The organism is Bacillus sp. 5B6 (assembly GCF_000259405.1).
In the GTDB taxonomy this organism is placed as follows: Bacteria; Bacillota; Bacilli; order Bacillales; family Bacillaceae; genus Bacillus; species Bacillus velezensis.
The window spans coordinates 1794461-1909803 of record NZ_AJST01000001.1; the positions used below are offsets into that span (position 1 = coordinate 1794461).

The 115343-nt window shown below is 45.8% G+C and carries 112 protein-coding genes, 1 tRNA gene, 1 other RNA gene, 1 pseudogene and 1 riboswitch (2 of these 116 running past the window's edge); of the genes and pseudogenes, 34 read left to right on the top strand and 81 right to left on the bottom strand.

The window, feature by feature from the left end; translation table 11 throughout:
• The 5 genes from MY7_RS08230 to MY7_RS08250 all read right to left on the bottom strand — a co-directional run.
• Positions 1-2910, bottom strand: partial view of a non-ribosomal peptide synthetase gene (locus MY7_RS08230; RefSeq protein WP_029326088.1) — the 5' end (the start) only. Its footprint begins 4788 nt before the window's first position; only the first 2910 of its 7698 coding nucleotides appear in the window; it begins with the start codon at positions 2908-2910; its stop codon lies off the left edge, out of view.
• Positions 2911-2935: 25 nt separating this feature from the next.
• Positions 2936-10594 carry a non-ribosomal peptide synthetase gene (locus MY7_RS08235; RefSeq protein WP_007611863.1) on the bottom strand — a complete coding sequence of 2553 codons (7659 nt, stop codon included), beginning with the start codon at positions 10592-10594 and terminating at the stop codon, positions 2936-2938.
• A 480-nt stretch (positions 10595-11074) separates the two neighbouring features.
• Positions 11075-12550: a D-alanyl-D-alanine carboxypeptidase/D-alanyl-D-alanine endopeptidase gene (dacB, locus tag MY7_RS08240; RefSeq protein WP_007611864.1), complete on the bottom strand. Its 1476-nt coding sequence runs from the start codon at positions 12548-12550 to the stop codon at positions 11075-11077.
• Between the two features lie 18 nt (positions 12551-12568).
• Positions 12569-13537: an aldose 1-epimerase gene (locus tag MY7_RS08245; protein WP_007611866.1), complete on the bottom strand. Its 969-nt coding sequence runs from the start codon at positions 13535-13537 to the stop codon at positions 12569-12571.
• A gap of 115 nt (positions 13538-13652) precedes the next feature.
• Positions 13653-15041 carry an MATE family efflux transporter gene (locus MY7_RS08250; RefSeq protein ID WP_007611871.1) on the bottom strand — a complete coding sequence of 463 codons (1389 nt, stop codon included), beginning with the start codon at positions 15039-15041 and terminating at the stop codon, positions 13653-13655.
• Positions 15042-15269: 228 nt separating this feature from the next.
• Between MY7_RS08250 and MY7_RS08255 the strand changes: the two genes are divergently transcribed.
• Positions 15270-15812 (top strand): IseA DL-endopeptidase inhibitor family protein, encoded by a 543-nt coding sequence (locus MY7_RS08255; RefSeq protein ID WP_007611874.1) that lies wholly within the window; start codon positions 15270-15272, stop codon positions 15810-15812.
• 141 nt (positions 15813-15953) lie between these two features.
• On the opposite strand, the gene MY7_RS08260 is transcribed toward MY7_RS08255, so the two are convergent.
• The 3 genes from MY7_RS08260 to MY7_RS08270 all read right to left on the bottom strand — a co-directional run bounded on the left by MY7_RS08260 (position 15954) and on the right by MY7_RS08270 (position 17159).
• Positions 15954-16026: transfer RNA gene (locus MY7_RS08260), tRNA-Arg, on the bottom strand.
• Positions 16027-16068: 42 nt separating this feature from the next.
• Positions 16069-16614 carry a site-specific integrase gene (locus MY7_RS08265; protein WP_003153850.1) on the bottom strand — a complete coding sequence of 182 codons (546 nt, stop codon included), beginning with the start codon at positions 16612-16614 and terminating at the stop codon, positions 16069-16071.
• A gap of 314 nt (positions 16615-16928) precedes the next feature.
• A complete protein-coding gene (locus MY7_RS08270) occupies positions 16929-17159 on the bottom strand; it encodes an excisionase family DNA-binding protein (RefSeq protein ID WP_003153848.1) in 231 nt (76 codons plus the stop codon).
• Between the two features lie 243 nt (positions 17160-17402).
• Here MY7_RS08270 and ggt point away from each other — a divergent pair, with 243 nt between their 5' ends.
• Entirely contained in the window at positions 17403-19178 is a 1776-nt protein-coding gene (gene ggt, locus MY7_RS08275) for a gamma-glutamyltransferase (RefSeq protein WP_007611878.1), read from the top strand.
• Between the two features lie 46 nt (positions 19179-19224).
• Here the strand turns inward: ggt and MY7_RS08280 are convergent, their stop codons facing one another.
• From MY7_RS08280 to MY7_RS08295, 4 genes are all read right to left on the bottom strand, one after another.
• Positions 19225-20400 (bottom strand): MFS transporter, encoded by a 1176-nt coding sequence (locus MY7_RS08280; RefSeq protein ID WP_007611879.1) that lies wholly within the window; start codon positions 20398-20400, stop codon positions 19225-19227.
• Between the two features lie 142 nt (positions 20401-20542).
• Positions 20543-20845 (bottom strand): ArsR/SmtB family transcription factor, encoded by a 303-nt coding sequence (locus tag MY7_RS08285; protein WP_007611880.1) that lies wholly within the window; start codon positions 20843-20845, stop codon positions 20543-20545.
• Positions 20846-20891: 46 nt separating this feature from the next.
• A complete protein-coding gene (gene thrS / locus MY7_RS08290; RefSeq protein ID WP_007611881.1) occupies positions 20892-22811 on the bottom strand; it encodes a threonine--tRNA ligase in 1920 nt (639 codons plus the stop codon).
• Between the two features lie 384 nt (positions 22812-23195).
• Positions 23196-24062 carry a LysR family transcriptional regulator gene (locus MY7_RS08295; RefSeq protein WP_007611884.1) on the bottom strand — a complete coding sequence of 289 codons (867 nt, stop codon included), beginning with the start codon at positions 24060-24062 and terminating at the stop codon, positions 23196-23198.
• A 118-nt stretch (positions 24063-24180) separates the two neighbouring features.
• On the opposite strand from MY7_RS08295, the pseudogene MY7_RS08300 reads away from it, so the two are divergent.
• Positions 24181-25161: pseudogene (locus tag MY7_RS08300) on the top strand (zinc-binding dehydrogenase).
• A gap of 332 nt (positions 25162-25493) precedes the next feature.
• On the opposite strand, the gene gltD reads toward MY7_RS08300, so the two are convergent.
• On the bottom strand, positions 25494-26975 hold the full coding sequence (gene gltD, locus MY7_RS08305) for a glutamate synthase small subunit (RefSeq protein WP_007611890.1): 1482 nt from the start codon (positions 26973-26975) through the stop codon (positions 25494-25496).
• Positions 26976-26991: 16 nt separating this feature from the next.
• Positions 26992-31551 carry a glutamate synthase large subunit gene (gene gltB / locus MY7_RS08310; protein ID WP_007611896.1) on the bottom strand — a complete coding sequence of 1520 codons (4560 nt, stop codon included), beginning with the start codon at positions 31549-31551 and terminating at the stop codon, positions 26992-26994.
• A gap of 145 nt (positions 31552-31696) precedes the next feature.
• Between gltB and MY7_RS08315 the strand changes: the two genes are divergently transcribed.
• Positions 31697-32599: a LysR family transcriptional regulator gene (locus MY7_RS08315; protein ID WP_007611897.1), complete on the top strand. Its 903-nt coding sequence runs from the start codon at positions 31697-31699 to the stop codon at positions 32597-32599.
• A gap of 60 nt (positions 32600-32659) precedes the next feature.
• Here the strand turns inward: MY7_RS08315 and proB are convergent, their stop codons facing one another.
• The 4 genes from proB to MY7_RS08335 all read right to left on the bottom strand — a co-directional run bounded on the left by proB (position 32660) and on the right by MY7_RS08335 (position 36207).
• Complete coding sequence (proB, locus tag MY7_RS08320; protein WP_007611899.1) at positions 32660-33778, bottom strand: glutamate 5-kinase; 1119 nt, start codon at positions 33776-33778, stop codon at positions 32660-32662.
• A 24-nt stretch (positions 33779-33802) separates the two neighbouring features.
• Positions 33803-34651 (bottom strand): pyrroline-5-carboxylate reductase, encoded by an 849-nt coding sequence (gene proC / locus MY7_RS08325; RefSeq protein WP_069007403.1) that lies wholly within the window; start codon positions 34649-34651, stop codon positions 33803-33805.
• Positions 34652-34836: 185 nt separating this feature from the next.
• Positions 34837-35205, bottom strand: coding sequence for a replication termination protein (gene rtp / locus MY7_RS08330; protein WP_003153833.1), 369 nt, complete (start codon positions 35203-35205; stop codon positions 34837-34839).
• A 285-nt stretch (positions 35206-35490) separates the two neighbouring features.
• The gene (locus tag MY7_RS08335; protein ID WP_029326154.1) at positions 35491-36207 is read right to left on the bottom strand and encodes a 3-ketoacyl-ACP reductase; all 717 of its coding nucleotides are present in this window, start codon (positions 36205-36207) and stop codon (positions 35491-35493) included.
• 129 nt (positions 36208-36336) lie between these two features.
• Here MY7_RS08335 and MY7_RS08340 point away from each other — a divergent pair, with 129 nt between their 5' ends.
• Positions 36337-36642 (top strand): hypothetical protein, encoded by a 306-nt coding sequence (locus MY7_RS08340; protein WP_007611907.1) that lies wholly within the window; start codon positions 36337-36339, stop codon positions 36640-36642.
• A gap of 65 nt (positions 36643-36707) precedes the next feature.
• Complete coding sequence (locus MY7_RS08345; protein WP_007611912.1) at positions 36708-37469, top strand: hypothetical protein; 762 nt, start codon at positions 36708-36710, stop codon at positions 37467-37469.
• Positions 37470-37500: 31 nt separating this feature from the next.
• Here MY7_RS08345 and MY7_RS08350 read toward each other — a convergent pair whose 3' ends face one another.
• Genes MY7_RS08350 through MY7_RS08360 form a run of 3 tightly spaced genes read right to left on the bottom strand, consistent with a single transcriptional unit; the run spans position 37501 to position 41271 of the window.
• Positions 37501-38748, bottom strand: coding sequence for an RbtT/DalT/CsbX family MFS transporter (locus tag MY7_RS08350; RefSeq protein ID WP_007611921.1), 1248 nt, complete (start codon positions 38746-38748; stop codon positions 37501-37503).
• A 47-nt stretch (positions 38749-38795) separates the two neighbouring features.
• On the bottom strand, positions 38796-40262 hold the full coding sequence (locus MY7_RS08355; RefSeq protein WP_007611922.1) for an FGGY-family carbohydrate kinase: 1467 nt from the start codon (positions 40260-40262) through the stop codon (positions 38796-38798).
• Positions 40255-41271: a 2-hydroxyacid dehydrogenase gene (locus MY7_RS08360; protein ID WP_007611923.1), complete on the bottom strand. Its 1017-nt coding sequence runs from the start codon at positions 41269-41271 to the stop codon at positions 40255-40257. Before MY7_RS08360 ends, MY7_RS08355 begins: the two co-directional genes overlap by 8 nt.
• A 121-nt stretch (positions 41272-41392) precedes the next feature.
• Positions 41393-41485, bottom strand: a riboswitch (SAM riboswitch).
• Positions 41486-41632: 147 nt separating this feature from the next.
• Here MY7_RS08360 and MY7_RS08365 point away from each other — a divergent pair.
• Together MY7_RS08365 and MY7_RS08370 are read left to right on the top strand one after the other, a co-directional pair.
• The gene (locus MY7_RS08365) at positions 41633-43696 is read left to right on the top strand and encodes a molybdopterin oxidoreductase family protein (protein ID WP_029326153.1); all 2064 of its coding nucleotides are present in this window, start codon (positions 41633-41635) and stop codon (positions 43694-43696) included.
• Positions 43697-43829: 133 nt separating this feature from the next.
• Positions 43830-44057: a hypothetical protein gene (locus MY7_RS08370; RefSeq protein ID WP_007611925.1), complete on the top strand. Its 228-nt coding sequence runs from the start codon at positions 43830-43832 to the stop codon at positions 44055-44057.
• 43 nt (positions 44058-44100) lie between these two features.
• Here MY7_RS08370 and MY7_RS08375 read toward each other — a convergent pair whose 3' ends face one another.
• Positions 44101-44325, bottom strand: coding sequence for a hypothetical protein (locus MY7_RS08375; protein ID WP_007611927.1), 225 nt, complete (start codon positions 44323-44325; stop codon positions 44101-44103).
• A 199-nt stretch (positions 44326-44524) separates the two neighbouring features.
• On the opposite strand from MY7_RS08375, the gene MY7_RS08380 reads away from it, so the two are divergent.
• Positions 44525-45103 carry a MarR family winged helix-turn-helix transcriptional regulator gene (locus tag MY7_RS08380; protein WP_007611929.1) on the top strand — a complete coding sequence of 193 codons (579 nt, stop codon included), beginning with the start codon at positions 44525-44527 and terminating at the stop codon, positions 45101-45103.
• Positions 45096-45377 carry a hypothetical protein gene (locus MY7_RS08385; protein ID WP_007611935.1) on the top strand — a complete coding sequence of 94 codons (282 nt, stop codon included), beginning with the start codon at positions 45096-45098 and terminating at the stop codon, positions 45375-45377. The genes MY7_RS08380 and MY7_RS08385 overlap by 8 nt, the downstream gene beginning before the upstream one ends.
• A 39-nt stretch (positions 45378-45416) precedes the next feature.
• On the opposite strand, the gene MY7_RS08390 is transcribed toward MY7_RS08385, so the two are convergent.
• From MY7_RS08390 to MY7_RS08415, 6 genes are all read right to left on the bottom strand, one after another.
• Complete coding sequence (locus tag MY7_RS08390; RefSeq protein ID WP_007611937.1) at positions 45417-45881, bottom strand: SMI1/KNR4 family protein; 465 nt, start codon at positions 45879-45881, stop codon at positions 45417-45419.
• Between the two features lie 13 nt (positions 45882-45894).
• A complete protein-coding gene (locus MY7_RS08395) occupies positions 45895-47694 on the bottom strand; it encodes a T7SS effector LXG polymorphic toxin (RefSeq protein WP_007611939.1) in 1800 nt (599 codons plus the stop codon).
• A gap of 328 nt (positions 47695-48022) precedes the next feature.
• Positions 48023-48355: a chaperone CsaA gene (gene csaA / locus MY7_RS08400; protein WP_007611940.1), complete on the bottom strand. Its 333-nt coding sequence runs from the start codon at positions 48353-48355 to the stop codon at positions 48023-48025.
• Positions 48356-48423: 68 nt separating this feature from the next.
• Complete coding sequence (locus MY7_RS08405) at positions 48424-49134, bottom strand: AraC family transcriptional regulator (protein WP_007611941.1); 711 nt, start codon at positions 49132-49134, stop codon at positions 48424-48426.
• A 51-nt stretch (positions 49135-49185) separates the two neighbouring features.
• The gene (locus tag MY7_RS08410) at positions 49186-49752 is read right to left on the bottom strand and encodes a TetR/AcrR family transcriptional regulator (protein ID WP_007611942.1); all 567 of its coding nucleotides are present in this window, start codon (positions 49750-49752) and stop codon (positions 49186-49188) included.
• The gene (locus MY7_RS08415) at positions 49752-50471 is read right to left on the bottom strand and encodes an MBL fold metallo-hydrolase (protein WP_007611943.1); all 720 of its coding nucleotides are present in this window, start codon (positions 50469-50471) and stop codon (positions 49752-49754) included. Before MY7_RS08415 ends, MY7_RS08410 begins: the two co-directional genes overlap by 1 nt.
• Positions 50472-50696: 225 nt before the next feature.
• Here MY7_RS08415 and MY7_RS08420 point away from each other — a divergent pair, with 225 nt between their 5' ends.
• A complete protein-coding gene (locus MY7_RS08420; protein ID WP_007407994.1) occupies positions 50697-51218 on the top strand; it encodes a hypothetical protein in 522 nt (173 codons plus the stop codon).
• Positions 51219-51246: 28 nt separating this feature from the next.
• Here the strand turns inward: MY7_RS08420 and czrA are convergent, their stop codons facing one another.
• A complete protein-coding gene (gene czrA / locus MY7_RS08425) occupies positions 51247-51579 on the bottom strand; it encodes a Zn(II)-responsive metalloregulatory transcriptional repressor CzrA (protein ID WP_007407993.1) in 333 nt (110 codons plus the stop codon).
• A 191-nt stretch (positions 51580-51770) separates the two neighbouring features.
• Between czrA and MY7_RS08430 the strand changes: the two genes are divergently transcribed.
• Positions 51771-52436, top strand: coding sequence for a lysozyme family protein (locus MY7_RS08430; RefSeq protein WP_003153802.1), 666 nt, complete (start codon positions 51771-51773; stop codon positions 52434-52436).
• Between the two features lie 67 nt (positions 52437-52503).
• Here MY7_RS08430 and MY7_RS08435 read toward each other — a convergent pair whose 3' ends face one another.
• Both MY7_RS08435 and MY7_RS08440 read right to left on the bottom strand, forming a co-directional pair.
• Positions 52504-53040, bottom strand: coding sequence for a DUF420 domain-containing protein (locus MY7_RS08435; protein WP_007611945.1), 537 nt, complete (start codon positions 53038-53040; stop codon positions 52504-52506).
• A gap of 144 nt (positions 53041-53184) precedes the next feature.
• Entirely contained in the window at positions 53185-53967 is a 783-nt protein-coding gene (locus MY7_RS08440) for a VLRF1 family aeRF1-type release factor (RefSeq protein WP_007611947.1), read from the bottom strand.
• A 188-nt stretch (positions 53968-54155) separates the two neighbouring features.
• Here MY7_RS08440 and MY7_RS08445 point away from each other — a divergent pair, with 188 nt between their 5' ends.
• Both MY7_RS08445 and MY7_RS08450 read left to right on the top strand, forming a co-directional pair.
• The gene (locus tag MY7_RS08445) at positions 54156-54659 is read left to right on the top strand and encodes an N-acetyltransferase (protein WP_007611949.1); all 504 of its coding nucleotides are present in this window, start codon (positions 54156-54158) and stop codon (positions 54657-54659) included.
• 65 nt (positions 54660-54724) lie between these two features.
• On the top strand, positions 54725-55702 hold the full coding sequence (locus MY7_RS08450) for a S66 family peptidase (protein ID WP_007611951.1): 978 nt from the start codon (positions 54725-54727) through the stop codon (positions 55700-55702).
• Between the two features lie 31 nt (positions 55703-55733).
• Here MY7_RS08450 and MY7_RS08455 read toward each other — a convergent pair whose 3' ends face one another.
• The 7 genes from MY7_RS08455 to gerPC form a co-directional block, all read right to left on the bottom strand.
• A complete protein-coding gene (locus MY7_RS08455; RefSeq protein ID WP_029326152.1) occupies positions 55734-56126 on the bottom strand; it encodes a hypothetical protein in 393 nt (130 codons plus the stop codon).
• Positions 56127-56288: 162 nt separating this feature from the next.
• Positions 56289-57158 (bottom strand): 3D domain-containing protein, encoded by an 870-nt coding sequence (locus tag MY7_RS08460; RefSeq protein WP_007611955.1) that lies wholly within the window; start codon positions 57156-57158, stop codon positions 56289-56291.
• A gap of 235 nt (positions 57159-57393) precedes the next feature.
• Positions 57394-59172, bottom strand: coding sequence for a DNA helicase RecQ (gene recQ, locus MY7_RS08465; RefSeq protein WP_007611956.1), 1779 nt, complete (start codon positions 59170-59172; stop codon positions 57394-57396).
• Between the two features lie 107 nt (positions 59173-59279).
• A non-coding RNA gene (gene ssrS, locus MY7_RS19160) (6S RNA) lies at positions 59280-59465 on the bottom strand.
• Between the two features lie 215 nt (positions 59466-59680).
• Positions 59681-60307, bottom strand: a complete 627-nt coding sequence (locus MY7_RS08470; protein WP_003153791.1) for an FMN-dependent NADH-azoreductase — start codon at positions 60305-60307, stop codon at positions 59681-59683.
• 144 nt (positions 60308-60451) lie between these two features.
• Positions 60452-60943: a TraR/DksA family transcriptional regulator gene (locus MY7_RS08475; protein WP_029326151.1), complete on the bottom strand. Its 492-nt coding sequence runs from the start codon at positions 60941-60943 to the stop codon at positions 60452-60454.
• Between the two features lie 83 nt (positions 60944-61026).
• Entirely contained in the window at positions 61027-61407 is a 381-nt protein-coding gene (gene gerPC, locus MY7_RS08480; RefSeq protein ID WP_007611958.1) for a spore germination protein GerPC, read from the bottom strand.
• A 92-nt stretch (positions 61408-61499) separates the two neighbouring features.
• Between gerPC and MY7_RS08485 the strand changes: the two genes are divergently transcribed.
• The gene (locus tag MY7_RS08485; RefSeq protein ID WP_014418113.1) at positions 61500-61733 is read left to right on the top strand and encodes a hypothetical protein; all 234 of its coding nucleotides are present in this window, start codon (positions 61500-61502) and stop codon (positions 61731-61733) included.
• On the opposite strand, the gene MY7_RS08490 is transcribed toward MY7_RS08485, so the two are convergent.
• Complete coding sequence (locus MY7_RS08490; RefSeq protein WP_003153787.1) at positions 61720-62202, bottom strand: Hsp20/alpha crystallin family protein; 483 nt, start codon at positions 62200-62202, stop codon at positions 61720-61722. The two genes, MY7_RS08485 and MY7_RS08490, sit on opposite strands and share 14 nt — an antisense overlap.
• A 70-nt stretch (positions 62203-62272) precedes the next feature.
• Between MY7_RS08490 and MY7_RS08495 the strand changes: the two genes are divergently transcribed.
• Together MY7_RS08495 and MY7_RS08500 are read left to right on the top strand one after the other, a co-directional pair.
• The gene (locus MY7_RS08495; protein ID WP_003153786.1) at positions 62273-62545 is read left to right on the top strand and encodes a hypothetical protein; all 273 of its coding nucleotides are present in this window, start codon (positions 62273-62275) and stop codon (positions 62543-62545) included.
• Positions 62542-62775, top strand: a complete 234-nt coding sequence (locus tag MY7_RS08500) for a hypothetical protein (RefSeq protein WP_003153785.1) — start codon at positions 62542-62544, stop codon at positions 62773-62775. Before MY7_RS08495 ends, MY7_RS08500 begins: the two co-directional genes overlap by 4 nt.
• Before the next feature lie 44 nt (positions 62776-62819).
• Here MY7_RS08500 and MY7_RS08505 read toward each other — a convergent pair whose 3' ends face one another.
• The 3 genes from MY7_RS08505 to MY7_RS08510 form a co-directional block, all read right to left on the bottom strand.
• Positions 62820-63164 (bottom strand): PH domain-containing protein, encoded by a 345-nt coding sequence (locus tag MY7_RS08505; RefSeq protein ID WP_003153783.1) that lies wholly within the window; start codon positions 63162-63164, stop codon positions 62820-62822.
• Positions 63165-63457: 293 nt separating this feature from the next.
• Positions 63458-63598 (bottom strand): DUF4025 domain-containing protein, encoded by a 141-nt coding sequence (locus tag MY7_RS19550; protein ID WP_003153781.1) that lies wholly within the window; start codon positions 63596-63598, stop codon positions 63458-63460.
• 65 nt (positions 63599-63663) lie between these two features.
• Positions 63664-63867: a DUF6501 family protein gene (locus tag MY7_RS08510; protein ID WP_007407979.1), complete on the bottom strand. Its 204-nt coding sequence runs from the start codon at positions 63865-63867 to the stop codon at positions 63664-63666.
• A gap of 182 nt (positions 63868-64049) precedes the next feature.
• On the opposite strand from MY7_RS08510, the gene MY7_RS08515 reads away from it, so the two are divergent.
• The 3 genes from MY7_RS08515 to MY7_RS08525 all read left to right on the top strand — a co-directional run bounded on the left by MY7_RS08515 (position 64050) and on the right by MY7_RS08525 (position 68359).
• On the top strand, positions 64050-65537 hold the full coding sequence (locus tag MY7_RS08515; protein ID WP_007611960.1) for an aldehyde dehydrogenase family protein: 1488 nt from the start codon (positions 64050-64052) through the stop codon (positions 65535-65537).
• Between the two features lie 96 nt (positions 65538-65633).
• A complete protein-coding gene (locus tag MY7_RS08520; RefSeq protein ID WP_007611961.1) occupies positions 65634-67517 on the top strand; it encodes a terpene cyclase/mutase family protein in 1884 nt (627 codons plus the stop codon).
• Entirely contained in the window at positions 67514-68359 is an 846-nt protein-coding gene (locus MY7_RS08525; RefSeq protein WP_007611962.1) for a superoxide dismutase, read from the top strand. Before MY7_RS08520 ends, MY7_RS08525 begins: the two co-directional genes overlap by 4 nt.
• Before the next feature lie 39 nt (positions 68360-68398).
• Here the strand turns inward: MY7_RS08525 and MY7_RS08530 are convergent, their stop codons facing one another.
• Positions 68399-69736: a sodium-dependent transporter gene (locus MY7_RS08530; RefSeq protein WP_007407975.1), complete on the bottom strand. Its 1338-nt coding sequence runs from the start codon at positions 69734-69736 to the stop codon at positions 68399-68401.
• 203 nt (positions 69737-69939) lie between these two features.
• Between MY7_RS08530 and MY7_RS08535 the strand changes: the two genes are divergently transcribed.
• Positions 69940-70911, top strand: a complete 972-nt coding sequence (locus tag MY7_RS08535) for a bile acid:sodium symporter family transporter (RefSeq protein WP_007611964.1) — start codon at positions 69940-69942, stop codon at positions 70909-70911.
• A 32-nt stretch (positions 70912-70943) separates the two neighbouring features.
• Here MY7_RS08535 and MY7_RS08540 read toward each other — a convergent pair whose 3' ends face one another.
• From MY7_RS08540 to cdaS, 9 genes are all read right to left on the bottom strand, one after another.
• Positions 70944-71690 (bottom strand): MBL fold metallo-hydrolase, encoded by a 747-nt coding sequence (locus MY7_RS08540; protein WP_007611966.1) that lies wholly within the window; start codon positions 71688-71690, stop codon positions 70944-70946.
• Positions 71691-71762: 72 nt separating this feature from the next.
• Positions 71763-73010, bottom strand: coding sequence for a 2-oxoglutarate dehydrogenase complex dihydrolipoyllysine-residue succinyltransferase (odhB, locus tag MY7_RS08545; protein ID WP_003153764.1), 1248 nt, complete (start codon positions 73008-73010; stop codon positions 71763-71765).
• A gap of 15 nt (positions 73011-73025) precedes the next feature.
• Positions 73026-75860, bottom strand: coding sequence for a 2-oxoglutarate dehydrogenase E1 component (gene sucA / locus MY7_RS08550; protein ID WP_007611968.1), 2835 nt, complete (start codon positions 75858-75860; stop codon positions 73026-73028).
• A gap of 227 nt (positions 75861-76087) precedes the next feature.
• The gene (locus MY7_RS08555; RefSeq protein WP_007611969.1) at positions 76088-78004 is read right to left on the bottom strand and encodes a vWA domain-containing protein; all 1917 of its coding nucleotides are present in this window, start codon (positions 78002-78004) and stop codon (positions 76088-76090) included.
• A 10-nt stretch (positions 78005-78014) separates the two neighbouring features.
• A complete protein-coding gene (locus MY7_RS08560) occupies positions 78015-78905 on the bottom strand; it encodes an AAA family ATPase (RefSeq protein WP_003153758.1) in 891 nt (296 codons plus the stop codon).
• 77 nt (positions 78906-78982) lie between these two features.
• Positions 78983-79573 (bottom strand): superoxide dismutase family protein, encoded by a 591-nt coding sequence (locus MY7_RS08565; RefSeq protein ID WP_007611970.1) that lies wholly within the window; start codon positions 79571-79573, stop codon positions 78983-78985.
• 82 nt (positions 79574-79655) lie between these two features.
• Positions 79656-80897 carry a C40 family peptidase gene (locus MY7_RS08570; RefSeq protein ID WP_007611972.1) on the bottom strand — a complete coding sequence of 414 codons (1242 nt, stop codon included), beginning with the start codon at positions 80895-80897 and terminating at the stop codon, positions 79656-79658.
• 317 nt (positions 80898-81214) lie between these two features.
• Entirely contained in the window at positions 81215-82426 is a 1212-nt protein-coding gene (locus MY7_RS08575; protein WP_007611974.1) for a macrolide family glycosyltransferase, read from the bottom strand.
• Positions 82427-82544: 118 nt separating this feature from the next.
• On the bottom strand, positions 82545-83171 hold the full coding sequence (gene cdaS / locus MY7_RS08580; RefSeq protein ID WP_007611976.1) for a sporulation-specific diadenylate cyclase CdaS: 627 nt from the start codon (positions 83169-83171) through the stop codon (positions 82545-82547).
• A 277-nt stretch (positions 83172-83448) separates the two neighbouring features.
• Between cdaS and MY7_RS08585 the strand changes: the two genes are divergently transcribed.
• Together MY7_RS08585 and MY7_RS08590 are read left to right on the top strand one after the other, a co-directional pair.
• The gene (locus MY7_RS08585) at positions 83449-84810 is read left to right on the top strand and encodes an MATE family efflux transporter (protein ID WP_007611978.1); all 1362 of its coding nucleotides are present in this window, start codon (positions 83449-83451) and stop codon (positions 84808-84810) included.
• Between the two features lie 13 nt (positions 84811-84823).
• Entirely contained in the window at positions 84824-85672 is an 849-nt protein-coding gene (locus MY7_RS08590) for an STAS domain-containing protein (RefSeq protein WP_007611979.1), read from the top strand.
• Between the two features lie 27 nt (positions 85673-85699).
• Here the strand turns inward: MY7_RS08590 and bshB2 are convergent, their stop codons facing one another.
• From bshB2 to rarD, 4 genes are all read right to left on the bottom strand, one after another.
• Positions 85700-86365 (bottom strand): bacillithiol biosynthesis deacetylase BshB2, encoded by a 666-nt coding sequence (gene bshB2 / locus MY7_RS08595; protein ID WP_007407961.1) that lies wholly within the window; start codon positions 86363-86365, stop codon positions 85700-85702.
• Between the two features lie 17 nt (positions 86366-86382).
• Entirely contained in the window at positions 86383-86733 is a 351-nt protein-coding gene (locus MY7_RS08600) for a YojF family protein (RefSeq protein ID WP_007611980.1), read from the bottom strand.
• Positions 86730-87008, bottom strand: coding sequence for a hypothetical protein (locus tag MY7_RS08605; RefSeq protein WP_007611981.1), 279 nt, complete (start codon positions 87006-87008; stop codon positions 86730-86732). The genes MY7_RS08600 and MY7_RS08605 overlap by 4 nt, the downstream gene beginning before the upstream one ends.
• 67 nt (positions 87009-87075) lie before the next feature.
• Positions 87076-87972, bottom strand: a complete 897-nt coding sequence (gene rarD / locus MY7_RS08610; RefSeq protein WP_029326150.1) for an EamA family transporter RarD — start codon at positions 87970-87972, stop codon at positions 87076-87078.
• 97 nt (positions 87973-88069) lie between these two features.
• Between rarD and MY7_RS08615 the strand changes: the two genes are divergently transcribed.
• Entirely contained in the window at positions 88070-88534 is a 465-nt protein-coding gene (locus tag MY7_RS08615) for a hypothetical protein (RefSeq protein ID WP_007611985.1), read from the top strand.
• A 34-nt stretch (positions 88535-88568) separates the two neighbouring features.
• On the opposite strand, the gene MY7_RS08620 is transcribed toward MY7_RS08615, so the two are convergent.
• Positions 88569-88808, bottom strand: a complete 240-nt coding sequence (locus tag MY7_RS08620; protein ID WP_007611991.1) for a hypothetical protein — start codon at positions 88806-88808, stop codon at positions 88569-88571.
• A gap of 202 nt (positions 88809-89010) precedes the next feature.
• On the opposite strand from MY7_RS08620, the gene MY7_RS08625 reads away from it, so the two are divergent.
• Both MY7_RS08625 and MY7_RS08630 read left to right on the top strand, forming a co-directional pair.
• Positions 89011-89400 (top strand): tautomerase family protein, encoded by a 390-nt coding sequence (locus MY7_RS08625; RefSeq protein WP_007611992.1) that lies wholly within the window; start codon positions 89011-89013, stop codon positions 89398-89400.
• A gap of 52 nt (positions 89401-89452) precedes the next feature.
• Positions 89453-89821 (top strand): hypothetical protein, encoded by a 369-nt coding sequence (locus MY7_RS08630; RefSeq protein WP_007611993.1) that lies wholly within the window; start codon positions 89453-89455, stop codon positions 89819-89821.
• A gap of 39 nt (positions 89822-89860) precedes the next feature.
• Here MY7_RS08630 and MY7_RS08635 read toward each other — a convergent pair whose 3' ends face one another.
• Positions 89861-90202 (bottom strand): winged helix-turn-helix transcriptional regulator, encoded by a 342-nt coding sequence (locus MY7_RS08635; RefSeq protein WP_003153729.1) that lies wholly within the window; start codon positions 90200-90202, stop codon positions 89861-89863.
• Positions 90203-90331: 129 nt separating this feature from the next.
• Between MY7_RS08635 and MY7_RS08640 the strand changes: the two genes are divergently transcribed.
• On the top strand, positions 90332-90940 hold the full coding sequence (locus tag MY7_RS08640) for a nitroreductase family protein (RefSeq protein ID WP_003153727.1): 609 nt from the start codon (positions 90332-90334) through the stop codon (positions 90938-90940).
• Between the two features lie 43 nt (positions 90941-90983).
• Here MY7_RS08640 and MY7_RS08645 read toward each other — a convergent pair whose 3' ends face one another.
• Complete coding sequence (locus tag MY7_RS08645) at positions 90984-91586, bottom strand: alpha/beta hydrolase (protein ID WP_007611997.1); 603 nt, start codon at positions 91584-91586, stop codon at positions 90984-90986.
• A 2-nt stretch (positions 91587-91588) separates the two neighbouring features.
• Positions 91589-92512, bottom strand: coding sequence for a ring-cleaving dioxygenase (locus tag MY7_RS08650; RefSeq protein ID WP_007611998.1), 924 nt, complete (start codon positions 92510-92512; stop codon positions 91589-91591).
• 185 nt (positions 92513-92697) lie between these two features.
• On the opposite strand from MY7_RS08650, the gene MY7_RS08655 reads away from it, so the two are divergent.
• Together MY7_RS08655 and MY7_RS08660 are read left to right on the top strand one after the other, a co-directional pair.
• Positions 92698-92898 (top strand): DUF3311 domain-containing protein, encoded by a 201-nt coding sequence (locus MY7_RS08655; RefSeq protein ID WP_007612000.1) that lies wholly within the window; start codon positions 92698-92700, stop codon positions 92896-92898.
• On the top strand, positions 92898-94388 hold the full coding sequence (locus MY7_RS08660; protein WP_007612001.1) for a sodium:solute symporter family protein: 1491 nt from the start codon (positions 92898-92900) through the stop codon (positions 94386-94388). Before MY7_RS08655 ends, MY7_RS08660 begins: the two co-directional genes overlap by 1 nt.
• 43 nt (positions 94389-94431) lie before the next feature.
• On the opposite strand, the gene MY7_RS08665 is transcribed toward MY7_RS08660, so the two are convergent.
• Together MY7_RS08665 and bglA are read right to left on the bottom strand one after the other, a co-directional pair.
• Positions 94432-95901: a glycoside hydrolase family 30 protein gene (locus MY7_RS08665; protein WP_007612002.1), complete on the bottom strand. Its 1470-nt coding sequence runs from the start codon at positions 95899-95901 to the stop codon at positions 94432-94434.
• A 147-nt stretch (positions 95902-96048) separates the two neighbouring features.
• Entirely contained in the window at positions 96049-97491 is a 1443-nt protein-coding gene (gene bglA, locus MY7_RS08670) for a 6-phospho-beta-glucosidase BglA (protein WP_007612005.1), read from the bottom strand.
• Positions 97492-97740: 249 nt separating this feature from the next.
• Here bglA and MY7_RS08675 point away from each other — a divergent pair, with 249 nt between their 5' ends.
• Entirely contained in the window at positions 97741-98466 is a 726-nt protein-coding gene (locus tag MY7_RS08675; RefSeq protein ID WP_029326149.1) for a GntR family transcriptional regulator, read from the top strand.
• Between the two features lie 60 nt (positions 98467-98526).
• Here the strand turns inward: MY7_RS08675 and ctpA are convergent, their stop codons facing one another.
• Positions 98527-99930, bottom strand: a complete 1404-nt coding sequence (gene ctpA, locus MY7_RS08680) for a carboxy-terminal processing protease CtpA (protein WP_007612009.1) — start codon at positions 99928-99930, stop codon at positions 98527-98529.
• Between the two features lie 146 nt (positions 99931-100076).
• Between ctpA and MY7_RS08685 the strand changes: the two genes are divergently transcribed.
• Entirely contained in the window at positions 100077-100778 is a 702-nt protein-coding gene (locus MY7_RS08685) for a class I SAM-dependent methyltransferase (RefSeq protein WP_007612010.1), read from the top strand.
• A gap of 92 nt (positions 100779-100870) precedes the next feature.
• Positions 100871-101122, top strand: coding sequence for a hypothetical protein (locus MY7_RS08690; protein WP_007612011.1), 252 nt, complete (start codon positions 100871-100873; stop codon positions 101120-101122).
• Between the two features lie 43 nt (positions 101123-101165).
• Here the strand turns inward: MY7_RS08690 and MY7_RS08695 are convergent, their stop codons facing one another.
• Both MY7_RS08695 and deoD read right to left on the bottom strand, forming a co-directional pair.
• Positions 101166-101984 carry a M15 family metallopeptidase gene (locus tag MY7_RS08695; RefSeq protein WP_007407945.1) on the bottom strand — a complete coding sequence of 273 codons (819 nt, stop codon included), beginning with the start codon at positions 101982-101984 and terminating at the stop codon, positions 101166-101168.
• Positions 101985-102067: 83 nt separating this feature from the next.
• On the bottom strand, positions 102068-102766 hold the full coding sequence (deoD, locus tag MY7_RS08700) for a purine-nucleoside phosphorylase (protein ID WP_003153702.1): 699 nt from the start codon (positions 102764-102766) through the stop codon (positions 102068-102070).
• Between the two features lie 136 nt (positions 102767-102902).
• Here deoD and MY7_RS19555 point away from each other — a divergent pair, with 136 nt between their 5' ends.
• Positions 102903-103028, top strand: coding sequence for a hypothetical protein (locus MY7_RS19555; protein WP_003153701.1), 126 nt, complete (start codon positions 102903-102905; stop codon positions 103026-103028).
• Between the two features lie 54 nt (positions 103029-103082).
• On the opposite strand, the gene MY7_RS08705 is transcribed toward MY7_RS19555, so the two are convergent.
• From MY7_RS08705 to MY7_RS19165, 3 genes are all read right to left on the bottom strand, one after another.
• Complete coding sequence (locus tag MY7_RS08705; protein ID WP_003153700.1) at positions 103083-103403, bottom strand: YodL domain-containing protein; 321 nt, start codon at positions 103401-103403, stop codon at positions 103083-103085.
• A 59-nt stretch (positions 103404-103462) separates the two neighbouring features.
• Positions 103463-104074 carry a phosphatase PAP2 family protein gene (locus tag MY7_RS08710; RefSeq protein ID WP_029326148.1) on the bottom strand — a complete coding sequence of 204 codons (612 nt, stop codon included), beginning with the start codon at positions 104072-104074 and terminating at the stop codon, positions 103463-103465.
• A gap of 73 nt (positions 104075-104147) precedes the next feature.
• Positions 104148-104321, bottom strand: coding sequence for a YozD family protein (locus MY7_RS19165; protein ID WP_003153696.1), 174 nt, complete (start codon positions 104319-104321; stop codon positions 104148-104150).
• A gap of 117 nt (positions 104322-104438) precedes the next feature.
• Between MY7_RS19165 and MY7_RS19755 the strand changes: the two genes are divergently transcribed.
• Positions 104439-104582, top strand: a complete 144-nt coding sequence (locus tag MY7_RS19755) for a hypothetical protein (protein ID WP_012117771.1) — start codon at positions 104439-104441, stop codon at positions 104580-104582.
• On the opposite strand, the gene MY7_RS08720 is transcribed toward MY7_RS19755, so the two are convergent.
• The 13 genes from MY7_RS08720 to MY7_RS08785 all read right to left on the bottom strand — a co-directional run.
• Positions 104579-105259, bottom strand: a complete 681-nt coding sequence (locus tag MY7_RS08720) for a hypothetical protein (RefSeq protein WP_003153690.1) — start codon at positions 105257-105259, stop codon at positions 104579-104581. The two genes, MY7_RS19755 and MY7_RS08720, sit on opposite strands and share 4 nt — an antisense overlap.
• 636 nt (positions 105260-105895) lie before the next feature.
• The gene (locus MY7_RS08730) at positions 105896-106120 is read right to left on the bottom strand and encodes a YozE family protein (RefSeq protein ID WP_007407941.1); all 225 of its coding nucleotides are present in this window, start codon (positions 106118-106120) and stop codon (positions 105896-105898) included.
• A 74-nt stretch (positions 106121-106194) separates the two neighbouring features.
• The gene (locus MY7_RS08735) at positions 106195-106473 is read right to left on the bottom strand and encodes a YokU family protein (RefSeq protein ID WP_029326147.1); all 279 of its coding nucleotides are present in this window, start codon (positions 106471-106473) and stop codon (positions 106195-106197) included.
• Complete coding sequence (gene ablA, locus MY7_RS08740; protein ID WP_007612018.1) at positions 106470-107891, bottom strand: lysine 2,3-aminomutase; 1422 nt, start codon at positions 107889-107891, stop codon at positions 106470-106472. Before ablA ends, MY7_RS08735 begins: the two co-directional genes overlap by 4 nt.
• Positions 107888-108760, bottom strand: a complete 873-nt coding sequence (gene ablB, locus MY7_RS08745; protein WP_032864648.1) for a putative beta-lysine N-acetyltransferase — start codon at positions 108758-108760, stop codon at positions 107888-107890. Before ablB ends, ablA begins: the two co-directional genes overlap by 4 nt.
• A complete protein-coding gene (locus MY7_RS08750) occupies positions 108723-110030 on the bottom strand; it encodes a peptidase (protein WP_139325681.1) in 1308 nt (435 codons plus the stop codon). The genes ablB and MY7_RS08750 overlap by 38 nt, the downstream gene beginning before the upstream one ends.
• Complete coding sequence (locus MY7_RS08755) at positions 109996-110691, bottom strand: 3-oxoacid CoA-transferase subunit B (RefSeq protein ID WP_007612023.1); 696 nt, start codon at positions 110689-110691, stop codon at positions 109996-109998. Before MY7_RS08755 ends, MY7_RS08750 begins: the two co-directional genes overlap by 35 nt.
• A complete protein-coding gene (locus MY7_RS08760; RefSeq protein WP_003153673.1) occupies positions 110676-111365 on the bottom strand; it encodes a CoA transferase subunit A in 690 nt (229 codons plus the stop codon). The genes MY7_RS08755 and MY7_RS08760 overlap by 16 nt, the downstream gene beginning before the upstream one ends.
• Before the next feature lie 6 nt (positions 111366-111371).
• Positions 111372-112703 carry an aspartate aminotransferase family protein gene (locus tag MY7_RS08765; protein ID WP_007612025.1) on the bottom strand — a complete coding sequence of 444 codons (1332 nt, stop codon included), beginning with the start codon at positions 112701-112703 and terminating at the stop codon, positions 111372-111374.
• A 247-nt stretch (positions 112704-112950) separates the two neighbouring features.
• Positions 112951-113397 (bottom strand): AraC family transcriptional regulator, encoded by a 447-nt coding sequence (locus MY7_RS08770; protein ID WP_007612027.1) that lies wholly within the window; start codon positions 113395-113397, stop codon positions 112951-112953.
• Between the two features lie 137 nt (positions 113398-113534).
• The gene (locus MY7_RS08775) at positions 113535-113675 is read right to left on the bottom strand and encodes a YjcZ family sporulation protein (protein WP_007612029.1); all 141 of its coding nucleotides are present in this window, start codon (positions 113673-113675) and stop codon (positions 113535-113537) included.
• Between the two features lie 78 nt (positions 113676-113753).
• Complete coding sequence (locus tag MY7_RS08780) at positions 113754-114533, bottom strand: GNAT family N-acetyltransferase (RefSeq protein ID WP_007612030.1); 780 nt, start codon at positions 114531-114533, stop codon at positions 113754-113756.
• 38 nt (positions 114534-114571) lie between these two features.
• Positions 114572-115343, bottom strand: the 3' portion of a protein-coding gene (locus MY7_RS08785; RefSeq protein WP_007612031.1) for a glycosyltransferase family 2 protein. It continues 500 nt past the right edge of the window; the window shows 772 of its 1272 coding nt (coding positions 501-1272); the start codon falls outside the window, past its right edge — the gene reads right to left on this strand; its stop codon occupies positions 114572-114574.

Sequence of the window (115343 nt, forward strand, 5' to 3'; positions counted from 1 at the left end):
GCGCGGAGCTTGATAATCACCGGTTCTCTCAGCTTCTTTCGGCTCAGGAAGTGCGGCCCGATCAAGTTTTCCGCTCACAGACAGCGGCATTTCCGTCAATTTCGTAAAGCTTCCCGGTATCATATAAGCAGGTAATCTCCCGGCCAATTCGGCATGAGGGTCAAATGTCACACCCGCGTTTTGCAGTACGACATAAGCTGCAAGCTCCTGTTCCCCGTCCGCCGTTTTGCGCACGGTGACTGCCGCCTCTTTTACCCCGGACAGACTTCTGAGTGCCGTTTCGATTTCTCCTAATTCAATTCTGTAACCTCTTACCTTGACCTGATCGTCAAAGCGTCCCATATATTCAATCGTTCCATCCGGTAAAAATCGGGCTGCATCTCCCGTTCTGTACAGCCGTTCACCTTCACGAGACGGATGAGGGGTAAAGACTTTGTCCGTCAGCTCTTTTTGCTGAAAATATCCGTCCGCCAGACCTTTTCCGGAAATACACAGTTCACCGACGGCTCCGACCGGCTGCAGCCGATCTCCGTGCATCATATAGACAGAAGTGTTGGCAATCGGGCGCCCGATCGTAATCCGGCTGCTTTTTTGCAGGTTGCGCAGAATCGTCGTGGCCACACTGTTTTCCGTCGGGCCGTATTCATTCAGCAGCTCGGCATTCGGGCATATGTTGCGGCTCGCTTCCACGATATCAGGAGTGGCCGCTTCCCCGGCAAATGTCACTGCCCGAAGCGTCTGCGCATCCTTTTTCGTCAGCGAATCAAGCAGAACGCGATACAGAGACGGAACGATCAGAAGATGGCTCACTCCGTGGCGGGTGATTTTCTGTTTTATTGAAAGGACGTCTTTCGCATCATCTTCATCAGTTAACAATACACAGGCGCCCGACAGAAGCGGAGTGAACAGACTCGTTAATGACCCGTCAAATACGTATGAAAAAAGATGAAGCGCTACGTCCCCTTCTGTCATCCCGTATTCTTCACGCCGCCATTGCAATGTATTGCTGATCGCTTTGTGTTGTACAAGCACCCCTTTCGGCCGGCCTGTCGTTCCGGAGGTGTAAATGACATACGCCCAATTTCCGCTGTCAGATACCGGCGGAAGCGGTGCGGTCTGCTGGGAAACCGTTTCCTCCATGATGACGACGCTTCCCTTGAAATGCGGCGGAATGAGGGGGAGCAGGTCTTTTTCAGTCACGAGCAGTGAGGCTTCACTGTCTCTCAGTAAAAATGAAATCCGTTCAGGCGGAAATTCCGCATCAATCGGCATATAGGCGCTGCCCGACTTCCAAATTCCGAGCAGAGCGGCAACCGTACTCATTGATCGGCGCAGCATAACAGCGGTGATCTGATCGGAGCGTGCGCCTTTTTCCCTTAACGCATGCGCAATCTGATTCGCCCGCTGATTTAATTTCTTGTAGCTCCAACATACCCCGTTATATCTCAACGCCTCTTGGTCAGGCGTTTTTGCCGCCTGTTCTTCAAACAGCCCATGAACGGTTGTCTCAGGGTACGGACGGTTCGTTTCGTTAAACGAATGAATCAAGGCTTCTTCCTCCGGAGGCACGAGACTGATGCTTGATAAAAGCATGTCCGGATCTTCCGTTACACAGGAGATGACCTCCAGAATATGCCCTTTGATCCGTTTCATGTCTTCCCGATCGTAGATGCCCGCATTGTAGCTGAATTTTACATAAAACTCTTCTCCCGGAACGATGACGACGTTAAGATCGTAATTGGTTTCCTCCGCCATCGAAAAGTTTTCAAGTGAGAGCGCACTGCTTTCCGTTTGCTGCCAGCCGTTTACCGCAGCCTGCATCTGAACCGGATAATTCTCAAAAACCAGGATGTGGTTCAAGAGATCTTTTTGCAGACCGCTCTCGTTTTGAATGTCATAAAGCGGATAATAGCTATGCTCTTCCGCAGCGAGTGACTCTTTTTGCACCTTTTTGAGAAGAGAAGAAAAAGTCATATTCCCAGCCGCGCGCACCCTTACCGGCACGGTATTGATAAACAGTCCGGCCATGGATTCAATGCCGCTGATAGCAGACGGCCTGCCGGAAACAACCGAACCGAAGACCGCATCTTCAGTCCCGTTGTAACGATGGAGAATCAGCCCCCAAATGCTCGTAAATAAAGTATTCAGCGTGACCCCGGTGCTTCGGGCAATGTCTGTCAGTTTTTGTACGGTTTCAGACTCAAGGGAAAATTGAAAATGCTCAGATGCATAACCGTTTTGCGCCGGCTTATTCTTCGTTTGCGGAACGGAAACGACTTCTCCGTAATCTTCCAAGCAGCGCGACCAGAACGCTGACGTTTCTTCTTTATTCCGGCTTCGGAGCCATTTGATATAAGAGCTGTACGGAGCCGGACTGCCGAGGTTTACAGGCCGCCCGTTCCGGATCGCATAATACATGCTGAAGAAATCTTTCAGCACAATGCCCAAGCTCCAGCCGTCCATCATAATGTGATGGTGAGTCCAAACGCACGTATGGCGGTTTTCTCCCGTTTGAAAAAGAGTCAGGCGCATTAAGGGGCCTTTTTGCAGATCAAACCCCTTATGCCGGTCGGTTTCCTTGAATTCCTCAATGATGCTTTGCTGCCGTTCTTCCGAATAGTCTGAAATGTTCTCAGTCTGTACGGCTGTGTCACGGCGTGAAAGGACAACCTGCTGCGGACCTTCAAGGTCAGGCACTTCTTTTATGAAAATCGTTCTGAAAATATCATAGCGGCTGACAAGCATATCCAGACTTTTTTGGAATGTATCAATGCATAAATCCCCGCTGACTGTAAACGAAATCTGCTCGACATATGCGTTTGATCCGGAATCCAGAAGCGAATGAAACAGCATGCCTTCCTGCATATATGATAAAGGGTAAATATCTTGAATTTCTGTCGCTTGTGTCACGAATGCCACACACCTTTTTATGAAATTAAAGTCCTTTTACGAGATCTTCAATGCTTGATAGTGCTTGAGCGGTCAATTCTGTATGGCTGTAATCCGTTAATGTTTTTTCCCGCTCTTTCTTGCCGGAACAGTGGGCGATGATGTCCTCGAGGTGAGTATGGAAACGATTCATGAAGAACTCGATTGCCCCCGGTGCAAATACATCTGTATAAACGGCTTTTACCTCCAATTGCCCGGCCGCCACCATCGCGTTAATATCCAGATCAAACTCGCGGATGCGCCCGGCCGCTATATCATGCTGCGGCTTGAACGGTGACATCTTCAGCGTTCCTTCAAGACCGTCAAACGCACCGAGATAGTTAAAGCTTATTTCTGGGTCTTTATAAAGAATGTTTCGCGAATATCTCAGCAGCCCGTAGCCGGTTCCGTGGTGAGGAACCCGTCGCATCATGTCTTTTACCGTCTTTATGCGGTGAGCGGTTTTTTCGCCTGAGCCGCCCGGCACTCTCATATCCAAAAGCACCGGGTAAACAGATGTAAACCAGCCTGCCGTTCTTGACATATCAATGTCAGGTATATGCCCCTGGCGACCGTGCCCCTCAGTGCTGATAAGCATCTGTTCAGAACCCGTCCACTCATGAAGCGCCATTCCAAGCGCCGTTAAAAGCAATTCATGAACATCCGTTCCGTATGCCTGCTGTGTTTCCAACAGCAGCTGCTTCGTGACTTCGCTGCTTAATATCCACGATGCAGTGCGCGCGTTTTCCTGCAATCGTCCGGCGTTTTCATCAGTTATTTTCGGAAGCGGCGCTGTTTCACTAGACATCACGCTTTCCCAGTATGCGGCTTCCTCCAGCAATGCTTTGCTCTTGGAAATGTCAAAAAGTTCTTCGGCATACTTTATATAAGAATCGCTTTTCGGCGGCAGGTCGATTTGTTTGCCGTCCAATGCCTGCTGATAAGCTGTCTGCAGATCTTCAAGCAATATCCTCCATGACACGCCGTCCACGATAAGGTGATGAATCGTTATAAGCAGATGGTCGGCTTCCTTCTGCCTGAACACTCCGAGATGAAGCAGAGGCCCCTGATCAAGACGCATAGCCTGCTGTATTTCTTTTTCCTCAGCGGCTATCCGTTTTTCGGGCTGCGTTTCTTCTGAAATATCTATGACGTTAAGCGTAAAGATTTCTTCATACTGCTTTGTGATTCCGCGATTATATTGAACCGTTTCCCCATGCTCATTTTCAGTGAAGGTCATTCGCAGCGCATCATGATGTTCTGTCAGCGCGCAAACCGCCTGATACAGCGCATCTATTTCGAGGCTGTCTTCACTGCACAGCATGACCGCTTGGTTATAATGAAGCTCAAACGCACCCGGCTCCTCAAAAAATCTCTGCTGGATCGGTGTCAGCGGAGCGCTTCCTTCTATCGGCCCCTGATCAGCCATTGCAACAGCCGGCGTGAGGTGCTTCGCGAGTTCTGCAATCGTCGGGAACTGAAACAAATCGCGGATCGACATGTTCCAGCCTTCTCCGGCGAGTCGGGCTGACACTTGAAGCGCCTTAATGGAATCTCCCCCAAGCTCAAAGAAAGAGTGATGAATTCCCGCTTTCTGAACATGAAGCACATCTTCCCAAATCCGGCATAACATCTCCTGTTTTTCATCGCCGGGCGCGACAAATGCCTGTGATGAATGTATCTCTTCTGCCGGCAGTGCCGATTTATCAAGTTTGCCGTTCAGTGTCAGGGGCATGCTGTCTAAACCGATAATATGAGACGGCATCATATAAGCCGGGAGCTCCTGCATAAGAGACTGGCGAAGTGATGAGATATCGGCCTCTTTAGGAACGATGTATGCCGCTAATCGGGCTTGTCCTTCGGCATCTTTCATCACGGTAACAGCCGCTTCTTTGACTTGATCGTGTTTCAAAAGCACACTTTCAATTTCTCCCGTCTCAATTCTGTATCCTCTGATCTTCACCTGCTTATCGATCCGCCCTTTAAAACGAAGAGTTCCATCCGGCAGCCAGCAAGCCTGATCTCCGGTTCTGTAAAGCGTTTCTCCCGTTTGTAACGGGTCACTGAATGCGCCCTCTGTCAGCTCAGGCTGTCCCCAATATCCTTTGGCGACGCCGGCGCCCCCGATATACAGCTCTCCGAAAACGCCGATCGGTTGGACCTGTTTGTCTTTGTTTAAGACGTACATTTTTACATTCGGAAGCGGAACACCGATCGGCACATCATCTTCCCGCGGCTTTTCGCTCATTTCGGCTTCATAATACGAAGAATCAATTGTCGCTTCTGTTACACCGTAGCTGTTAATGATCCGCATTTCTTTTCCGAAGCGTTCATGAAGCGTATAAAAATCCTGCGACTTGATCATATCTGAACCCAGTACAAGTATTTTTACACTTTGCAGCGCGAGCTTCCGGCGATATATATATTCCATAAACGGAACAATCAGCGCGGGTGTCGACTCCATAAACGTGATACGGTGCTGATCAATGAGCCGATAAAGCTGTTGTGGCTCAAGCCGGACGTCATCCGGACAAATGACAAGCGTTCCCCCGTTTAGCAGGGCGCGTGCAAGATCCCCTGAAAATACATCAAATGAGAAACTCGCCATCTGCAGCACTCGGACTGGTTTACGATCAAGCTCATAAATTTTCCGCCATGCAAGTGCTGCATGCGTAAAGCTGAGATTTCTGACTTCGACTCCCTTCGGCGTTCCCGTTGTTCCCGAAGTATATATGATATATGCAGTATCATCCGGAGACGCTGCCGGCTGAATATTCTTTGCAGAAATATCGTATTGATCTTCATGATCGAGCTGAATGAGAAATAAATTGTGATCCGTCAGCTGTGAAGCAAGTTCTTTGTATTCTGACTGCACCATCAAGACGGATGCCGCGCTGTCTTTTAATAAATAGCGAATCCGTTCCTCGGGATAATGGGAGTCAACCGGTATATACGCCCCTCCCGATTTCATGACGGCAAGAACGCTGACGATCGCTTCAATCGAACGGTTTGCCAATATAGCTGCTCTTTTTCCCGGACCGAATCCATTTTTGTGTAATGTTCGCGCAAGCCGATTTGCCCGCTCGTTAAGCTGCGAATAGCTGATCTGTTGTGTTCCTTCAATAACAGCGGTCTGATGAGGCGTTTCTTCTGCTTTCTCTTCAAACAACTGGTGAAACAGTTTGTGTTTTTCCATGAATTCGGTTTGTGTGTTATTAAACTCAATCAGTAACTTTTGTTTTTCTTCTTCATTCAAAATGTCAGTTTTCGATAGTGTGACTTCCGGTTCGGCGGCAACATGGCGCAAGAGATTCAGTAAGTGGCCCATCCAGCGTTCAATCGTTTCTTTCTTAAAAAGCTCGGTGCTGAATTCCATTTCAAAGCGGATGTTTCCATCGGATTCAGCCGCTGATAAGGTCAGGTCAAAACTTGATACATCATGTTCGGTATGCTCTGATCGTGACGCCTTCAGACCGGCCAGATTTATCTCCTCTCGCTCCATATTCTGAAGAATAAACATCGCATCAAACAGCGGATTTCGGCTCATGTCCCGCTGCACCCCGAGCCGTTCCACCAGCTCTTCAAACGGATAGTCCTGATGCTCATACGCTTCAAGCGCGGCCTGGCGGACTTCCGCCAAGTAATTGGTAAACCGTTTGTCTCCTTTCGGCTCCGTTCTGATGGCCAGCGTGTTGACGAACATGCCGAGAATCGGTTCAAGGTCTTTGTGCGGACGCCCGGCAATCGGCGATCCGACGATGATGTCTTCCTGCCCGCTCAGGCGCGCGAGTAACGTATTGTACGCGGCGAGAAGCACCATATACAAAGTGGAGCCGTGATCCCGGGCGATGCGGTGAAGGCCGGATGCCGTTTCAGCGTCAAGCGTGCACGATACGCTGCCGCCCGCAAAGCTTCTGACCGCCGGACGGGGCTTGTCAGCCGGAAGCTCAAGCACCGGAAGCTCTCCTTCTAGCCGCTTCAGCCAATAGACTTCCTGTTTCTGGTACCTTTCTTTCTCCTGAAACGACCGCTGCCAGACGGCATAGTCTTTATATTGAAGACGCATCGGCGCAAGCGAACGGCCTGCGTACAGCTCGCCGAATTCTTTAATCAAGGTGTTGACGGACACACCGTCAGAAATAATATGATGCATATCCGTTAATAAAAGATGGCGTTCGTCCGATTCTTTCACGAGAGCCGCACGGAAGAGCGGCGCTTCCTCCAGACAAAACGGCCGGACGAATGCGTCAGCTGACTCGGCCTCATCCAGCTGAAACGGTACGCTGTCATGGATGCGCTGCACCGGTTCGCCGTCAGGCCCCGTTTCAAAGGACGTTCTGAGCGACTCATGCCGCTCCACAAGCTGCCGGAACGTCTCCTCCAGCCGGCTGCGGTCAAGCGGGCCCGTCAGTTCCAGCACAGCCGGCATATTGTAGCCGACACCGCCGTCTTCAAGCTGCTGGAGCACATACATCCGTTTCTGCGCCGAAGACACCGGATAGGTGTCCTGTTTTTTCGCAGGCTGAATCGCTTCATACGGGCTCTCTTCCAAGTCCTGAATAACCGAAGCGAGCTCTTCCACCGTCGGCCGGGCGAAGATGTCCTGTAACGGCACCTGAACACCGAACTCTTTGGCGATGCGGGAAACGAGAGCCGTCGCTTTTAACGAATGGCCGCCCCGCTCAAAAAAGTGATCCCGGATGCCGACAGGGCCGTTTTTCAGCACCTCTTCCCAAAGGGCGCAAAGCTTCATTTCCGTGACGTTCCGCGGGGCGGTGTACGCCTGTCTGTCTGCCGCTCCGCCGGGATCCGGCAGCGCGCGGCGGTCAAGCTTTCCGCTCGGCGTGACCGGCCACTCGGTCATCTCTATAAACTGAGCCGGCATCATGTAAGCCGGAAGGCGTGTCGCAAGCTCCGCCCGCACGTCATCGCTTTCCCGTCCTTCGATATAGGCGTAAAGCGCGGTTTCGCCGTGTTCGGTCCGGGCAGTGACCGCCGCCTCACGAATGCCGTCGATGCGCCGGATCGCCGCTTCGATTTCTCCCGGTTCAATCCGGTAGCCGCGGACTTTCACTTGTCCGTCTGAACGTCCGAGCCATTCGACTAGGCCGTCTTCTGTCCAGCGTGCGATATCACCCGTCTGATACATGCGTTCTCCCGGATAAAACGGATCATCGAGAAAGCGCTCCTCCGTCAGCTCAGGCCGGTTCAGATAGCCGCGGGCCACCCCTGTCCCCGCGATGTACAGCTCTCCTGCCACGCCCGCAGGCTGGATGGTTCCTCCGCTATCTAATACATACAGACGGGCACCCGGAACGGGTTTACCAATCGGAAGCCGCGTCCGTCCGCTGTCCCGTTTTCGGTCATAGACGTAAAACGCCGCATCAACCGTCGCTTCTGTCGGTCCATAGCCGTGAATAAGCATGGTCGCCGGCAGAAGATTGGCAAACCGGGCAGCCGTAAGCGGGGAAAGAGCTTCCCCTCCGGCAAACACGCGTGTCAGTGTTCTGCCGAGGCGTGTTCTTGTTTCCGCAGGCTCCGTTTCCAGCGTGTCTAAAAAGCTGTTGACCATTGCCGGAATAAAATGCGCGGTCGTCACCTTTTCTGAGGCAAACGCTTCAATCATCCGCACAGGATCTTTCTCCCATCCGGCAGGAAGCAGATACACGGAGGCGCCTGACATCGTCCACCAAAACAATTGCCAGATGGAAGCGTCGAAAGAAAAGGATGATTTCAGCACGATAACATCCTCTTCCGTTAACGGAAACTGCCCTTGCATCCCTGATAAAAAGGCGGCGGCCTGACGGTGTTCAACAGCTACTCCCTTCGGTGTTCCCGTCGAACCGGACGTATAAATGATATAAGCGAGCGAATCAGCATCCGCTTCTTCAGAGACAGCCCCTGTCTCCGTCTCGCCTGTCAGAGAAGAAAGAGACACTTCTAGGGTTTCGCCGGAAAAACCGGAAACGGATAATCCCGGCTGTGCAAGCAGGAGACAAGCGCCGCAGTCATCGAGCATATAGCGCAGCCTGTCCTCAGGATACTCCGGGTCAAGCGGCACATAGGCGCCGCCTGCTTTTAACACGGCAATCACAGAAACCACCATCTCCGGTGAGCGTTCAGCGAGCACGCCTATCATGCTTTCTTTGCGGATGCCTTTTTGGCGGAGCCGAACGGCGAGCCTGTCCGTGTACTGATCAAGCTCGGCGTACGTCAGCATACCGCCCGGAAAACGGAGCGCCGGACGATGCGGCGAAAGCGCGGCGCGGCGGGTAAACAGCCCGTGAAGCGTCGGGGCCGGCGGTTCAGCCGTTTCTGTACGGTTAAACGCAGTTAACACCCGTTTCTTTTCTTTTTCATCCGCCATATCAATATGCCGAATCAGCCGGTCTGGATTTCTAACGGCATTTTCAACGATCGTCAGCAAATGAGTTTGAATGCGTTTAATTGATGTTTCAGTAAATAAAGCGGATTGGTAATCAAAATTCAGCTCAATCAATCCCGTATCTGTCCGCTCCTTAATTAAAATGGACAGCTCATTTGCCGTATGCCCGCTGAAAAACATCGCCGTTTCATAATCGAAACCTTCTGCCTGACGCCACGCGAGAGGCTGGTATTGCATCGAAATCCCGATGATATTTTGCAGGTCGTGATGAATCTGCCTTAATTCATTGACAAAAAGATTGTAAGGATATTTCTGGTGCCGCATAACAGACAGCTGCTCTTTTCCTACACTGCGGACAAAAGACAGGAACTCCGCATCCGGATCTGCCATCATTCTGATCGGCAGCGTGCTGACAAACATGCCGAGCATATCCTTTTCGAGCTTGGAACCGCGGTTTCCGTAATAAGTACCGATGGCAATATCCTTTTTAGCCGTCAGACGGCTGATGCATATGTATAACGAAGCCATAAACAGAGAGATGATGCTGATATTATTTTCTTTGCAAAAACGCCGGATAGATTGTTCTAAGGAGTGAGAAAGAGTGATAGTATCTCTGGAAGCCGCAGTGCTTTGTCTAAGATGAGAGGTTCGTTCCGCCAGTGAAAGGTGTTCCGGAACGGTTCGGTATGTTTCAGTCCAAAATGAACGGTCTTTTTGAAAACGGGAAGACTGTAAGTATTGCTGTTCTTTTTCCATGTAGCTGAGATAGGAAGGCCTGTGATGTTCAGCCAAATCCTCGCCCCGCATGATCTTTTGGTAGATATCAATGAGTTGGTTGCCGAGCAGGTTGAGCGAGATGCCGTCCATGATAATATGGTGAAATTTTGAATAAAGCCAAACTTCTTCGTCTGACATGACAAGCAGAGTAAAGTGATACAGAGGTGAATGAAACAGCTTGAACGGAACACGGGTCTGCGTGTCAATCCATGCGTCCCGCTCTGCCTGATCAGAATGAGTAAAATCAACGGTCTCTAAAGAAATCGGCCGATGCCCGGCCAGATACAGCTGGGGTTCTGAGCCGTCCCCTTCCGTCAGTTGAAACCTGAGCGAATCATTTTGCAAGATAGAGAAATCTAAAGCACGGCGCAATACGTCAAAGTCGATATTCCCCCTGAATTTGACGCACGCCGCGAGATTGCAGATACTTGTGCCCGGCTCGAGCAGCTCTGTAAACCAGACTCTTCTTTGGGCGTGAGTTAAAGAATAAACAGTGTTCTTCAATGGAATCCCTCCATTTCAATTTAAGAGGATAAGAAAGTGAAATAATTACAATTAAATTTCGACAGCATATGACTAAATCATCCATATAAGCATTATTTTAAAACATATTTTAGAAATCACAATAAAAAATTAAATTTTCTCTAACATTTTTTAGAATATAGTATATATTCCTCACTTCATTTCTTCATTTCTATAATCTTTATACCATGTAAAACGGTATGTATGCACACTGTAAACTGGTTCTTAAACACTATAATAAGGAATAAAATGTATAATTAATTGCGCTTTTAAAAAGGTTTTGCCTCCTGAAAAGAAGTTTTACGTTAAAAAATGAAAAATCGGTGAACAAGTAAGAAAGTATCATGTAAAAAAAAGGAAGTATATTGCCGATATTACTTTTTGAAAAGATTGATTCATAATCGCAATATAATGTTTTACAGACATCAAAAAAAGCCGAATCCTCTAAGGATCCGGCCCTTCTTATTGATTTGCCAGCACGACTGCGATTTTGTCTTCAATGTCTTTTCCGTCATCTTCGTCAAGCAGCCCGTTTTGAAGCACGGAAAAAATAAGCGTATCTCCTGTTTTTGTGTCTGCATAGCCGGCAATCGAACTGACTGATGTTAGTGACCCGGTTTTCGCTTTAATTTTGCCTTCCGCCGGGGTGCCCTTCAGCCGATTCCGGAGGGTTCCTCCCGTCATTCTGTCACTTGCGCCGGCGACAGGGAGCGACCGAAGGAAAGACGGGTACCACTTTTCTTTCTGAACCGCATACAAAAGCTCTCCGATTTGGCCGGCGGATACGCCGTTAATATGAGAAACGCCGGATCCGTCTCTTGCAATCAATTCATCCGGATTCAGCCCGAACGATTTGAGCTCCGATTTCATCACGTCCAAGCCCTTTTCCCAGCTGCCCTCCCCTTTTTTCACTTTTCCCATTTCCTTGATCAGAATTTCGGCGTGCCCGTTGTTGCTCAGTTTCATAAACGGGATCAATAATTCTGAAAGAGGCATGGATGTCCGTGATGTGACAAGCTGGGTGCGGTGCGGCATTCGCCCTGTTCTGATTTTCCCTTTTACAGTTATACCCTGTTTAGTAAGCGCTTGTTTCCATAAATCTAAAGCATAGGACGACGGATCCCACACCGCCGCCCATTCTCTTACCTTTGCCGAGCCGGCAGGTATGGTTCCCTTTATCGTAATCACATTGCCACCGTGCTCCCGTTCAACCGTCAATTCTTTCTTTTCATCAGAAGCGACGGTTTTCACTTCATTTTTCACACGAACGATGTCCGTATGGGGAGAAATTGAAATGCGCGGCTTTTTACCGGGCTGTTTCGCCGGGCTGATTTCCGCAATCACCGTTCCGGTATCATAATCTTCATTTGGGGAAGCGGTAAGAGCTGATACTTGCGCACCATAATATTGGCCTTCATCGCTCCACGGAAGATCAACTGAATACCTGGTATCGTCATACCACGAATCATCCCCGATCAGATCTCCTTTAATGACATGGATGCCTCTGGCTTTGACCTGTTTAGCCATCTTCTCAAAATCAGAAGCCAATAGGGTCGGATCGCCTTTTCCCCTGAGATAAAGGTTTCCGCGCAGCTGTTTTCCTTTCACGGCGCCGTCTGCCCGTACTTCTGTCTTAAAGGTGTAATCTTCTCCGAGAACGGAAAGCGCCGCAGATGCCGTCAGCAGCTTCATCAGTGATGCGGGCCTCAGCCGCATATCTTCCTGGCTGCCGAACAGCACCTCCCCTGTTTTTGCTGACCGGACACTGACGCCCGCTGAAGCTCCCTTTAAAGCAGGTTCTTCATCCAGAATGTGTTCCAGCTCTTTTTGTAAAGTATTTTTTTGTTCAGCCGCCTTAGCCGCATCATCAATATAAGGAACTGCGGCAATGATCAAAAGCAGAATCACCGCGCTCAAGCGTTTCACATATGTTTTCAATGTTATCCCGCCTCTTTCCTATTCTTCATCATGCAAAATGGTGATCCTGGATGACGCAGCCGCTTCTTCGCCCGGTTTCAGAATCTGAAGCCCTGTCAGTGATGCAGGCTGATTCAAATTAAATGCATCTGTAACGGAAGTATAAGGCTCAAGACTGACAAACCCTTGCTTTCCGTCACCGTTATATACCACCCAATGCTTGAAAGACATGTCTGCTTGATACAAAACGGATAATTTCTCATCCGGATGATAAATAACAGCTTCGTTATTGCCGCCATTCCGTCCGGAAGAAAGAAAAACATCGTCAAACTGTTTATTTTTCAAAGACATCCCCTGACGAAACGCTTCTTTATCAGGCACATCCAATAAACGGCCTGTCGGTACGAAACGTTCATTTAATTCCCACATGCGGTCAGCCGTCAAAAATAGACGTGATCGCTTTTCATTGAAAACAAAAGTTGAATGATAGCCGAGCCCCCAAGGAAAAGCCTCCGTTCCCTTGTTGATAATCAGCGCCCGCTGCGTAAACACATTGTCTTTTAATGTATAGGTCATCCGGACAATGATATCGTGCGGAAATTGTTTATGAACACGGGGAATCTTTGAAAGATCAATTTCTGTTTCGACTGTCATTCCATCCCCCTCTTCTTTCGGTGCCGCCGCTTTCCAATGCTGATTGTGAAGAAAGCCGTGAATATGATTATGTTTATCCTCTTCGTTTATCTCAAATTGATACGCGCGGCCGTCAAAACGAAACGTCCCGTCCGTAATCCGGTTCGGCGGGAATAAAACGGGAATGCCGTACAGCATCGGTTTTGCGCGGAATTGCTCCGCAGTTTCCGGTTCTCTAAGAAGCCGCATACCGGTTCTTTTATCCCGAAGCGATATGACATTTGATCCCCACTCCGGCACAATGATGCATTCAGCCTGATCAGTCTCCGCTTTAATGGCTGAAACCCCTAAATAAGTCGTATGTTCAATCGTCATAAGCACCTGCCCTTTCCTTGTTTTCTAGCATGTATAGGAATTCCATTTTCTAAACTCATTTTCCTTCTCTAAAAAAAACATCGCCCGTATGAACTGAGCGATGTGCGGTAAAACCTTATTGAATCAGCCGGGTAATCTGTTTTTTCTTCCATACAAACCGGTAATATCCGTATTGCAGCAGCAGGCTGACGACAAAAGCCGCCGGATAACCGACCCAAATGCCGAGAATGCCGAGATTCGTATAATGAGAAAGAATAAAGGCCACAGGCACTTCAATTCCCCAAATCGCAAAAATGCTGATAATCGTCGGCCATAACACCGTACCGCTCGCCCGCATTGTTGCTGAAACAATCTGAGCGTGACCGAAAATCAGATAGCTCCAAAGGGTAATCATAATCAGATTGCGGGCAATGTGGAGTGTATCCTGATCGGTTAAAAACAAAGCCAGTATCTGCCGGGAGAAGGTATAAATCAGCACAATCAAAACCCCGCCGATCAAATAATTCAGGCCGATGCCGACTTTGATGACCTGCTTCAGCCGGCCGAATTGATTAGCTCCTATGGATTGGGCGGCAAAAATTGAAACGGCGATACCGAGGCTTACCGCCGGCATCTGCACATAACTCGCTACTTGGTTGACAACCCCGTAAGCAGCCGTCGCGTTTGATCCGTAATGATTGACAAATGAAATGACCGCAATTTCAGAAAGTGACACGAGAATCATATTGATGCTCGACGGAATACCGAGACGGAGTAAAAGCGCAAGCAGCTTTTTGTCCATTTTAAGAGAACGGAGCGCAGTCCGGTCAAATGCCAATGGATGTTTCCTTTTCCGCAAATAAACCATGAGTACGATAAATGTCACGATGTTTGAAATCACGGTTGCATACGCCGAACCGTAAATGCCGAACTTCGGAAGTCCGAAAAGCCCGAGAATCAATAAGGGCAAGAGCCCGATGTTTATGACTGTACTGACGATTAACGTATAAAACGGAGTCTTTGAATCTCCCGTTCCGCGTAAAAATGTCGTATACGCAAAATATAAAAACATCAGCGGCATTGCGCAAAACAAAATGCGCGCATATCGGACACTGACATCTATTACGTTTTCCGGCGTTCCCATCAGCCGCAGAATATCAAGCGTAAACACACTGCCGACAACTGCCAGAACAACACCGATCATAAAGGTAAAAGCCAGTGTAGTGCCGACAATCGCCTTCATCCTCTCTTCGTTTTTCGCGCCGTAAGCCTGCCCGATTAGAATGGAACTTCCCGAACCGATTCCGATCGTAAAGGAGATCAGCAGAAAAAACAGCGGAAAAAAAGACGATACGGCGGCAAGCGCATCGACTCCGAGCCACCTTCCGACAAATACCATTCCGACCAATTGGCCGACAGATTGCAATACATTGCTTAAAAGCAGCGGCACTAAAAACAGTGACATCGATCGCCAGACAGACTGGCCGCGGCCTTCCTCTGTTTCTAAATGATCTTGTACTTCCATATGTAGGACTCCTTTTTTGATTTTCTTCCATTTTATTATTCAGCAGACAGCTTGGAAAAACCTTTTGTTCAATGAAACTCTTTATCTTTTTCTCACGTCTTACATGGAAATAAACCATAAAAATAAAAAGTCCGGATAATATTTCTGAAAAGGTATTGTAATCTTACCGTAATTATTGTAACATTTGTAACATAAGAGAAAGAGATTGATTGAAGGAGAGATTATATCATGAAAAAATGGCTATTATTCCTCACTACTATTACATTGATTCTGTCATTGGGAACTGCGGCGACCGCAAAAACTTCACCTAATGACCTTACACAAAAACAAGCACTTCAGCTGGCCCTGTCAGCGAGAGAACATTTCTGGAACACAATGAGCGGCGGTGCGCTTAAATCAAACGCAAATTGCACATCTGAACCGTTTGAATATCAAAATCTGCAATATGTATTTATGTGCAAAGACCTCGGAACAAAAGCGAAAGCCGTAAAATATCTGACACCCGCTTTTACAAAGCAAGCGATTGACAAAGGGCTCAAAGATTACCACTTCACTGTAAAAGACGGCAAATTGGCTGTTCCTGTCGGCGACGGAGATAACCTCCTGAATTGGAAAAAAGCGAAAATGACCCTTCTTTCTAAAAAAGGAAGCGCTCAAACATACCGCTTCACTGTACCGACTCTTGACGGTTCTCCGTCAGCAAAACGCGATGTAACATTTGTAAAAGAAAACAACGTTTGGAAAGTCAATCAATTTGATGCTGTCATATAAGAAAAATCCCGCTTACAGCGGGCTTTTTTCACATCATTTCCACGAGATTCTTACAAGATATTCAACTCAAAACCCCCTTGTATAACAAAGGGGGTTTTGTTTTGCCGGCATTATTAAGCTGCGCCTATCTCATACAAAAAACGCTCTAGGAGAGATTCGAACTCCCGACCTGCAGTTTAGGAAACTGCTGCACTATCCGCTGTGCTACTAGAGCCTGCTTCTATTATAGTAACGCTGGCGGCCGTTTTTTTCAAGTCTACAGCCCTCCGAACACTTTATAGGCGGCTCTCGTCGTATCTTCATCTATTCCGATATAACGCATTGTAATAGACGGAGAAGAATGATTCAAAATCCTCTGCAGTTCAGCAATGTCTTTTGTCCTCTGATAAAAATGATACCCGAACGTCTTTCTAAGCGTATGCGTCCCGATTTCCTCCAACCCGCAAGCGGCAGCCGCTTCCTTTAATATTCTGTATGCCTGAATCCGGGATATGGGCTTATTCGTACGTTTCGATTTAAACAAATAGTCATCCTCTTTCATGTCTTTTGTATAAGCGTATATGTCGGCCTTTAAAGACTCCAGTATCAGAATTTTTCTTTTCTTTCTCGTTTTGCTTTCGGTTGCCCACACATGGTCTTTGTTCCTTACATCCCTCACGCGAAGCGGCAGAACATCAGAAATCCGCAGTGCGCTGTTCATGCCGAAAATAAATAAAAAATAATCACGATCACTTTTCTTCATTAAATACTGTTTGACTTCCTGGATCTTCTCCAAACTTCGGATCGGCTGTACGATATGCATCAAAAAACCCCTTATAATTGGTAAAGTAACATATTGAGCGTTATGTTACTATTATAGCCGAAACCCGTTGAATGATAAAGGGTAAAGAGTCTTATGTAACATAATATACATAGTGTTACATAAGGTGAATCAGATACGCAGTTTCAACAAATTCCTCAAAAACATCATTTTCAGCCAGATGACAAGCTTTTAAACAAATTGATACTTAAGGTATTAAAAAATGAAAACAACGGCCTTAAAATGAAATCTGAGCATCCGTTTTTTTGTGAGCAACCGAAAAAAATGAAAAAAAAGACACAATATGAAATTGTGTCCTAGTCTTCATCTTTTACATCAATGTCTTCAGGAAGCGGCTCATTTAAAAACTCTTGAATCATTTCCTTATATTTTTCCAGCTGTTCGAGATGGGTTTGAAATTGTTCCTTGTTGATTAAATATTGCTGTCCGTCATGGACGGCTCTTATTTTATTCGTCAAAACAAGATTGTGCACATATTCTTCAGGAAGACTGGTAAACTCAGCGGTCTCTTTGATCGTTAAATACATGGCTCACGTTCCTTTCATATGTCATGTGAGTGAATTCTGTTTTGTTTATTGTAGCTTATTTTTTGTCTTTATGCTTGTTTCACAGCTTTTTCAGTCCGGTTTCCCATTTAGCCTATTTGCGACTGATTACATTCACACAGAAACCCCAACTTTTTGCACACCGGACTATTCCGTTTGTCACTTGTGAAAACAGCACATTTTACTTACTCTATAATTGTAAGCGGAAAACAAAGGAGGCAGACTATGAAAAAGAAAAAGTTTATGAATCTCTGTTTTATCGTTCTGCTCAGTACTTTGCTCGCGGCCGGAAGCATCCCTTATCACGCTCAGGCTAAGAAACACCCGTTTTCCTATGACGACTACAAACAGGTAGATGTCGGCAAAGACGGCATGGTTGCCACCGCCCATCCTCTCGCTTCACAAATCGGTGCCGACGTGCTGAAAAAAGGCGGCAATGCAGTTGACGCCGCGGTTGCCATTCAATTCGCATTAAACGTAACTGAACCTATGATGTCGGGAATCGGCGGCGGCGGATTTATGATGGTTTATGACGCGAAGACGAAAGACACCACCATTATCGACAGCCGGGAACGCGCACCGGCAGGCGCAACACCGGATATGTTCCTTGACGAAAACGGCAAAGCCATTCCTTTCTCCGAACGCGTTACGAAAGGGACTGCAGTCGGTGTTCCGGGAACATTAAAAGGACTTGAAAAAGCGCTCGACAAATGGGGCACACGCTCCATGAAACAACTCATCACCCCTTCCATTAAACTTGCCTCAAAAGGCTTTCCGATTGATTCGGTTTTAGCTGATGCCATCTCAGATTATAAAGACAAGTTATCACACACTGCTGCAAAAGACGTGTTTCTTCCGGACGGAGAACCTCTGAAAGAAGGAGACACACTCATCCAAAAAGACTTAGCCAAAACATTTACAGCTATTAAGTACAAAGGCACAAAAGCATTCTATGACGGTGCATTCTCCAAAAAGCTTGCGGAAACAGTGCAGGAATTCGGCGGCTCAATGACAGAAAAAGACATTAAAAACTTCAATGTGACGATTGACGAACCGATCTGGGGAGATTACCAGGGCTATCATATCGCAACTGCTCCTCCTCCAAGCTCGGGCGGTGTTTTCCTGTTGCAAATGCTGAACCTCTTGGATGATTTTAAGCTTTCTCAATATGATATCCGTTCTTGGCAAAAATATCAGCTTCTCGCAGAAACGATGCATTTGGCTTATGCTGACCGCGCCGCATTTGCCGGGGACCCAGAATTCGTCAACGTCCCTCTCAAAGGTCTCTTGAATCCAGATTATATCAATGCCCGCAGACAGCTGATAGATATTGATAAAGTCAATAAAAAACCGAAAGCTGGCGATCCTTGGGCCTATCAGGAAGGTTCTGCAAACTATAAACAAGTGGAGCAGCCGACTGACAAACAAGAAGGCCAAACGACTCACTTCACGGTAACTGATCGCTTCGGCAATGTCGTATCTTATACGACAACAATTGAACAGCTGTTCGGTTCCGGCATTATGGTTCCCGGATACGGCGTTGTGTTGAATAATGAGTTAACAGACTTCGATGCGGTGCCTGGCGGCGCAAATGAAGTGCAGCCGAATAAACGTCCGCTCAGCAGCATGACTCCGACTATTTTATTCAAAAATAACGAACCCGTCCTGACTGTCGGCTCCCCCGGCGGAGCAACGATTATTTCTTCCGTCCTGCAAACGATCCTGAACAAAGTTGAGTACGGCATGGATCTGAAAGCGGCGGTCGAAGAGCCGAGAATTTACACAAACAGCATGACATCCTATCGATATGAAAAAGGAGTGCCGGAAGAAGCCCGCACAAAACTGAACGAAATGGGGCATAAATTCGGCAGCAGCCCGGTTGATATCGGGAATGTGCAAAGCATCCTGATCGACCGTGAAAACGGCACCTTCACCGGAGTCGCCGACTCAAGCCGAAACGGAGCCGCAATCGGCGTAAACTTGAAAAATTATAAAAAATAACAAGACAAAAAGCCTCGTTTCTCAAGCTGAGAAACGAGGCTTTTGTTTATTCTGCACTGTATTCAGATGAGGTTTTTTCAGACGTTAATGACGCAAGCGAAAGCACACCGCACATCGCGATGACAACACCCGCTGATCCGATCCATGTCACTGACGCAAGAGACAGATGAGTGACAACAATGCCCCCGATGCCCGCCCCGGCCGCCATAGCCAGCTGCATCACAGACTGGTTGAGGCCGAGTAATACACCCGATGATTCAGGCTCCATCGTTGCCAAATGATACTGCTGAGCAGGCCCAGATGACCAGGCGGCGAAAGACCAAAATATAAGTACTGCCGCCGCTCCGAAAGCAGAATGTGTCACAAACGGCAATAACATGAGCATGATAGCATGAAGCGCCATTCCGCCGGTTAATGTCATACGCGTCCCCCATTTGTCTGCGCTGAAACCGCCTGCTTTAGAACCGGCAAGACTTGCAATACCGAAAATAAGCAGCAATGTACTCAGTATTCCGCTGCCGATATGAGTGACGTTCAGTAAATACGGAGAAAGGTACGTATACGCAACCGAATAGCCTCCGAGCCAAAAAAACGTAATGGCCAGCCCGACAGCCACCTTTCGTTTCTTCAAAAGAGAAAATTGCTGAATGAGCGGCACCGGTTTATCTCCTTTTATCTCAGGCAACGCGAAACGTATAATAAGCATGGCAATGATTCCAATTGCCGCAATTCCGGCGAAAACCACTTTCCAGCCGAAAGCTTCAGACACGGTTCTTCCGATCGGAACACCGATAATGAGCGCCGCCGTAAACCCCATAATGACGGTTGCGAGAGAACTTGCCTGTTTTCCCGGGGGAGCGATTTTTGCTGCGATCGTAAGCGCGGTGACCACCACGGTTCCTGCTCCAAGCGCCATGATCACCCGCGCTCCCGCAAATAAGCCGAATCCCTGCACAAGGAAAGAAATGATATTCCCGATAACAAACAGCCCCAGAGCATAGATCATGAGCTTCCTTCTGTCCAGTTTTGCTGTAAGGGCCATCATGACAGGCGTTCCGATTGCATAAACAAGTGAAAAAATCGTAATCAGCTGCCCTGCCGCTGCCACAGTAACTCCCAAGGAACCTGCAATTTTATCAAGCATCCCTGATATCACATATTCAGACGTCCCCACTAAAAAACTGATAATTGCCAAAATGTAAATCTTCCAGGTATTTTGCACCTGACACACTCCTTCATTGATGATTTATATAAAGATATATTGTGATATATCGATATAAAGAGTTAAAAAACAGAAACAAATCGCAATATGTCGATGTGTAGTCGGAAAAAGAAACTGAATCCCTCTTCTAAAGGATTCAGCCCTACATTTCGCGCTGAAAATAATCGGCCATCGCCTTTATCGCGTCTTCATCTCTTTTATAATAGGTGTATTTGCCAATCCGTTTTGTTTGGATAAGGCCCGCCCGCTGAAGGATGGAAAGATATTGAGAAGCCGTTGACTGTGTCATCTGAAGCTTATCGGTGATCTGGCTGACACACACTCCGATCTCATTCATATCAATGCCATCATGCGGTGCGAAGTGACGGTCCGGCTCTTTCAGCCATTGTAAAATCTCAAGCCGTGACCCATTAGACAACGCTTTAAAAACATCAATAGGTTTCATACGCTTTATTATATCGTGATTTTACGATATGTCAATGTTGTTTTTATTAAATCTCTATTTTTTGTTTTGCCTCTCTTATGATCCGGGAAATAAAATCACTCACATTCTCTTCAAATGTGTCTTCCCGCCCGTATTGCCGTACATGTACAGATTGATGGCGGCACTCTTGATCCCCCACAACCGCAATATACGGTATTTTTTTCATTTGTGCTTCTCTGATTTTATAGCCGAGTTTTTCATCGCGCTGATCGAGCTCAGCCCGGATACCCGCTTTCTTCATTTGCAGGTGCACCTGTTCTGCGCAGTCCCGGTGTGCGGTGTTTGATACTGGGATGATTTTTGCCTGTACCGGTGCAAGCCATAAAGGGAACGCTCCCCCGAAATGTTCTGTAATGATTCCGAGAAATCTGTCGAGAGATCCGAATACCGCCCGGTGAATGACAACAGGACGGACTTTTTGGTTTTTTTCATCAATATATGTTAAATCAAATTTTTCCGGCATTTGAAAATCCAGTTGGACAGTGGCGCATTGATGGCTCCGGTTCAGCGCATCTTTTATATGAATATCAATTTTCGGTCCATAAAATGCACCATCTCCCCGATTAAACCGAAAACGATATCCCTGTTCTTTTAATACTTTTTCTAATGCGCTCTCAGCCCTGTCCCACAAGTGTTCGCTTCCCATGTAATCTTCCGGTCTTGTTGACAGCTCAATATCATAGGAAAAACCAAATGCGGTGTACACCTCGTGAATCAGCTGCAGCGCCGAAGCGATCTCACTCTCGATCTGATCCTGCGTTACAAAAATGTGTGCGTCATCCTGGCAAAAAGATCTGACGCGGAGCAGGCCATTAAGCCCCCCGCTGAATTCGTGACGGTGCACCTGACCGAACTCAGCCATCCGAATCGGAAGATCACGATAAGAACGAAGCTTTTCTTTAAATATGAGCATGTGACCGGGGCAGTTCATCGGCTTTAACGCGAAGCGCTGATGATCAGCTTCTGAGAAATACATATTCTCTTTATAATGATCCCAGTGGCCGGATTGCTCCCAAAGACGCTGGTTCATCATCATAGGGGTGCGCACTTCCTGATAATGATAGTCATCCTGCTTTGAACGCAGAAATGATTCAAGCGTGTTTCGGATAAACTGACCGTTCGGCAGATAAAAAGGCATACCCGGCGCTTCTTCCGAAAACATAAAAAGTTGTAACTCCGCTCCCAATTTCCGATGATTTCTCATCTCCGCCTCTTTCAACACCTGAAAATGTCTGTTCAGCTCCTTTTCTGAGGAAAATGCTTTTCCATAGATGCGCTGGAGCATTTTTTGGTTGCTGTCGCCGCGCCAATAAGCCCCTGATACATGAGTGAGCGAAAAAGCTTTTATCTGTCCGGCAGACGCCAAGTGCGGACCCCGGCATAAATCAATTAATTCGCTCTGGCGGTATATACTGATTGTATCAGTCTGCGAAATACCCGCTAAGAGCTCAAGCTTCAGCGGTTCATGAGCAAACAGCTGCTCTGCCTCTTCTCTGGAGATTTCTTCTCTGATAATTTCCGGATTTTCCGAAATGATTCGGTTCATCTCTTTTTCAATGACGGCCAGGTCTTTTTCAGTAAATGTTTCATCCATATCAAAATCATAATAAAAGCCATTGTCAATAACGGGTCCGATCCCTAAACAAACCTTCGGATACAGACGTTTTACCGCTTGCGCCAATACGTGTGCTGCTGTGTGTCTCATCACTTCCAGTCCCGCTTCAGACTGAAAACTGCACAGTTCAATCGCCGCATCCTTATGAATGCTTCTTCTAAGGTCATATAACGATCCGTTTACCTTTCCGGCGGCAGACGTCTTTTTCAGACTCGGACTGATTGATTGAGCGATCTCTTCTAACGTAACGCCTTTCCGGTATTTTTTTTGTTTTCCATCAGGAAAAGTAATCACAATGTGTGGCTTCTTCACGGTCTGATCTCTCCTTTATTTTTAATAAAATAAAAAACACACTCATCCCAAAAGAAGGGACGAGTGTGTGTCAGACCCGCGGTTCCACCCAAATTCCCGCCACTTCAAGTGACGGCTCATTTTTGCCGTAACGCGGCTATACGGTATCGGCTGCTTTCGTTCACCGATACAGCTCAAAAGGCGGTAAGCTCATTCTTCGTGCCGGGAAGGTCTCAGCCGCGCCCTCCCTCTCTGTATGGCCGGTTAAAATGTCTCATGTCCTTATCATTGCAGATACTTTATCCGAAAAACTTTCTTTTATTATACATAAATTTTCCGAAAAAGAAAGTTTTTTTAAGAAAAACCAGAACGAAAAAAATTGGCGTACACAGCTGTCCTGTTTTCTCATCTTCCGTTCGGTAATGCTTTTAATCCATTTAGCAGTTCTTCAAACGCCGATGTCAAAAATAAATCACTCCGGTAGATGAATGATATATTCATATCCCGAAACTGTTCAGGAAGCTCATGAAGAAAAAGATTTTTCCTGTTTTGAAAATAACGGACGGCTGATGCAGGCAGAAAGGAACCCCCCATCCCCGCCTGCACCGCCCCAATAATGGCTTCCAACGTACCGAATTCAATGATTTTATGTGCGGGCACTGCCTCTTCTTTCAGTATGTTTTTTATTTTACGGCGGTGCGAACAGCCCGCGGCAAAATACAGAATCGGATCTCGCAACAAGTCTTGCAAACTGCCTTCCCGCTTATTTGAAACCAAGACCAATTCTTCTTGAAATACAGCGACTTGCTCAAGATCTTCGTATTCGACCGGACCATAAACAAAAGCGCCGTCCAGCTCATAGTGTAAGACGCGCTGCACTAAGGTATGTGTATCACCCGTTGACAGAGACAGCTGTACTTTCGGGTAGCGGCTGCAATACTCCGTGAAAAATTGAGGGAGATGGACGGCTGCCGCCGTTTCAAGAGAACCGATTCGAAGCGGGCCGTTCAGATCGCCTGCCTCTTGCGCCGTTTTTTGCGCCTCATGCAGCAATTGAAGGATTCTGTCTGCGTCTTTCAATAAGTTTTCACCTGCGGGCGTCAGCGTCATCCCCCGATTTGTGCGGTAAAAAAGCTGTGTTTGCAATTGCCGTTCCAGCTGCTGAATCCGGTTTGTCACATTTGATTGAACATAATGCAGGCTTTCTGCCGCCTTTGAAATACTTCCTTTGCGGGCGACAGCCTGAAAAATCTTTAAGTCTCCGCTTTCCATGTAAGGGCACCTTCTTGCTATGATTTTTATTGATAGCCGGCTATCAATTTTCATTTATTTACTGCAGCTGATACAGCCTGTAAAATCTTTCTCATCAATCATAAAGGAGAGAAGAATGATGAATGCCCTTATCATACACGAAAATGGCTTTGATTTCAGGCAGGCACCTGACAAAAGGCCGGGAAACGGCGAAGTAAAAATAAAGCTGAAAACAGCCGGATTAAACCATCGTGATTTGTTTTTAATGAAAAAACACGAAACCGGAAACCATGAATTCACTCTCGGTTCAGACGGCGCGGGGATCGTAACCGAAATAGGACACGGCGTCCGGTCTCATTTACTGCATGCAGAAGTCATCATCAACCCGGTGCTGAATTAGAAGACTGTTGAGGACGTACCAGCCGTCCCTGATATTTTAGGCGGTCCGAGCGACGGAACATTTTCACCTTATATCATTGTTCCTGCGGAAAACGCCGTTTTAAAACCCGAACACCTGACTTGGGAGGAAGCGGGCGTGCTGCCGTTATCAGCATTAACCGCTTATCGCGCCTTATTTACAAAAGGACAATTAAAAAAAGGCGAACGCCTTATCCTTCCGGGCATCGGAAGCGGCGTGGCAACTTACGCCTTATTAATGGCAAAAGCTATCGGAGCGACAGTCAGCGTCACCTCCCGCAGTGAAAACAAAAAACAAACCGCACTGTCATTCGGTGCAGACCGGGCGATTGACAGCTACGGTGACTGGAATGAGGCGCTGAATGGCGAAAAAGCAGATATCATACTTGACGGTATAGGCCCCGCCTTGTTTCAACACTATCTTGACATTATTAAACCGAATGGCCGGATCGTAACATTTGGCGCCAGTTCAGGCGATCAGCTCGGATTTCCTATTCGCTCGCTATTTTTTCCGCAGATTCATATACTCGGTACATCAATGGGAAGCAATGAGGAATTCGCGGATATGCTGGAATTGGTAAACCGCTGCGGCATCCGTCCCATTATCGACCGCATGTACCCTCTCAGTGAAGCAGCTGCCGCTTTTAACAGAATGCGGGAAGGACGGCAGTTCGGCAATATCGGCTTTCGTATAGATGTTTAAAAAAGGAGGAGCGGACCCCTCCGTTCCCTTATTTGTTTATTAGCGCTTCCGCTTGAAATTCAATATGTTTTTCTTCATCAATTAAAATCTGCCCGCAAATCGACTGAAGACACACAGAGCCCGTCACGTTTTTGAAGGCGTCATAATAAACGGCTCAAGGCTTGCAAATCGTCTCAGTCTGCGGAAGAAAACAATCTCTCCACTCTGTAAAACAAAAATCCATATGTTATCTTCCACGTTACCCTTATATGACCAATAAAAGAAGAAGGAGGTTTCATTTCAATACGAAAAACCGGCTGATCCCAGCCGGTTTTATAAATAAACCCCTTTATTTACGGTAAAACAGTGCTCCCCATTAAATAACTGTCGACTTCGCGCGCTGCTTCCCGGCCTTCATTAATCGCCCATACAATCAGGCTTTGGCCCCTTCTCGCATCCCCTGCGGCGAAAACACCGTCAACATTCGTTTTATAATCCCCATATGCCGCCTGAATTTTATGATTTGCCGAATCGACACCGAACTGTTTCAATAATGGCTGTTCTGTCCCTTCAAAACCGATGGCGATGAACACCAGCTGAGCAGGCCATACTTTTTCTGTCCCGGGCAGTTCATGAAATTCATACTTTCCGAATTCGTTTCTGACTTTTTCCATTTGAATGGTGTGAATCTCTTGTAAGCGGCCCTGCTTATCGGCCACCATTTTTGTCGTCTGAATTGAATATTCTCTCGGGTCTTTGCCGAACTTTGCCTGCGCTTCTTCATAGGCATATTCAAGGGTAAAGACGTGCGGCTGTTCAGGCCACATATTGTCGTTCGTGCGCGTTTGCGGAAGTTTAGGATGTTTCCCAAACTGGTGCACGCTGCGTGCTTTTTGGCGCAGCGCGGTTGCCACGCAGTCAGCCCCTGTGTCTCCTCCGCCGATTACGATGACGTCTTTCCCTTTAGCGTCTATATATTGTTTGTCTTTGAAGTTGGAATCTAAATAGCTTTTCGTCGCCAGTGTTAAATAGTCCATCGCATAATGGACGCCTTTTGCTTCCCGGCCTTCAATCAGCAGATTGCGCTGCTTTTGGGCGCCTGTGCACAAAATGACGGCATCAAATTGTTCTTTCAGCTCATCTGCCGTTATGTCAACGCCGATTTCGGTATTTGTTACAAAATCTATACCTTCCTGCGTCAAAAGCTTAATACGGCGTTCGACGACATTTTTCTCAAGCTTCATGCTCGGAATGCCGTACATCAGCAGGCCGCCGGCTCTGTCGGCACGCTCATAGACTGTTACGGAATGACCGGCTTGATTCAGCTGATCAGCGCTTGCCAGACCTGCCGGGCCTGAACCGACGACAGCGACTTTTTTACCTGTGCGTTTCGCGGGAATTCTCGGCTGAATCCATCCGTTCTCAAAACCTTTGTCAATGATCGTCCGCTCGATGTTTTTAATTGAAACAGCCGGATCTGAAATAGCCAGCGTACAAGATCCTTCACAAGGAGCGGGACAGACCCGCCCTGTGAATTCAGGAAAGTTATTCGTTTTCAGAAGGCGCTCCAAGGCTTCTTTCCAGCGCCCCCGATAGACGAGGTCATTCCACTCCGGTATCAGATTATAAATCGGGCAGCCGGACGTAAAACCGTTGATATCAGCGCCGATTTGGCAAAACGGTGTGCCGCAATCCATACACCGCGCCCCCTGCCGTTTTGACGCTTCATCTGAAAATGGAGCCGAATACTCTTTCCAATCCTTTAAGCGAGTGAGAGGGTCCCGCTCAGCCGGTTTTTCTCGTTTTTCTTCCATGAATCCAGTTGGTTTCCCCATGTTCCTCTCCCCTTTCTTACTGTACTACCGCTTGTTTTTGATCTTTGGCAGGCGTTTGGAGGACCTTTGTATTGGCTTCAAAAGCATACATAATTGCGTCTTCTTCTGATAAACCCGCCGCTTTTTGTTCTTCGATGCTGAGGAGCATTTGTTTATAGTTTTTCGGAATGACTTTGATAAAGGTTTCTGCGGCTTTTTCCCAATTGTCCAGGAGATCTGCGGCTTTTTTGCTGTTTGTCAGCGCTGCATGCCGTTTGACCATTTCTTGCACTTCTTTGATCTCCGCCTCATTCGTCAGCTTTTCAAATGAAATCATTTCCATGTTGCATTTGCGTTTAAATGCTTTGGCATCATCACTCAGGACGTATGCGATACCGCCTGACATTCCCGCCCCGAAGTTTTTGCCGACTTCGCCGAGGACGACAACCCGGCCGCCTGTCATGTATTCACAGCCGTGGTCTCCGATACCTTCTACAACGACATTGACTCCGCTGTTACGGACTGCAAAACGTTCACCGGCGCGCCCGTTAATGTACGCTTCCCCGCTTGTTGCTCCGTAAAATGCGACGTTCCCGATAATAACGTTATCGTGTGTTTCACAATTGAAGGCATCAGGCGCCTTCACGATGATTTTTCCGCCTGAAAGCCCTTTGCCTACGTAGTCATTTGAATCCCCGTTCAAATGAAGCGTCATCCCTTTAGGGACGAATGCTCCGAAACTCTGTCCGGCTGATCCGGTAAAATGAAGTCTGATCGTATCATCCGGCAGGCCTTCCGCTCCGTAGCGTTTGGAAATTTCACTTCCCGTCACGGTTCCGGCTACGCGATTTGTATTATTAATCTTGATTTCAGCTTCCGCTTCCTGACCGGCTTCAATTGCAGCCTGCACCGCCGGAAGAATAACCGTCATATCAAGCGACTCGTCGATTTTATGGTTTTGCGCCGTACGGAAAGTGCGTACGCCTTCAGGCTGGTACAGCAGTGTGGATAAATCAAGCTGGCCCGCTTTCCAATGCGCTTTCGCACGTTCACTGACATGAAGAACGTCTGTCCGTCCGATCATTTCATCAAGCGTCTTAAAGCCTAACTCTGCCATATATTCACGCACTTCTTCTGCGACAAACAGCATGTAATTTACGATATGGTCAGGGTCGCCCATGAATTTTTTGCGGAGCTCCGGGTTTTGCGTCGCGACACCTACAGGACATGTATCTAAGTGGCAGGCGCGCATCATAACGCAGCCGAGAACGACAAGCGGCGCTGTAGCAAAGCCGAATTCCTCCGCACCGAGCAAGGCGGCCATTACGACATCTCGGCCTGTCATCAGCTTACCGTCCGTTTCCAATACCACGCGATCCCGTAAACCGTTCAGCATCAGCGTTTGGTGAGCTTCTGCAAGACCAAGCTCCCACGGAAGACCCGTATGTTTAATACTTGTTTTCGGCGACGCGCCCGTTCCGCCATCGTAGCCGCTGATGACGATGACATCCGCAGTGCCTTTTGCCACACCGGCCGCAATCGTGCCGACACCGGCTTTTGACACGAGCTTGACGCTGATTCGCGCGCTTCGATTTGCATTTTTCAAATCATGAATCAGCTGCGCCAAGTCTTCAATGGAATAAATATCATGGTGAGGAGGCGGTGAGATCAGCCCTACACCTGGTGTAGAACCACGGACATCCGCGACCCAAGGATATACTTTGTTGCCCGGAAGCTGACCGCCTTCTCCCGGCTTCGCCCCTTGCGCCATTTTGATCTGCAATTCATCCGCATTGACGAGATAATGGCTCTTTACGCCGAAACGGCCGGAAGCGATCTGTTTAATCGCACTTCTTCTGTCGTCGCCATTTTCATCCGGAACAAAACGTTTCGGGTCCTCGCCGCCTTCTCCGCTGTTGCTTTTTCCGCCAAGCCTGTTCATCGCTATCGCTAAAGCCTCATGGGCTTCCTTGCTTAATGAACCGAATGACATCGCTCCTGTTTTAAAACGTTTCACGATGGACGCAGCTGATTCAACTTCCTCTAATTTTAAAGGCTTGCGGTCTTCTTTGAAGGCGAACAGATTGCGTAAAAATCCGATTCGTTCTTCATCCGCTGCATGAGAATACTGCTTAAACAAGCTGTAATCATTCTTGCGGCACGCCCATTGCAGGGTATGGATGGTTTTCGGATTGAAAGCGTGGTGCTCTCCCCCGTTTCGCCATTGGAATTCACTACCCGGCTCAAGAGTTTGGCTGTAATCATCCTTGTACGCCGCTTGATGGCGCTGTTTCGCTTCTTGCGCAATCGTTTCGATATCGATTCCGCCAAGCTGAGATGCAGTACCGGTAAAGTATTTGGCGATAACGTCTTCACCGATGCCGACCGCTTCAAAAATTTGGGCGCCCCTGTAACTTTGCACAGTTGAAATCCCCATTTTTGACATCACTTTCACGACGCCTTCTGTTACGCTCTTTCCGTATTTGCTGACAGCTTCTTCATATGGAATATCAAGCCGTCCTTCATCGATTTCCTGCTTATACGTAGCGTAAGTCAAATACGGATTGACAGCATCGGCACCATACCCGATGAGAGCCGCAAAGTGATGAACTTCACGCGCTTCCCCGGATTCAACGATAATGCTTGCTTTTGTTCGCAGACCTTGGCGGATCAAATGCTGATGCAGCGCACTGACGGCCAAGAGCGGCGGAATCGGCGTCAATTCCTTACTCATTGCCCTGTCAGATAAAATTAACAGAGATACGCCTTCCTTGATCGCTTTTTCCGCCTGCTGAAACAAATCCTTCAGGCCTTTTTCTAGGTCATCGGAAAACAGCGCGCGGATGTTCTGGCTCTTAATGTCAGGGTGCACAAGTGTTTTTAGCGCATAAAACTGTTCGTTTGATAATACAGGAGTATACAGTTTAATGCGGCGGGCATTTCTTTCACTCGGATGCAGCAGATCGCCTTCGGCTCCGAGCCATGTCACCGTGGAGGTCACAAGCTGCTCGCGGATCGCGTCAATCGGCGGGTTTGTGACTTGCGCAAACAGCTGTTTAAAGTAATGAAACAGTGATTGGGCGCGATCGGATAAAACGGCGAGCGGCGAATCATTTCCCATAGAGCCGAGCGGGTCCTTGCCTTCTTTAATAACAGGAATTAAATACTTCTGGATATCTTCATACGTATAGCCAAACGCTTTTTGACGGACGAGAAGATCATCGAATTGTTCCTCTTCCCGGATTTCCGGGTCAGGATTCACTTGAACCAATTCTTCTTCAAGCCATTTTTGATAAGGGAATTCATTGGCGATTTCTGTTTTTACTTCTTCATCTGAAATAATCCGGCCTTCCTCTAAGTCAATGAGCAGCATTTTTCCGGGCTCCAGACGTTTTTTATGAAGAATGTTCTCCTGCTCAACTTCAATAACGCCGACCTCAGATGAGAAAATAATATGGTCATCTTTTGTCACATAGTAACGTGCCGGACGCAGGCCGTTACGGTCAAGGATGGCGCCGATTTGTTTTCCGTCCGTAAACGAAATGGCTGTCGGCCCGTCCCACGGCTCCATTAAAGAGCTGTGATATTCATAAAAAGCCCGTTTCGCTTTAGACATGTGAGTGTTTTCCGTCCATGGTTCCGGAATCAGCATCATTGCCGTATGTGCCGGTTTCCGCCCCGCCATCACGAAAAATTCAAACGCATTATCAAGAATGGATGAGTCACTGCCCTCAGCATTTAAAATCGGCAGCACTTTGTGAAGATCGTCTCCGAAGCTTTCTGAAACGAACTGCTGCTCCCTCGCTCTCATCCAATTGATGTTGCCCCGGAGCGTATTGATTTCTCCGTTATGAATCAGATAGCGGTTCGGATGGGCACGTTCCCAAGTAGGAAAGGTATTTGTGCTGAATCTTGAATGAACGAGTGAAAATGCAGATACGAAGGTTTCATCCTGCAAATCCAAATAAAAATCGTCAACCTGCTCAGGCGTTAACAACCCTTTATAAACAATAGTCTGACTTGACAAGCTTGCGAAGTAAAAATCAAGCTGTTCTTGAACGCCCCAATTTTCCGCCTGCTTCCGGATGACATACAGTTTGCGTTCAAAAGCAAGGCTGTCTTTCAAATCGTTTGCGGCTCCGATAAATACTTGACGCACATATGGGCAAGTACTTTGTGCCACTGTTCCGATTTTTCCGACATTTACAGGGACGGTTCTCCAGCCGAGAACGATCTGTCCTTCCTGCTCAATGAATGCATTCACCTGTTTTTCGATCTTTTTTCTTTCCGCTTCATTTTGCGAGAAAAAGACCATTCCTACCCCGTAACGGCCTTTTTCCGGCAGTCTCATTTCTCCGCACTCTTTCTTAAAAAAAGCATCAGGGATCTGAACCATCAGGCCGGCGCCGTCACCCGTATTCGGATCACTGCCCTGTCCTCCTCTGTGATCCAGCTGGCAAAGCATCTTCAGTCCTTTTTTGACAATGTCATGTGAAGGTTTCCCTTTTAAATGGGCATACAAGCCGATTCCGCATGCATCGTGCTCAAATTCCGGACGGTAGAGACCTTGTGCTTTCGGCATTTGATTGTAAGTCATAATTCCTCTCCCCCGATCAGTTTCCGTTAATTATCGGTCATAAAATCTGACAACTTTAAATTAATTGTAAGTTTTCAAAACAATATAAACAATATATAATTTAGATCAAATACATCTCAAAATGAGATAGATAGGTGTGAACGCAATGGAATTACGCCAGCTTCGGTATTTTATGGAGGTAGCAGAACGGGAACATGTGTCAGAAGCGGCTGATCATCTGCATGTCGCACAATCCGCCATCAGCAGGCAGATTGCAAATCTTGAAGAAGAGCTGCAAGTCACTTTATTTGAACGGGAAGGCAGAAATATTAAATTAACGCCGATCGGCAAACAATTTTTAGAACATGTTAAAACAGCGATGAAAGCAATTGATTACGCGAAGGAACAAATTGATGAATATCTTGATCCGAATCGCGGAACCGTCAAAATAGGATTTCCGACGAGCCTTGCAAGCCAGCTTTTGCCGACGGTGATTTCGGCATTTAAAGAGGAATACCCGAACGTTGAGTTTTTGCTCCGCCAGGGGTCTTATAAGTTTTTAATTGAAGCCGTAAGAAACAGGGATATAGATGCGGCGCTGCTCGGCCCCGTTCCGACGGAATTCCCCGACATAACAGGCAATATCTTATTCACGGAAAAGATTTACGCGCTTGTTCCGCTGCACCACCCGCTTGCCAAACAGAAAAATATTCATTTAATTGATCTGCGCGGCGACCAATTTGTTTTATTTCCTGAAGGGTTTATTCTCCGTAACATGGCGATTGACGCTTGCAGACAGGCCGGCTTTGCGCCGCTTGTATCGACGGAAGGCGAGGATTTAGATGCCATTAAAGGATTAGTCTCCGCGGGGATGGGCGTTACTTTATTACCTGAAAGCACCTTTGCAGAAACCACACCCCGGTTCACGGTCAAAATTCCGATTGAATTTCCTCAAGTGAAGCGTACCGTAGGCATTATTAAACCAAAAGGAAGGGAACTGGCTCCGTCTGCAAATGATTTCTATCATTTTGTCATTCAATTTTTCTCCAAACTTGAACAATATCAATAAAAAACAAACCCGAGCTTCAAAACGAAGCCTCGGGCTTTTTCATATTTTTATAAATCTTTCTCAGCCGATCGGAATGGATAGTTCAACGTGGCAGACAAACGCTTCCGGATCAATGACTGATTGATCGGTCTGTTTGGGCGGCGTTTCTTTAAAAGTCTTCAGCTGGGCTGAGGAATAGTTGACGATGCCGAGTCCGAGCTCTTCTCCCTGCTGATCAAGCAGCCTGACAACCGCTCCGCTGCTGAATCTGCCCTTAATCTGCTCGATGTCCTGCGGTGACAGCTCCATATTTCCGTTCGCGACATCGCGGCTGCTTTCTTTTTCCATCACAATTTCGCCTTCGGGGCCGGAATTAAATGCAAGCCATTGTTCTTTGTGGTTTAACGGCAGGGTTCCTTCCGCTTCAAAATAAGTTCCTTCAGCCGCCTCATCTACCGCTTGAAGCAGAATGTCCGGAATGTTAGCCTGCCCGAGAAAGCCTTTAATACCGGAGGCCATCACAATTTTAAAAGCATCCAGTTTCGAACGCATTCCGCCGGTTCCCATTTCACTCCCGGCATCTCCCGCGCTTGCTTCTATTTCCGGAGTGATGTCACTTACATGTCTGATTCTTTTCGCTTTCGGGTTGCTGCGCGGATTATCATCATATAAACCGTCAATGTCTGATAAAATCACAAGCATGTCGGCATCAATTAAACCTGCCACCTTCGCTGCGAGTGTATCGTTATCTCCGAATTTCAGCCGGTTGACTGTGACCGTGTCATTTTCATTAATAATCGGAATAATGCCCCGTTCCAAAAGGACGTTCATCGTATTGCGCACATTATGGTAGCGGTATTCATCGGAAAAGTCGCTTCTTGTAATTAAAATTTGTGATGCGACATAACCGTGCGCTAAAAACAGCTTTGAATAAGCCTCCATTAATAATCCCTGCCCGATGGAAGCGGAAGCCTGTTTTTCAGGGAGGCTTTCCGGTTTCTGAATAAATCCGAGCTTCCGATAACCTGCCGCCACTGCGCCGGAAGATACTAAAATCACTTCATAGCCGCTGTCTTTCAGCTGTGCGATTTGATCCACCAATGCTTCCAGCTTTCTTCTGCTGATTTCCCCATGCAGGCTCGTCAGTGAGCTGCTGCCGATTTTCACCGCGACTCTTTTGATCTTCGTCCGAGACGTCACTGTATCACTCCTGTTTTTTAACGATTATAGTGCAGCCGTTTTTTCAATTGTTTTGCTGATCTCAATAGAACGTTCGGTCGCGTGTTTAATGGCTTTGGCAATGGCTTCTCCGCCGCCTTCTGACCTGAGCGCATCGAGGCCGGCTTCCGTCGTGCCGTTTGGAGAGGTGATGTTTTCCCGAAGCACATCCGGTTTTTCACCCGTTTCCATCAGCATTTTAGCGGCGCCCAATAACGTTTGCGCGCCGATTTTGCGGGACAGCCGTTTGTCTAAGCCGGCTTCTTCACCTGCTTTTTCAATAAACTCCATTAAATAATAAAAGTACGCCGGTCCGCTGCCTGCGATGCCGGTGAAAATGTCCATCTGATCTTCTTTGATCACGTACACTTCCCCGAGGCATTCCAAAAGGGATACCGCGGTTTTTGCTGAACCGTAAGAGACATGGTCTCCGAAAGCCGCAGCTGTTGCCGATTCGCCGATCATGCTGGATGTGTTCGGCATCACTCTTACAACAGGCTGACGATCATGTAATGATTGTTGTATAAATGAGGTTGTTATGCCTGCCAGAACAGACAGGATGATTTGATGAGGTTGAATACGCCGTTTCAGCGCAGCCAGAGCGATTTCGGCATCCTTCGGCTTCATGGCTAAAATAAAGACATCAATATCTTCGGTTTTCATGCTGTCAAAAGCAATGCCCTGAATTCCGTATTGATGTTCCAATTCAGCAAGTCGCTCTGTATTGCGGCGGTTTGTCACGCAGATGTTTTGGTTGGGAATTTTTTTTGCGCGGACCATGCCTGATATCATTCCTTCAGCCATTGATCCTGCTCCGATAAAAGCAACTTTCTTTTGATCTAAGATCGGTAACATCTCCCTTGTTCGTATTTTGTTCGTATTTTTCACACGTTTTTTATGTTACCACTTCAAGAGTCGATGTCAAGTTTGAAGGTTCTATTGATATGTATTGTTCCGAGCCTGCTATTATGTATAATGAATCACAGAACATACCTTACAAACCTTTTGAGCCCGGGAGGCCGGGTGCGTTCCGGCCGGATTTAAAAATTATCTGAAATGGCTTTTTCAATCAGCTTTTTGCAGCGGTCAAGCTCTGTCTTCAGCTGTTTTTTGTAAAGCTTCGCAGCTTCATAGTCTTTAAATTGATAGAGAACGACTTCCTGGAGTTTGGCTCCCTCTTTTTTCACTTTTACTTGCTTTAAAATCCCGTCATCCAAAAGTTCGTGAAGTGAACGGTACACCTCAGTATGGTTCGGCTTAAAACCGATGGGTTTAAATTCCGAACGCAGCACCTCGAGAAGCTTCAGTCCGTAAAGCCGTTCCTGCTCTGTCATTGTAATCATGTAAAGCTTTAAAAAAGCTCTTTGTTTCACTAAAAAACCGGTTGAACTTCTTTTTTCTTCTTTCAATATGTGCACATCCTTCCTTCTAACAAATTATTCCATGTACTAAATATTCTCTTTATATCCCGTTTTCCCTTTTATCGTTCGGACAGTTTGGTTTGTATAGATTTGTTTTTTGGAGGCGGGGAAAAGTAATCTCAATGAACATTTGGTACATAGTTTATTTAGTTTAATTATAGCTGATATCGGTTTCTTTTTCACTCTTTTTTCTGTAAAAACGGATTTTTATGCCTATTTATTCGGATTTGCGGAAACAAAAAAGACCCGTCGTGAAGACAGGTCCCCTTTTGTTTAAGGATTAGTTGACCACAAACCGGCAGTTTTGATGAAAATGCGCGGATGTAATCTCAATTGAGCAACCATATATTCTGCAAGATCCTCAGGCTGCATGACTTTTTCCGGATTGCCGTCTGTCAGATTTAATTCAATAGACATGTCGCTGGCAACCGTGCTCGGAGTCATTGCGCTGACACGGATATTGTGTTTTCTGACTTCCTGCATGAGAGATTCAGTCAGACCGAGAACGGCAAATTTAGAAGCGCTGTACGCACTTGTCGCCGCGGCGCCTCTTTGGCCCGCCGTAGAAGAAATATTAATGATATCTCCTGATTTTCTCTCAATCATTTCAGGAAGAACGGCGCGTGTCACGTGGTATACACCCATTACATTAACTTGTATGATGTCTTCCCACTCTTCAGGCGTAAGATCCAAAAATCCGCCGAATTTGCTGATTCCGGCATTGTTAATCAAGATGTCAATCTCACCGAGTTCTTCTTTAATAGAGGAGACGGCTTGTTCAACCTCTTTTTGGTTTTTTACATCGGCAGCAGCGAATGATGCCTTTACACCAAGGGCTTTCACTTCTTCCGCAACCTTTTCGACATTTGCTTCTGTGCGGCCGATTAAACCGATATTGACTCCTTCTTTGGCTAAAGCGATAGCGGCGGCGCGGCCGATTCCTCTGCCCGCACCCGTGATAAGAGCCGTTTTGTTTTGTAAGCTTTCCACGTCTTTCACCCTTTCTGAATGTCCTTATGTACGATTTCACATTATAAGCAGAAAAAAAACAATTAGCAAATAAAATGATTCAACACGATCCGTAAAGGGTATCAACTGAAAAAAAGGAGTGAAAAGCAGATGATCATCATTTTGTATATCAGTGCTGCCGTTGCGGCTGCCGCATTCATTTATGCAGCCGTATCCGCCGTGCATTTTAAAAGAAACACAGCGCCTGATATAAAGAAGATTAACGCCGCGACAGCGTCCATGCAGACGGCCGTTGTTGCAATCAAAACAGAAACCGTTCTGTTATCGCAAAAGCAGAAAGAACTGCAGGAAGATTTTCTCACTAAAAAAACAGCCGTGCAAACGACTGCGGCTGAAGTTAAAGGAACGCCTTACGTCCTGAAGATGCTCTGGAACGCCGGTAAAAGTGATGTATAAGCCTGCATGTCATCTGACGTTTTTGATGACACTAAGAGAAACTGGCGGATTCAAGGAGGCATAACATGATTTGCGATCGTGAGCGGCTTGCGCATTTTTTGCAGCAGCTTAAAGCACTATCATATTCGGGAGGGTTTACAAAATCGGATTTGCTGACTCCGGCTTTCCATTTAGCCAAGGACGGAGATCTGGATTTGTATTATTCGCCTCATAATGAATATATTAACCCTCATGCAGTCGTTGCCATTTCCGGAATCACACCCGGTTTTTTTCAAATGCAGCTGGCTTACAAAAAAGCGGCACAGCTTTTAAAAGATGGCGAAACGCTTGAAACGATAGCGTATGAAACAAAAAAAGCGGCCGGACTTTCCGGTTCAATGAGACAGAACATCATCGAAATGCTTAATGAATGCGGTCTGCCGGCCGCGCTTCACGTTGAGGATTCATCCCGGTTATTTGATTCAAAACGGGAGCTTCTTCATACAACGTCCGTTATCAAACACCCTGTTTTTTATAAACAGAAAAACTATACGGGACATCGGCCGGCAATCAGCAGATCAGCTCTTCTCAGCCGTTACGCGCTGAAATGTTTTCCGGATGAAATAGAAATGATGGAAATGGACATTCTGCTTATCCCTCTCGGCAAAGCAGCAGAATCAGCCTGCCGCATGCTGAAGAAGAACGGCAGAATGGGTCAGGCGTTCATTCTGGAAGGCTTCCCGCATCCGTCCGGAGCAAACGGACATCGTTTCAAACAATTTCACGAAAACAAACAATCGTTACGTGAACAAATTCAGCGCTTTGCCGGGGTTCTTCAGCAGCTGTAAAAAAACGCCCCGAATTTTCGGGGCGCTGCTGTTAAGAAGCGTATTCAGGCAATGCTTTATTGTGTTTTGCCATTTTCTCTTCAGGTATTTTGATTTGATTTGTCAAGATTGCACTTAAGAAATAGAGCGCTGCGAAAATCCATACAACGCCTTGTGCGCCGACAAGCCCGATGAACGCCCAGGCAAGCGCGGGGCCGACAAATGCCGACAGGCCCGCAGCTAGATTTAACACAGACATGGCAGCACCTTTATCGCTGCCGGCCGCCGTCGGCACGATAGCCCCGATCGGAACGAACCCGGCGAGGAGCCCTCCCCATATAAAACCGACAATGCTGACGAAAAGCAAGTTCCCATGTGATACAACAGGAGCATAATATAATAAAAGAGTAAAAATGCCGCAGCCTACTCCTCCGAACCACATGACAGTCTTTTTCCAGCCGAAGGCATCACCGACTGCGCCGAAGATTAAGTTAAAAACGATATTTCCGAGAAAGATCGTTCCCCAAATTTGAAGCCATACATTTGTAGAAATGCCGTGTTGCGCCATATGCATCGGAAGAAATACCGGAAATCCGTATGTACCAATGCTGTTAATGATCCGAATGATCCCCCCAGAGAGCACGCGCGGATTTTCAGCAAGGATGGTGATTCCCTTCATTAATTCCTGCGCCTTTTCCCGCTTATCTGCCTTTTTCTTTTCAAAGCGGTCCCTATTTAAAATCAAAGCAAAAAACGCGCCGAGGCAGACCCAGAAAATTGAACTCCACAGTGTATTCAAATAGCCGAAGGATTTGATGGCCCAGCTTGAATACCAAGCACCGAATACAAACATCCCGCAGCAATATGCAATCCAGAACCAGCCGACCGCCGTACTGAGCCTGTTTTTCGGCGACCGGTAAATCACCCATGTCAAAAATGAATAGGCAAACAGCGGATAACCCAGCCCTTTAATAAAATACGTGACATACATCACCGGCAAATTAAGATTTTCAAATCCGTATGCGATAAACGCGGCTGTTCCGATAACGTAAAACAACAGCCCCATAAACATCGTCCGCTTTGCGCCGAAGGCTTCGAGGCAGACCCCTGAAAACCAAGACGCCACAGCGAGAGAAATACCGTAAACCGTAAACAGGGATGCTGATTGCTGTACCGTCAAGCCGTTTTCAACTAAAAACGGGCTGAGCCAGCCTTGTTCAAGGCCGTCCCCCATCATAAACAGCACAACTCCCAAAAATCCCCAGGCGAGCTGTTTCGGAATTCCTATCTTATTAAGCATTTTTGTTCCTCCTCAGCAATCTTTCATGTTGTCATCCCATCCCCAAGTCAGGCTTTCACCGCCGGCTGAAAATGAGTAAATAATTTTTGCGTATATTTCCATTCTTCATATAGGAAGAGATCCGTCTGATCCGCTTCCGGCTCAATTACCTTTGTGCGGCTCGAAAGCTCTGCTTTCACACCGAGAGCTTCGTTGCAAATCATCGCCGCTCCCATTGCGGATGCCTGGCTGAACCCCTCTCTCTTATAGATTTTCTTTTGGAGAAGGTTAGCAAGAAACTGCGTCAAAGCATCACTTTGGAAACCGCCGCCGCACACCTTCACATAATCTTGTGAAAAGGAAGCCACCTCTGTTAACGCCTCATAGTTCCATTTGATTGAAAAAGCGATTTCCAGCAGTGCGGCTTTGACAAAATGGGCTCTGCTTAAGTTTTGGGACAGCGGAGCGTCAAAAATAAATCCGCCTTTTGCCAGTGCGTTTTTCTCAGGTGATAAATAGGAGCCTAACGCAGAAATACAAGCATGATCATGTTTCGGCAGACTTGCGATTTCCCGTTCCATGACGCCGTAGGATTCATTCGGATAAAAAATGGATTTTAATTTTTGATAATTGAGTCCTGTTACACCCGGATTCGTTTCAAGGAGCCATTGACCTTCTTCTGTATGGCAATTCAGCCATGCATTCTTTAAGCTTTCGGTTCCGGTCTCAGCTGTTATCTTTATAATCGGCGTCGTCGTGCCGGATACGATGACGATATCTCCCGGCTTTGCATCTGCACTTTTGATGGCAAGCTGTGTGTCTCCCCCGCCTGCAATCACAGGCACTCTTTCAGAAAGACCGAGAACCGCCGTTTTCTTAAACGTTAACATTCCGACAACCGTCCCAGATCGGACGAGTGAAGGAAGAATGGCAGAAGGCACACCGAAGATGTTGCATAATTTCTCTGACCACGCCTTTTTCCTTACGTCAAACAGCAGTGTTTCAGCAGCCTGTGACGGTTCATAGCTTAAAATACCGCTCAGCTCAAATGTCACCCAGTCACTGATGCTTGTGATGTACTTCACTTCTTTCCATAAAGACGGCTGTCTAGCTTTTAATCCGACAAGTTTCATGGCGGAAAATAAAGCGCTCGGAAGACGTCCGGTTTGCTGATGCACTTCTTCTTTTGCCTCAATCCCGTCTTCCCATTCACGCCCTCTGTTATCAATGTTGGGCAGACCGATAAATGCCTTTTTATCTTTATTGATCAGAACAATTCCCTGCCTCTGGCTTGTTGAGGTGATTCCGATTAATGTAATATGAGGGCTTTTGCCAATAACCTTCCTTGCCATAGCGCTGATTTGCTTCCATAACCCTTCCGGTGAGAAATATCGTCCGTCCGGATAAAGCGGATCCGTCACATATTCAATGTCTTCCCTTTCAAGCGCGGTCACTTCGCCGCCGGCAGTCACAACCGCGACTCGCGCATTCCCCGTCCCGATGTCAAATACAAGGTAGCCTTTTTGTTCAGCCATTACAGCCTCCTCCTTCCGTTTCAAGTTCTCTTTTGTTATAAAGTTCACGTATTGAGCAGGTTTGATCTTGTTTCCATTTGAAAAGCGCTTCATTTAAAATCTTCACATGATGATCTTCCACTTCAAATGTTGCGCCCGCTAAATGGGGAGTCGCTAACACATTCGGCAAAGAGATCAATTCATAATCAGAAGATTCAGGCGGTTCGTGATAAAACACGTCAAGGATCGCTCCCTTAATCCGCCGTTCTTTCAGCACCCGCAGCAGCTCTTCCCTGTCTGTAACCGCCGCTCTTGACGTATTGACAAAAACAGCTTCCTGTTTCATCAATTGAAAGTGCCGGGCGCCGATAAGGCCGATGGTTTCTTCTGTGCGCGGCAAGTGAACGGAAACAATATCACTTTCAGAAAATACCCGTTCAATCGTCGTTTTTTCATACTCCCGGTTTTCATGACGGGCAAATGGGTCATAGTAAAGCACCTTGCAGTCAAAAGCGGCCAATAGCCGGGCGATTCTCTGTCCGACAGCTCCGAAACCGATAAGGCCGACTGTTTTCCCCGTCAGCTCATTTCCTCTGAATTTGACGTAAGCCTGCAAATAATCACCATTCCACTTCCCGTCCTTCAGCCACTGATGGGAAGAATACGTATGACGCAAGAATGAAATCACATTTCCGATAAACATTTCAGCAACAGCCTGGGCATTGCGGGCCGGTGTAAAGAAAACGGGGATTTTTCTTTTAGTCGCCGCCGCAATATTCACATTAGACGGCGTTCCTCTGCAGACACCGATAAAAGCGGAATCGGGCAATATGTCAATAACACGCTCAGACACCTCATCAAGTTCAGTAATAAGCCCCGACGCGTTTGTCTCTTGAATCATTCGGATTAATTCATCTTCCCGATAGGCCCGGCCGTGCTTCTTCCACGGCCGGTGCACAGTCCGGCCGAACAGCTCAGTCAGCTCCTTCAGCCCCTCGTCGTGATATGGCGCGGTAATTAAAACCGTCATGGTGCAAAACATCCTTTTCACATAAATTTTTTCATAAAAAAATCTCTTTCCCCAAAGAAGGAAAGAGATTCATATACCGTCTTTATGCGCTTGAAGCGCACAAATATGTATAGATCATTCTTTCCTATCTTTCAAGCATACGCTTGCTGGAATTGGCACAATAAATGTTGCCGAGGTTTCGTAGGGCCAGTCCCTCCACCTCTCTGGATAGAAAATAAAATGATGAAATTGTCAGGCTGTTTAAAAGAATAAACTCATCATAGAAAAGTCTTTCCGTGATGTCAACACTTTTTTTCTGAATTGACGTTCGATTTTGAAATGTTATAATGCTTACAATATAAACAAAGAGGAGAAATGGGCTATGAATTCTGCTGCAACACAGCCGAACGGGGTCTTTAAGTCGGTATGCTCACTAGACTGTCCTGACCAATGCGGCTTGCTTGTGACAAAAAAAGACGGAAAAATCGTTAACATTCAGGGAGACCCCGATCACCCGGTCACATCAGGGAATATTTGCAACAAAGTCAGACACATGGCTGAGCGTATTTATGATGAGAAGCGCGTAACCGTTCCGTTAAAACGGATCGGTAAAAAAGGTGAAGCCGCGTTTGCGCCTATTTCCTGGGAGGAAGCGATCAATACGATCAGTGCGCGCTGGAAAGAGCTTATTGCCGAAGAAGGAGCGGAAAGCATTCTTCCGTACAGCTTTTACGGCAACATGGGAAAACTGGCGGCAGAGGGAATGGACCGCCGTTTTTTCCATCGTCTCGGAGCGAGTCATCTCGAACGGACGATTTGCAGCAAAGCCGGATCTGAAGGCTATAACTATACAATGGGTGAAGGAGCGGGTACTGATCCGGAGGAGACCATACATGCGAAGCTCTTTATTTTTTGGGGGATCAATGCCGTCAGCACGAATATGCACCAAGTCATGATTGCCCAAAAAGCCCGGAAAAAAGGGGCTAAAATTGTCGTTATCGATGTACATAAGAACCAAACCGGCCGGCTTGCCGATTGGTTTATTCCCATTCGGCCCGGCACAGATGCCGCACTCGCCCTCGGTATCATGCATGTCTTATTCGACGGAAACCTTCACGATGAAGCATTTCTCACAGAATACACCGAAGGCAGTGACGAATTAAAAGCGCATGTTCAACACTATGATCCGGAAACAGTTTCTGCTATTACAGGCGTTAAAGCCGACGATATCAGACGCCTTGCGAGAATGTACGGAGAAACCTCCCCTTCCCTTATCAGGATCGGAAACGGCATTCAGCACCATGACAATGGCGGAATGATCGTCCGCACAGTTGCCTGTCTACCGGCTGTTACAGGACAGTGGCTCAACACCGGAGGAGGCGCAATCAAGCACAACAGCGCGGTATTAAACTATAACAGACAAGCGCTTCAGCGGCCTGATCTGCTTTACGGCAGGAAGCCACGATCATTTAATATGAACAGGCTAGGAAGCGTTCTTTTAGAAACAAAACCGCCCGTGCGCTCCCTGTTTATTTACGGTACGAATCCCGCAGTGGTTGCGCCGGAAGCGAATAAAGTCAGAAAAGGCCTGCTGCGTGAGGATTTATTTACAGTCGTTCACGATCTGTTTTTAACGGAAACCGCCAAATATGCGGATATCGTGCTCCCTGCTGCATCCGCTTTTGAAAACACGGATTTTTACACGTCTTACTGGCATCATTTTATTCAGCTGCAAAAACCGGTGATCGAGCCCTACGGGGACAGCAAATCGAATACGGAAGTGTTCCGTTTGCTTGCCGGAGCAATGGGATTTACCGAGCAGGAGCTTCAGGATTCCGATGAAGAATTGATCAGACAGGCGCTGGACTTTCCCGACAATCCGTATATCGAGGATATTGATTACGAAGCGCTCTCACGCCATTCCTTCATGAAAGCCAAACGGAAAAAACCGCTTTTTCCGGGAAAGCTCAAGACACCGAGCGGAAGAATTGAATTATATTCGGAAAAGATGAAACAGGACGGTTATCCGGCGCTGCCGACACATATCCCTCTTGAAAGCGATGACGATTTTCCGCTTTTATTTGTCCCGGGACCGAATCATAATTTTTTAAACTCGACATTTTCGAATAACGAAAAACACGTAAAACTGGAAAAAGCGCCAAAGCTTTTTATTCATACAGAGGATGCTGTACGCCGGAACATAGAAGACGGGGAAACCGTTAGAGTTTGGAATCACCGCGGCGAGTGTGAATTAACAGCTTCGGTCGGCGAACAGGTGCTTCCCGGCGTTGCAGTCAGCCAAGGTCTTTGGGCCGATATGGATGATAAAAAACAGCTCGTCAATTCGCTCACGCCCGATCGGCTGGCGGATATGGGCGGAGGCGCTGTTTTCTTCTCCGGAAAGGTGCAGGTGGAAAAGCTCAGCAATCAAAACCGTCCGCAATAAACGCCCGGCGGTTTTGCTGAAGGCTGAATCCTTCGGCCGGCTTCACCATATAAAAAATGATAACGTTTATTAGAGGTTTGGATATATTACCGGCATTGGAATCGCTTTAGCCGGATATTTCATCGGAGACGGATTGAAAAACTTTAAATCACCTGATCCTCATGAACACACTGACCACATTCTCATTAAAGAAAAAGATCTGCACTTCTATATTGGTTATCATTTAGGAGTTACGAAGGAAGAAGCAAAACAAATCGTGCCCGACACCTCTGACATTCCGCATATCACGAGAAACGGAAAGCGGTATGTGCAGAAGAATACATTAAGAGAATGGCTGACTTCCATGCTGGAAAAAGAATAACAGCTGCCATGAAAAGCGGGAAGAGTTTTTCTCTTCCCGTTCATTAAGATTTGCCGCCCTGCCTCTCTTCACCCCTAAACATACGAAGGATATCGTTCTTACTTAACGAAACATCCCCTTCTTTTGATTTCAAATAAAACCCTTTCATATATAACCGTATGACTTCCTCATATGTAAGCTCATGACGAAGGAGCGCCATTAAACGCCCGTCTTTTTCATCTTGTTTATTGAACCATTCATACTGTTCTGACCAGTTCACTTTCTGCATGTCAAACACCTTCCCACTTTAGATTAATGCCCTTTTCGCATTTATTATACTTATTTCCCCTTCTGTAAACACTCCGACTGCCTGTGACATTTTTAAAACAGCTGTAACCCGCTGCTATTAGTCACCATGTTGACTCATTTTCCATTTGGATGTATATTGTAATTGTCAACATGGTGATGATTCAGATGGGAGATAACTTATGGATATTAAATTACTAATGAAGGAACTGCATGTTATGCAGCAAAGTTACGCATCATTATTTTCAGTTGTCAATAAAGTGCAGGCTCGGGGGGACGAATACTTAGAAATGCTGACTTCCCGACAGCACATGACTCTTATTGCTATTGCCCATTTACCAACGGAAGATACCACACTTATGAATATCGCTAAAAAGCTGGGCACAACAAAACAAACCGCTAACAAATTAATTTCAAGCCTCGCGAAAAAAGGATATGTTCACACTGTGCCAAGCAAACTGGATAAACGTGCAATCAATATTGAGATTACCCCTGAAGGAAAAAAAGCGTTAATTTCCTGTTCAGAAAAATCCACCTATTTTTTAGCGGATATGTTTCATGAATTCACAACTGATGAAATTGAAACATTCTGGTGGCTATTGCAAAAACTTTATCGTTTTGATGGTGAAGAACAGGATGGTTTTGAAGAAAAAGCACATTTGAAAGTTGAAGATCAGGCACAATTCATCTCAGATGACTATGAAGAAAAAATCATGGCTGAATTTTCAAAACGGCGATATGGGAGTGCAGACGATGAATAATATGCTTTATCGAAAAGTAAAAGAAACAGAGGATAAAATGAAGGAAAAATGCTATGAGCTGAAAGATAAAATTGATCAATTTATTTCTCATGCTAAATATAAATTTCATCGCAAACGCAAACTGGACCGAGCCGGCAATTATATATCAATTGCCATTGGACTCTTTATCCTAACTGCCTCATGGCTGACCGCAACACAATGGCTGCTTTGGATAGGCGCGGCGAGTATTTTGAGTAATGCTTGTTTGCTCATTATAAAGCCTGTTAAAAATTGAAAACCTAAAAAAAGCTCTCTAAAAGAGAGCTTTCTTTTATTAATCGTCCCAGTCTTCATCTTCTTCCCAGTTTTCTTTCATCTCATGAAGTCTTTCATAAAAGAACTTTATAAAATGGGCAGAATTAAGTTCTTTATAGCCACCGAATTCACTCCAAATAACAACTGGACATTCTCCTTCACTGTTGATTTTATTGGTATCTAAACAATACCCAAAAAAATCAACATGTTCTATGACTACTAAGCCACTTGGCAATCCCCTATATTCATGATATTCCCTGGTTGTTTCTACAACTGAAGCACCGCCAAAATCATAGCCTAATAAATCGATTCCATAAACCCCGCCAGAACCATAGTTTCTAAGAAACCACTTGTAGCTACCTGGCAGCGTGACTTGAAGATCTTGCTCAATTTTTAAAATTTTATCTTCTCCAATCCCACCCGTAAAATCTTTTTCTTTTGCATTATCAGCTATGAATTCTTTTACTTTCAAATAAAAATCCATGGTTTATAACCCCTTATTCTTTCTCATATTGTTTTGCTCTCCACTTCCAATACCTTGTCTTAAAGTTATTGTACTGTTTCTCCAGGTAAACATCATTCCGGAAGCTTTCTCCATTACCTTTAAGGCCATGGATTACGTCGCTATACTTTGTATGTAAACTATTAGGTATCTCAAGCAACGGTCCACTTTCTTCTTGTATGAGGTGATGTAAGTTAATCTGTGTTCCGTCTTTAGCATAAGGAGACTTACCATCTTTCATTAATTCCAGGTTGGTTTTTCCTTTTGGAGTTTTTTGATTAATATCAACGTCCTTTAAGGTATAGACTCTACGGCTTACATCTCTAATTTGTCCTTTAACTTTTACTTTGCCGTCTATTTCAACAGCACCATACTTTTCTTTATTTAACCAAGGAAGGTTTATTTCTTGACCAGTAAACGGCTTTCTCGTTCCATCCGGAATTTTCTTTGCATTGGTCAAAAGTTCATTTTTAAGGTTTTGGCTGTCAACCACATTGTATGGTACGTCACCTGTCAGAGCAAGATCATACTTAGAGTTATAAGGAAGCAAATCTGCAATCTTAACATCTTTAATTTTCTTCCCTGCCTGTCCTGCCTTGTTTATGACCTTCCCCGCCGCATCAGCTTTGTTAACGGCTCCTGCGCCTTTCGTTCCGACGACAGCCACAGCCACTGAACCGACCGCATATGTCACCCATCTTGATCGGGAATACGCATCTCCATTTACCATATCTTTTTGATACGATTCCTCGATTGCTGTTGAAATGGCATTATACGTGTTAATTGGATGAGCAACTGCCCCTATGATACCTTCAACAACTTCATCAGGCTTACTGATCAGCTGCCATAATCCTGTTACTGTGTCTTTCCCGACATCATAGAGGCCAACGCCTGCTCCTTTTATAATATCCCAAGTCACTTCTCCGGCTTCTTCCAGCTGTTTTGCTTGTTCAAGCTGCGTCACATACTGCCGCTGGGAAGATTCAAGGTTTTCATATCCGATCTTCTTCGCAATCTTCAAGTATTCATCCGGATCGGTCACACCGTCAGCGAGTTTTTTCTTCAAATCCTTAATTTCACGTTCTTTCGCTTCTTCCTTCTTAATCGTCAAATAAGCATCCGATTGTCTTGCAATCTCACCTTTTTTCTTATGGATGTCACTTTCCCTGTATGCCTTGGCGTTATAGTGAAGCGGAGTGGCGTTTTTTCCTTGGCCTGTTGCGTTTTGGAGCTGCTGAAAGTCAGCCTGAATGAAATGTTCATTTGCCTCGGTTTCTGCGTATTCTTTCGTTAGATTGTGATCAAGCTTTCCGAGCTTATGTATGGTATCGTTCCTTTTTTCATCTGCTGAATCCAGCTTTTGATCGACATCTTCTGTGGAGAAAACTTCTAGATGAATGATATCACTGATTTCATCAAGGATACCTTTCATTTCATTGCGCTGCTCCTGCATGATAGCTTGTGATTTATTCTTCGCATGAATCAGCTCGTGTTCTAAAAATGACTCTTCCACAAACGAATCGGCCAATCCGGCATCAGCTACTTTTCCAGAAATACTGTTAAGAAAAGCAATTTTCATATCGATCAAATCAAGCCAGCTGTCTGTGACACCAGCGTGATCTTGAAAGAATGCTTTAATGTTGTCTGCGCCTTTGCCTGAAAACTCACTGTCGTCTAAGTCAGCCATTCCCTGAAACGCTTTTCTGAGATTGATAAATTGTTTCCTAACCTGATCGTATTCTTTCGCCCGCTTTTCCGCTGCTGAAATAAACGAGACTGCTTCAAATACTTTCATTTATGTCTCCTTTCCGCTTCTTTATACCTAAATTTTACCATATGATATAAGATTAGATGAATCTCTTGCATTTGTCGAACTGCTTTATTCAAGATCATAAATTTCAAACAAAACCTTACACGAAAGATCGGGGATCGGCAAAACAAAGCCAGATATAACATATATTAAAAAATCTCTTGCATTTCCGCACCCGCCATGCTATATTGATATAGCGATGAGCTGAATTGTGTAAGTCGATGCACATGCCCTTGCGGCACACACGAATGTGGCGTGTGGTGTATCGCCTCAATACGCAAAAGACGTTTGCTTCTGCAAACGTCTTTTTTTATTATCCGATTTTCGTTCCGTTCGGTACTGTCTGCTCTGGCGTAAGCAGGACAACGTCTCCTTTTTCCGGGATGCCGCCGAGAACGAGAACTTCTGACTTAAATCCGGCGATCCGCCGCGGCGGAAAGTTGACAATAGCGGTAACCTGTCTGCCCGTCAGATCACCCGGTTCGTACCGTTTTGTAATCTGGGCGCTTGATTGTTTCATGCCGATCTCTTCGCCGAAATCTATTGTCATCTTAATGGCCGGCACCTTTGCTTCCGGGAATACTTCCGCTTTTACGACCGTTCCTATTCTAAGATCAAGCTTGATAAAATCTTCGATGACTGCCATATCAAAAACTCCTTTTTTACAATCATGATACCAAAAAAAGAAGCAGTTTATTTAACCGATTTTCAGGATTATTTATCAGATTGAAAGGTGTTTCGGAAGACGCGCGGCGTTATTCCCTTATGTCTGACAAACCATCTGGTAAAGGAAGACAAATTTTGAAAGCCGACCTCCTGGCTGATGTCTGTCAGCCGGCATTTTGTTTCAATAAGCATTTGTTCCGCTTTCTTCATACGGAGCTCAGCAATATAAGCTTGCGGGCTTTTTCCCGTCTGTTTTTTAAACCAGTCGGAATAATACGCCGGGTGGTAATGTTCCATTGCGGCGAGCTCTTTAATTGTAAAAGCCTTTGATAGATTTCGGCGGATATACGCAATTGAATCATTCGTACGGTTTTCTTGTATCTTTTCAGTAATATATTCTGCAAGCAGACTCAATGAATGAGCCGACTGCTGCTTTGTCTCTTCTGTCAGCAGAAACCGAATCGATGTCCAAAAGGGATCAAGCTTATTCAGAACGCCGGGGTCAAATGAACCTTTGAAAAAATATGCCGGTATGTCGAGAACGAGACATTCATTTCGCTCCAAAGAACGGAACCGATGTTCATGCCCGGGCGGAATATACAGCATTTGATCAGGTTTTAATCTGATTTTACGTCTTTCTGTCTCCAGGTCCAGCTGTCCTTCGAGCGGAAAGAGCATTTGGCAGTATGTGTGTGCATGAGAATCAAAAATATGTGAATAGGTGCGCCGCTCACAAATGATATGTTGTAATGAATCCATTTGTCCCTCCTTTTTACATGATGCGTCTTTTATTTAGTTTACATAATAATATTATTGTCCCCTATTCTGCAAACCTCTTAGAAAAGCAACAACTGCAAACTTCCGGCTTTCCTTAATTGATTCGGTTAATTCAAATGCACTCTGTTTTCTCAACACGGCAAATCCGTGAAGAAGGCTCCTCAGTCCTCTCGCAGCATGAATCGCAGTGTCAGACTGTGCATAACCGTTAGCTGTCAGCTGCCTGACAACAAGCTCTACAAGCAGGCTTGACAGATTCTCAATCCGGCCGTCTTTTATCTTTTGAAATGTTGCGTCATATAATCCGGGATTGGCTTCGGCGAAATTGATATAGGCATCGGCAATACTGAGCAAAGCCGTTTCGCCCGTCAGTCCTTCTGCAGAGGCCGCCATTCTTTCATATAACATAGTTAAACCGGAGACAGCCAGCTCTGTTTTAATTCCTTGAAGGCCATTGACAAAATTGTAAAGGGAAGGCGGTTTTACGTTTAAGGACTTTGCAACAGCCGCAAGCGTCACTTCGTTCAGCCCTTTTTCGTCAGCGATGCCTGCTGCGGCTCTCAATATCATGTCAAGGCTCATTCCGACTCTCGGTGACATTATGATCGGCCTCCCGGCAGGCTTCGTTCGGCTTCCTCAGCAGCCTCAGCCATCATTTCAACGGGATTGCAGAGAACATTTCCATGTCCGGCGGCCAGACTGCTTGGTTGATGAGCGATAAGCGTTCTTGCTGTTTTTACAGCTTCTTCTTTATTCCACGTAGCAAAAGCCGGAAACGGAAATTTCCATTTCAGCTTCCCTGAAACAGCAAGGCCGCCCCGTACTTGAAAGGCATCTCCGACGATCAGCATATCATTTCTCATATCTTTAAAAGCGAGGCTTCCCGGCGTATGACCGGGAGCGGGAATAACAAGTAAAGATCCGATCCGCTCGCCGCCTTTCAGCAGGCGATCAGGTTCGGTCTGAACATTTTTCGGCACTCCCCCCTTTATCGGCGTTTGTGCTTCATGCTCAAATAATGAAGTGTCACCTTTCAGCAAGAAAGAATCCCGCTCAGAAATACAGACCGAAGCATTCGGAAATTCCGCAGCTAATGAGTCAAGCGAACCGATGTGATCCCCGTGCGCGTGGGTGAGTAATATGTCATTCAGCGGCTTCCCAAGCTGCCGCAATGCTTGTTTGATTCCTTTATGACTGTTAGGCAGTCCGGCGTCAATCAGGGTTACTCCTTCTTCTTCTTCAACCAAATAACAATTCACCGGGAAAAGCGCTGGAAAAAAAGTCAGCTGCCAAACACTTCCGTATTGTAAGATTCTCATCAACATCCCCCTAAAAACTAATAGTGTTAGTTTCATTATAACTAATAGCGTTAGTTTTTCAAGAGTTTTCTGTTTAAATCCTGAAAAAGGCGCGGGCGATTCTCTTATGCCAAAAAAAGAAACGTGCATAATGTGATAAAAGATGCTTTCAGCCTGCGAATAAATCACACTACTAAAACCAGCCGGATAAGCATACACTACTCAACGGAGGGGGAGTTCCACACCATGCATATCACACTTCAAAGCATCTGCCCTGTCTTAATGATTGCCTTTTTTCTGTATAAAAAGGTGAAACGGTCCGTCGGCTTTCAGCCTTTGAAACCCCGCTGGCTTTATACAAGAATGATTTTGTTTTCATTGCTGGCCGCAGCTCTGGCGTTTTTCAGCATCACACACCCGGCTTTATACGGCCATCTTATATTCGGCACTTTTTGCGGCTGGCTTCTGGTCCTGTTTGCTAAACGGAACATTTCTTTTGAAGAACGCCGCGGAAAAATGTATTTTCGCACTCACCTGTGGATTGAACTTATTCTATTAACGTTATTCCTATCGAGATTTGTTTATCGCGTTATTGAAATTTACCGGGTCACAGCGGACTTTACCCATCCGGAAGCATACAGCCAAACGGTCGGGGCCGATCCGCTGACCATCAGTATCTTTTATTTCATCGCAGTGTATTACAGCGGCTTCTCTTTTTATGTTTTAAAAACGAGCAGAGACCAAACCAATAACAGTCAGTACGGCTGACATCCCTGTCTCAAAAGCAGGGATGTTTTTAATCGTGCCGCGTATGGTGAATCATTTGCTGAAGCACATCTAACACATGTTCATCCTCAGGAGAATAATAGATGGATGTTCCTTCTCTGCGTGATTTGACGAGGCGCAGATTTTTAAGAAAACGCAGCTGATGAGAAACGGTAGACTGCAGCAAATTCAGCTTTTCTGCGATATCATTTACCGCGTGCTCACCCTGTGACAGCAAATGGAGAATTCTGATTCTGGTCGGATCAGACAGCGCCTTAAAAGTCTGGGCAACCAAAAATAAAGTTTCCTCATCTAAATCGACAGCGGGGTCATTTGTGTTTCCGGATTCGTGAAATTCAGTCATATACCTCACCCTTCTTTTCTCAAGTAGCCCAATTATACCAAATGTCAATTGATGCAGATACATCCTGCGCCTGACAAAAGAACCGTTATTTTAAATTTATGTTTCAAATACGGGTTTCCGCTTGGTTTCGCGCATTCATCTGTGTCATAATGAAAAAGTCATAATGCTCCTGAAATTGAGGGTGAAACACAGTGGAGAAAAAGAAAAAAGGCTGTTTCGCTGCCGCGGGTCTTATGATGATATGTGTTTTTGTCATGGTTTCCTTCTTCCTCATTCTGTTATTTTCAAATAATGAATGGCTCAAAAGTCTTCCGTTTGATGTCAAGCCGATCGTGCTTGAACGGCTGACAGATTACAAACCGCTTGTTGAAGACGAGCTGGATGAAAAAGGACTCACCAAATATACATCGCTTGTACTCGGCATGATATATCAGGAGTCAAAAGGAAGAGGAAATGATCCCATGCAGTCTTCAGAATCTCTGGGTTTAAAGCGAAATGAGATTAAAAACCCTCAAACCAGTATCAAACAGGGAATCAAACAATTCACTCTCATGTACCAAACAGGCAAGAAAAAAGGCGTAGACTTGGATACGATTATACAAAGCTACAACATGGGGGCCGGCTATATTGATTTTGTGGCTGAACATGGAGGATCACATACTGAGGAACTGGCAAAACAATACTCCGAGCAGCAGGTCAAAAAGAATCCGAAACTTTACACTTGCGGAGGGAACAAAGACAATTTCCGTTATCCCTACTGCTATGGTGATTACACGTACGCAGAAAAAGTAAAAGCAAAAACAAAAACCGTTGAACAATCCTTAAATGTAACAACACTTGAAACGCTTGAAGAGTAAAAGGCGCCCTGTATGAGGCGCCTTTTTTCAATCAACAGAAAAAAAGCCGCGCAGAGCACGGCTTTTTTTAATAATACGGTGAGATCATTAAGTATACAATGACACCCGTCAGACTGACATACAGCCAGAGCGGCATCGTCCATCTCGCGATTTTTTTGTGGCGTTCCACTTGCATGCTGAATCCTCTGATCAGCGTAAACAGCGCAAGCGGCACGATGATGAAGGAAAGGCAAATATGCGTAATTAAAATAAAGAAGTAAATCCCGCGCATGATGCCGTGGCCGCCGAATAAAGTATTCTCAGCTATCGAGTGGTACACGACATAGCAGATCAAAAACAGCAAAGTCGTCGTAAACGCCGCCAAAATAAAGCGTTTATGCGCTTGAATATTTTTTTGCTTAATCATAAAGAGCGCTGCCAGCAAAAAGATAAAAGTAAAGCTGTTAAAAATGGCATTTAACATCGGCAGAATATGAATATTGGCAATGCTGACCTGTCCCGACTTCGGCATAAAAAACAGCACCGCAATTAACCCGTTGATCAGAACGGTCAATGTCAGCACGATACCGGTATAACTTTTAGGTTTGTTTTCTGTCTGATTCATCTTATGACCTCTCTCAATTTTACTGACTATCCAAATGGTATGAGAATTCAGCTTTGATGTCAACGGTTTCGCCCGCTTCGTCAGAATTTAGACAAACTTAAGCCCTAAAAAGACCGGGTGTTTGAGACCCGGCCTTTCGTCATATCATGCTTCCTTCAACAGTTCTTCTATCACCTTATGTTCGTTTTCATTCAACAGATTTTTTGGAATGATCCGATCAATCGGTTTATTCATGTGCTGATCGAGAATATCGGCTGTTTCTTTGTCCCCTGCGATTACGAGACGCTCCCATTGGTGTGAAGCGGCCTTCTGATCAAGGTTCGAAGCCAATCGTTTATACAGCCTGTTTTGGTTTTCTTCGACGTGGGCTTTGGCGGCGTCCTCGTCCATCGATGCGGAGTTTCCGCTTACATCCTGCGGTTTCCACGATTCATTGATGACGTCGTATTGATAATGCTCCACCCCTTCAATTTTTCCGAGTACGGTTTCTATGATCTTCACTTCATTCTGCTGGGTGAGAATAAAAGCCGTGCTCGGAAATTGTTCACGGAGAAGTTCTAATTGATCAAGGACAGCCGTTTCTTCCCAATAAAATCGTGTTTCGACAGGCACCTGCAATTCAATCGTCTCCCAGATACCGCCTTCTCCCGATGCAAAAAACACGAGACTACGCGGCATCTCTTTACCAAGCCCATCGATATATTGATAGACACGTTCCATGATGCGGACGAGAGATTTTTCTTCTTCCGGATCACTTACAGACAGATACTCTTTTAATCTCCGAAAACCGGTTTTCAAGGCGATTTTCCACTCTCCCCCCTGCTGATCCGGATTTCTCATATCCGTATTTACATATAAGGAAAGCATTTTATCAGGAGATTCCGTCATTACGTACTTCAATTTGCCGATGAGTGAGTCAATTGCCATTATAGATTCCTCCTTTTTCCGCTGCTCACTGTTCCTTTCCCTATCCGCACCGCCTTAAAAACGTTAATCCACATATAAACGGCAGACTTTTCTAAAAAAGTTTTTGCAAAACCTATTTACAAACCAAGACATCATTTACTACAATGGATACTTGTGTTTGACTAAGACTTTTACGCTGTGAAAGGAGTATGATTTTGTTTACTGCAGAAGAAAGAGATCAGAAAGAGCTGGAAAAAGAGCTTCATAAACTTGAATTTCAGATTTTCAGAATGCGGGAAAATCTGATAGATGTATCAAAAGACGCGCGAGTGCTTGGTATTGATCAATCGAACAATGACGATTGGATCATTGTTTCCTCGATTGATGATGGCCAAACATGTAAGATTATGCTGACTGACTGTGAGTCAGCCTACCGGGGAAGAGGCTGTTTTTCACTGATCGCCTCTTATTATGACAATGCCATTCATATCGGGGACATTAAAGGCCCGCCGAACCACGGCTACGGCTCGATCTGCATGAAATTTTTAAAACATATCGCCAGAGAGCAGAATATCCCGAAAGTGACGGGCGACATCGCTAAGCGTGATTGGGATCATGTCGACAGACTCATTCATTTTTATGAAAAGCATCACTTTGATGTCTGGATTGACAATGATACGCAATCAGGCGGCATTAAATGGGTCGACCTGTAAAAAATGATAGATAAACCCTCGTTAATATGGTGTAATAGATTAAACCATTTAAGGAGGGTTTTTTTTTGTATCCGGAAAAATTGAAAAAAGGTGACGGCATTCGTATTGTGTCTCCAGCCACAAGCATGTCCGTTATGTCAGATGAAAATATAAATGCCGCGAAGACAAAATTGGAGGAGCTGGGCTTTTGTGTCTCTTTTTCAGAGAATGCGAAAGAAATAAATGAATTTGATTCATCATCCATTGAATCGCGTGTACGGGATCTGCACGAGGCTTTCGCTGATCCTGACATCAAAGCGATTTTGACGACACTCGGCGGGTTCCAATCAAATCAGCTGCTCCGCTATCTTGATTATGAAAACATCAAGCGGCATCCGAAAATCCTTTGCGGCTATTCAGATATTACCGCTCTCGGCCATGCCATATATCAAAAAACCGGCCTTATTACATATTCCGGTCCCCATTTTTCTTCATTTGCCATGAAAAAAGGGCTGGACTATACGATTAACTCTTTCTTGGCCTGCTGTGCTTCTGACAACCCGTATGAGGTAAAGCCTTCATCCGAGTGGAGTGATGATAAATGGTATTTGAACCAGGAGGACAGACGTTTTTATCGGAATCCGGGACCGCTCGTTATTCAATCCGGATATGCGGAAGGAACACTGATCGGAGGAAATCTATGCACGCTGAATCTTCTGCAGGGCACCGAATATTTTCCGGAGATGGAACAAGTGATTCTGTTTATAGAAGATGATCATATGTCTGACATTCATATGTTTGACCGGGATTTGCAGTCACTCATCCATCTTCCCGCTTTTTCAGCCGTGAAGGGAATTGTCATCGGACGTTTCCAGCATGCTTCAAATGTGTCTGAGGAGGCTCTGCGTGCCGTCATCCGTACAAAAGAAGAACTGTCATCCATGCCTGTTATCGCAAATGCTGATTTCGGCCATACCTCCCCTTTGATGACATTCCCGATCGGAGGAACATGCAGGATAGAAGCCGGCTCAGAAGGCGGACGGATATGGATCGATCGGCATTAATACATAAAGACGGGAAAACCGCCCCGTCTTTTTATTTTGACGCCTTATGCCGCAGCGTGCGCGGAGCGATCATAATTCGTCCGCCAGCCGCTGCCGTTACCCATACGGAAGCTCCTTCATAAAAACGGCTGATCTCTTCATTATATACGGCGTGTGTCAGTTCACGTTTATCATGCGTTCCGTCTTGGTTTTTTACGTTTAAAATAAGCACAAGCTCGTGCCTGCCATTCTTCATCACGCCAGTACGTCTCACCTTTTCAATAACGGCTGGCCTTCCTCTCCCTCTGTCAAGCGCCTGAAACAGCCTGACAGCAGGCATAGACAGTCCGATAACGAGCACAATGGCGAAAGCAGTGCATATACCTGCTTGAAACACCGGTGTTTCTGTGAAGGTATTCCATAAACATATAAATTCCGGCTCCATCAGTTTCATACATCCCTTCAGATTCCGTTTTCACATCCATTCCTTATTATATTAGAGAAACGCTTTTTCTTTTTCCGCATATAACGATTATATACAGTCAAAAAAGGGAAGAAAAAAAGAACACAAAGCATTTCGCCTTGTGTTCTTCATCTCTATATGAAACTAGTCTAATACTTTAACATTTACTGTTCTGACGCCCCAGTTGTTAGCGTCACTTTTCTTTGCAACAAATACGTCAATTTTATTTCCTTTAATTGCGCCGCCTGTATCTGCTGCTGTTGCCACTCCGTAACCTTCAACATAAACCTTAGAGCCAAGCGGAATGACACTAGGGTCTACCGCGATGACTTTTGCATCAGGGTTTTTGTTTAAGTCAACACCGGTTGCCGTTACACCGGAAATGCCGCCGTCGTTAGCAGAGTAAGCAGTTGCAGTCATTGTCAGCTGCTTTTTAGGCTCTTGTTGGTTTGTATTTGATTGAACAGGCTGCTGTTTTGCTTCGACAGCCTTCGCTTCTTGTTTAGGTTGTTGTTCTTGAACAGGTTCTTGTTTAGGCTGCTCGTTTTTGACAGCTTCTTGTTTAGGCTGTTCTGTCTCGGCAGCTGGTTTTTGTTCAGTTTGCGGCTGGCTGGCTTCTTGAGCCGGCTGTGCAGCCTGAGCCTGACCTTTCACATTTAACGTTGTGCCTGCGTAAATTATATCTGATTGCAAGTTATTCAAGCTTTTCAGATTGCCGACTGATGTTCCGAATTTCTGAGCAATTTTCCAGAGGCTGTCGCCCTGCTTCACTGTGTACTGCCCAGTTGTGGTTGTTTCTACTGAAGAAATAGTCAGTTTCTCTCCTTCAATGATTAAATCAGAAGATAACTGATTCCATTCTTTTAAGTCCTTTAGGTTCACTCCGTTTTTTTGCGAGATCCCCCAGAGCGTGTCACCCTTTTGCACCGTGATTTCTTTAGCAGAAGCGTGAGCTCCAAATGCAGTTGTTGAAATTGCTGCAACTGCGACAAAGGACATAATCGTCTTCTTCATAAGTAAATCCTCCCTTGTTAGCTTTTTATTGGCGGCTAACAGGTGATATCGTAACATATGAAAATGTCAGTTCAATAACAAAACGATTTGAATTAGATTACAGTTCCTTTACATGAAACATTTCTCTCGCTTGGTAAGTCTTGCTGAAACCTTGATACAGCAAGGGTTTTCAAGCTTCTGATTTTTCCGGCGCCAATGAAAAACACAATGTGCAAATTTCTAAAAAAACTTTTTTTCACTCTGTTTCTCTTACATAATTTCGGATTTCTTCTAAAAAAACCGCTCCGTATTTCAATCTTTTTTGTTCCCCGACCCCTTTTACGGAAAGAAGATCCTGATCCGTTTTCGGAAGTTTCGCCGACATTTCTTTTAACGTCTGATCTGAGAACACGACAAATGGAGGCACACCCTGTTCAGCTGCGATCTCTTTGCGGAGACGCCGGAGAAGCTCAAATAATTCATCATTTTCGGTAACGGCGGCGGCCTGTAAGGCTTCTTTTCTCGCGACTGCGCTTTTTCCAAGCAGAACGTCCCTGCCTTTTTGGGTGACCATAAGCGTCGGAAATGTGCCGTCCGCCATTCTGATATATTCATCTGAAATAAGGAATTCGATAAAATCACTGATTTCCGCTGCGGATTGATGCTTCATAATGCCATAAGTGGACAGGCTGCTGAAGCCGTTTTCCAGCACTTTTTTATTTTTTGACCCGCTAAGCACCTGCGCCACCATCGTTTTTCCGAAACGCTCATTCATTCTGATGATGCATGATAATACCATCTGCGCTTCTTTTGTGACGTCATGGGCGGTCCTTGTATCAGTGCAATTGCCGCATGCTTCGCAAGCTTCCGCCTCATTCTCACCGAAATACTTCAGAATAAACCGCTGCAGGCAATCTTCCGTATGACAGTAATCCACCATCTGTCTCAGTTTTTTGAGATCCTGCTTTTGTTTTTCTTCTCCGGCGGCCGATTGGTCTATTAAAAAACGCTGCACCATAATATCCTGCGGCGAAAACAAGAGCACACACTCGCTGTTAAGACCATCGCGCCCGGCCCGTCCGGCTTCCTGGTAATAGCTCTCCATATCTTTCGGAATCTGCGCGTGTAAAACGAATCTGATGTTGCTCTTATCGATTCCCATTCCGAAAGCGGACGTAGCTACCATCACTTGTATCTGATCGTTAAGAAACCGCTCCTGCTGGTCTTTTCTGTCATCATCCGCCAATCCGCCGTGATAACGGCCGGCATTGATGCCGCTGCGTTTTAATTTCTCATATAAACGGTCGGTTTCTTTTCTTGTCGCTGTATATATAATGCCGGCTTCGTGTTTATTTTTTTCCAGATACCGCTCGATAAACCGGTCTTTGTTTTCGCCCTTTACTACTTTAAACGTTAAATTCTCTCTGGCAAAACCGGTATATACAGTTTGTTCTTTCTTAATATGAAGCTGCTTGCAGATGTCATCATGAACCTCAGGCGTAGCCGTCGCCGTTAATGCGATGATGACGGGCGGTTCTTTTAATTCATTAAAAAGGATTTCGATATTCCGGTAACTCGGCCTGAAATCATGTCCCCATTGCGATATACAGTGAGCTTCGTCAATGGCGACAAGAGGAACCGTAATATTCTGCAGGATGTGAATGAATTCAGAAGAAGTCAAACGCTCCGGTGTGATGTAAAAGAGCCGGTAAGCCCCTTGTTTCAAACCGGTCAGGCGCTCATGAATGTCACGGCTTGTCTGGGTGCTGTTAATATAAGCTGCCGCGATACCCGCTTCTTCAAGCGCGTCGACTTGGTCTTTCATTAAGGAAATAAGAGGGGAAATAACGATTGTGGTTCCTTCAAACAGCAGTGCGGGAATCTGATAGCAGATTGATTTTCCGCCCCCCGTCGGCATAATGCAGACCGTGTTTTTTCTCTCCTCTGTAACTGATTGTATCGCCTGCTTTTGGCCCGCGCGAAGACTGTCGTAGCCAAAATAATGCGCCAGAAGGGATTGGGCTTTATCCAGCATATGTTGTAAAACCTCACTTTGTCTTTGATTCTTTTATTTTATCATACTGATAAAGTACGCTGCTCAAGGGCAATGCAAAATAAAAAGCCATCTCCGCAAGGGAAATGGCTTTCGCTACGTATGCCGTACGCAAGTAAGAAAGTTTTAAACCACCACTCCTCAAAGTGGGTGTTTGCAGAAGCGTTCCTGTCGTCCTCTGCAATGGAGGCATGACATTCCGGCTTCGATATAAAACTCCCTATTACAGCTTAAAGGTTAAAACTTAATTAACAATACGAACAATGTAGCTTCTCTTATATCCTACACCATCAGTCGTATTTTGGCAAGAGGGTTAATTCTTTTACAGAAAACCTTTTTTCTTTGTGAAAAATGCTTTATTCTACATAAAAATTGTTTTTTCGACAAAATATCAATATATCAATATAAGATCAGATCGAAAGCTTCCGCCAGTTTCTTCTATAATAGAAAAAACTCTCACACCCTGTATGGGCGCAAGAGTTAATGGAAATTAGAATTTTGCAGCCAGATCTTTCGCTTCTTGCAGTCCTTTTTCAATGATCGCTTGAGCGTTATCCGGTGCAGCATTATGGCCTTCAACGACAACAGTGTGAAGATCTTGGACACCCCAGAAACCGAGAACGGTTTTCATGAAGTTTAATGACATTTCTAGAGATGCCATCGGTCCTTCAGAATATACGCCGCCGCGTGCGTTTAAGAGCGCTACTTTTTTATCTCCCATCAGACCTTTTGGTCCTTCAGGCGTGTATGTGAAAGTAACTCCTGCGCGAGACAGGTAATCAACATAAGTATGAAGCACAGCAGGCACTGTGAAGTTCCAAAGCGGGAATGCAAACACGACTTTGTCAGCTTTGACAAATTGATTTAAGTAAATGTCAGCAGTTGACGCTTGTTTTTTCTCTTCGTCTGTCATTTCAATTCCTTTTGAAGCTTTGAATGTTCCGTTAATCATATCTCTTCCGAGGTAAGGAAGGTTTTCTTTATGAAGATCAAGTTCGATCACTTCATCATTCGGATTGTTTTCTTTATAAGCAGCCAGAAACGCTTCGTATAATTTTACGGATACGCCTTCTTCAGCCGTACGATCACTTGATTTTACAAATAATACTTGAGACATTCTAAATTCCTCCCGGTAATCTTTTAATATTTACTTACAAATAGTATGTTACTTTCTTTTTTATATAAAGTCAATGATTTTATTTCGATTCTGAGATTTTTTATGGAATAAAAAAACAGGTACATATGAATGTACCTGCTGCTATTATTGTGAATCCTGCTCGCGATCCAGGATTTCGTAAGTTTGTGAGCTTTTTTGATCAACGGTTTCTTTATTTGAGAGGTCTTTCACCTGCTCGTGAAATTCCCTTTCATATGACGGAGCGTCTGTTTTCACATCCCCTTCTGTTTCTCGCTGCGCTTCGACGGTCATTCTGGCATACGGTACGGCTTCAAGTCTTTCATAAGGAATTTCTTTTCCTGTTTTCTCGCAAATCCCGTATGTTCCTTTTTCCATTCGTTCAAGCGCGGCGTTCACCTCATCTAAAAGATTCTGATCGACACCGTCCAGCGTCTGATTCGTGACCCTGTCCAAATAAATGCTTCCGTGATCAGCTAAATGATTATCTACTCCGTTCGACAGTTCTCCTGTGTCTTCTCTCATTGAATGATTTTCTTTTGATTCTCCCTGAAGACTTTCCTTTAAATCGATTAATTTATGATAAAGGCTGTCCTGCTGTTCTTTTGATAATGACATATTCATCATCTCCTTTTTCGTCTGTATTCTTCGCTGTATCTGTTAATACATACCCTCGAAAAAGGAGGATGAAACAATGGAGGTCAATGCTTTCTCCCCCTGATGGTGACATTGGGTGTCTGCTGCTTTGTCTGTCTTTTTTCTTTCGCAGCATCATTTTGCCGGTTGTCCCGAAATTCTTCAGCGCAGGCTTGTTTGAGCCTGTGCGCCGGTGTATGGTAAGTGGCGCCGATATTCAGCATACCGCTCAGCTCTTCTATACTCAGCTTTTCAAAATCAATATTGTACTCAACCTTGTCCACTTTGACGTGCTCAATATGGACATATGTTTTTTCCCCTTCCACCGTCTGCGGCTCAAAATGACACTTATCCTGAAGCTCATCAAGCTGTTGTTCCACTTTCTTAAGCCGGTCTAATTCTTCTTCACACACTTTTTTGAAAATCTCTTTCATTATTTTTTTCAAAGAAAATCACTTCTTTCCCCGTCACTCTTGGAAAGTTCTATGCGTCCCGCATTGCGAATATATAAACATGATATACAAAAAGGAGGCGAATCATGATGTTTTTTCCATCCGTTATCAACTTTGAGTATATAAAAATGAACGGAATCAGCGGCGGAGCAGCTTTTAACACCGGCTCTTCCGTTATGGTGAGAAACACAGCAGCCAATAAAAGAAATGAAGGGTACGGTGAACAAAACGGTGATTGCACCGTTGTCGTCATCCCTATCATGAGTATCGATGATTCAGATCTGATAGACGGCACAGCAAACAAGATCAGCCTTCGATAATGATCTGGCTTGCATCCCCCAGATGTTTAGCAATCGATATATATAAAATCCCGTCTTTGAATACCGCCTGCATTCCCTTCGTTCCCTGAGCGGAATGCGGAAGGTCGAGTTTTTTTTCAAAATCGCCGTATTTTCCGGTCTTCTGTTTAAAATCCTGTTCATTAAAAAAGGATTTTCTCGTGCCTTTTACGACGATATATTCTCCGTAGGACAGCAGCTGAACATCTTGTTTCCGGTAGCCGGGCAGATACAGCAAAAATTGGAGCTCATCATGGGTTTCCACAATATCTATAAGAGGAAAAGCATCCTCATTTCTTCTCATTTGCCCATCTCCCTGTTGAAAGGGAAAATGAGAATGGCCGTTTTGAAATGATTTCAGTTGTTCATCATCAAAAACGTTTTTCCAAAAGTCGCCGCCGGACATGTTTTGCGCCATTTCCATCCACTGCTTCATCTTATCGAAATCCATTTTTATCGCCCCCTGTCTAAGCATACGGTCATAACAGCCGGCATACACCTGTATTAAAGGAGGTTTGCCTGTGGTTCAACCAACTCCATATATCAATATTAATATTTTCATGTTGAAAATTAATTCCTTTGAAAATGCTTCAGCGGTGAATGTCGGACAAAATTTACTGGCGGAATGGCAGAATTCTGATAAAAAGAATCAGGGATACGGACAGAACTTCGGAGATGCAAGCGGCTTCATCGGCACGAACGGCAAAGTGGATGACCGGGATCAAATTGATTCTCCATCTACCTTTGAGTCTGCATGCGATAAAATTCCTGCCGGAAAAGGAGGCCCATTATGATGTTTTCGCCGGTTTTGGTAAATGTAGGAGGCTTTAAAGTAAATGCAGTCGACCGCGGTTCTTCCATTACGATCGGCCCGTATCAGCAAATCGATTATTTTTTATCCAATAAGATCAACTACGGATTCGGTGAAGAAAATGGTGATTTGGCGCCGATTTATATCCCCATCAGTTCTATTGCTGATCCGGATCTCATTGATTCGAACTCCGGAAAAACAAGCATTATATAATAAAAAGGCCATCCGCATGCATTCGGATGGCTTTTATGTGATATTTAACTGCATAAGTATTTTGTTAAGATGGCTTGAACCTCAGTCAAGTCCGTTTCTTTTGCAAATTCCAATTCGAAAGTTTTTCCTCTTGTCATTAATACAAGCCCGGTATCGGGATCAAACATCCCCGCTTCTTGAATGGCGAAGCTTTCAATTGTTTTATATGGAAGAAATACGCGCACTTTCTTTTTGGAGAACATTTTATTATCAAAGAAAATCACTCGTTTATTCGTAAAGCATATTTGGTCAACCCGCAGTTTATAAATCGTTTCGATCCGTTCTCCCTCAACGAGCAAAGCCTCCAGCTTTTTTGTGTCGGTTGATCTGCTGACAGAAAAAATTCCCAATGAAGAACCCCACTTTCTGCTTCTATACTATTGTTTTATTACAATCATAAAAAAATAAGTTCTTTATCCCTATATAAGAATACGACATAGACGGCATTTAAACCATTACGAACAGATTACATTTTTAGAACGTTCATCAAAAAAGCCCTTCGCGAAAGGTGCCGCTGTTATGAAGTAGTACGGTTCAGCGAAAGAAAAGGTTTCAAGAAAACGGTATTTTTTTCGAAAAGTCAGTTTTTTATTTTCGCCATAAAAAACCGCGGCTTCTCCAATGCCGCGGTTTTAACAAAACATCAACGATCCGTATCTTCAATTGTTCCTTCTTTATAGGTATCTGAAATTTGTTCCATCGTCGTGTCGGTGCCTTCTTCAGGTTGCACTTGCTGAAGCTGATCTGATGTTTTATTTTGTTTGTCTTGCTCTGTTTTTTTCATTTTGCAGCCACCCTTTATATGTAGTCTTTTTTAGTATGGCTCAGGCAAAATAAATTCATTCAGCTTTAAACTTCTTCAAAATACTCTTTGTAGAAGCCTCCGACTTTGTTTGTATTGTCTACAACAAAAATGAATTCTTCTGTTTCATTTTTGACTTCATACTCTTTACCCGGCGTCAGCACATTTTTGACAATGTATTTTTTCGCATCTGTATGTACGCATTTGACCTTTTTGACGCTTTCTTTTGTCTGCCAATTATTATGAATCATTTATAAAACTCCTTTTCTTAATCGATAAGCTTATTGTAGCTGTTTTTTCTTGTGAATTGCAATAACGGTTATCGATTGATTTTACCGGAGGTGTTATTATAAAATGACTGTATGCGCTTACTTCGCGCGGACATCAAGATGCTCAAAACAGACCATAAAAAATTTCGGGAGGTTTGTTACGAATGAGTTCTTTAACGATGCAGATCACAAAAAGGCTGGAAACATTTTTACAGGGTACGAAGAAACTTTATATTGACGGAAAATTTGTTCCGAGCGCTTCAGGATCAACATTTGTCACACCGAATCCGGCAACCGGAGAAACGCTGATGACGCTTTACGAGGCACAGTCAGAAGACATTGACAGTGCAGTGAAAGCGGCACGCAAAGCCTTTGATCACGGCGAATGGCGCACTATGCCGGCCGCTTCCAGAAGCAGGCTGATGTATAAGCTTGCCGATTTAATGGAAGAGCACAAAACGGAACTCGCACAGCTTGAAACACTTGATAACGGAAAACCGATTAATGAAACGACAAATGGAGATATCCCACTCGCAATTGAGCATATGCGTTATTATGCCGGGTGGTCTACAAAGATAACCGGACAAACGATTCCGGTCGCCGGCTCATATTTTAATTACACCCGCCATGAGCCTGTCGGCGTCGTGGGGCAGATCATCCCTTGGAACTTCCCGCTCCTTATGGCGATGTGGAAAATGGGCGCCGCCCTTGCTACAGGCTGCACAATCGTTTTGAAACCGGCGGAACAGACACCGCTGACCGCCCTCTATTTAGCGGAGTTAATAGATCAGGCGGGCTTCCCTGACGGCGTCATCAATATTGTCCCAGGGTTCGGCGAGACGGCCGGGGAAGCGCTGACCAACCATGACGATGTCGATAAACTCGCTTTTACCGGTTCTACAGAAATCGGCAAAAAAATCATGGAAAAAGCCGCAAAAAAAATTAAACGCGTGACACTGGAGCTTGGCGGAAAGTCACCTAACATCATTTTGCCTGACGCCAATTTGAAGAAAGCGATTCCCGGCGCTTTAAACGGGGTCATGTTTAATCAGGGGCAGGTATGCTGCGCAGGCTCCCGTGTCTTCATTCACAAAGACAAATATGATGAGGTCGTCAGCGAAATGGTTTCATATGCGAAATCGCTTCAGCAAGGCGCCGGCCTTCACCAAGATACACAAATCGGCCCGCTCGTCAGTCAGGAACAGCACGAGCGCGTGCTTTCATATATTGAAAAAGGAAAAGCGGAAGGAGCCAAAGCTGTTGCGGGCGGCAGCTGCCCGTTTGAAGAAGGGTATTTTGTCTCCCCGACTGTATTTGCGGATGTGGATGACAGCATGACCATCGCAAAAGAAGAAATTTTCGGCCCTGTTTTAGCCGCCATTCCGTATGATACGGTAGATGAAGTCATTGAGCGGGCGAACCGCTCGGAATACGGCCTTGCAGCCGGACTTTGGACTGAGAATGTGAAAAACGCCCATTACATTGCTGACCGTCTCCAAGCCGGCACCATTTGGGTCAACTGCTACAATGTTTTCGATGCGGCATCTCCTTTCGGCGGCTATAAGCAATCCGGCCTCGGGCGGGAAATGGGCTCTTACGCGCTGAATAATTATACAGAAGTAAAAAGCGTCTGGATCAATCTGGAAGATTAAATCAAACAAGAAACTGCTGCCTGTCAGCAGTTTCTTTCTTTTGTCATGCCGCCTTTTACATATGAATATATATGCTTCTGAAGGAGTTGAGCGAGTGTGAGCACAATTCATGAAAACGTCAGAAGCCGCCAAAAGAAAACCATCTCCCTTTTAAGAGAAACGCAAAATGCGGACGGCTCATGGTCATTTTGTTTTGAAGGACCGATTTTGACAAACGCCTTTCTGATCCTCCTTCTCACTTCTCTTGGAGACAATGATAAAGAACTGATCGCTGAGCTTGCAGAAGGCATTCGCGCTAAACAGCGCCCGGACGGAACTTTTGCCAACTATCCTGATGACCGGAAAGGAAATGTGACCGCTACTGTACAGGGCTATGCCGGCTTGCTGGCTTCCGGTTTATATAGCCGTTCTGAGGCGCATATGATTCAGGCCGAACGCTTTATCATCTCAAATGGCGGCTTGCGCAACGTACACTTTATGACAAAGTGGATGCTTGCGGCAAACGGCCTTTATCCATGGCCCGCGCTGCATCTGCCATTATCTTTCTTAGTCATTCCCCCATCCTTCCCGCTGCATTTTTACCAGTTCAGTACATACGCCCGTATTCATTTTGTACCGATGGCCGTGACGCTTAACAAAAGATTTTCGCTGAAAAATCCCAATGTTCCGTCTCTCGCGCATTTAGATCGGCATATGACTAAAAATCCGTTTACATGGCTTCGTTCCGATCAGGATGAGAACAGAGACCTCTCTTCTCTTTTCGCGCACTGGAAACGGCTTTTGCAGATTCCTGCCGCTTTTCACCAGCTCGGTCTGCGTACGGCCAAAACGTATATGCTTGACCGGATTGAAGAAGACGGCACATTATACAGCTATGCGAGTGCCACTATTTTTATGGTGTACGGCCTGCTCGCTCTCGGTGTATCGCGCCACTCCCCCGTTATCAGAAAAGCACTTGCCGGCACGAAAGCTTTGCTCACGTCTTGCGGCAATATACCGTACCTGGAAAATTCAACGTCGACCGTTTGGGATACGGCGCTTCTCAACTATGCGCTTATGAAAAGCGGCATCTCAGATAACGATCAGATGATAACCAGCGCCTCTCGGTTTCTGCGTGAACGGCAGCAGACGAAAGTCGCTGATTGGGCCGTTCACAACCCGCATGCTGAACCGGGAGGATGGGGTTTTTCAAACATCAATACAAATAATCCTGATTGTGATGACACAGCCGCAGTGCTCAAAGCCATTCCGCGAAAACTTTATCCCGCCTCATGGGAACGCGGACTGAGCTGGCTTTTGTCCATGCAAAACAGTGACGGCGGCTTCTCTGCTTTTGAGAAAAATGTCAATCATCCGCTGGTCCGCCTGCTGCCGCTGGAATCGGCTGAGGAAGCTGCCATCGATCCTTCAACAAGCGACTTAACCGGACGGGTGCTGCACTGTTTAGGAGAAGCGGGGCTTTCTTCTGATCACCCTCAGATTGAAAAAGCCGTCCAATGGCTGATCCGCCATCAAGAAGAGGACGGATCGTGGTACGGCAGATGGGGTGTCTGCTATATTTACGGCACATGGGCGGCGCTGACAGGGATGAAGGCTTGCGGCGTGAGCCAAAACCACCCGGCCGTGAAAAAAGCGATCCGCTGGCTGAAATCCATTCAAAACGAGGACGGAAGCTGGGGAGAATCCTGTAAAAGCGCAGAAGTCAAAACCTATGTTCCGCTTTCTTACGGGACGCTTGTACAGACGGCTTGGGCGGTCGAAGCTTTGCTGCAATACGAAAAAACTCATCATCAAGCCGTCACAAAAGGCATATCTTTTCTTATTGAAAACCGGCATTACGAAGGCGCCGCTTTCAGCTATCCGACCGGAATCGGCCTGCCGAAGCAGTTTTACATCAGGTATCACAGCTACCCGTATGTGTTTTCTTTGCTTGCGCTCAGCACTTTTATGAAAGTGAGTGAAAAGGAGGAAGAAAAATGAAACGGCACGCTTATCAAACCGAGATGCTGAATTGGTGTGAAACATTGAAGGAACAAGTCATTCAGCAAGGACGGTTCGATCGCTTCGCGGCACAAATCGACCGGATTTTCCACACCCTTCAGGATGATGGATTAACGGAGGCGGAATGGTACGAACAGGCATCGGCACTTTACCGGGACATTACTGAACCCGAAGAGCCGGATGAGCGCAGAGCTTATGTGCCGATCGGCAAGCATGTCCTCCCTAAACTGCCTTACAGTTATTCCGCACTGGAACCGTATATTTCAAGAGAGATTATGAAACTCCACCATACCAAACACCATCAGAGCTATGTTGACGGTCTGAATAAAGCAGAACTGGAGCTCAAAAAAGCGAGACAGACGAAACAGTACGACTTAGTGGCGCATTGGGAGCGGCAATTGGCGTTTCACGGCGCGGGCCATTATTTGCACAGTATTTTCTGGTTTTCGATGAATCCAAACGGAAAAAGACGGCCGACGGGTGCGCTCTTTCAAATGATTGATGTGTCATTCGGAAGCTATTCCGCTTTTAAAGAGCAATTTTCTCAAGCGGCGAAAAAAGTCGAAGGAGTCGGCTGGGCTATCCTAGTCTGGGCGCCGCGCGCCGGGCGGCTGGAGATTTTGGCCGCTGAGAAGCATCAGCTCTACAGCCAGTGGGACGTCATTCCTTTGCTTCCGCTGGATGTGTGGGAACACGCTTATTATTTACAATATAAAAACGACCGCGCGGCTTACGTGGATCAATGGTGGAATGTCGTTGATTGGCGGGAGGCGGAGAAACGGTTCGAACAAGCGCACCGCGTGATATGGCCGCTTTATTAAAAAAGCCCCCGTCTTGAACGGGGGCCTGCTTCTTTTGGTTTAAAAAATACCAAGCACGTGCAGAAAAACGATAATAATGGCTACAGGAGCCACATAACGGATTAATAGGAGCCAGACTGCAAACCATTTTCGTTTTATACCGGAACCGCTTTTCAGTTCGTCAAACAGCATCTGTTTCGGAATTTTCAGCGGTACGAAAACGGCAATTAAAAGCGCGCCCAGCGGCATTAAGACATTGCTGACCAGAAAATCCGCAGCGTCAAAAATACTGCGGTGAAAAATAGAAACATCACTCAAAATTCCGTACGACAGCGCCGAAGGGACCCCGACAATAAATATAGCAAGTCCCCCGATCCATGCATACCGCTTCCGTTTTGCCGAATCGCCTTTTGACAAAACAGCAACTAAAATTTCAAGCATTGAAAAAGCCGATGTCAGCGTCGCAAATAAAAACAGCAGCAAGAAGGCGAGTAAAAACACGATGCCCAACGGCATTTGGTTAAAGACGGTCGGCAGCACGTTAAATAAAAGCTGCGGGCCTTGATCCGGCTTGAGGCCGAATGCAAACACCGCCGGAAAAATCGCCACTCCCGCCATCACAGCAACAAGGACATTTAATACCGTCACCGATACGGCGGATTGAACAATATTTTCTTCTTTTTCTAAATATGCGCTGTATGTAACCATTACGGACACTCCGACGCTTAACGAGAAAAATGATTGTCCCATCGCATATAAAATGGTATTGGCATCCATCGCGCCAAAATCAGGCATGAAGAAGAATTTTAATCCCTTCGCTGCATCATGCAGCGTAACGGAGCGGATCATTAAGAGAATAAACAGAATAAACAGAGCCGGCATCAGCACCTGGCTTACCTTTTCGATTCCGCTGCTCACCCCTTTTGCCACAACTAAAATCGTCAGCACGATAAACAGCAGCTGGCCGAAAACGGCTGCATAAGGATTTGAAATGGTGTCGATAAATAACGTATCAAATCCCGAAGAAAGCGATAAGCCGCCTGTAAAGCCTTTTATAATGTAGATTAATATCCATCCCCCCACTACGCTGTAGAAGGATAATAGAATAAAACACGTAATGATTCCGAGATATCCGATCCAGTGCCACTTTTTCCCCGGCGCGAGCGCCTTATAGGATTCAACGGCGTTTTTTTGTGTTTTTCTGCCGATAATAAATTCAGCAAGTAAAAGCGGCAGTCCGATTAAAACAGTAAATAAAATAAAAACAAGCAGAAAAGCGCCGCCTCCGCTGGTTCCCGCTACGTAAGGGAACTTCCATATTGCGCCGAGCCCGATTGCAGAGCCGGCCGTAGCTAAAATAAATCCCAGCTTAGATGACCATTGATTAGCTTCTTTCACTTCAGCACTCCCAATTCATTTCAGTATAAAAATCAATTGTAAGAATATATGTCTGAATAGTCAAGAAGATGTTAGTTTACATAATAATTTTATCGAAAACTTATATTTAATATTGAATTATTCAGAAAATTATTTATAATGGAATACAGAAAAGTCAGTCATATTTTCTGACTGATTGATTGAATGTAAAAGGAGCTGTGTTTATGGAATGGCTGAAAAAAATAAGCGGGTTTGCGGGCCAAACCTTTGGCTTGTGGGTTATCGTCTTTGCCGGTTTAGGATTCGCCTACCCTGATTTGTTTTCTTGGATCAGTTCTTATATGACGATTTTCCTTGGTATTATTATGTTTGGGATGGGGCTAACTCTTCAAGCAGACGATTTTAAAGAATTAATCAGAAAGCCTTGGCATGTCGTGATCGGAGTCGCTTGCCAGTTTACGATTATGCCGCTTACGGCTTTCTGTTTATCAATCGGGCTCCGCCTCCCCGCAGAAATCGCCGCGGGCGTCATTCTGGTCGGATGCTGTCCGGGCGGTACGGCATCAAACGTCATGACGTTTTTGGCGAAAGGCAATACTGCGCTTTCTGTTGCGGTCACCACGATCTCAACATTGCTTGCTCCTATTGTAACGCCGGCACTTATTATGCTGTTTGCGAAAGAGTGGCTCCCCGTTTCTTTCGGTTCACTGTTTGTTTCCATAATGCAAGCCGTGCTTTTGCCGATCGTCCTCGGGGTGATTGTGAAGCTGTTCTTCAAAAAACAGGTCGGACAAGCCGTGCACGCGCTTCCTCTCGTGTCGGTAATCGGCATCGTAGCGATTGTATCCTCTGTCGTCAGCGTAAATCGTGAGCATCTGCTTCAATCAGGACTGCTGATTGTGTCTGTCGTCATCTTACATAACGGAATCGGATATTTGTTAGGATTCCTGACTGCAAAGCTGTTCAAAATGGATTATGCTTCACAAAAAGCGATTGCGATCGAAGTCGGAATGCAAAACTCCGGACTGGGCGCAGCGCTTGCGACAGCGCATTTTTCTCCTTTGTCAGCCGTGCCGAGCGCAATTTTCAGCATATGGCACAATCTGTCGGGGTCTGTTCTTGCCACCTACTGGTCTAAGAAAAAAGAGAAAAACAGCGCCGAAGAAGAAGAAACGGCAAAGATTCCGTTTTCATAACTGAACAAGGATAGGATAGGATGCTGCCGCTCCTATCCTTGTTTATTCTGCAGATCACGAAACAGACGCAAAAGCGCTTTTTTTACATCCCCCTGAAATAAACCTCCATGATAACAAATCAATTGACGGATATCGTAATCGAGCAGCCGCTGCACAGAACGGACCGCATCATCCATATGTAACGTATAGCCGGGATTAGCAAGGTTCAGCTTTCCGCCTTCAATGACGACCGCATCACCTGTGACCATTGTTTTTTCGGCAGGCAGATAAAGACTGATATGGCCGGGTGTATGACCCGGCGTGGCTACAACGCGAATGCCTCCGCACCAAGGCAGCAGCTCGCCGTCAGTAACTGTCCGGTGAACTGGAGCCGATTCGACTGATTGAAGCGAGCGGATGAACTGTTTTGCATAAGGCTTTGCATCCTCCGGCAATGAACAAAACATTGATTCAGCCTGCTCAAGCCGTAAAGATTTTTTAGAGCCGTCAATATACGGCGCTTCACGCTCATGTACTGTCACGCTGACATCCGGATGCAAACGGTATAATGCAGCGAGTGAGCCGATATGGTCTATGTCGTGATGCGTTACAATGATTTTTGTCAATGAATGAAGCGACATTCCATGCCGGGCAGCAGCATGTTGAAGATGGTTTGTAAAACCGGGATATCCGCAGTCTATTAATATCGTGTCATGTTCGTCTTGCAGAAGAACCGGAGTGATAGAATGCAATTCTTCATTATATTCAAATTCGATCTCAAGCGGATAACAGCTTTTCATATAAATTCTCCTCTTCTCTCAATAAAAAAGTACACTGCTTGTAAGGGCAGTGTACTTTTTGTCTGTCTCAAATTATCCTTCCAGCAACAGCTGTTCCGGATCTTCAAGCAGGTTTTTAATGGTGACAAGGAATCCGACCGCTTCTTTACCATCTACGATTCTGTGATCGTATGATAAAGCGATGTACATCATCGGACGGTTTTCAGAGCGCTCCGCATCAATCGCTACTGGGCGCAGCTGAATTTTGTGCATACCTAAGATCCCAACCTGAGGGCTGTTTAGGATCGGTGTGGACATAAGCGATCCGAATGTACCTCCGTTTGTGATCGTGAAGGAGCCTCCTTGCAGCTCACCTAATGTTAATTTATTGTTTCGCGCTTTTTTCGCAAGTTCGCCGATCTCTCTTTCAATGCCGGCAAACGTCAGGCGGTCAGCGTCACGCACGACTGGGACGACAAGCCCTTCTTCAGCCGCGACAGCGATACCGATGTCATAGAATTTTTTCACGATCAGCTCATCGCCTTGAATTTCAGCGTTAAGGAGCGGGAATTTTTTCAATGCAGCCACGACGGCTTTTGTAAAGAACGACATGAAACCGAGTTTTACATCGTTTTGCTCAAGGAATTGGTCTTTACGGCGTTTTCTTAGATTCATAACGGCCGTCATGTCAACTTCGTTAAATGTAGTCAGCATCGCAGATGTCTGCTGCACTTCAACCAATCGTTTCGCGATCGTCTGTCTGCGGCGGGACATTTTTTGCACTTCGACAGGTTTGTCAAAGCTTTGCTGTGTTTTTTGAGCCTGCTGTTTCGGCTGTGCCGCAGGTTTTGAAGCCGGTTTTTCATAAGCTTCCACATCTTGCTTGCGCACGCGGCCGAGCGGGTCTCCCGTCGGAATTTGTGATAGATCAATCCCTTTTTCCCTTGCCAGCTTGCGTGCAGCCGGAGACGCTACCGTTCTGGATTTCGCTTCTGATTGTGCTTCCTGGCTGACTTCTTGTGCAGCAGGTTCAGCTTTTGCTTCCTCTTTCGTTTGTTCATTGGCTGGAGCACTTTCTGAAGGGGCGGGTGCAGAACTTTCGCCAGCGCCTTCTGTAATGGTACCGATAATTTCTCCTACTTGGACGGTATCACCCGAATCTTTCAATACCTCTTTTAGAACACCCGATTCTTCTGCTGTCAATTCAACATTTACTTTGTCCGTCTCCAGTTCAAGCAAGTACTCACCCTGTTCTACATAATCACCGGGCTGCTTTAACCATTGGGCTATCGTTCCTTCTGAGATTGATTCTGCTAATTCAGGTACCTTAATTTCCGCCATTTTTTCATTTCCCCCTTAGTTTTTGCGAGTCAAGCTATCAGATACAATGCGTTCCTGTTCTTTTTTGTGGACTGTCGGATCTCCTTCTGCGGGACTGGATCGTCTTCTTCGGCCGATGTATTGGACATTTACTCCTTTTGGCGCGATTTCCGTCAGATACGGGCTGATATAACTCCATGCCCCCATATTCTGCGGCTCTTCCTGAACCCAAACGATCTCTTGCAGGTTCGGCAGTTTGGCGAAAAGCTCCTTCGTATCTTTTGCCGGGAACGGATACAGCTGTTCGATTCTGGCAATATGAAGCCAATCCTCATCGCCTTCCATTTTGTTAAAGTGATCGCTGATATCAATTGACACTTTTCCGCTTGATAATACGACGCGAGTCACTTTTTCGTAAGCATGGGAAAGACCGGACTGCTCATAGACAGGCTTGAATCGGCTTTCGCTCAGTTCCTGCACTTCAGATACCGTATTCGGGTTGCGCAGCAGGCTCTTCGGCGTCATGATCACAAGCGGGCGGATTTCCTCACGAAGCAGCATTTTCGCTTGTCTTCTTAAAATGTGGAAATACTGAGCCGCACTTGTCAGGTTGGCCACCGTCCAGTTGTTTTCTGCCGCCAGCTGCAGGAACCGCTCGACGCGACCGCTGGAGTGTTCAGGGCCCTGCCCTTCGTAACCGTGAGGCAGCAGCATGACCAGTCCTGATTTTTGTCCCCATTTTGCCCGTCCTGCAGATATGAATTGATCAAAATAGACTTGAGCCGCATTGGCAAAGTCCCCGTATTGCGCCTCCCACATCACAAGCGTTTCAGGCGAATACACGTTGTATCCATATTCAAAGCCGAGAACCGATCCTTCAGAGAGCGGGCTGTTATGCACCGTAAATGAAGCAGCGCAGTCGTCTAAGTGATGGAGGGCAACAAATTCTTCTCCTGTTTCGCTGTCATGCAGCACAAGGTTTCTTTGAGCGAACGTTCCGCGCTCTGAATCCTGTCCGGTCAGCCGGATCGGCGTACCGTCTTTCAAAATGGAAGCAAACGCAAGCGATTCAGCCAATGACCATTCAACTTTACGGTCATCATCAAACGCTTTTGCACGTCTTTCCAGGATTCTTTTCAGCTTGCCGAACACGTTAAAAGATTCCGGCCAGTTGATAAGTTCGCCGTTCAGCTTGCGGAGAATATCAAAATCAATGGCTGTGTCAACGTCTGGAAAACCGTTGGACACCGGTTCTGGCAATTCAATTTCCCGTACGGCGTCTTCTTTTTTGGCGGGCACCTTTTTATAGGCGTCTTCAATTCGTTTTGTCACTGCCGTTTCGATGTTTTGCGCTTTTTCCTCGCTGATCAGACCTTCACTTACGAGTTTTTCCGCAAAGATCCGCTTGACAGTCGGGTGTTTTCTGACGGCGTCATACAGCATCGGCTGTGTCGTTGACGGCTCATCCATTTCATTGTGGCCGTACCGTCTGTACCCGATTAAATCGATTAAGAAATCTTTATTGAACCGCTTCCGGTATTCAACCGCAAATTTAACGGCTGACAGGCATGCTTCCGGATCATCCGCGTTGACGTGAACGATCGGAATTTCATAGCCCTTCGCCAAATCACTGGCATATTTCGTGGATCGTGATTCATCGCTTTCAGTTGTAAAGCCGATCATATTATTGGCGATGATATGAATGGCCCCGCCGACCTGATAGCCTTTCAGAGAGCTTAAGTTCAGCGTCTCGGCGACAATGCCTTCTCCCGGAAACGCTGCGTCACCGTGAATTAAAATGGCGAGCGATTTTGTTTCGTCTTGAACCGGGTACCCCTTTTGCGTTCTTGTTTCCTGTGCCGCCCGCGTGCTTCCTTCAACAATCGGATTGATAAATTCCAAGTGGCTCGGGTTATTTGCAAGCGTAATCCGCGCACTTTTGGTTTCAGCATCCTGAAGCTGTCTGTCTGCACCGAGGTGGTATTTTACATCGCCCGTCCAGCCGTAGCTGATGCCGGTCGATCCTTCAGACGGCACAAGGTCTTTATTCGGCGCGTGCTGGAATTCCGAGAAAATAATCTCATACGGTTTGCCGAGCACATGCGCAAGCACATTTAAACGGCCTCTGTGCGCCATCCCGATATTGACATTGGTTGTGCCCGCTTTCACAGACTGGGCGATAATGTCGTCAAGAACCGGCACAAGCGCGTCTAACCCCTCAATTGAGAAACGCTTCTGACCGACGAATGTCCGGTGTAAAAATTGTTCAAATCCTTCTACTTCCGTCAGTCTTTCTAAAACGGCTGACAGTTTTTCCGGTGAATTTTTCCGGAACAGTTCTCCGGATTCGACCATTTTTGTAATCCATGCGCGCTCTTCGAAATCATGCACATGGTCAAACTCGAAGGAGATGGTTCTTTTATAGGTATTGCGTAAATGCTGGATGGCTTCTAAGCCGTTTGTTATATTGGCAGGTGCGTCTTTACAGATGACAGACGCGGGTATTGCTTTCATTTCTTCTTCTGTAAGCCCATACTCGGATAACGGAAAGAGCTCGCTCTTTTTCGGATCCTTTCTGAGCGGATTGACGGAAGCGTTCAGATGGCCATAGGTTCGAATATCTTCTGCAAGTTTAACTGCTGCTGCGATCTTTTGAATCAGATCTGCGGTGACGCGTCCCTGTTCCTTTGTTCCCGATGCCTCTTTTATTTGGCTTGGCGGAGCGCCGAGTTCGTCAAACATGTCTTTCAGATCCGGATCAATGCTGTCTGGATCTTCAGCATATTGGTCGTACAGCTCCAGTGCATAGCCGAGGTTCGGTCCGTAAAAATCTTCCCAATTCATTCTTTGTTTCATATTATTTTGAAACATTTGAATATTACCCCCAACCTAGATAATCAAGTGATCAATTCACTATCTTGAAATAACTTTTGAACGCTGTGCCCAAAATTATGTAATAAAAACGCTTCCAAGGATATTTTACCACTGTTTGCGTTTGGATTCTACCTTGATTGTTCACAAAATAGTAAAAAAAACAGATCAATACCGAAAAAATTAAATCATTTTAAAATAAAAAGCGAAAAAGCATAGGAAAAAGCCTATCCTATGCTTTTATGAAGCAGTTTTTTCAAGAGCGGATACAGCACATCGGGCAGCTGATCGACATCCGGAACAAAAATACTGTACTTTCCGTACATATTCTGAATGGTTTTCATCTGTGATTCTTCTATCGCAGTATTGGACAGAAAAACATTTATGACTTCTATCCCTTTTTTTCTCGCTTCGATGACAGCCTCGCTCGTATCGACGATGCCGTTTTGTTCGTATCCGAATGCTGCCGGCTCTCCGTCTGAAAACACGATTAAAAATTTTTGCGCCTCACTCCGCCGCATCAGCTGTTTCGTCATTTGTCTGATGGCATACCCGTCTCTGTTATCTTCTTCAGGCGCAAGCTGCATGATCAGCGGACCCGCCGCCTGCAGCAGCGACTCTTCAAACGGAATGACGGTATTGAAGAAATTCGGCTGGCTCGTTTCGGTCGCTTCGTTCGTATCCTCCCAAAACCCGACAATCTGGTGCGGTACGGACACGGATTTCAAGGCTTCATGAAAAAGAACGATCCCTCTTTTGGTTTCATCCATTTTGTCGAACATGCTGGCCGAACAATCGACAAGCAATGTGAAAACGGCGTCAATGTCTGAAGACGGGTCCTGCTTTTTATAGAAAAGGCGCGGGTTCCGCTCCGTAAAATAGCGGATCAGTTTGCGATTCAGCCGGCCTGCGTGAAGGTCGGTCCGCGGGAGCGTTTTTTTGTGCTCAAGTGTTTTTTGTATCATCTGCTTCAGGCGTTTTTGATATGATTCTATCGTTTTTGCCTGTTCATTATAAGACTGCTCCTCTTCAGGAGACGCTTTATGAGGCGTTTGATAAACCGGGAAGGCAAATTTGTTTTCTTTTCCGTCAGCCAGCCCCGCGCCCTCATGTTGATCCTGAATGGATTCAAGCGCTTCCAGTTTGGAGTAATCCTCTCTTTTCGTCTGACGTGCGGAACCTTGAACGGAGCCGAGCGCCTGGTCACCGTCATCGCCTTCTCTGGCCGCGTCTTTCCCAAGATCTGATTTCGCGCCGTGCTCAATATCAAATTGAAGGAAACTTTTTGCCGGCGCTTCGGTTTCCCGGTGCCACGTATTCATTTTCTCTTCAAGGATTTCTTCATCTCCGTCGGAAGACTCAGGGAGCGTGAGATCATCACTTAACGAAGGCGCTTTTTTTACGCTTTCGAATAAAGGCTCTTCAGCCGCTTTTTCGTAATCAAGTTCCGGCAGAAAAAAGTACGTGTTCAGCATATCTTTCTCAAGCACTTCATCAAGGCCTTCCATGAGGTCTTCCGTTATTCTTGCAATCTGTTCCGTAGAATCCGCCTCATACACCCGAATGAGCTGACGTTCAATATACGGTATCATCATATCAATATGTTCATGCATGGAAGGAATGCCTTCAAGCGGAGACTCAGCCGTCAGCTTGACAAACATCGCGCAATACAAAGCGTCGGTGAAAATGCTCCGTTCTAAATTCAATGTCAGCTGCGTCGTGAAATATTTCCTGTACATCTCCCTCCGCTTCTGAAAAACACGTTTCGTTCCCGGCCGTTCTTTTTTGATCAGCTCTTCAATTCTGATATCCTCAAGCAGCATAAACAGCTGCTTGGCAAAGCTTTGGCGGGTGAAGTGCCGGTGAACGTCATTTAAAAACCCCGCAAATTCCCGAAATGAGTTGCTGCGTGTTCCGACAGCGCGTAAATAGACATCGCTTTTCAGGCCGGCTTCCATATCCCCGGCTGATCGGTCTTTCCAAAAGTGGCTCATGTAAATCTTCTTTTCAAAGGGATTGTAGTAAGACTGCACGCCATATTCCACTTCAACTTCACTGCTTCTGGTCAGTGTTTTGGCCAGGTCAGTCAGCATCATGAACAAAAACGAATCAATCGTGCTGTCATTAAATTTGATAAACTTCATTGTATGTCCCTCATTCGAACAGCGTTTCTGCAATATTTCTGACAGCGGCTTTTTCCCTGTCGTCGTCAAGTTTTTCCACGATGCCTCTTTCAATCGCCCGTTTCGGCGGAATGTACGCAGCCAAGTCGCACGTATCAATGAGAGCCCTGATGGACGCGGCTTCTTCTGACACTTGTCCGTTATGCGCTTGTGCGATTAAATCAGAAGACAGCGTCATAAAGCGTTCAATTAATTTCTCATCTTTTAAGACAGACTGAGAGGTCAGCACCTGTTTCAGGAGGCTTCCTTTAATATACGGAACATCAATGATGACAAAACGGTTTTTAAGGGCTTCGTTCAGCGGAACTGTGCCGACGTAGCCTTCATTAATCGCGGCGATAACACCGAATCCTTCGCTTGCCTTAATCACTTCCCCTGTAAAGGGATTTGTCATCATTTTTCTGTAATCTAGCACGCCGTTTAGAATCGGAAGGGTTTCAGGCTTTGCCATATTGATTTCGTCAATGTATAAAAAATGTCCCTCGTTCATTGCGGTTGTTACAGGTCCGGGAACGAATTCAATTGTCGCCTGTCCCTGTTCATTTTCAATCGTTTTATAGCCGACAAGCGCTTCTGCATCGAGGTCTACGGAGCAGTTGACGCTGTGCATCGGTTTATGAAAATAGTTCGAAAGCGTTTCCGCCAATTTTGTTTTCCCTGAACCCGTCGGTCCTTTTAATAAGATATTTTTTCCCATTGTCAAAGCAATGACTGCATCGAATACAATCGCTTTATCTTCGGCCTCATAGCCTGATGATCCGATTAAATCCCGGAATTCTTGGGAAACGGGATGATTTTGATAAGCCTGCAGTTTGTTTTGTATATCTTCCGGAAGTGATAGGTGCTGTAATTCTGAAGTCATAGGTGATGTTTCCTTTCCATTTGTATTCCATAACCGAGTATACTAAAAAAGCCCTTGTATACTCAATACAAAAGGGCTCATTCCCTGCGGGCGCTTTTTGTCAGGGGAGCACAGGCGAGTCTGGCTCCGGAATTTCCGCTCGGGTTTGTTAAATAATCGTCCGTATGTTCATGAATGACGAACGCGCTTCCGTCCCGGTCGAGCAGGCTGAGTCTGCTCCCTTCTTTTAATGAAGTTTGCGGCGCGTTCATAATGACATCCACTTTACCGTCGGCCCCCACTTCAAGATTGGGGAGATCCCCGGCGTGATGACCCATCGGATTGTTGAAGCCGTGTTCTTTGTTCAAAGGGTTGAACGGTCCCCCGGCTGATTCGAAATCAGGTGCCTGACAAGTCCCTTTTTCATAAATATGAAATCCGAGAGAAGTGCCGGGCGGCAGATGCCCCGCTGATATATGAATGTCTGACCCTTCATCATCAGATTCCCTCACTTCAATATATCCGATCGTTTTTCCGTTTTGATTGATGAGTCCGGCATGCTCACGGTATGCAGATGCTTCCAATGCGCGGCTTTCCCCATGTTTTTTGGGCGGAACAGGAGCGGGTCTCCCCCCGCAGCCGCAAAGCGTAATTGATGCGAGCATGAGAAAAAGCAAGAGACGATTCATGCTTCCTCCCCCTTATTTTTTTACCCATCAGTCTTGTCAAAACGTGAAAATGGTAAACAAAAAAAGCCCCGAAAGGCTTTTTTTAAAAATAACTGCGTGCTCCTAAATACGCTTTTTTCCAATACGGATTGCTTAAGTTTGAAATTTCAACCCCGGAGGAGCTTGCGTGAATAAAATTTCCTCCGCCTAAATACATTCCCATATGAGAAGGACCCGCTTTATATGTCGTAAAGAAGACAAAGTCGCCTGCTGACGGCTGGCTGATATGTTTCATCGTATTCCAATATCCGGCCGTGCTCAGACGGGAAACAGAGCTTACCTTATTTAAAAGGTAATAGATGTAACCGCTGCAATCGAAGCCCGCAGGCGTATTGCCTCCCCAGCGGTAAGGAACGCCGACATGTTTTTTCGCCTCGCCTATCATTCTGTCAATCTTTGATCCTGTCACCGGAGGTTCGGGGGTATTCGGCTTGTTTGGCTTTGCCGGTTTGTTATCCGGCTGCCGCGCAGGATCTTCTGTTTTTCCCGTTCCGTTAATCACCAGAACTTGTCCGATTTGAAGCACATCAGTTGTCAATTTATTTTTTTCTCTGATAAGCTGAGCAGTGATGCCGAACCGATTAGCAATTTTCCAGAGGGAGTCGCCTGCTTTTACTTTGTAAGTGGATGGCTTCTCAGAAGGGTTTGAATGAGATGGCGGTGTTGTGCCGCTGTTTCCGTTATGTGAAGAACCTTTAATCTTTAACACTTGATTCGGATACAGCATGTCTGATGATAATTGATTCAGCTTTTTCAGTTCGGCGATGGTGATGCCGGTTTGATTGGCAATTTTCCACAGCGAGTCACCCGGCTTCACAGTGTAAGTCCCTGATGCGCCTTTATCAGGCTTTGTCTGTCTGCCGCCTCCGTCCGTGCCGCCGGCAGACCCTTTAATTTTCAGTTTTTGGCCCGGGTAGATGACATCTGAACTCAAACGGTTCAGGCTTCTCAGCTCAGAAACGCTCATTTTGTATTTTTTTGCGATCACCCATAGTGAGTCTCCGTATGTAACTGTGTAAGCACCCGTGCTTCGTTTTCCTTTTTGACCCGTTTTATGTGTGCCGCTGCCGTCGGGAATGTTCAGCCGCTGTCCGGGGTGGAGTATCGTTGATTTGAGTTTATTTTCCGCCTGCAGGGCTGAAATACTTGTATGATATTGCCGGGAAAGCTTCCAAAGAGAGTCGCCGCTTTTTACTTGAATGGTTTTTGCTTCAGCGGGATGCACGGCGAAGGTTGAAGTCATTACTGCAGATACAGCCAGACCGGCTGCGATTTTTTTCTTCATATAACGAAAAACCTCCTATTTATCATTGCTGAAAGGGACGTTCCTTTTCTTTGACGCCGCCTGTTATGCAGGATTCATTCAGAAGTCGACATTAATTCCGATTCATTTGGCCTTAGATCATCACCAATGCCACACATTTTACATAAATTGAGAACATTTCACAAAAGACTTTGGAATCATTTTCATAACATGGCTTTTTTCCGCGACATTCCACCTTTCTTGTCTGTTTTTCATACAATTCTCTTTACGGCGTGAAAAATCCTCCCGAAAAACAATCAAAAAAAGCCCGCTTCCTTTAGGAAGCGGGTGACGGCTGATTACAGAACCCGGGTCTCGGCAGTTTTCACGTCTTCTGCTATCAATTCCGCTGCACGCTGTGCTCCGCCGGCCGCTTTCAGGGATTCTCCGATTTCAGAAGCTTTTGTCTGATATTCAGGATTTTCGCTCAATTCTTTTATTGCTTCAGTGAGCAGTTCCGCTGTTACATCTTCTTTTTTAAACATCTTGCCCGCGCCCGTGTTTTCCACTTGGCTTCCGACGGCGAACTGATCTGCGCCCATCGGAATGACGATCATCGGGGTTTTGTAGTAAAGCCCTTCGCTCGTACTGTTCATTCCGCCGTGAGTGATAAATAAGTCCGCTCTCTTCAGGATCTCAAGCTGCGGAACATAAGGCTTGACAATGACATTCTCAGGAATTTCATCAAGCTCCGCCGGATCAAGATGTTTGCCGATTGACATGACGGCTTTTCCGTTAAAGTTTCTGACCGCTTTTAAGCATTTATTAAACAATTCCTTCTGATTGTTAAAAATCGTGCCCATGGAAATAAACAGGACGTTTTCTCCTTCAAGCTGTTCAAACGGGAAATCTTGAGCCGCCGCCCTTTCAGTTATGGACGGACCGACAAAGAGATAAGAATCGCCAAACTCTTCTTCTTTCGGCTGAAACGCTCTTGAAGTAAATACGATGGTTTTTCTGCCGTCATTTGAGAAAATATCATACGGCGTTTTAATGTCTGCGCTGAATTCTTCATTGAGCCGGCTGACCGCTTCGGTATAAGCCGGATAATGAGATGATTCCTCTGATACAAGGTTTGTATTTGAAAACACTTCTTTAATAAATGCTTCATTCATTGCAAATGTCGTACAAAGTGAATATGCCGGCAGTTTCAGCTGGTTTCTCACGAGCCTTCCTGCCAGAAAATGATGATCATACAGGATGTAGTCGTAGGATTCATCTTTTACTTCCTCAAGAATACGGAGTGCGGCTTTTTTGGAAGTCTCAATCATTAATAGCAAAAACTCGGTAGCGTCCCGCTGTTCATCACCCGTTGCGTTTTTTCCGAATTCATCTTTTCGGAAATCTTCATATTCACGGAATTCCGCTCCGCTTGACGCGATTTTGTTCTCATATTCCTTCACGCCGTAATATACGACATGTTCCCCTTTTGCCTTCAGTTCTTTTACGACGCCTAAAGACGGATTGATATGGCCTTCTCCCGGAAAGCCGATCATCAATACATTTGCCATCTTTCCACTCCCTATTCTTTTAAATTTTATGTATATTTAAACGATAACATCAATACAGAAAAAGGTAAAGAAGTTCACCTTATTAATATTAAATGGGTACAATATTCCCATTTTCTTATTATTTCGCATGAAGCGCCCGCGGAGAAACAAGCGGATACAGTCCGCCGTCTTTAGCAAAGGACATTTTTCCCGTTTCTTCTGAAACAACGAGCACGAGCGCATCAGTCACGGCCGAAAGTCCCATCGCGGCCCTGTGGCGCGTCCCGTATTTGAGATCGACATGTTTTGTTGTGAGCGGAAGGACATTGGCTGCTGATACAACCCGGTTTTCTCTGACCAATACGGCTCCGTCGTGAAGCGGATTGCCGGGATAAAAAATACTCTCAATTAAAGCTGCACTGATCTCGGCATGCAGGCTGGTCCCTTTTTGTATTATTCCGTCCAACGGATCTGCACGTTCAATCACAATCAGCGCTCCGTGTTTTTCTTCCGCCAGATGCTGCACGGCCCTCGCCAGCTCTGTATAGGAAGGCGTAAAATGTTCGATATATGTCTGCAGGTAAAACGACGAAGCGACAGCCTGCATTTCCTGAAACGTATGTCCCAGTTCATCTAATTCGCAAAGAAGGCATTGGTCTTTTTCATCCAATGTCCGCAGTATCATTCCGGCATCCTCTGTAATTTGTTTCAAATACGTTTGAACGGCAGCGGTAAACGCGCTTTCCGTCATTTGAGTGTGGCGCATGTCACATCAGCTCCTTTCCCTTATTTTCTGCATCGCGCGCATGGATATGCGCCACTGTGTGCACCATAATCATGAAAGGAGGCGCACATCATATGGAATTCGCACGGCTGATGCAATATGTCTGCACCTTTTTAGGGGTCATTTCACTTTCATTCATTTATGCCAAGATGTTTAAAAAGCCGAAACCGGATAAAAAAGAGTAGGCCGGCTTTCATTGCTTTTTATACATAAAATGTTATAATTTCTCTCGTTAAAATAAAGAAACGGGGAACCTAACTTGAGAGAAACGAACACGATCGGCCAAAAGGTCAGACAGCTGTTACATATCTTCATTCCGATTTTAATCACACAGGCGGGCCTTTCCCTGATCACCTTTTTGGATACGGTGATGTCAGGGAAAGTGAGCGCCGCCGATTTAGCCGGGGTTGCAATCGGTTCAAGCCTGTGGACGCCGGTTTATACGGGCCTTGCAGGAATATTAATGGCCGTTACGCCCGTTGTTTCGCAGCTGTTTGGAGCCGGCAGACAAAAGGAAGTGCCGTTTTCCGTCATCCAGGCCGTTTATGTAGCGGCCGTCCTCAGTGCGGCGGTTATCCTGATCGGCTTTTTCACCGTTGATATGATCTTGGGACATTTGGGCCTGGAACCTCGTGTCCGGACAATCGCCAAACACTTTTTAGGGTTTTTATCCCTCGGTATTTTTCCTTTGTTTGTGTACGCCGTTTTGCGCTCGTTTATTGATGCACTCGGCAAAACGCGAGTCACAATGCTTATTACGCTTTGCTCATTGCCTATTAATTTTGTTTTAAATTATGTATTTATTTTCGGGAAATTCAACATGCCGGCATTGGGCGGAGTCGGTGCGGGGCTCGCTTCCGCCCTGACTTACTGGTGTATTTGCGCCATCAGCTTTTTTATCGTCTGCAGATTTGAGCCGTTTGCCGGGTACTCTGTATTTCGGAAACTGTACCGTTTTTCTCCGTCTGAATGCAGAAAGCTTTTGAAAATCGGTTTGCCTATCGGTTTTGCCGTATTTTTTGAAACGAGCATTTTTGCGGCTGTCACACTGCTTATGAGCCATTTTCAGACGGTGACGATTGCAGCCCACCAAGCGGCAATGAATTTTGCTTCCCTCTTGTATATGCTGCCGCTCAGCGTATCCATGGCCATGACCATTTTGGTCGGCTTTGAAGCAGGCGCAAATCGCTATAGAGATGCCCGCTCATACAGCTATATCGGGATCGTGATGGCGCTTAGTTTTTCTTTATGCACGGCGGCTTTCATTTTACTGTTCAGGCCGCAAATCGCCGGAATGTATACATCAGATCCGGAGGTGCTCATGTTGACGCAGCACTTTTTAATCTATGCGCTGTTTTTCCAGCTTTCTGATGCCGTAGCAGCTCCGATACAAGGCGCTCTGAGAGGATATAAGGATGTCAACTATACACTCGGCGCGGCTTTTGTGTCGTATTGGATTATCGGGCTTCCGGTCGGTTACGCAGTCGGCACTTATACGGGCCTCGGGGCATACGGCTACTGGATCGGGTTAATTGCAGGACTTGCCGCAGGAGCTGTCGGTTTATTCTTCAGACTGATGAAACTGCAAAAGCATTATGTGAAAAAAATGATGATTTCATAAAGGAGGAGCAGCAATGCCAAAACATAAACTGCTGTACGATTATTTAACTGAACGGGCGGAGGACATCAGTCAGACATGGTTTGATACCCTTCATGATACGGATCCTGATTCTGTTTATGCTTCTACTGACCCGGCTGTACTCACGAATCTGAAAAAACAAAATCTGGCGTTTAATTATCAGCTCAATCGGATTTTTTCTGAAGAGAAGGAAGTATATACAGCGGCATTGGAAAAGTGGGCGTTTGAAGCCGCACGGGATGAAGAACATTTAAAAACGCCCATCCATTATATTATTCGCGAGTTTATCAGAGTTCGTGATTTGTATGTCGGCCATGTCAAGCAGTTTACCAGACTTCATTCAGACACCTTGACAGAAGAAGATGCCGAAGATATATTCCATACGCTGATTAAATCGTTTGATGTGGTGATTCATATTTTCATAGAGGAAATGTATAAAAACACAAACATTCAGCTTGAAGCGCAAAAAGAATTGATCACCGAGCTGAGCTCGCCGGTAATTGTGCTTTTTGATAATGTCGGACTGCTGCCGCTGATCGGGGATATTGACACGGCAAGAGCCAAAATGATTTTAGAGAATACGCTGCACCAGTGTTCAGAGAAGCGCATCACGCAGCTGTACATTGATTTATCGGGCGTAGCCATGATCGATACGATGGTTGCCCAACAGCTTTTCACCTTAATTGAATCACTCGGAATGCTCGGCGTGAAAGCGACATTATCCGGAATCCGTCCTGAAATCGCCCAAACCGCGGTGCAGCTCGGACTGAGTTTTTCAAATTTATCAATACGGTCTTCGCTTGCGGAAGCGATCGCCTCCGATCTGACACAAAAAAAGGGATAAGGCATTTCAGCCTTATCCCTTTTTTTATCAGTCTTTCCACGGATATGTCCAATACACTTCTTCTTCAAACCATGTCTGAAGAACCGGCTCGTTATTTTTTATTTTTTCTTCCAGCTCTCTCAGCATGCCTTCCGTTTGGGTGCGGTGCGCTTTTAAGGCATTCATTTTAATATCGGCAACCTCTTTAATATCAAGAATGACATCAGGCTTGCCGACGGCTTCCTCCCTGTTGCGGGTGATTGCCATGCAAAGCGTGCGCGGGCGGTCCTCTTTTTTCTTTCTGTAAAGCGCTCTGATAACCGCTTCGCCGCATGCATCATGATCCGGATGGACGCCGTGCTCCGGATAGAATGTAACAATCAGACTCGGTTTTACATCGTCGATAATCTCTTCCATCATATCCGCGAGCCACTCGTCATCTTCAAATTCAAGTGTTTTATCACGAAGCCCGAGCATTCTCAGGTCAGTAACGTCCATTGCTTTGCATGCGTCAATCAGCTCTTGCTTTCTTAACAGCGGCAGTGTTTCACGGTTCGCGAAAAAAGGATCTCCCATGTTCCGGCCCATTTCGCCAAGTGTTGCGCATGCATACGTAACGGGAATATCTTTTTGTCTGTGTAAAGCAATCAGCCCTGCCACTCCATATGATTCATCATCAGGGTGAGGCAGGATGACGAGTACATGTTCTTTCATGATTTTCACCCTTTTCTTTAAACTGTAAACGGCTTTTCGCTGATTTGAAGCGAAATCGCCAATTTTCCGCCCGGCAGATGCCCTGCCATTAACAGACGGTCTTCGTCATCTACTGTATACTCAGTCAAACCTTCTGCGTAAATCCAGCCCTCTTCTGTTTTCAAACCGACGCGGTACGGGCCGTTTCCTTTGATTTTCGCCTGATGGTACGTCACTTTTGCATTGCGTATATAGGCTACAACCGTCATGTTTTTCTCATTCAGATGCGCTGAATAAGAACCGGTCGTTGTTTCCAAATGGATATATACAGGACGATCGGCATATCGCTCTAAAGAAGTTTGCACATCTTCTTTTATGATCGCTTTCATAGCTGCTCCCCTCTTTCTTCTTTTAAAAATTGCAAACGCTTCGTATGTAGTTCAACCAATTCATATTTCTCAATCGGCCGCAGCCGGGAATCTACAATTCGCTGCACCGCCAGAGCAAACTTTTCCTCGGGTGTCTTCCGGAGCCTCGGATGTGTTCTTTGATCAAGCAGTTCAAGATCAATTGCCTTCTCCGCTTCTTCAAGGGTTGAAGCCGGGAGAGTGCGGTTATTCCACAGTGCCTGATAGGCTTTTGCTATGTCTTTATCAGTGCCCATTGTACAGCTCCTTTACATACTCGTAATGATTATACATAATTTAAGCTATCGCTGGAAAGCGAAAGGCTTAGCGGCTTTTTATCGGCCGCTTCCATTTTATCTGTGAAAAGGTAAACAAAAGCAATGCTGCCCATATACAAATGAAGGTAAACGCTTTTTGCCCGGAAAACGGTTCATGATACACAAATACGCCGAGCATAAGGGTAATGGTCGGCGCTATATATTGCAAAATGCCGACTTGATACAGCGGCAGACGCTTTGCCCCCTCTGCAAACAGCAACAGCGGCAGGGCCGTAAATACGCCTGCGAAAAATAGGAGCGCCCATGTTCCTGCCCCCAAGGACCCGGAAGTGCTCCCGTCAGCTGTATATCCTAAATAAATAAGTGCAGCCGGGGTAATCAAAAGCGTCTCCAGCGTCAGTCCCATCGTGCTGGACATGCGGGTTCTTTTTTTGCATAAGCCGTACAGGCCGAAGCTGAATGCAAGCAGCAATGCGATATAAGGAACCGCGCCATATTGAAACGCAGATATGATCACGGCCGCCCCGGCAATAGAAACGGCTGCTGTTTGCATCTTGTTAAGCTTTTCTTTTAAGAATAGGATGCCCAAAAGAACGGAAACGAGCGGATTAATGTAATACCCGAGACTTGCTTCAAGCAAAAAGCCGTGATTGACGGCCCATATGTACACAAACCAATTAACGGAAATTAAAACGGAAGCGAAAAAAAGCGCCAGCAGGCCCCCTTCCGATTTCAAAAGACGCAGTTCACGCCATCCGGTTTTCCACTTCTTAAGCACAGTTAAAAGCACACACATGAAAACAAATGACCATAAAATCCGGTGAGCTAAAATGTCCAATGCGGGTATTTGTTCAAGAAGTTTCCAATAGACCGGAAACAGCCCCCACATGGCGAAAGAACAAGCGGTATAAATGATTCCTTTTCTTGCGTTATTCCCTTGCACGGCCTTCCCCTACCTTTCTGTAAACAGATTATATTATATCACGGGAAGCTTCCGGCGGGCATATACTATGTTGTCCGTTAAGAAAGGGTGAGATGCCGTGTTTGATTGGAACAAATATTTTCCCTTCCAAAATCAGTTCTCTAAAGAAACGTTTAAAAATGCTGATCCGAAAGATGTCGAGACATATGTCAACCGAGTGATGGAAAGCGTATTCGGCGCCGGTTATGCCGGACAGTTCCCTTTTCGCGACCCAATGTCCAAAAAGGCCGATCCGGTCGAAGCGGAACCGCCCAAGCCGGAAATTGACCTGTTTGAAACATCCGATCATGTTTTTGCGAAAATTCCCGCAGAACAAGAGGAACTCGACCGTATCAGGATTAAGCATACGTCACACAGTCTCGTTGTAGAGAACAGCAGTCTGGGAGAAGGAAAAAAAGAAATCGTCCTTCCGAGCCTCGTCAAACGAAAAGGAACAAAAGCAGTCTATAAAGACGGGATGATTGAAGTTATGTTTTCAAAACAGGAAGACTACAATCTATCGGAAGTGGAGATTTTAAGATAAAAAAACGGCCCGCGCGATGCAGGCCGTTTTTTCTTTAATAAAATGGCGGATAACCGCCGACTCCCGGCCCGAAACCGCCGTATGGGACGCCTCCGTATCCGTAACCGGCGAACCCGTACGGATAGCGGGGTCTTGTAAAACCTGTGGCAATCACGCCTCCGAGAAGACCGCCTAAAAATCCGCCGAATAAAGGAGCGCCGAACAAAAAAGGACTTCTCGCCGGAAATCCGGCAGGACCGAAATTCCCGCGATACAATGCATGACGAGGGTACATGTTTTTCCTCCTTTATGTCTGCCTATTCTTAAGCGTATTCATAAAATGAGGAAATTGATTGGGCGATTGTAACAACATGTGCCTCTCTCTGATATTGCATTAATGTATAAATATTTTGGTTAGAATTTGATTACATTTTGATTAATTGTTATACTTTTTTACAAGTTGCGACATGATAAAAAACCATCAGGGGGAATAAAATATGCCATTACTTCGTTTTGACGTTATTGAAGGCCGGGATGACGCAGCATTAAAAAAATTACTGGATACCGCCCATTACGCCATGGTTAAAGCTTTTGACGTCCCTGTAACGGACCGTTATCAGATCGTTCACCAGCATCGGCCTCATGAGCTTATCATTGAAGATACCGGGCTCGGTTTCAAAAGAAGCAAAGATCTTGTCATCATCAGCATTGTCAGCAAAGCGCGCACCGAACATCAAAAAGAAACGTTATATCAACTGATGGCTGATCAGCTTGAAACAGAATGCGGCATATCACCCGAGGACGTCATGATTTCCATTACGGAAAACGGGAACGCCGATTGGAGCTTCGGGCTTGGTGAGGCTCAGTTTTTAACCGGGAAACTGTAAAAGGCCTCCCCGCTTGTTCTGAATGATTGCAAACTGAATAAAAGAGGGATGTATGTTGGTTAGTAAGTTGTACCCTTGTTTGATATGCAGATTTAAAGGATTAGAGACAAGTCCCGTTTATAACGGCGAATATCAAAAAACATTTGATATTTGCCCCTGCTGCGGGTTTGAATTCGGCTACAGCGAAGACCATGACGTAAGCTTAGGGTTTATTGTAACGCCTGATCATTTAATTGAATCGGCATTTCAGTTATACCGGAAACAGTGGATTGAAGGAGGAATGAAATTATTTTCTCCAAATGATGTTCCGGCGGAATGTAAAAAAGATCATTTCCTTACATTCGATGCTTTATTAAAGCAATTAAAAGGCTTGAATTTCAATCTGAACAATTTTGATATTAATGGTTTTTATGACGAGTAAACATTATCATTAAGAAAAGGCTGCCTTGGGCAGCCTTTGTTATTCATCACATGTGTCGTTGGCAGATCCCCCGGGCTCGCAAAAACTGTCTGCCCATTTTTGCATTTCCTGAAAAACGGCTTGCAGGGCCATGCCTTTATCAGTCAGTTTATAAATGACTTTGACAGGTGTTTCAGGCAGCACCTGACGCTCGACGATTTCATTTTGTTCCAGCTCTTTGAGCCGCTCCGCGAGCATTTTTTGGCTGATTGTCGGTATCGTTTCGGTCATATCTTTAAATCGTTTCGGCCCGTCCATCAGTACATGGATAATGAGGCCGTTCCAGCGCTTTCCCAAAAGGGAAAAAGCGGATTCCATTTTAGGACACATTGTATATCCCACGTGAGTTCATCCCTTCATCTATGAATTGACAAGTTTTTTGTGATCCATTAAAATTAGTTTCCAAGTTACATTTAGTAAGCTTCTAACTTTTCTATTATGATAACACGTTTATCCGAAGGAGGAAACATGATGACATCCGTATTAGACGTTTTAAAAGAACGCGCATCTGTTAAAGAATACGATAAAGACGCGGTCATTACAAAAGAGGAGTTAACAGAACTCCTTGAAATCACAACGCAAGCGCCTTCCGCCTGGAACCTTCAGCATTGGCATTTTCAAGTCTTTCACAGTGATGAAGCAAAAGCTGCCCTGCTTCCGGTTGCTTTTAATCAAAAACAGATTATTGATTCATCAGCAGTTATTGCCGTATTAGGCGACTTAAAAGCAAATGAAAATGGTGAAGACGTTTATGCTGAACTGGCTGAGCAAGGCAATATCACAGAAGAGATTAAACAAACGCTTTTAGGCCAGATTAACGGTGCATACCAAAATGATCAGTTTGCCCGTGATTCAGCATTTTTAAACGCTTCTTTAGCAGCGATGCAGCTGATGCTTGCCGCTAAAGCAAAAGGCTACGACACTTGCGCGATCGGCGGATTCAATAAAGAGCAATTCGTTAAGGAATTCGACGTGAGCGAGCGTTTCGTGCCCGTCATGCTGATTTCAATCGGTAAAGCCGTTAAGCCGGCGCATAAAAGCAACCGGCTGCCTGTATCTAAAGTGTCAACTTGGCTGTAAGATGAAAGAAACCCTTAGTCCGCTTAAGCAGACTAAGGGTTTTTTATAGGAATCGCTCACTGTACCAGGTTCGTGCCTGCTCTGCTTCCTGCTGTGTGAGCTGATGACCGCCCTCCTGCCACTCAAGAGCAACGGATGCATGAGCATCTGTCAGATACTGATAAAGCTCCTCCGATTCTTCTTTTGTACATAGGGGATCGCGTTTTCCCGCACCGATAAACACAGGCAGCCCTTTCATATCAGGCAGCTTCACTCCGCGTATCGGCACCATCGGATGATGCAGAACCGCTCCTTTCAGTACATCTTTATAATGAAACAAAAGACTTGCTGCAATATTGGCGCCGTTTGAATAGCCGGCAGCAATCACGTTTTCTCTGCTGAATCCGTACATTTGCGCCGCTTCCTCAATAAAATTCTTTAATTCTTCCGTCCGTTCAATTAAATCTTTCTCGTCAAATACGCCTTCTTTCAGCCGCTTAAAAAAACGGGGCATGCCGTTTTCCGACACTGATCCTCTGACCCCGAGCAGACTTGCGTTCGGATCGATAAAACGTCCGAGTGACAGAAGATCATGTTCATTTCCTCCCGTTCCGTGCAAAAGCAGCAGAACATTTTCTGACGTTCCCTGTTCAAACACATGTTTCATCATCATTCTCCTTTCTCCATTTTGGGCAGAACAGCTGTAATCTGGCTGCGATGCTCTTCCAGCCATTCCGGAAGCTTCAGCTCTGTTCCGAGATTTTCAAAGGATTCATCCGTCATAAAGCCCGGTTCATCGGTTGCCATTTCAAATAAAATGCCGCCGCTTTCCCTGAAATAAATTGATGTGAAGTAAGACCTGTCAAGAATGTCAGATGAAGCAAGATGAGAATCAGCAAGAATATCCTTCCACTCCGCCTGCTCTTTTTCACTAGTGCGGAAAGCGACATGATGAACTGTCCCGTAACCGCCGATACCTGTTTCTTTCGGCGCAAGGTCAACATCTATAATATGTCCGATCCGCGCCTCCGATTGCAGCCTGACAATCTGATGTTCTTCTCCTGTCTTTGAATAACCGAAGCGTTCTATGAGAAATTGAATGGTTGCTTCAGGACGGTACGAGTACAGAAGAACACCTCTCATGCCTGTGATCGCTTCTTTTTCAGTAATATCCGCAGGAGTCCATTCACTCTGTCCGCTTCTTTCATCTTCCATTATGGCAAGCGGCAGGTCTTCTGTATCATTAAAGAGAAGCACTTGTTCAGACAGCATGATCTGTTTTTTTACAGACAAGCCGTTTTCTTCAAGCCGACGCTTCCAAAACGCGAGTGCTCCTTTCGGCACGGAGAAATAAATTCTTCCGGCCTGCCCTTTTCCCACGGTTCCCGGGCGGCTTCCCTGAAAAGGGAAAAATGTAATAATCGTGCCCGGCTCTCCGTTTTGGTTGCCGAAATAAAAGTGATAAGTGGCCGGGTCGTCAAAATTAACGGTTTTTTTAACGAGCCGCAAACCCAGCACTTCAGTATAAAACCGAAGATTTTCAGCAGGATCTTTTGCAAATGCGGTAACATGGTGCAATCCTTGTGTATCCAACGTATTCACTCCTAAATATCTTGATTTCGAGATATTAACTATTCTAATTTAATATGAATGAAGATGCAACTAAAGTGTTTCAGTTAAAAAAGTAATAGAATTCTTTTTTTTCTGAAAAATATCTTGTGATCTTATCTGACACCTGCTATGATAAGGAGCATTATCAAGTTTCAGGAGGAAAGTAAATGGTCAGAAAAGCACTAATTTTCGTTCTCATCTTAATCCCTTTCAGCCAGCTGGCCCTGCTGTCAGCCGCTAATCGGGTTCATCCGATCATTATCGGGCTGCCTTTTTTTCATTTCTGGCTGCTTTTATGGATCGCAGTCACTCCATTATGTTCGTTTCTTATTTATAGGCTGCAGAAGAAACAAGGAGGACTGGACTGATGCCCGCAAATATAACAGCATTGATCATTACAGCCATCATCGTTTTAACCGTTGTCTGCATCGGCTTTATAGCCGGGAGAGACAAATCATCTCGCACTTCTGTTGAGGAATGGTCTGTCGGCGGCAGACGGTTCGGGGGGCTCCTCGTCTGGTTTTTAGTCGGCGCGGATCTTTATACGGCTTATACGTTTTTAGGCTTAACAAGCACAGCCTACACAGGGGGAAGCGTTGCTTTTTTTGCAATCCCGTATTCTGTTTTGGCGTATTTTATCGCTTATTTCTTTCTGCCGAAGCTGTGGAAAGTGGCAAAAATACACAAATTAACGACGCTTGCCGATTATGCCCGTGAGCGTTTTGACAGTAAACTTTTGGCCAGTCTTGTCGCCATTGTCGGCGTTCTTATGCTTATTCCTTATATTTGTCTCCAGCTGAGCGGAATTCAAGATACGCTTCAGGTGGCCGGAACGGGTGTCATTAATGTCAATATGGTCGTCATCATCTCTTTTATTCTTGTAGCGCTGTATACTTTTTTCAGCGGAATAAAAGGGCCGACCTTTACTGCGATTATTAAAGACATTCTGGTGTGGGTGATTATGCTTTTTATGGTCGTCTCACTCCCGCTGATCCATTTTCACGGCTGGACGCCGATGATTCACACTCTGGCTGAAAAGGCGCCGCAAATGCTGACGATCCCGGATTCGGGGCCGAAAGGAATTCCTTGGTTTATCACAGCTTCCATCGTATCTGCGCTGGCGCTCTTTATGTGGGCGCATGCGGCAACCGGCGTATTTACGGCAAAAAGCGCAGATGCCGTCCGCAAAAACAGCATGTTTCTGCCGCTTTATAATATTGTTTTGATTCTTGTTATTTTTCTCGGCTTTATCGCGTTTCTTGTCCTGCCGGAAGATACCAATCCGCGGCTCGCTTTATTGAAGCTGATTCAAACGTCTTACGGCGGAGTCGCGCAGGGCTTTGCTTACTCCACGATTGCCCTTGCGTCATTGATTCCCTGCTCTATCATGGCCATCGGAGCATCAAACTTATTTGCCAATAACTTATATCGGGATTTGATTCACCCGAATGTGTCACCAAGCAAGCTGACGATGATCACCCGTTCAATGGTATTTGTCGTCATCGGGCTCGCACTTTTATTCGGCATGCTGTTCCCGACTGCGCTCGTTACCCTTCAGCTTCTCGGTGTTTCCGGCATGGTTCAGATCTTTCCGGCTATCGCCGTCAGTCTGTTTTGGAAGAATCAAACGAAAGAAGCAACAATTATCGGTCTTCTCGTCGGTCTTATCGTGACATTCACGGTAAATATCACCCAATCCGCCCACGGTATATATGAAGGCTTTTGGGGTTTGACCGCTAACATGGCAGCCGTTATTATCCTTAACCCGTTTTTTGTAAAAAAAGCGGCTTCAAACGCCGTCAAAGACGGTTTATTCAATAAAGCGCCTTCTGATCAACTGAACCAAAAAGGCGCTTAACAGAAAGAAGCCGGCACGTAAATGTGCCGGTTTTTTACCTTTTTCACTTCCATTTGTAGGTAGCCACAGTTTTAGCCGGAATGACAGCTTCAAACTGCCGATTTTCTGAAACGACATGGAATTTTTGATCGGCGGATGTCTGGTTGATTACGACTGTCACAATGGATTGATCAGGATTAAGGAACGATACATTCGAGACTGTGTTTTTGGAGCCGTAATTACTTTCTATCCGCTTTGCTCCCCGGTCGATAAATTTTGAAAAGTTGCCTGTCATATGAAAGATCGGGATATTCCAATAGCGGTCAGGGTTTTTGGCATCCTGAATAAACAGCGTCGGGTCTGGGGTGCCTATCCAATGATGCGTCTTGATTTGACTGTCGAGCATCGTCACCCACGCATTGTAGCTCGACGCGCCGTTGCGGAAATACTGCGCGATCCGGTCCGCCCCTGCCGTCCCCCAGACAGACCGCTCCGTTAAGTGAATAGATTGATCAGGATATCTCTTTCCGATTTCCGACATGACGGAAAGGTCACCGTCATAATCGTGAAAAGCGATGCCGTCTGCCGCCCGGTTTCCTTTTTTATCATCTAAAATCGGCGGAATATAGTTCCACGCCCCGCTCGCATTGTGATCATAAATCCAAATTTTCGTGTCAATTACGTGTTTTTTCATTTCTTTTTTTAAGGCCAGTGCCAGTTTACGCTGCTGAGACGGCGGCATATACATGCTCGGATAGTCGATTTCCAGCAAAGGTTCATTTTGAAGGGTCATGGCATAAATCGGAATTCCTTGCTTTTCGTACGCCTCAATAAATTTGCGGAAGTAAACGGCCAGTGCGCCGATATATTTATCTTTCAGCTTTCCCCGCTTGAGGTTTTCATTCGTTTTCATCCAAGCCGGCGGGCTCCACGGCGAGGCAATGATTTTAAGTTCCGGATTTATCGCCAGCGCTTCCTTGATGGTTGCTGTAATGTGTAAATCAATATCCTTTTGGATCGAGAAATGACGGAGCTTAGGATCTGTTTGGCCTTCAGGCATATCATCATACGTATAAAATTCCTGTGCCGTAAAATCAGATGTCCCGATCGTTATGCGCATAACGTCCATTCCGATACCATCTTTGGGATCAACCAGTTTTTTCAGCACTTCCTTTCTTTTTGCGGGTGTCATTTTTGATAAATTATGGATTGTGGATTCTTCCAGGGACGATCCTACACCTAACACACTTTGATAGCGGCGCGACGGATCAATATACACAGCGGCGGAGTCAGAAGCCTTCTTTTTTGTCAATGTAAGCGGTGTTTGTTCGTCTAAGGCGTATTTCACTTCCAGCGGCCCGTCATACCACGTACGGGAAGCCGGATCTTTTTCAGAACTGAACCATACCCTTACTTTGTTTTTGTCTGAAGCCTTCCGATCAGCCGCATACACTTCGGTTTCCATGCTGCTTGATATGAAAAAGAAAAACATAAGAAAAACCAGCGTCATGTGCAGACCTTTTTTAAAAAACATGAACCACCATCCCTTTCCTTATTTTTATAAGCGATTCTAAATGAAAAGCCGGACAGTCACCTCCTTCCCGCTTAAATGAATGCGCTTTCAAAATTACTGATAAAAAGCCGGCTTCACACAACGGTGAAGCCTTCCCTTTTTACACCTTTAGGATACATATGAACCGTTTGTTTCAATCACTTTTTTATACCATTCAAATGAGTCTTTCTTAAGCCGCCTCATTGAACCGTTGCCTTCATTATCCCGATCAACATAAATCATGCCATAGCGTTTTTTCATTTCTCCGGTTGTAAATGACACGATATCAATAATTCCCCATGGTGTATAGCCCATTACATCTACACCATCATATGTGATTGCTTTTTTCAAAGCTTTTATATGTGACGATAAATATTCAATTCTTGAAGTGTCATGAATTGTATCGTCCTCTTCTAATGTGTCGATGGCGCCGAATCCGTTTTCCACGATAAATAATGGAATCTGGTAGCGGTCGTATAAGCGGTTTAATGTGTACCGTAAACCGGTCGGGTCAATCGCCCAGCCCCAATCACTCGCTGTAATATAAGGATTGTCCACGCCGTTTGGCAATCCTCCGTTCACGACATCCCCGGTATTATCGTTTGATACATCACTTTTTACGGTTGTAGACATGTAATAGCTGAATCCGAGGTAGTCCACTCGGCCGTTTTTCAAAATCTCTTCATCACCGTCTTCAAAGTGTATCTGATAGCCCTCTCTTTCAAATTCTTTTAACGCATAGCTTGGATAATATCCGCGAACCTGCACGTCCGGGAAGAAAAAACGCTGTCTCATCGTTTCTTCAGCCAGCATCACATCATCGGGATGAGATGAGTACGGGTAAATCGGAACATGTGATACCATGGCGCCGATCCTGAACTCGGGATTGATTTTCCTTCCCTTCGAAACAGCCAATGCGCTTGCCAGCAGTTCGTGATGGCCGGCCTGATACATGACTTCTTTTGCGTTTTCGTTTTCTTTGACGGCGACGCCTGAGTTCGTCCATAAAAAGATCGGATTATTCACATCCATCTTATTATTGATTTCGTTAAACGTCATCCAATACTTCACCTTATGTTTATAGCGTTCAAAACACACTTCAGCGAATTTTACAAAAAATCCGACTGTTTTTCTGTTTCTGAAACCGCCGTATTCCCTCGCCAAATGCAGCGGCATCTCAAAATGTGACAGCGTGATTACCGGTTCAATCCCATGTTTCAGCAATTCATCAAACACCCGGTCGTAAAAAGCCAATCCTTCCTCATTAGGCTCGGCTTCATCACCTTTAGGAAAAATTCTGCTCCAGCCGATGGACGTTCTTAAACATTTCAGACCCAGCTCGCTGAATAATGCGATGTCCTCTTTATAACGATGATAAAAATCGATCGCTTCATGATTCGGATAAAATTCCCGCTCTTCAATTGTATCTGTTATTTTCCGAGGCACACCATGCGCGCCTGCCGTCATGACGTCCACTACACTCGGCCCCTTTCCGCCTTTATTCCATCCCCCTTCAAATTGGTGGGCGGCGAGAGCGCCTCCCCATAAAAAATCTTTTGGCAATGTCCCCATCGTTTATATCCTCCTTTATTTGACTGCCGCTTGCATGCCGAATAAATGCACTGCAGCAGCTTCAAGCATCCGCTTCGCAAGTGTAGAAGAAATCCTGCCTTTATTTTCATATTATACGTTTATATTATAATTGTACCGGTATAATTTATCAATACATAAACAATTATAGTTAATTTACGAAATGGCTTTTAAAAACGATTATGCTATAATTCTGAAAGAAGCGGAACAATAAATGAATGAGGAATGTATATGTTAAAATACCAGCAAATCGCGATAGATATTGAAAAATACATAGAAGAACATCAGCTGCAGCAGGGGGATAAACTGCCTGTGCTGCAAACCTTAATGACCCGGTTTAACGTGAGCAAAAGCACGATCACCAAGTCCTTAGATTTATTAGAAAAAAAGGGAATTGTGTTTCAAGTCAGAGGAAGCGGCATTTTTGTCAGACGGAATAAAAGAAAAGGGTATATCAGTCTGCTTTCTAATCAGGGATTTAAAGAATCACTTGAAGATTTTAATGTCACTTCCAAATTATTAGCGCTGGAAGTGAGAAAACCCACGCCTGAGGCTGCCCAAAATCTGAATATGCCGCCTGACGGCGACGTGTATTATGTCAAGCGAATCCGATATATTGACGGGCTGACATTGTGTATCGAAGAGTCATTTTACAACAAATCGATTATTACGTATTTGAATAAAGAGATCGTGGCAGAATCAATATTTGATTATATTCGAGAAGGTCTCAGGTTAAAGCGCGGTTTTTCAGATTTATATCTGTACGCGGGGATGTTAAATGAGGAAGAAGCGGAGTACTTAGGGCTGTTTACAGGAGCGCCTAAGCTTTGCGTTGAAACGATTTTTCATTTAACCAACGGCCAGCCGTTTGACTACTCAAAAGTCACCTATCACTATGAGCAATCACAGTTTTTCATTCAGGCGAACAGCCACCTTTTTGAACAGGAAACGACATAAGACGGGCTTTTCGCAAACAGAAAACACCCAATGCGTGAGCGACGCATCGGGTGTTTTTTACTATTTCATATTCTTATTTAATGTTTCAACGGCTTTTTTCATTTGTGTATCGTTGTCCGCAAGCTGTTTTTGCAGATCCGTCATCAATTTTGCCGTTGTGTCTCCCGTTACAATGCCTGTTTGTTTCAGTTTCTCTTTTGCTTGGAATTGTTTAACGGCTTGTTCAAATGCTTTATCATACGTGCCGTTTACTTTCACGCTGTACCCCAGCGCTTTCAGCATTTTTTGCGCATTTGTGACGGTCGTTCCGGAATCCCCGTATTTGTATGTTTTTTTCGCATCTAAATACGGCAGGTTCGCATATTCAGGAAGCTTAACCTGATATTGCGGTTTGATTCCTTTTTTATGAATCCACTCTCCGTCCGCTGTCAGCCATTTTGCGATTGTCAGTTTAACGGTAGAACCGTCGCTGTAATCTTTTGCCGTCTGCACGGTTCCTTTTCCGAACGTTTTCTCGCCGATCAGCGGAATGCCCGATGATTCATGCAGCGCAGCCGACATGATTTCCGCGGCGCTCGCGGTGCCGTCATTGACGAGGACGACTGTCGGTTTTGTCACTTTGCGCTCTTTCGTCGCTTTCATGACCTCTTTCGTGCCGTCTTTGTATTCGACCTGCATGATATTTTTCCCTTTATCGATAAACATGTTGCTCATTTTGATGGCTTCATCCATCAGTCCGCCCGGGTTGCCCCTTAAATCGAGAATGTATCCTTTCGCTCCTTGTTTTTCGAGGCTGTCAATGGCTGAATTCAGCTCTTTTGCCGTCGATTCGGAGAAGGATGTGATTTGGATTTCGCCGATGTCTCCTTTTTTCATTTCAGAGTACACCGTTTCAACCGGGATTGTGTCACGTTTGATCGACAGGTTCAGATCGCCGACACCCGCTCTGTGCAGCACAAGCTTGACGTTTGTTCCCTTTTTGCCGCGGATTAATGCGACGGCTTCGTTTACATTAAGGCCTTTAACGCTTTTGCCGTTGACCTTCAAGATCTGGTCATTCGGTTTAACCCCCGCTTTTTCTGCGGGTGACCCTTTAATCGGCGATACGATCAGGATGCTTCCGTCCTTTTCTTCCACTTGTGCGCCGATGCCTTCAAACGAAGCGGAAATTGTTTCTTCAAAAGACTTTCCTTCCTGCGGGTCCATATAAGAAGAATATGGATCATCCAGGGAACTGATCATGCCTTTTATCGCTCCGTCTACTAATTTGCTGTCATCTGTTTTTTGATAGTAATCACTTTTAATCTGCTCGTAGGCTTTATTGAATTTCTCAAATTTGCTGTTCGTCAAAGCAGCCGAGCCTTGTCCGAAAATGGTCGTATTGCCCGTGATAAACAACGTAAGCGCCGAGGCTGCGACCGCAGTGATCAATATAATAAAAAACAGTTTAAATTGCCGCTTCAAGAAAACACCACCTTTTTATTCTTACATTATTATCATAGACGAACGCTCATTCGTCAACTTCAAACGTGAGGCGCCCTTCTTTCCCGTTTACCCAAACCTATGCTTTTCTCTCAACATATGCTGAGGAAAAAAGGAGGATTCGGCCTTTGAGCAAATATTTAGAAATGCTGTCCTTATTCGGAGTCGGAGGGGCTCACCCCGGCGGGCTCGCTTTTTCCAAAGCCGTTCTCACAAAAGCGGCTCCTCCTCCTGGCGAACCGATTCTTGACGCCGGCTGCGGAACGGGACAGACGGCCGCTTATCTCGGCCACCTGCTGTACCCCGTCACCTGTGTTGATAAGGATCCCCTTATGCTTGAAAAAGCAGCAAAGCGATTTGCCGCTGAAGGCTTAACCATTCCGGGCTATTTGGCGGAGCTTGAGCGGCTTCCGTTTGCTGAAAATCAATTTTCCGCCGTTCTTTCCGAATCAGTTCTCACCTTTTCAAATCTTGATTCATCGCTGTCTGAAATCCTGCGGGTCCTTAAACCCGGGGGTATGCTGATCGGCATTGAAGCTGCTTTACAAAAGCCCATGCCGGAAAACGCCATCACGCAGATAAAAGACTTCTACGGTTTTACCGTATTGCAAGATGAAATGGCATGGAAACAGAGATTGCTTCAGCAAGGCTTTCAGAAAGCGGATTTCATTCCCGCTCTCTATGAAAACAACGCGCAGGAGCCGACTACAGAAATGGATTTATCGCCCGTTATTCAGCCGGTTCACTACGATACGCTGACGGCTCATTACGAGCTTATGCAGACGTATCGTGAATATATGGGACACTGCGCTTTTGTCGCTTACAAGTAAAACGGCGATTGTCCTCCTGTTTTCGTCCAACCTTTTTACCGCACTCTATCATAAGCTGACATAGAAAGATAGGTTGGATAGGAGGAGAAAAGATGCAAAACTATTATCATCTTTGCCGGCAGCACCAGGGAAAAGTAGCAAGAATTACAGAACGAAACGGCAGAGTCCACGTCGGAAGAATCGTACGGGTGACTAACAGCAAAGTGTATATCGCCCCTGTCGGCGGCCGTCACAGAGGATACGGGTTCGGCTATTGGGGAGGCTGGGGAGGCTGGGGAGCAGCCTACGGTATCGGCCTTGGTTTGATTACCGGATTTGCGCTTGGAGGTTTACTCTTCTGGTAATAAAGAAAGCCCGCTTTCTATTGTTCAAGCGGGCTTCTTCTTATTACACTTTCTTTACTTCATTAAAATATTCTTCAAGCGTTAATTGATGGTCATGGATGGCTTTTGCCGCTTTTTTGCCTACATAGCGTAAATGCCATGGTTCATACTCATACTTTGTGACATTTTCTTTGCCTTTAGGATAGCGGATGATAAAGCCGTATTCATACGCATGGTCTTTCACCCATTTGCCGTCTGCCGTGTTTCCGAACGCTTCATTCAGCTCATATCCGTTGCTTTTGCTGGAAATGTCCATGGCCAGCCCCGTCTGGTGTTCGCTTTGCCCTGGGTATGCGACGGCTTCTTTCGCCTTTTTTTCACCTTTCAGACTGACTTCATTATCGAAAATAACTTTCTGTCTGTCATAAGAGCGGTATCCCGAAACGGCAACCAGGTCATAACCTTCTTTTTTCCCTGCGCTGAATAGTTCCGCCAAAGCATCGGCGGCAGGTTTGCGGATATATCGTTTCTCGATTTTCTCAGTAAAAGAAAATTCGACTTTCGGGATCACGAGATCATTCGGTTTATAATCTCCCGGCAGCGTGTATGTCTTATTCACGAGCGCAAGGGTATTTGTCGGGTTTTGAATGGTCTCAAGCCCGTTCACTTCTTTAATATCATTAAAATATTTGCTCTCCAATACAAAATCGCTGTTTTCTGCCTTCGTTGTTTTTTTGCTTGATGTGTCATCTGATTGTTTTGTTTCAGCTGCTGTTTTTGTGTCCTTGTGGCTGTCGCCGCCTGAAATGCTGCAGCCGGTTCCCACGATTGCGGTTACGCTGAGAGCGGCAGCGAGCGAAAACCATTTAGTGGATTTCTTCATTTTACACTTACCTTTCTTTTTTTGAATCAGGGCGATGCATAAAGAAGAGGGCTGCTTTAATCAGCATAACCCTCATCTCAAGTTTACGATACAGTATGCAGCGCCAGTTTAATCATATCATGAAAAGTCGTTTGACGCTCTTCTGCCGTTGTTTCTTCTCCCGTTAACACGTGATCGCTTACAGTCAGGATAGACAGCGCTTTTTTGCCGTATTTAGCGGCAAGCGTATATAAAGCAGTCGTTTCCATCTCTACGCCGAGAACGCCGTATCTGGCAAGCTTTTCGATTTGGGAGTCTTCATTGTAAAACTGATCGGCGGTGAATACGCTTCCGACCGCTACGGGAAGATTGTTTTTTTGCGCTTCCTGGTACGCTTTATGAAGCAGTTCGAAGTCTGCGCAAGGAGCATAATCTACACTGCCGAAGGCGACACGGTTCATCTGTGAATCCGTTGAAGACGTCATAGCCAAAATCACGTCACGCACCTTCACGTCATTACGGATGGCTCCGCATGAGCCGACTCTGATTAAGTTTTGAACATCATAGCTTTGAATCAGTTCATTCACATAAATAGAGATAGACGGAACACCCATGCCGGTGCCTTGGACTGATACTTTTTTGCCGTTATATGTACCCGTAAACCCGTACATTCCTCTGACTTCATTATAGCATTCCACATTTTCAAGATAAGTTTCCGCAATAAATTTCGCTCGGAGCGGATCTCCCGGCAAAAGCACTGTATCCGCAATTTGGCCTTTTTCTGCGTTTATATGTACACTCATTTCCTATTCCTCCTGCCTATTCAAACTCCCACCCATTGTACACTGAATAACGGTAAGAGACAATCATCAGCATGATCAGGGCGATCTTGGGCAGAATATGCGGGATGACAAGCCTAAAGAAAAAGGAGTGAACATAATGGGCAAAAAACAGCGCAACCGGGTGACCGGCCAGAAAAAGAACAATCACGTGCCCGTTTCAGACGTCATTGCAGCTGATGAAGCGCATGGAAAAGAGCATTCCGCCGCTAAACGGAAGCCTTAACACTGTCTTTCCCAGACAATACGGAAGCCGGCTGAAGATTCAGCCGGCCCCGTCTTACCTCGGCTGGACGAGCAGCCGGTTAATTTTGCTCCATCCCGCAGGGTTAAGCCTGTAATAGGTCTTTCCTTTTCTTCCTTCGTCTATGAGTATGACATCTCCGGTCGCTATGAATCTGGCTTGATAGTCGTTTGGGACCGTATCAGGCACATTAAAAACAGAAAATGCCCTTTCCAGTGCGTCTTGATGATTGTCAGCGGCCAGCTCTGTCCGATAGACGACCCTGTATCCCTTTTTCTCGCCGTAGCGGGGTGTTTGAAAAATCGTCACATCATAGGCACAAGTCTTTTTTTTAAACACGGGCAGCGATAACAGCATCAAGATCCCTCCCTCTTATTTCTTAATAGTATTAGCGTTTTTTCTCATTTCTCCTGTCTCTATTTTTGTCGAAACGGATGATACTTTTCGTCAAAGAGCGCAAAAATCGAAACGAGGCAAAGCCCGAGACTGAATCCGGCAAGGACATCCGTCGGAAAATGCGCGCCCAAATAAATTCTGCTGAGTCCGATCAGAATGACGAGAACTCCGGTAAAGACGGTGACGGTCCGCTTTCTTTTCGTAAAAAACGGAACATGCTTGATCAAAAAGTAAGCGATGACGGGATACACCACTGCCGAATTCATGGAGTGGCCGCTCGGAAAACTGTATGAGGTTTCATGCACGAGCGGTTCAAAAGCGGGTCTGGCCCTTTCAATCAATTCTTTTATTTTTATGTTTACAATCCGTTCAATGAGAAAGAGAAGCGGCAAAAAAACAACATCCGGCATTTTTTTGTACATATACAGAGCCGCGCCTGTCAAAAGAAGAAGCGGCAAAAGCACCGCGGTCGTGCCGAGCTCCGTTATCCATAACATCAATTCATTCAGCCAGGCAGCCCTGATCCTGACAGCCGCTTCTATCACACGCTCATCAAAAACCCGGACGGCTTCTATCCGGATCGCTGCTGCGAGCAGAATAAACAATGCGAAAAGACTTGCTGGCTTGTACAACGTTTTCCCCCCAAGTTTCATTCTCCCGAGCTGATTGAAAAAACCGAAGCTTTTTCACTTCGGTTCCGCAGTTTCAGTCTTCATCAAGCTCTTCGTCTATCATACATTTTTCTAATAAATAATCAAAGGTGATGTCGGCTATTTCGAAGATTTCCTCTTCACTCGGTATGTACCCGCGCATAGCAAGCTGACTGTAAAAATAATCAGCTATTTCTTCTGTGTCAATCACAAGATCTATTTCTTTCATGCAAACACCGCCTCCTTTTTTATGTTTTATGAAAAAACCGTTCAAATTATACCCGAAAGTTCTAAACGTTTTGTCCGCTCATATACTTTTAAAAAACAAGCCCCGGAGGGAGAAAAGATGATGACGAAAATGATGGCTTTATTGGACGGAGATGGATTTGATATCGTATTGGAAAAAGTGCTGAAAGGAATGTCGTTTGTAATCTTTGCCGGCTGTCTGCCCTGGTTTTTATATGTCACCGTCCGTTTTTTTGCCGGCTAGCTGAAATGCTCCCGCAGGCTTTCCAGCACAAAATTCATCATATCTTTATATTCTTCGTCACCGAACAAATGATAAAGAATCTTATAATCGTTATAAATATCAAGCAGCTCATCTACAATCGATACCGCCAGCACATGCAGGGCATCGGGATCATCAGCATCGCCTTCAAACTGAAGAAGAGCAGACGCGACGGTATCCTCGCCGATCTCATGAGATGCTTCCCCAACATAGTGGACAAACAGCAGCTGATGCACAAACTGATCCATTTCATATTTTCTCAGAACCAGCGTGAGATCCTCTTCCTCCGTTTCAAGCCACTCTCCGTCTTTCAGCCGAGTCAGCTCATAAATAATATCCTCCCAGCCATCCTCTAAATATCTCCATATTTCAGTTCTGTGACCGATGACACGGAATAATTCCTTTCCGTAGTCCTTTACATATACGACGTCGCCGATCAGAAATTCATATTCAATATCCAATTTCTCCATATCGACGATCACGCCCTCATAATCTTTATAAAGCTGGATGGACGATTCAAAATAAAGCACTTCATTATGATTGACTTCGTAAAGATAATGTTTATCAATTTGATGAACCTTCGTAATGGTGCCGACGGTTCCGTACATCACGACGACCACGATGTCTCCCACTTGAAATTTCGGTTTATCTGGCTTCATGCTGTCTCCCCCTTGCCGCGGACTATCATACGCTATCGTATGCCGGCCGCCATAATTTCGCATGGGCATGAAAACCACAGGAAATATCTATTTCTGTACCTGTTCAAAATGTCAAAAACCGCAATATGCTTGTCGTTTTTTCACTTACCGTAACAGAAGCGTCCGATGACATTCCGCTCTCGATCGACCGAGCAGTAACAATGCTGAAACAAAAAGCTTCTATTTTTTATGAGTTTTTGTTTTTTCTCTATGACGCAAAGGAAAATACCCGGCCCCAAGGCATTCGGCTTTCAATGAAGGCACAACTTCAATCCGCTTCAACCTTGTCACATAAAATCCCCTTTTCCAAACGTCATTGCCTCATCAGTCTTACCTAATGGATCATTTGATTCCCCTCACTTCATTTAAATGTTTGATTATTTCTCCGTGAAAAGAGGCTCCTTACCCGGGACCCGCCGGCAGCAGGCTGATCCGGTGAACTCTGCAGCTATACATTCTACTGCCTTATGATACGTGCCGTCAGGAAGATTTGTTTACGTGCTGATCAAAACGGACGGCGTTGCGGAATTTGCTCATATGGTACCTCATAAGCGAGTGATTTCAACAGAAAAAAACCGCACAATGTGCGGTTTTTCTTCAGGCGTGATGCACCTCGGTCTCATATTTTTCCCAAGCTTCATCAAATGTCGCCATCGTTTCTAAATAGTCGGCGCTCAGTTCTAAATAAGAACTGAGCTCGTGATAATCGCTTGACGTTTTCGGAAAGCCGTGATCTTCGTATGCCTGATTTGCAAACTGGCTGATTGCGTCCTGCGGCTTGGGATGCCTGTATTTCATCAAATAGTGATAAAAGGATTTCATGGGTTTCCCCTCCTGATGACTGTCTTTTGTTGTACTATTATACAATTCAAGTGTGAAATTACAACAAAAGAAGACTAGGAGAAGTCAAAATAATTTCGTTTCAAGATCCGTTCTGTCTCCATCAGCTCTTGATATGTGAGTGTTTCCGGTAATTTTTTTGCATCGACTAAAAAAAGCTGATTTTCGATTTCCGCTATGACCGCTTCCTCCTGATAAGTCATGCCGCAGGAGGAACAGGCGAATGCGGGTGTTTCTGTAATTTCTATGGCCCTCGTACCGTCAGGAAGCTCCCAGTACACAGCCGCCTGACTAGCTGACGCCTTCTGATTGCCGCACCACTCGCATGGCTTCACGGCGACTCACCTCCGACTTCCGATCCTGCTTTTTGCTCTTTCTTTTGCTGTGCAATAAATTTCTTTTCTTTCAATTCATCTCTCTTTTCCCTGCGGTCTTTCAGTGTTTCATGATCAGGGTTTGATGTAAACGTTTTCCTCCTGTCGATCCTCGATACATTTTCCGGTGTGAACGAAACCTCTTTGTCCGCGAAAATGGCGCTCAGTCCGACCGGCTCGTGTTTGGCCATCGTTCCCGGAAAAACAGATTCAAAATAGTCATCGGCTTGATTCGGGATATAGTTTTCCGGCTCGGGATAAGATGTAATCACCCCTTCGAAGTTTCTGATCACAACTTTCTCCGGACTTTGGGAGAGCAAGTAGTTCGGCTGCAGGGCGATTTTACCGCCTCCGCCCGGGGCGTCGACGACAAAGGTCGGCACGGCAAAGCCCGTTGTGTGGCCCCTCAGTCCTTCAATGATTTCCAATCCTTTTGACACAGGCGCTCTGAAATGGCCGATTCCCTCTGACAAATCACATTGATAAATATAATACGGACGCACGCGGATTTTCACTAAATCATGCATGAGTTTTTTCATAATCGGCACCGAATCGTTAATGCCTGCTAAAATAACGGCCTGGTTACCGACCGGAACACCTGCGTTAACGAGCTTTTCACACGCCGCAACCGATTCTTCCGTCAGTTCGATGCTCGTATTAAAATGAGTGTTCAGCCAGACCGGATGATATTTTTTCAAAATCTCACAAAGGTTATCCGTTATCCGCTGCGGAAATACGACGGGCGCTCTCGTTCCGATCCGGATAATTTCAAGGTGGGGAATGTCACGCAGGTTTTTCAAAATATATTCCAGAATCTGATCGTTGATTAAAAGCCCGTCTCCGCCGGAAATCAGGCAGTCACGGATCTCCGGCGTCTCCCGGATGTAAGCGATGGCCGCATCAAGCTGTTTTTTCGGCACCCCCATTCCGATCTGTCCGGAAAAACGCCTTCTGGTGCAATATCGGCAATACATCGAGCATTGATTTGTCACCAGAAAAAGAACGCGGTCGGGATAGCGGTGCGTAAGACCGGGAACCGGTGAATCTTCATCTTCAAACAGCGGATCTTCAAGGTCATATTTCGTTTTGTGCATTTCTTCTGACAGCGGCACGGACTGCATGCGGATCGGACATCTCGGGTTATCGGGATCCATTAAAGAAGCATAATAAGGCGTAATGTTCAGGGGAATGGTTTTTACAGACATCCTGACGCCTTCTTCTTCCTCTTCGGTCAAATGAATGACTTTTTTCAGGTCATCGACGGTTCTTACAGTATGGGTGAGCTGCCACAGCCAATCATTCCACTTGTCTTCCGGCACATCTTTCCACAATTCAATCTCCTTCCAATGACGCTTCGGCTGAAACCATTTGTTTGTCAAACGAATTCCTCCTTATGAATGGCCAAACGTAAAGTCTTACACCATATATTCATATTTTCGAGCCCTTCTGAAATGCGGCAGTTGTTCACAAGCCTGCCTCTGTAGCCGTATCCCGCATGGTACAAAACGGCATTCATCCCGTAAGACGCTGCACGGGCCAAGGAAAAAAGATGGATGATTCCCCGGCCAGCGAGTTCCTGCTCCAACGCTTTAAACAGGTTTGCCGTTACGGAGTTCCCCCTGTAATCTGACAGAACCGCACAATCGGTCATTTCAGCGTGCCCCAATACCGGATTGATATCTGCGCTTGCCGCCCCAATGAGACGATCCCGATCAAATGCGGCATAATAGATGGTGTTTTCTCTCATTGTTTTTTTAATATAAAGGGGATTAAAGACAGGAGTCGGATAGGTAAGAAAAACATGTTTATATAAGTGCGTTAAACGGTCTGCATCATCTTCGTCCGCTTTTCTGAACATCAGCGTGCTCTCTGTCTGAGTCAGTCCCCGCCGCGGTGTCTCATATAAACGGTCAACAGTCGAATCTTCTGATACATATGAATCTGACCGTCTCCGTTCCTCTGCTAAATAGCGCACCATCACAACAGCCTCATCCCCGTTGTAATACCCGTCTATGACACCCTCAACAATAAAAAGATGCTTGACAAATTCCGGCTCATCGCCGCGCTTGGCAAAGAAAATTACCTTTTGGGCTCCTTCTTGCTTTGCTTCTGCCAAAACGGCCGGAATAAGCGCCGTGATCTGTCCTTCATAACGAATGACTCTGAGCCGCTCATTGAAACGGTCTGCATCAATCTCGGCCGCTCCCTTTTCAGCCCTCAGTTCCTTTATCAGCTCCGTCACCCCCATCTGCCACCCCGCACCATTCCATGATAAAAAGAGAAATGATTTTGACGGCATCGATTAACGCCCGGATTTCAATGTATTCATTCGCCTGATGCGCCGCCTTGACTTCTCCAGGACCGAAGACGATGACCGGCGTCTGTCCCGCGTGCTGCAAAAGCCCTCCGTCCGTTCCCCACGGGGACGCTTCACGAACCGGTTTTGCCCCTTTCATTTTCTCAAAAGAAGATTCCAGAGCGGAAATCAGCGGATGCTCATCCGGGAGATCATTCGGAAGCCACTGAGCCCCAAACCATTCTATTTCCGCCGGGTGGTGTTTAAACCATTCATCCCGGTACTCCAAATCTTTCAGCCAGCTTGCGAGCTCTTCTTTTACTGCTTCGGGCGTTTCATCCGGAGCTATTCCGCACCTGCCTTCTATCACCACACGGTCAGCTACCGATGATGGCCACGTTCCCCCTTGGACGGTGCCGATATTAATGGGAACCGGAATAGGAACGTCCCGATAAAGCGGGTCTGTGATACGGGCGTTGCGGACGTGTTCAAGCTCTTTAAGGGCTGTGATGACATGCAGGCTTTTTTCAATGGCGCTCACCCCTTCATAGCGGGTGCCGCCGTGTGCGGACAATCCCCTTACCGTAATGCGGAACCACATAGACCCTTGCTGCTTAACAAACAGCTTTAAATTAGTCGGTTCGGGAATAAGCGCCCCGTCAGCCTTGTAGCCCCTCATAACAGCCGCCAGTGTTCCCGCGCCGCCGCACTCTTCATCTACGACACTTTGAAACAGAACATCTCCTTTTAACATAATCCCGCAGGCTTCAAGCGCTTCTAACGCAAACAAGAGGGCTGTATTGCCGCCTTTCATATCCGTTGACCCGCGGCCGTAAACTTTGCCGTCCTTTTCAACAGCGGTAAACGGTTCATACGTCCATGCGGCGGGATTTCCTTCCGGGACAACATCAATATGTCCGTTCAGTATCAGTGATCTTCCGCCCCCGGCCCCTTTCTTTACGGCTGTGATATTCGGGCTTTCATGGAAGGCTTCGCGTTCCGATACAAAATAAGCATGCTCTTTCAAATGTTTGACACTCGGCTCCCATACATCAATATCCATGTCAAACTGTCTCAGTTTTTCTAAAACGACTGCCTGTGCGTTAAATTCATGGCCGAACGTGCTTTTTTCCCCGATCAGCCGTTTCAGCAGGCTTACCGCTTTTGCTGTGTTTTCTTCCGCCCACTCAGTGACTTTCTTTTCTAATTGATCCATGGACAGACCCCCTTTTAAGAAAACATTCTCCCAATCTGATTTCGGCATCCGTTGTTTGAATGACATCGTCTATGGTCGTGCCATTCAGCAGTTCCTCAAGAACAAAAGCCCCATCATCTATGCTGATGACGGCTTTCTCTGTAATGATGAGATCTGCACAGCCAGCTGCTGTAAGCGGCAATGAACAGCTTTCGACCAGCTTCGGCCGGCCTTTCTGATCGGTGTGGCTCATGACGACAACCACTTTTTTCGCGCCTTGGGCAAGCTCCATCGCCCCGCCCATTCCGGGCACTTTTTTCCCCGGCACGAGCCAATTGGCGAGATCACCTGTTCTGCTGACTTGGAGCGCGCCTAAAATGGTAATATCTATCAGCCCTTTTCTGATCATGGCAAAAGACAGAGCTGAATCAAAATAGGAAGCACCCTTAACTGTACTGACAGGAAATCCGGCCGCATTGCATAAAAGCTCATCCTCCTCTCCGCGCTCCGGACTACCGCCGATCCCAAGGACGCCGTTTTCCGCCTGCAGCATTACCTCCATGCCGGCCGGCAGAAAGTTCGGCACTAAAGAAGGAATGCCGATCCCCAGGTTGACAATCATACCTGAGGTAATTTCACTGGCGGCCCGCCTCGCGATACTCTCTCTTTCCGCTATTCCCAAGCCCATCTCCACTTCACTCCTTCACTTTGCACGACACCCTCTACGAAAACGCCCGGCGTTACAATATGCTCGCTGTCAAGTTCGCCGGCAGGCACAATCTCTGCCGCCTCAGCAAATGTTCTTTCGGCCGCAGCAGCCATCAGCGGGTTCATGTTGCGCGCCGTTTTGTCAAACGTCAGATTTCCGAATTCATCAGCAATATGTGCGGACACAAAAGCGAAATCAGCAGTCAGCGCTTTTTCAACTAAATAGGACTTTCCGTCAATCGTTACGGTTTCTTTGTTTTCACAAACGGTTGCGTTATCAATGCCGATATCAGTTAAAATACCGCCTAGCCCCGCTCCGCCTGCGCGAATCCGTTCAGCAAGCGTCCCTTGCGGCGAAAATTCCACCTCAAGCGCTCCGTCAGTCATTTGTCTGCCCGCGACAGGATTGGAGCCGATATGGGAAGCGATCAGCCTTTTCACCCGCTTATGAACGATAAGCGGGCCGATGCCGATTTCCGGAAATCCGGCATCATTGCAGATGACGGTCAGCTCTTTAACGCCGCTTTCCAAAATCGCTTCGATTAATGACGGAGGTGAACCCACTCCCCCAAAACCGCCGAACATAATGACAGATTCGTCCTTGACATCGGCAATTGCTTCATGAATATCGATTTTTTTATGAAAAATAGACATATCAGCTCAATCCTTCTTCATCATTTTTTCAACTTCTTCTGCGGACTGGGAAAATAGATCTGACAGCTCATCCAGCTCGGCATATGAAATCGTGAACGGCGGGGCAATGATGACGGCGTCTCCTTCTCCGCTGTCAATGCCGGGCTTTGCAGGGTAGATAAGCAGGCCCCGTTTTTTTGCCGCTTTAATGATTTTTTCGGTGAAGGCCTGTTTTTTCGAAAAAATGTCCTTCGTCGTTTTATCCTTAACGAATTCAACCCCGATCAGGAGGCCTTTACCGCGGACATCCCCGATCACCCCGCTGCGCTCTTTGATTTCTTCTAATTTCCGCTTCAGCGTTACGCCTTTTTCCTCTGACTGCCGGAGCAACTCGTGTTTCTTAACATAGCGAAGCACTTCAAGCGCCGCTCTTGCACAGTATGGGTTGGCACTGTACGTATGTCCGCTCATAATGACCCCGGAGCCCCGCTTGATCGTTTCAATGATGTCATCAGACGCAACGGCTGCCGCTATCGGAGCGTAACCGGCGCCTAACCCTTTTCCGAGCACCGCGATATCAGGTGCGATCCCCCAATGCTCAGAAGCAAGCATCCGCCCTGTTCTCCCGAGCCCCGTCATGACTTCATCCGCGATAAACAAAATACCGTGCCGGCGGCAGACCTCCTCAAGCGCTTCATAATAACCTGCCGGCGGAGTGATGGCTGCTCCGGCTGCTCCGACAATCGGTTCTGCGACAAATCCCGCGATAAATGAGGAACCGATCCGCTGAACAGCCGTTTCCAGTTCAGCCGCCGCAGCTTTCACAAATTCCTCTCCCTGCAGCTCAGAACGATACATATTAGGTGCTGAAACGGCCGGAAACCGTTCGAGCAGCTGGGTGAAGCGATATCTCCGTTCGTAGAACCCCGATAATGAAAGCGCTCCCAAAGTAATGCCGTGGTAACTGCCCCATCTTGATAGGAAGACGGATTTTTGGTATTGCCCTTTTTCCTGCCAATATTGAACGGCCATTTTCATCGCTGTTTCGACTGCCTCTGAGCCGCTGTTTACAAAAAATGACCAATTCAGCCCGCCCGGCAGATGATCAGCCAGAAATAAAGCCAGTTCTTCTGCCGGAGTACTGGTGAATTGCGAGCGATACACAAACGAAACGGAGTCAAGCTGCTCTTTTAAAGCTTGTATAATATCCTCCGTGCCGTGGCCGATATTGCAAGTGACCGCCCCCGATGCTCCGTCAAGATACTTGTTCCCCTCCTGATCATACACATATGATCCCTTTCCATGACTGACTGACGGATAATTTGCGTCAAGCTCCGGTTTGATTAAATAGCTCCCCATATCTTTCCACCTCAAAAACCCATTTGCTTCATTGTATGAACAGATGAATAACCGCATTCTTATCCTTCAGAAAGTTTTTTGCAGAAAATACCTTTCCGTAAAACAGGCTGCCGGAGATGTCCCGACAGCCTGAAGAGCGTTCTGGAAATTCTATTTCTATTGTTGATTTTATTCTTTGCTCAGTTCATCATCACATCATTTTTGATCTGAATCAGTATAAGCAGAAGGCGGAAAATCCCCGTCTTCTTTACTGTATGGGAATCAATATTTCACACAAATGATGATTCACCTTTTGTAAAGTATACCTTTCGATAATGGGCTGTTCTCTGATTGATAAATTATTTTTTTCGATCTCAGAAAAAACAGTATTCCAAAATCCACTGACTGCCTCTTTTGTATGATCAAGCAAGAAGACAGCGTACTTCCCTCCGGAAAATGTACCGATCCGGGCTGGTTCAGGCACATGGTCTTGATTGATAACAAGACAAACATCATAACGGCATTTCTCTTTAGGAGTACGATTCGGATGGTCTTGCGGAATTCCTAAAATGACAGAATGATCAAGCAGACCATTCAATTGCGCCCAGTTTTTAAATGACTCCATCAGTTCTTTGTTTTGCTTTCCGCCATACTCTCCGATGTTTCGGAAATAAGCAATTCTTGATTCAGGTAATTCTTCAATCGTTATGTTCACATTTTCGCCCCCTTCTCCAGAAGGTAATATGTATTAAAATGTTTTTCAAGCTGATTTTTTCAGCATGGAAATAACAAAAAGCCTGCAGAAAGTGATGTTCTCTGCAGGCTGATTTTCATTATTGGATTTTTTTCAGTCTAACAAATAAAAGCCGCACCGACGATGATTAATAAAATAAACAATACCACGATCAGCACAAAAGTGCTGGTTCCGCCTCCGCAGCCGCCGTGCCCGTAACCATAGCCAAAACTGCCGCAACCGTAGCCATATCCGTACATACGTAAATCATCCTTTCTTCTTACGATATACGGCATTGTATGCGGGCCAACTCCCAATTGGTTTATGCGAATGCCCAACTATGTAAGAAAATAATGAAAAATTGTATGCACGCGCCGAAATCTTTTGAAGCCGAGTTTTTCATAAAAGCGGTTTACACCGTCCATCCCGGACGTCACAAGGTATACGGTTTCCATGCCGTTCAGCTTTGCCGCCGCCATCAGCTCATTCATCAATATCGATCCGTAGCCTTTTCGTTGGAATTGATCCAGAATTGCGACTTCTTCTATTTTTGCGGTTTTATCTGCTTTGTTGATGAAAAGCTCTCCGCAGCCGATCGGAATCGTTTGCGAGGCGTCGCTGTAGCACACGACAAGCATAACCGTTCCGTCCTTATACAAAGGATATTTCCGCTCAAGCTTTTGTTCGGCCGCCGCCTCGCCAATGTAAAGGGCATCATAGATGTTCATAATAGACGACCCGTCGGCGAGGCTTTTTTCCGTCCCCCAAGCAGTGAGCGGGTGTCCGGCCTGCCGGTCCCCATTTTCCAGTTTCCTTGCAAAAAACAGCTCATCTTCCACTACGCAGCCCTGCTTTACCAGAGTTTGTTTCAGAAGAAGCGGAAACGCGTGCTCCGGAGCCGCTTTCACATGAATATAATTGGCTTGAAGCATGCCCGGAACGGACGAAAAAAACGGCAGAAGTTTGTCTAACGGAAATGTACGGTGCAGCTGAACAAAGTTATGCGAAAAAATCTGCGGCAAAAAAGGGTCCGTATATACACTGAAATGCTCGAACCTCTGAATGCCGGAAGTAAGCTCTATATACTGCTTCTCGGTTTTATCAAATTGATCGGTCATAAAAGCTCTCCTTTTCCTTACACATCCAACTGCATCTCTCAACCTTTTGTTATATTGAGATTTCTCATAATTTCATCGTACACCGGATAGAACGGCATTCCAATTGGTAATTGTTTAATTTGCTGAAAGGAAATGGGTATCGCCTTCTGATTCGCAAAAAAGCGTTTCGCTACGTCATGACTGATCGGATGGAGAACCCCTCTCAAATAAACATAAAATTCCCGTTCAATGCGAAACAGCATTCTCCCGGGCAGATGTTGAATACAGCCCGATGTCCCCCGGCTGATCGGCGGACCGTCCGGAAGCGCTTGTAATTCGTCCCGTTCTAAAGCCGGGATGTCATGCCGTTTAAATCGGTAAAAGCGAAATGCGCTATGATCAACCAGCCTTTTCTCCCCGTCTTCTATAAAATAAACATGAAACTGATCCCTGACGAGCTGAAAATTCGGAATACTGACGGAGTTCTCTTCCTCATATTGAAATAAAAACGGATCCGGAATGACGACGGTTCGCCCTTCATATAACGTGTGCCAGCGCTCGTTTACAGGCTTCCTTTTATTTCGGTCAAGCTGATATACTTTCTGGTCCGTCCCTTTTACAAAAGACCCATCGATCAAGACAGACGGAAGCGATTGATATGTGTTCTGAAATGAGTGAGGTGTTTTATAGGTCGTATCCAACACTTCTTTTATCGGCAGAAATGATGTAAATGTGTTGAGCCTGCTCCAAAAAACAGAGTCTCCGTGATTCCAATGCATAACATCTTCGTCCCAAAAGCTGTCGAACTTCTCTTTCACACGCTCAAGCAAT

What these genes read in the sequence shown, in the direction of transcription:
- MY7_RS08570 (WP_007611972.1), bottom strand. Translation starts at nt 80,897, where the DNA reads ATGAAGAAAAAAATCGCAGCCGGTCTGGCTGTATCTGCAGTAATGACT.
- MY7_RS08385 (WP_007611935.1), top strand. Translation starts at nt 45,096, where the DNA reads ATGAATAATATGCTTTATCGAAAAGTAAAAGAAACAGAGGATAAAATG.
- MY7_RS08560 (WP_003153758.1), bottom strand. Translation starts at nt 78,905, where the DNA reads ATGACTTCAGAATTACAGCACCTATCACTTCCGGAAGATATACAAAAC.
- MY7_RS08315 (WP_007611897.1), top strand. Translation starts at nt 31,697, where the DNA reads ATGGAATTACGCCAGCTTCGGTATTTTATGGAGGTAGCAGAACGGGAA.
- MY7_RS08655 (WP_007612000.1), top strand. Translation starts at nt 92,698, where the DNA reads ATGGTCAGAAAAGCACTAATTTTCGTTCTCATCTTAATCCCTTTCAGC.
- bglA (WP_007612005.1), bottom strand. Translation starts at nt 97,491, where the DNA reads ATGGGGACATTGCCAAAAGATTTTTTATGGGGAGGCGCTCTCGCCGCC.
- MY7_RS08660 (WP_007612001.1), top strand. Translation starts at nt 92,898, where the DNA reads ATGCCCGCAAATATAACAGCATTGATCATTACAGCCATCATCGTTTTA.
- MY7_RS08455 (WP_029326152.1), bottom strand. Translation starts at nt 56,126, where the DNA reads ATGGAGCCGGAATTTATATGTTTATGGAATACCTTCACAGAAACACCG.
- MY7_RS08355 (WP_007611922.1), bottom strand. Translation starts at nt 40,262, where the DNA reads ATGGCTGAACAAAAAGGCTACCTTGTATTTGACATCGGGACGGGGAAT.
- MY7_RS08780 (WP_007612030.1), bottom strand. Translation starts at nt 114,533, where the DNA reads ATGACCGATCAATTTGATAAAACCGAGAAGCAGTATATAGAGCTTACT.
- MY7_RS08435 (WP_007611945.1), bottom strand. Translation starts at nt 53,040, where the DNA reads ATGAATCAGACAGAAAACAAACCTAAAAGTTATACCGGTATCGTGCTG.
- MY7_RS08360 (WP_007611923.1), bottom strand. Translation starts at nt 41,271, where the DNA reads ATGACGGTTTTAATTACCGCGCCATATCACGACGAGGGGCTGAAGGAG.
- MY7_RS08565 (WP_007611970.1), bottom strand. Translation starts at nt 79,573, where the DNA reads ATGAATCGTCTCTTGCTTTTTCTCATGCTCGCATCAATTACGCTTTGC.
- czrA (WP_007407993.1), bottom strand. Translation starts at nt 51,579, where the DNA reads ATGACTGAATTTCACGAATCCGGAAACACAAATGACCCCGCTGTCGAT.
- MY7_RS08640 (WP_003153727.1), top strand. Translation starts at nt 90,332, where the DNA reads ATGACATCCGTATTAGACGTTTTAAAAGAACGCGCATCTGTTAAAGAA.
- MY7_RS08765 (WP_007612025.1), bottom strand. Translation starts at nt 112,703, where the DNA reads ATGGGGAGCTATTTAATCAAACCGGAGCTTGACGCAAATTATCCGTCA.
- MY7_RS08270 (WP_003153848.1), bottom strand. Translation starts at nt 17,159, where the DNA reads ATGTATTTAACGATCAAAGAGACCGCTGAGTTTACCAGTCTTCCTGAA.
- MY7_RS08675 (WP_029326149.1), top strand. Translation starts at nt 97,741, where the DNA reads ATGTTAAAATACCAGCAAATCGCGATAGATATTGAAAAATACATAGAA.
- MY7_RS08265 (WP_003153850.1), bottom strand. Translation starts at nt 16,614, where the DNA reads ATGCATATCGTACAGCCGATCCGAAGTTTGGAGAAGATCCAGGAAGTC.
- MY7_RS08690 (WP_007612011.1), top strand. Translation starts at nt 100,871, where the DNA reads ATGCAAAACTATTATCATCTTTGCCGGCAGCACCAGGGAAAAGTAGCA.
- MY7_RS08375 (WP_007611927.1), bottom strand. Translation starts at nt 44,325, where the DNA reads ATGCAGAAAGTGAACTGGTCAGAACAGTATGAATGGTTCAATAAACAA.
- MY7_RS08380 (WP_007611929.1), top strand. Translation starts at nt 44,525, where the DNA reads ATGGATATTAAATTACTAATGAAGGAACTGCATGTTATGCAGCAAAGT.
- MY7_RS19755 (WP_012117771.1), top strand. Translation starts at nt 104,439, where the DNA reads ATGATGACGAAAATGATGGCTTTATTGGACGGAGATGGATTTGATATC.
- MY7_RS08755 (WP_007612023.1), bottom strand. Translation starts at nt 110,691, where the DNA reads ATGGGCTTGGGAATAGCGGAAAGAGAGAGTATCGCGAGGCGGGCCGCC.
- csaA (WP_007611940.1), bottom strand. Translation starts at nt 48,355, where the DNA reads ATGGCAGTCATCGAAGATTTTATCAAGCTTGATCTTAGAATAGGAACG.
- MY7_RS08460 (WP_007611955.1), bottom strand. Translation starts at nt 57,158, where the DNA reads ATGAAGAAGACGATTATGTCCTTTGTCGCAGTTGCAGCAATTTCAACA.
- proC (WP_069007403.1), bottom strand. Translation starts at nt 34,651, where the DNA reads ATGTTACCGATCTTAGATCAAAAGAAAGTTGCTTTTATCGGAGCAGGA.
- MY7_RS08535 (WP_007611964.1), top strand. Translation starts at nt 69,940, where the DNA reads ATGGAATGGCTGAAAAAAATAAGCGGGTTTGCGGGCCAAACCTTTGGC.
- MY7_RS08645 (WP_007611997.1), bottom strand. Translation starts at nt 91,586, where the DNA reads ATGAAACATGTGTTTGAACAGGGAACGTCAGAAAATGTTCTGCTGCTT.
- MY7_RS08420 (WP_007407994.1), top strand. Translation starts at nt 50,697, where the DNA reads ATGCATATCACACTTCAAAGCATCTGCCCTGTCTTAATGATTGCCTTT.
- MY7_RS08555 (WP_007611969.1), bottom strand. Translation starts at nt 78,004, where the DNA reads ATGAAGTTTATCAAATTTAATGACAGCACGATTGATTCGTTTTTGTTC.
- MY7_RS08730 (WP_007407941.1), bottom strand. Translation starts at nt 106,120, where the DNA reads ATGAAATCCTTTTATCACTATTTGATGAAATACAGGCATCCCAAGCCG.
- MY7_RS08390 (WP_007611937.1), bottom strand. Translation starts at nt 45,881, where the DNA reads ATGGATTTTTATTTGAAAGTAAAAGAATTCATAGCTGATAATGCAAAA.
- MY7_RS08405 (WP_007611941.1), bottom strand. Translation starts at nt 49,134, where the DNA reads ATGGATTCATTACAACATATCATTTGTGAGCGGCGCACCTATTCACAT.
- MY7_RS08445 (WP_007611949.1), top strand. Translation starts at nt 54,156, where the DNA reads ATGATTTTGTTTACTGCAGAAGAAAGAGATCAGAAAGAGCTGGAAAAA.
- MY7_RS08345 (WP_007611912.1), top strand. Translation starts at nt 36,708, where the DNA reads ATGATTTGCGATCGTGAGCGGCTTGCGCATTTTTTGCAGCAGCTTAAA.
- MY7_RS19555 (WP_003153701.1), top strand. Translation starts at nt 102,903, where the DNA reads ATGGGCAAAAAACAGCGCAACCGGGTGACCGGCCAGAAAAAGAACAAT.
- ggt (WP_007611878.1), top strand. Translation starts at nt 17,403, where the DNA reads ATGAAAAAGAAAAAGTTTATGAATCTCTGTTTTATCGTTCTGCTCAGT.
- MY7_RS08705 (WP_003153700.1), bottom strand. Translation starts at nt 103,403, where the DNA reads ATGCTGTTATCGCTGCCCGTGTTTAAAAAAAAGACTTGTGCCTATGAT.
- MY7_RS08510 (WP_007407979.1), bottom strand. Translation starts at nt 63,867, where the DNA reads ATGATTCATAATAATTGGCAGACAAAAGAAAGCGTCAAAAAGGTCAAA.
- MY7_RS08540 (WP_007611966.1), bottom strand. Translation starts at nt 71,690, where the DNA reads ATGAAAAGCTGTTATCCGCTTGAGATCGAATTTGAATATAATGAAGAA.
- ablB (WP_032864648.1), bottom strand. Translation starts at nt 108,760, where the DNA reads ATGGGGGTGACGGAGCTGATAAAGGAACTGAGGGCTGAAAAGGGAGCG.
- MY7_RS08440 (WP_007611947.1), bottom strand. Translation starts at nt 53,967, where the DNA reads ATGGCAATTGACTCACTCATCGGCAAATTGAAGTACGTAATGACGGAA.
- MY7_RS08620 (WP_007611991.1), bottom strand. Translation starts at nt 88,808, where the DNA reads ATGTACCCTCGTCATGCATTGTATCGCGGGAATTTCGGTCCTGCCGGA.
- MY7_RS08760 (WP_003153673.1), bottom strand. Translation starts at nt 111,365, where the DNA reads ATGTCTATTTTTCATAAAAAAATCGATATTCATGAAGCAATTGCCGAT.
- MY7_RS08575 (WP_007611974.1), bottom strand. Translation starts at nt 82,426, where the DNA reads ATGGCAAATGTATTGATGATCGGCTTTCCGGGAGAAGGCCATATCAAT.
- MY7_RS08395 (WP_007611939.1), bottom strand. Translation starts at nt 47,694, where the DNA reads ATGAAAGTATTTGAAGCAGTCTCGTTTATTTCAGCAGCGGAAAAGCGG.
- MY7_RS08410 (WP_007611942.1), bottom strand. Translation starts at nt 49,752, where the DNA reads ATGTCACCGAGAGTCGGAATGAGCCTTGACATGATATTGAGAGCCGCA.
- MY7_RS08365 (WP_029326153.1), top strand. Translation starts at nt 41,633, where the DNA reads ATGAATTCTGCTGCAACACAGCCGAACGGGGTCTTTAAGTCGGTATGC.
- sucA (WP_007611968.1), bottom strand. Translation starts at nt 75,860, where the DNA reads ATGTTTCAAAATAATATGAAACAAAGAATGAATTGGGAAGATTTTTAC.
- odhB (WP_003153764.1), bottom strand. Translation starts at nt 73,010, where the DNA reads ATGGCGGAAATTAAGGTACCTGAATTAGCAGAATCAATCTCAGAAGGA.
- MY7_RS08590 (WP_007611979.1), top strand. Translation starts at nt 84,824, where the DNA reads ATGCCAAAACATAAACTGCTGTACGATTATTTAACTGAACGGGCGGAG.
- MY7_RS19165 (WP_003153696.1), bottom strand. Translation starts at nt 104,321, where the DNA reads ATGAAAGAAATAGATCTTGTGATTGACACAGAAGAAATAGCTGATTAT.
- MY7_RS19550 (WP_003153781.1), bottom strand. Translation starts at nt 63,598, where the DNA reads ATGAAAAAAACAGAGCAAGACAAACAAAATAAAACATCAGATCAGCTT.
- gltB (WP_007611896.1), bottom strand. Translation starts at nt 31,551, where the DNA reads ATGACTTACAATCAAATGCCGAAAGCACAAGGTCTCTACCGTCCGGAA.
- cdaS (WP_007611976.1), bottom strand. Translation starts at nt 83,171, where the DNA reads ATGCGCCACACTCAAATGACGGAAAGCGCGTTTACCGCTGCCGTTCAA.
- MY7_RS08295 (WP_007611884.1), bottom strand. Translation starts at nt 24,062, where the DNA reads ATGGAAAGCGGAGACTTAAAGATTTTTCAGGCTGTCGCCCGCAAAGGA.
- MY7_RS08470 (WP_003153791.1), bottom strand. Translation starts at nt 60,307, where the DNA reads ATGTCTCAAGTATTATTTGTAAAATCAAGTGATCGTACGGCTGAAGAA.
- MY7_RS08600 (WP_007611980.1), bottom strand. Translation starts at nt 86,733, where the DNA reads ATGAAAGCGATCATAAAAGAAGATGTGCAAACTTCTTTAGAGCGATAT.
- MY7_RS08245 (WP_007611866.1), bottom strand. Translation starts at nt 13,537, where the DNA reads ATGACGATTGAACATACGACTTATTTAGGGGTTTCAGCCATTAAAGCG.
- MY7_RS08775 (WP_007612029.1), bottom strand. Translation starts at nt 113,675, where the DNA reads ATGTACGGATATGGCTACGGTTGCGGCAGTTTTGGCTATGGTTACGGG.
- MY7_RS08255 (WP_007611874.1), top strand. Translation starts at nt 15,270, where the DNA reads ATGAAAAAATGGCTATTATTCCTCACTACTATTACATTGATTCTGTCA.
- MY7_RS08285 (WP_007611880.1), bottom strand. Translation starts at nt 20,845, where the DNA reads ATGAAACCTATTGATGTTTTTAAAGCGTTGTCTAATGGGTCACGGCTT.
- MY7_RS08350 (WP_007611921.1), bottom strand. Translation starts at nt 38,748, where the DNA reads ATGCTTAATAAGATAGGAATTCCGAAACAGCTCGCCTGGGGATTTTTG.
- recQ (WP_007611956.1), bottom strand. Translation starts at nt 59,172, where the DNA reads ATGCTGGATAAAGCCCAATCCCTTCTGGCGCATTATTTTGGCTACGAC.
- MY7_RS08525 (WP_007611962.1), top strand. Translation starts at nt 67,514, where the DNA reads ATGAAACGGCACGCTTATCAAACCGAGATGCTGAATTGGTGTGAAACA.
- MY7_RS08475 (WP_029326151.1), bottom strand. Translation starts at nt 60,943, where the DNA reads ATGTCATTATCAAAAGAACAGCAGGACAGCCTTTATCATAAATTAATC.
- MY7_RS08485 (WP_014418113.1), top strand. Translation starts at nt 61,500, where the DNA reads ATGATGTTTTTTCCATCCGTTATCAACTTTGAGTATATAAAAATGAAC.
- MY7_RS08695 (WP_007407945.1), bottom strand. Translation starts at nt 101,984, where the DNA reads ATGAAGAAATCCACTAAATGGTTTTCGCTCGCTGCCGCTCTCAGCGTA.
- MY7_RS08720 (WP_003153690.1), bottom strand. Translation starts at nt 105,259, where the DNA reads ATGAAGCCAGATAAACCGAAATTTCAAGTGGGAGACATCGTGGTCGTC.
- bshB2 (WP_007407961.1), bottom strand. Translation starts at nt 86,365, where the DNA reads ATGAAAGAACATGTACTCGTCATCCTGCCTCACCCTGATGATGAATCA.
- MY7_RS08665 (WP_007612002.1), bottom strand. Translation starts at nt 95,901, where the DNA reads ATGTTTTTTAAAAAAGGTCTGCACATGACGCTGGTTTTTCTTATGTTT.
- gltD (WP_007611890.1), bottom strand. Translation starts at nt 26,975, where the DNA reads ATGGGGAAACCAACTGGATTCATGGAAGAAAAACGAGAAAAACCGGCT.
- MY7_RS08490 (WP_003153787.1), bottom strand. Translation starts at nt 62,202, where the DNA reads ATGGATTTCGATAAGATGAAGCAGTGGATGGAAATGGCGCAAAACATG.
- MY7_RS08250 (WP_007611871.1), bottom strand. Translation starts at nt 15,041, where the DNA reads ATGGAAGTACAAGATCATTTAGAAACAGAGGAAGGCCGCGGCCAGTCT.
- MY7_RS08515 (WP_007611960.1), top strand. Translation starts at nt 64,050, where the DNA reads ATGAGTTCTTTAACGATGCAGATCACAAAAAGGCTGGAAACATTTTTA.
- deoD (WP_003153702.1), bottom strand. Translation starts at nt 102,766, where the DNA reads ATGAGTGTACATATAAACGCAGAAAAAGGCCAAATTGCGGATACAGTG.
- MY7_RS08340 (WP_007611907.1), top strand. Translation starts at nt 36,337, where the DNA reads ATGATCATCATTTTGTATATCAGTGCTGCCGTTGCGGCTGCCGCATTC.
- MY7_RS08630 (WP_007611993.1), top strand. Translation starts at nt 89,453, where the DNA reads ATGTTGGTTAGTAAGTTGTACCCTTGTTTGATATGCAGATTTAAAGGA.
- MY7_RS08605 (WP_007611981.1), bottom strand. Translation starts at nt 87,008, where the DNA reads ATGGGCACTGATAAAGACATAGCAAAAGCCTATCAGGCACTGTGGAAT.
- MY7_RS08625 (WP_007611992.1), top strand. Translation starts at nt 89,011, where the DNA reads ATGCCATTACTTCGTTTTGACGTTATTGAAGGCCGGGATGACGCAGCA.
- MY7_RS08415 (WP_007611943.1), bottom strand. Translation starts at nt 50,471, where the DNA reads ATGAGAATCTTACAATACGGAAGTGTTTGGCAGCTGACTTTTTTTCCA.
- MY7_RS08500 (WP_003153785.1), top strand. Translation starts at nt 62,542, where the DNA reads ATGATGTTTTCGCCGGTTTTGGTAAATGTAGGAGGCTTTAAAGTAAAT.